This window comes from Klebsiella sp. Sb-30, assembly GCF_057652795.1.
Genome location: NZ_CM172749.1, coordinates 1199297 through 1314639, shown reverse-complemented (window position 1 = coordinate 1314639; position 115343 = coordinate 1199297). Strand labels below are relative to the sequence as shown.

At 52.7% G+C, this 115343-nt stretch carries 105 protein-coding genes, 1 tRNA gene, 3 rRNA genes, 1 other RNA gene, 2 pseudogenes and 1 other annotated feature (2 of these 113 running past the window's edge); of the genes and pseudogenes, 55 read left to right on the top strand and 57 right to left on the bottom strand.

Annotated elements, in window-relative coordinates:
- The 3 genes from AC236I_RS06315 to AC236I_RS06305 all read right to left on the bottom strand — a co-directional run.
- On the bottom strand, positions 1–803 hold the 5' portion of the coding sequence (locus AC236I_RS06315) for a sugar ABC transporter ATP-binding protein (protein WP_044347853.1). 712 nt of this gene lie to the left of the window's left edge; the window shows 803 of its 1515 coding nt (coding positions 1–803); its start codon is at positions 801–803; its stop codon lies beyond the left edge, outside the window.
- A 32-nt stretch (positions 804–835) separates the two neighbouring features.
- Positions 836–1819: a substrate-binding domain-containing protein gene (locus tag AC236I_RS06310; RefSeq protein ID WP_015583700.1), complete on the bottom strand. Its 984-nt coding sequence runs from the start codon at positions 1817–1819 to the stop codon at positions 836–838.
- A 140-nt stretch (positions 1820–1959) separates the two neighbouring features.
- Complete coding sequence (locus AC236I_RS06305) at positions 1960–5244, bottom strand: DUF5107 domain-containing protein (RefSeq protein WP_487608715.1); 3285 nt, start codon at positions 5242–5244, stop codon at positions 1960–1962.
- 115 nt (positions 5245–5359) lie between these two features.
- On the opposite strand from AC236I_RS06305, the gene AC236I_RS06300 reads away from it, so the two are divergent.
- Both AC236I_RS06300 and AC236I_RS06295 read left to right on the top strand, forming a co-directional pair.
- Positions 5360–6553 carry an ROK family transcriptional regulator gene (locus tag AC236I_RS06300; RefSeq protein ID WP_004866415.1) on the top strand — a complete coding sequence of 398 codons (1194 nt, stop codon included), beginning with the start codon at positions 5360–5362 and terminating at the stop codon, positions 6551–6553.
- Positions 6554–6626: 73 nt separating this feature from the next.
- The gene (locus AC236I_RS06295) at positions 6627–7049 is read left to right on the top strand and encodes a DoxX family protein (protein WP_004866416.1); all 423 of its coding nucleotides are present in this window, start codon (positions 6627–6629) and stop codon (positions 7047–7049) included.
- 68 nt (positions 7050–7117) lie between these two features.
- On the opposite strand, the gene glyA is transcribed toward AC236I_RS06295, so the two are convergent.
- The gene (glyA, locus tag AC236I_RS06290; RefSeq protein WP_004866418.1) at positions 7118–8371 is read right to left on the bottom strand and encodes a serine hydroxymethyltransferase; all 1254 of its coding nucleotides are present in this window, start codon (positions 8369–8371) and stop codon (positions 7118–7120) included.
- 323 nt (positions 8372–8694) lie between these two features.
- Here glyA and hmpA point away from each other — a divergent pair, with 323 nt between their 5' ends.
- Positions 8695–9885, top strand: a complete 1191-nt coding sequence (gene hmpA / locus AC236I_RS06285) for an NO-inducible flavohemoprotein (RefSeq protein ID WP_032718065.1) — start codon at positions 8695–8697, stop codon at positions 9883–9885.
- 94 nt (positions 9886–9979) lie between these two features.
- On the opposite strand, the gene glnB is transcribed toward hmpA, so the two are convergent.
- The 5 genes from glnB to purL all read right to left on the bottom strand — a co-directional run bounded on the left by glnB (position 9980) and on the right by purL (position 18613).
- Positions 9980–10318, bottom strand: coding sequence for a nitrogen regulatory protein P-II (gene glnB, locus AC236I_RS06280; protein WP_002914032.1), 339 nt, complete (start codon positions 10316–10318; stop codon positions 9980–9982).
- 213 nt (positions 10319–10531) lie between these two features.
- A complete protein-coding gene (gene glrR / locus AC236I_RS06275) occupies positions 10532–11869 on the bottom strand; it encodes a two-component system response regulator GlrR (RefSeq protein ID WP_004866424.1) in 1338 nt (445 codons plus the stop codon).
- Positions 11856–12560, bottom strand: a complete 705-nt coding sequence (gene qseG, locus AC236I_RS06270) for a two-component system QseEF-associated lipoprotein QseG (protein WP_032718077.1) — start codon at positions 12558–12560, stop codon at positions 11856–11858. The genes glrR and qseG overlap by 14 nt, the downstream gene beginning before the upstream one ends.
- Before the next feature lie 17 nt (positions 12561–12577).
- A complete protein-coding gene (locus AC236I_RS06265; protein WP_487608714.1) occupies positions 12578–14014 on the bottom strand; it encodes a sensor histidine kinase in 1437 nt (478 codons plus the stop codon).
- Positions 14015–14725: 711 nt separating this feature from the next.
- Positions 14726–18613 (bottom strand): phosphoribosylformylglycinamidine synthase, encoded by a 3888-nt coding sequence (purL, locus tag AC236I_RS06260; protein WP_044351457.1) that lies wholly within the window; start codon positions 18611–18613, stop codon positions 14726–14728.
- 256 nt (positions 18614–18869) lie between these two features.
- Between purL and mltF the strand changes: the two genes are divergently transcribed.
- Positions 18870–20402: a membrane-bound lytic murein transglycosylase MltF gene (gene mltF, locus AC236I_RS06255; protein ID WP_032718066.1), complete on the top strand. Its 1533-nt coding sequence runs from the start codon at positions 18870–18872 to the stop codon at positions 20400–20402.
- Here mltF and tadA read toward each other — a convergent pair.
- On the bottom strand, positions 20399–20905 hold the full coding sequence (gene tadA, locus AC236I_RS06250) for a tRNA adenosine(34) deaminase TadA (RefSeq protein ID WP_004866434.1): 507 nt from the start codon (positions 20903–20905) through the stop codon (positions 20399–20401). The genes mltF and tadA overlap by 4 nt on opposite strands.
- Positions 20906–20964: 59 nt before the next feature.
- Entirely contained in the window at positions 20965–21600 is a 636-nt protein-coding gene (gene yfhb, locus AC236I_RS06245; protein WP_015583692.1) for a phosphatidylglycerophosphatase C, read from the bottom strand.
- Positions 21601–21818: 218 nt separating this feature from the next.
- On the opposite strand from yfhb, the gene AC236I_RS06240 reads away from it, so the two are divergent.
- Both AC236I_RS06240 and AC236I_RS06235 read left to right on the top strand, forming a co-directional pair.
- Positions 21819–22667, top strand: coding sequence for a MurR/RpiR family transcriptional regulator (locus tag AC236I_RS06240; protein ID WP_004866439.1), 849 nt, complete (start codon positions 21819–21821; stop codon positions 22665–22667).
- 56 nt (positions 22668–22723) lie between these two features.
- The gene (locus AC236I_RS06235) at positions 22724–22984 is read left to right on the top strand and encodes a YfhL family 4Fe-4S dicluster ferredoxin (RefSeq protein WP_004866440.1); all 261 of its coding nucleotides are present in this window, start codon (positions 22724–22726) and stop codon (positions 22982–22984) included.
- A gap of 18 nt (positions 22985–23002) precedes the next feature.
- Here AC236I_RS06235 and acpS read toward each other — a convergent pair whose 3' ends face one another.
- The 11 genes from acpS to rpoE all read right to left on the bottom strand — a co-directional run bounded on the left by acpS (position 23003) and on the right by rpoE (position 32543).
- Positions 23003–23383 (bottom strand): holo-ACP synthase, encoded by a 381-nt coding sequence (acpS, locus tag AC236I_RS06230; RefSeq protein ID WP_004866442.1) that lies wholly within the window; start codon positions 23381–23383, stop codon positions 23003–23005.
- Complete coding sequence (gene pdxJ / locus AC236I_RS06225) at positions 23383–24114, bottom strand: pyridoxine 5'-phosphate synthase (RefSeq protein WP_004866444.1); 732 nt, start codon at positions 24112–24114, stop codon at positions 23383–23385. The genes acpS and pdxJ overlap by 1 nt, the downstream gene beginning before the upstream one ends.
- Positions 24115–24122: 8 nt before the next feature.
- A complete protein-coding gene (gene recO / locus AC236I_RS06220; protein WP_032686559.1) occupies positions 24123–24866 on the bottom strand; it encodes a DNA repair protein RecO in 744 nt (247 codons plus the stop codon).
- 131 nt (positions 24867–24997) lie between these two features.
- Entirely contained in the window at positions 24998–25903 is a 906-nt protein-coding gene (gene era / locus AC236I_RS06215; RefSeq protein WP_004866448.1) for a GTPase Era, read from the bottom strand.
- Positions 25900–26580 carry a ribonuclease III gene (gene rnc / locus AC236I_RS06210; protein ID WP_004866451.1) on the bottom strand — a complete coding sequence of 227 codons (681 nt, stop codon included), beginning with the start codon at positions 26578–26580 and terminating at the stop codon, positions 25900–25902. Before rnc ends, era begins: the two co-directional genes overlap by 4 nt.
- Before the next feature lie 295 nt (positions 26581–26875).
- Positions 26876–27850 carry a signal peptidase I gene (lepB, locus tag AC236I_RS06205; RefSeq protein WP_004866452.1) on the bottom strand — a complete coding sequence of 325 codons (975 nt, stop codon included), beginning with the start codon at positions 27848–27850 and terminating at the stop codon, positions 26876–26878.
- A 16-nt stretch (positions 27851–27866) separates the two neighbouring features.
- Positions 27867–29666 carry a translation elongation factor 4 gene (gene lepA / locus AC236I_RS06200; RefSeq protein WP_004866454.1) on the bottom strand — a complete coding sequence of 600 codons (1800 nt, stop codon included), beginning with the start codon at positions 29664–29666 and terminating at the stop codon, positions 27867–27869.
- 187 nt (positions 29667–29853) lie between these two features.
- Entirely contained in the window at positions 29854–30333 is a 480-nt protein-coding gene (gene rseC, locus AC236I_RS06195; protein ID WP_004866456.1) for a SoxR-reducing system protein RseC, read from the bottom strand.
- Positions 30330–31286, bottom strand: a complete 957-nt coding sequence (rseB, locus tag AC236I_RS06190; RefSeq protein WP_004866458.1) for a sigma-E factor regulatory protein RseB — start codon at positions 31284–31286, stop codon at positions 30330–30332. The genes rseC and rseB overlap by 4 nt, the downstream gene beginning before the upstream one ends.
- Positions 31286–31936, bottom strand: a complete 651-nt coding sequence (rseA, locus tag AC236I_RS06185) for an anti-sigma-E factor RseA (RefSeq protein ID WP_004866460.1) — start codon at positions 31934–31936, stop codon at positions 31286–31288. Before rseA ends, rseB begins: the two co-directional genes overlap by 1 nt.
- A gap of 31 nt (positions 31937–31967) precedes the next feature.
- Positions 31968–32543, bottom strand: coding sequence for an RNA polymerase sigma factor RpoE (gene rpoE / locus AC236I_RS06180; protein ID WP_004866461.1), 576 nt, complete (start codon positions 32541–32543; stop codon positions 31968–31970).
- 421 nt (positions 32544–32964) lie between these two features.
- Between rpoE and nadB the strand changes: the two genes are divergently transcribed.
- Positions 32965–34584, top strand: coding sequence for an L-aspartate oxidase (gene nadB, locus AC236I_RS06175; protein WP_004866464.1), 1620 nt, complete (start codon positions 32965–32967; stop codon positions 34582–34584).
- Here nadB and trmN read toward each other — a convergent pair.
- Positions 34569–35306: a tRNA(1)(Val) (adenine(37)-N(6))-methyltransferase TrmN gene (trmN, locus tag AC236I_RS06170; RefSeq protein WP_004866466.1), complete on the bottom strand. Its 738-nt coding sequence runs from the start codon at positions 35304–35306 to the stop codon at positions 34569–34571. The genes nadB and trmN overlap by 16 nt on opposite strands.
- A 131-nt stretch (positions 35307–35437) precedes the next feature.
- On the opposite strand from trmN, the gene srmB reads away from it, so the two are divergent.
- Positions 35438–36763: an ATP-dependent RNA helicase SrmB gene (gene srmB, locus AC236I_RS06165; protein ID WP_004866469.1), complete on the top strand. Its 1326-nt coding sequence runs from the start codon at positions 35438–35440 to the stop codon at positions 36761–36763.
- Between the two features lie 47 nt (positions 36764–36810).
- On the opposite strand, the gene grcA is transcribed toward srmB, so the two are convergent.
- Positions 36811–37194, bottom strand: coding sequence for an autonomous glycyl radical cofactor GrcA (grcA, locus tag AC236I_RS06160; protein ID WP_004866471.1), 384 nt, complete (start codon positions 37192–37194; stop codon positions 36811–36813).
- Positions 37195–37511: 317 nt separating this feature from the next.
- Between grcA and ung the strand changes: the two genes are divergently transcribed.
- The gene (ung, locus tag AC236I_RS06155; protein WP_071359718.1) at positions 37512–38201 is read left to right on the top strand and encodes a uracil-DNA glycosylase; all 690 of its coding nucleotides are present in this window, start codon (positions 37512–37514) and stop codon (positions 38199–38201) included.
- Positions 38202–38267: 66 nt separating this feature from the next.
- Here ung and AC236I_RS06150 read toward each other — a convergent pair whose 3' ends face one another.
- The gene (locus AC236I_RS06150) at positions 38268–39338 is read right to left on the bottom strand and encodes a tRNA/rRNA methyltransferase (RefSeq protein ID WP_004866478.1); all 1071 of its coding nucleotides are present in this window, start codon (positions 39336–39338) and stop codon (positions 38268–38270) included.
- A gap of 203 nt (positions 39339–39541) precedes the next feature.
- Between AC236I_RS06150 and trxC the strand changes: the two genes are divergently transcribed.
- The 5 genes from trxC to AC236I_RS06125 all read left to right on the top strand — a co-directional run bounded on the left by trxC (position 39542) and on the right by AC236I_RS06125 (position 45264).
- On the top strand, positions 39542–39967 hold the full coding sequence (gene trxC, locus AC236I_RS06145; protein ID WP_004866483.1) for a thioredoxin TrxC: 426 nt from the start codon (positions 39542–39544) through the stop codon (positions 39965–39967).
- A gap of 70 nt (positions 39968–40037) precedes the next feature.
- Entirely contained in the window at positions 40038–40736 is a 699-nt protein-coding gene (gene tapT / locus AC236I_RS06140) for a tRNA-uridine aminocarboxypropyltransferase (protein WP_004866485.1), read from the top strand.
- A gap of 35 nt (positions 40737–40771) precedes the next feature.
- On the top strand, positions 40772–43429 hold the full coding sequence (locus tag AC236I_RS06135; RefSeq protein ID WP_015583688.1) for a bifunctional acetate--CoA ligase family protein/GNAT family N-acetyltransferase: 2658 nt from the start codon (positions 40772–40774) through the stop codon (positions 43427–43429).
- 114 nt (positions 43430–43543) lie between these two features.
- Complete coding sequence (pssA, locus tag AC236I_RS06130) at positions 43544–44899, top strand: CDP-diacylglycerol--serine O-phosphatidyltransferase (protein ID WP_032718074.1); 1356 nt, start codon at positions 43544–43546, stop codon at positions 44897–44899.
- A gap of 41 nt (positions 44900–44940) precedes the next feature.
- Positions 44941–45264, top strand: coding sequence for a YfiM family lipoprotein (locus AC236I_RS06125; protein WP_004866495.1), 324 nt, complete (start codon positions 44941–44943; stop codon positions 45262–45264).
- Between the two features lie 2 nt (positions 45265–45266).
- On the opposite strand, the gene AC236I_RS06120 is transcribed toward AC236I_RS06125, so the two are convergent.
- From AC236I_RS06120 to rluD, 8 genes are all read right to left on the bottom strand, one after another.
- Complete coding sequence (locus AC236I_RS06120; protein WP_004866498.1) at positions 45267–46565, bottom strand: MFS transporter; 1299 nt, start codon at positions 46563–46565, stop codon at positions 45267–45269.
- A 401-nt stretch (positions 46566–46966) separates the two neighbouring features.
- A 5S ribosomal RNA gene (rrf, locus tag AC236I_RS06115) occupies positions 46967–47082 on the bottom strand.
- A 94-nt stretch (positions 47083–47176) separates the two neighbouring features.
- Positions 47177–50082, bottom strand: a 23S ribosomal RNA gene (locus AC236I_RS06110).
- A 219-nt stretch (positions 50083–50301) separates the two neighbouring features.
- Positions 50302–50377 (bottom strand) — tRNA-Glu (locus AC236I_RS06105).
- An 85-nt stretch (positions 50378–50462) separates the two neighbouring features.
- Positions 50463–52002 (bottom strand): 16S ribosomal RNA (locus tag AC236I_RS06100).
- The 16S, 23S and 5S rRNA genes sit together here with 1 tRNA gene alongside, the layout of an rRNA operon.
- 450 nt (positions 52003–52452) lie before the next feature.
- Positions 52453–55026 (bottom strand): ATP-dependent chaperone ClpB, encoded by a 2574-nt coding sequence (clpB, locus tag AC236I_RS06095; protein ID WP_487608713.1) that lies wholly within the window; start codon positions 55024–55026, stop codon positions 52453–52455.
- A gap of 128 nt (positions 55027–55154) precedes the next feature.
- Positions 55155–55886 carry a purine nucleoside phosphorylase YfiH gene (yfiH, locus tag AC236I_RS06090; protein WP_004866503.1) on the bottom strand — a complete coding sequence of 244 codons (732 nt, stop codon included), beginning with the start codon at positions 55884–55886 and terminating at the stop codon, positions 55155–55157.
- Positions 55883–56863, bottom strand: coding sequence for a 23S rRNA pseudouridine(1911/1915/1917) synthase RluD (rluD, locus tag AC236I_RS06085; protein ID WP_004866507.1), 981 nt, complete (start codon positions 56861–56863; stop codon positions 55883–55885). The genes yfiH and rluD overlap by 4 nt, the downstream gene beginning before the upstream one ends.
- Before the next feature lie 131 nt (positions 56864–56994).
- Between rluD and bamD the strand changes: the two genes are divergently transcribed.
- The 4 genes from bamD to pheA all read left to right on the top strand — a co-directional run bounded on the left by bamD (position 56995) and on the right by pheA (position 59760).
- Positions 56995–57732: an outer membrane protein assembly factor BamD gene (gene bamD, locus AC236I_RS06080; RefSeq protein WP_004866513.1), complete on the top strand. Its 738-nt coding sequence runs from the start codon at positions 56995–56997 to the stop codon at positions 57730–57732.
- Positions 57733–58001: 269 nt separating this feature from the next.
- Positions 58002–58337, top strand: coding sequence for a ribosome-associated translation inhibitor RaiA (gene raiA, locus AC236I_RS06075; RefSeq protein WP_004866516.1), 336 nt, complete (start codon positions 58002–58004; stop codon positions 58335–58337).
- A gap of 106 nt (positions 58338–58443) precedes the next feature.
- Positions 58444–58568: a sequence feature (Phe leader region), on the top strand.
- Positions 58445–58492, top strand: coding sequence for a pheA operon leader peptide PheL (gene pheL / locus AC236I_RS06070; RefSeq protein ID WP_193312497.1), 48 nt, complete (start codon positions 58445–58447; stop codon positions 58490–58492). Its footprint overlaps the feature before it by 48 nt.
- Before the next feature lie 31 nt (positions 58569–58599).
- The gene (gene pheA / locus AC236I_RS06065; protein WP_004866518.1) at positions 58600–59760 is read left to right on the top strand and encodes a bifunctional chorismate mutase/prephenate dehydratase; all 1161 of its coding nucleotides are present in this window, start codon (positions 58600–58602) and stop codon (positions 59758–59760) included.
- Here the strand turns inward: pheA and AC236I_RS06060 are convergent.
- The 3 genes from AC236I_RS06060 to aroF form a co-directional block, all read right to left on the bottom strand.
- Positions 59757–60629: an SMP-30/gluconolactonase/LRE family protein gene (locus AC236I_RS06060; protein WP_004866520.1), complete on the bottom strand. Its 873-nt coding sequence runs from the start codon at positions 60627–60629 to the stop codon at positions 59757–59759. The two genes, pheA and AC236I_RS06060, sit on opposite strands and share 4 nt — an antisense overlap.
- 66 nt (positions 60630–60695) lie before the next feature.
- Positions 60696–61817: a bifunctional chorismate mutase/prephenate dehydrogenase gene (gene tyrA, locus AC236I_RS06055; RefSeq protein ID WP_004866523.1), complete on the bottom strand. Its 1122-nt coding sequence runs from the start codon at positions 61815–61817 to the stop codon at positions 60696–60698.
- A gap of 9 nt (positions 61818–61826) precedes the next feature.
- Entirely contained in the window at positions 61827–62897 is a 1071-nt protein-coding gene (gene aroF / locus AC236I_RS06050) for a 3-deoxy-7-phosphoheptulonate synthase AroF (RefSeq protein ID WP_004866527.1), read from the bottom strand.
- Positions 62898–63244: 347 nt separating this feature from the next.
- Here aroF and yfiR point away from each other — a divergent pair, with 347 nt between their 5' ends.
- From yfiR to AC236I_RS06035, 3 genes are read left to right on the top strand one after another with little or no spacing between them, the layout of a single operon-like run.
- Positions 63245–63754 carry a regulatory sequestration protein YfiR gene (gene yfiR, locus AC236I_RS06045; protein ID WP_032718208.1) on the top strand — a complete coding sequence of 170 codons (510 nt, stop codon included), beginning with the start codon at positions 63245–63247 and terminating at the stop codon, positions 63752–63754.
- On the top strand, positions 63747–64970 hold the full coding sequence (dgcN, locus tag AC236I_RS06040; protein ID WP_015585931.1) for a diguanylate cyclase DgcN/YfiN: 1224 nt from the start codon (positions 63747–63749) through the stop codon (positions 64968–64970). Before yfiR ends, dgcN begins: the two co-directional genes overlap by 8 nt.
- Before the next feature lie 11 nt (positions 64971–64981).
- On the top strand, positions 64982–65464 hold the full coding sequence (locus AC236I_RS06035; protein WP_015585930.1) for an OmpA family protein: 483 nt from the start codon (positions 64982–64984) through the stop codon (positions 65462–65464).
- A gap of 4 nt (positions 65465–65468) precedes the next feature.
- Here AC236I_RS06035 and AC236I_RS06030 read toward each other — a convergent pair whose 3' ends face one another.
- The 7 genes from AC236I_RS06030 to ffh all read right to left on the bottom strand — a co-directional run bounded on the left by AC236I_RS06030 (position 65469) and on the right by ffh (position 71064).
- A complete protein-coding gene (locus AC236I_RS06030; protein ID WP_103073295.1) occupies positions 65469–66833 on the bottom strand; it encodes a PepSY-associated TM helix domain-containing protein in 1365 nt (454 codons plus the stop codon).
- Between the two features lie 53 nt (positions 66834–66886).
- On the bottom strand, positions 66887–67327 hold the full coding sequence (locus AC236I_RS06025; protein WP_004866543.1) for a DUF2946 domain-containing protein: 441 nt from the start codon (positions 67325–67327) through the stop codon (positions 66887–66889).
- A 121-nt stretch (positions 67328–67448) separates the two neighbouring features.
- The gene (gene rplS / locus AC236I_RS06020) at positions 67449–67796 is read right to left on the bottom strand and encodes a 50S ribosomal protein L19 (RefSeq protein WP_002914145.1); all 348 of its coding nucleotides are present in this window, start codon (positions 67794–67796) and stop codon (positions 67449–67451) included.
- A gap of 39 nt (positions 67797–67835) precedes the next feature.
- Positions 67836–68603, bottom strand: a complete 768-nt coding sequence (gene trmD, locus AC236I_RS06015; RefSeq protein WP_126509444.1) for a tRNA (guanosine(37)-N1)-methyltransferase TrmD — start codon at positions 68601–68603, stop codon at positions 67836–67838.
- Positions 68604–68634: 31 nt separating this feature from the next.
- Positions 68635–69183 carry a ribosome maturation factor RimM gene (rimM, locus tag AC236I_RS06010; protein WP_004866548.1) on the bottom strand — a complete coding sequence of 183 codons (549 nt, stop codon included), beginning with the start codon at positions 69181–69183 and terminating at the stop codon, positions 68635–68637.
- Positions 69184–69201: 18 nt separating this feature from the next.
- Entirely contained in the window at positions 69202–69450 is a 249-nt protein-coding gene (gene rpsP, locus AC236I_RS06005) for a 30S ribosomal protein S16 (protein WP_004866550.1), read from the bottom strand.
- Between the two features lie 249 nt (positions 69451–69699).
- Positions 69700–71064 (bottom strand): signal recognition particle protein, encoded by a 1365-nt coding sequence (gene ffh, locus AC236I_RS06000; protein ID WP_004866553.1) that lies wholly within the window; start codon positions 71062–71064, stop codon positions 69700–69702.
- Positions 71065–71230: 166 nt separating this feature from the next.
- On the opposite strand from ffh, the gene AC236I_RS05995 reads away from it, so the two are divergent.
- Both AC236I_RS05995 and AC236I_RS05990 read left to right on the top strand, forming a co-directional pair.
- Entirely contained in the window at positions 71231–72022 is a 792-nt protein-coding gene (locus AC236I_RS05995) for a cytochrome C assembly family protein (protein ID WP_004866556.1), read from the top strand.
- Positions 72023–72140: 118 nt separating this feature from the next.
- Entirely contained in the window at positions 72141–73427 is a 1287-nt protein-coding gene (locus tag AC236I_RS05990; RefSeq protein WP_032718085.1) for an HlyC/CorC family transporter, read from the top strand.
- Positions 73428–73560: 133 nt separating this feature from the next.
- Here AC236I_RS05990 and grpE read toward each other — a convergent pair whose 3' ends face one another.
- A complete protein-coding gene (gene grpE, locus AC236I_RS05985) occupies positions 73561–74151 on the bottom strand; it encodes a nucleotide exchange factor GrpE (protein WP_004866563.1) in 591 nt (196 codons plus the stop codon).
- Between the two features lie 123 nt (positions 74152–74274).
- Here grpE and nadK point away from each other — a divergent pair, with 123 nt between their 5' ends.
- The 3 genes from nadK to bamE all read left to right on the top strand — a co-directional run bounded on the left by nadK (position 74275) and on the right by bamE (position 77390).
- A complete protein-coding gene (gene nadK, locus AC236I_RS05980; protein ID WP_088883728.1) occupies positions 74275–75153 on the top strand; it encodes an NAD(+) kinase in 879 nt (292 codons plus the stop codon).
- Positions 75154–75239: 86 nt separating this feature from the next.
- Entirely contained in the window at positions 75240–76901 is a 1662-nt protein-coding gene (recN, locus tag AC236I_RS05975; RefSeq protein ID WP_044348888.1) for a DNA repair protein RecN, read from the top strand.
- A gap of 147 nt (positions 76902–77048) precedes the next feature.
- Positions 77049–77390: an outer membrane protein assembly factor BamE gene (bamE, locus tag AC236I_RS05970; protein ID WP_004866572.1), complete on the top strand. Its 342-nt coding sequence runs from the start codon at positions 77049–77051 to the stop codon at positions 77388–77390.
- A 68-nt stretch (positions 77391–77458) separates the two neighbouring features.
- Here bamE and AC236I_RS05965 read toward each other — a convergent pair whose 3' ends face one another.
- Both AC236I_RS05965 and AC236I_RS05960 read right to left on the bottom strand, forming a co-directional pair.
- Positions 77459–77749: an RnfH family protein gene (locus AC236I_RS05965; protein ID WP_004866575.1), complete on the bottom strand. Its 291-nt coding sequence runs from the start codon at positions 77747–77749 to the stop codon at positions 77459–77461.
- Positions 77739–78176, bottom strand: a complete 438-nt coding sequence (locus AC236I_RS05960; protein ID WP_004866577.1) for a type II toxin-antitoxin system RatA family toxin — start codon at positions 78174–78176, stop codon at positions 77739–77741. The genes AC236I_RS05965 and AC236I_RS05960 overlap by 11 nt, the downstream gene beginning before the upstream one ends.
- A gap of 152 nt (positions 78177–78328) precedes the next feature.
- Between AC236I_RS05960 and smpB the strand changes: the two genes are divergently transcribed.
- The 6 genes from smpB (at position 78329) to AC236I_RS05930 (ending at position 84379) form a co-directional block, all read left to right on the top strand.
- Positions 78329–78811 carry an SsrA-binding protein SmpB gene (smpB, locus tag AC236I_RS05955; protein ID WP_004866580.1) on the top strand — a complete coding sequence of 161 codons (483 nt, stop codon included), beginning with the start codon at positions 78329–78331 and terminating at the stop codon, positions 78809–78811.
- Positions 78812–78957: 146 nt separating this feature from the next.
- Positions 78958–79322: a transfer-messenger RNA gene (gene ssrA / locus AC236I_RS05950) on the top strand.
- Positions 79323–79526: 204 nt separating this feature from the next.
- Entirely contained in the window at positions 79527–80768 is a 1242-nt protein-coding gene (locus AC236I_RS05945; RefSeq protein WP_334644705.1) for an integrase, read from the top strand.
- A gap of 452 nt (positions 80769–81220) precedes the next feature.
- A complete protein-coding gene (locus tag AC236I_RS05940; protein WP_164096920.1) occupies positions 81221–82183 on the top strand; it encodes a retron St85 family RNA-directed DNA polymerase in 963 nt (320 codons plus the stop codon).
- Positions 82164–83750, top strand: a complete 1587-nt coding sequence (locus tag AC236I_RS05935) for an AAA family ATPase (protein ID WP_334644706.1) — start codon at positions 82164–82166, stop codon at positions 83748–83750. Before AC236I_RS05940 ends, AC236I_RS05935 begins: the two co-directional genes overlap by 20 nt.
- Entirely contained in the window at positions 83747–84379 is a 633-nt protein-coding gene (locus AC236I_RS05930; protein WP_164096922.1) for a retron system putative HNH endonuclease, read from the top strand. Before AC236I_RS05935 ends, AC236I_RS05930 begins: the two co-directional genes overlap by 4 nt.
- 210 nt (positions 84380–84589) lie before the next feature.
- Here AC236I_RS05930 and AC236I_RS05925 read toward each other — a convergent pair whose 3' ends face one another.
- The 3 genes from AC236I_RS05925 to AC236I_RS05915 form a co-directional block, all read right to left on the bottom strand.
- The gene (locus tag AC236I_RS05925; protein ID WP_101427253.1) at positions 84590–85270 is read right to left on the bottom strand and encodes an inovirus Gp2 family protein; all 681 of its coding nucleotides are present in this window, start codon (positions 85268–85270) and stop codon (positions 84590–84592) included.
- A gap of 298 nt (positions 85271–85568) precedes the next feature.
- Positions 85569–87071 carry a YfjI family protein gene (locus tag AC236I_RS05920; protein WP_334644708.1) on the bottom strand — a complete coding sequence of 501 codons (1503 nt, stop codon included), beginning with the start codon at positions 87069–87071 and terminating at the stop codon, positions 85569–85571.
- A gap of 21 nt (positions 87072–87092) precedes the next feature.
- Positions 87093–87314 carry a helix-turn-helix transcriptional regulator gene (locus AC236I_RS05915; RefSeq protein WP_074599543.1) on the bottom strand — a complete coding sequence of 74 codons (222 nt, stop codon included), beginning with the start codon at positions 87312–87314 and terminating at the stop codon, positions 87093–87095.
- 100 nt (positions 87315–87414) lie between these two features.
- Between AC236I_RS05915 and AC236I_RS05910 the strand changes: the two genes are divergently transcribed.
- On the top strand, positions 87415–89166 hold the full coding sequence (locus AC236I_RS05910; RefSeq protein WP_334644710.1) for a hypothetical protein: 1752 nt from the start codon (positions 87415–87417) through the stop codon (positions 89164–89166).
- A gap of 219 nt (positions 89167–89385) precedes the next feature.
- On the opposite strand, the gene AC236I_RS05905 is transcribed toward AC236I_RS05910, so the two are convergent.
- From AC236I_RS05905 to AC236I_RS05895, 3 genes are read right to left on the bottom strand one after another with little or no spacing between them, the layout of a single operon-like run.
- The gene (locus AC236I_RS05905) at positions 89386–91416 is read right to left on the bottom strand and encodes an ATP-binding protein (protein ID WP_242447862.1); all 2031 of its coding nucleotides are present in this window, start codon (positions 91414–91416) and stop codon (positions 89386–89388) included.
- Between the two features lies 1 nt (position 91417).
- The gene (locus AC236I_RS05900) at positions 91418–91885 is read right to left on the bottom strand and encodes a hypothetical protein (RefSeq protein WP_039022060.1); all 468 of its coding nucleotides are present in this window, start codon (positions 91883–91885) and stop codon (positions 91418–91420) included.
- Positions 91886–91896: 11 nt separating this feature from the next.
- Positions 91897–92805: a hypothetical protein gene (locus AC236I_RS05895; RefSeq protein ID WP_101427258.1), complete on the bottom strand. Its 909-nt coding sequence runs from the start codon at positions 92803–92805 to the stop codon at positions 91897–91899.
- A gap of 350 nt (positions 92806–93155) precedes the next feature.
- Here AC236I_RS05895 and AC236I_RS05890 point away from each other — a divergent pair, with 350 nt between their 5' ends.
- The 16 genes and pseudogenes from AC236I_RS05890 to AC236I_RS05815 all read left to right on the top strand — a co-directional run bounded on the left by AC236I_RS05890 (position 93156) and on the right by AC236I_RS05815 (position 104607).
- Positions 93156–94031 carry a GTPase family protein gene (locus tag AC236I_RS05890; protein ID WP_334644474.1) on the top strand — a complete coding sequence of 292 codons (876 nt, stop codon included), beginning with the start codon at positions 93156–93158 and terminating at the stop codon, positions 94029–94031.
- A 199-nt stretch (positions 94032–94230) separates the two neighbouring features.
- A complete protein-coding gene (locus AC236I_RS05885; RefSeq protein WP_101427260.1) occupies positions 94231–94935 on the top strand; it encodes a WYL domain-containing protein in 705 nt (234 codons plus the stop codon).
- Entirely contained in the window at positions 94935–95504 is a 570-nt protein-coding gene (locus AC236I_RS05880; RefSeq protein WP_101427261.1) for a hypothetical protein, read from the top strand. The genes AC236I_RS05885 and AC236I_RS05880 overlap by 1 nt, the downstream gene beginning before the upstream one ends.
- Before the next feature lie 36 nt (positions 95505–95540).
- A complete protein-coding gene (locus tag AC236I_RS05875) occupies positions 95541–95993 on the top strand; it encodes a YfjS/YafY family lipoprotein (RefSeq protein WP_032456931.1) in 453 nt (150 codons plus the stop codon).
- A complete protein-coding gene (locus tag AC236I_RS05870) occupies positions 95990–96439 on the top strand; it encodes an IrmA family protein (protein WP_487608712.1) in 450 nt (149 codons plus the stop codon). The genes AC236I_RS05875 and AC236I_RS05870 overlap by 4 nt, the downstream gene beginning before the upstream one ends.
- Before the next feature lie 71 nt (positions 96440–96510).
- The gene (locus AC236I_RS05865) at positions 96511–96741 is read left to right on the top strand and encodes a DUF905 domain-containing protein (protein ID WP_101427264.1); all 231 of its coding nucleotides are present in this window, start codon (positions 96511–96513) and stop codon (positions 96739–96741) included.
- A 98-nt stretch (positions 96742–96839) separates the two neighbouring features.
- Positions 96840–97661: a DUF932 domain-containing protein gene (locus tag AC236I_RS05860; protein WP_487608711.1), complete on the top strand. Its 822-nt coding sequence runs from the start codon at positions 96840–96842 to the stop codon at positions 97659–97661.
- Between the two features lie 30 nt (positions 97662–97691).
- Complete coding sequence (locus AC236I_RS05855; protein WP_101427266.1) at positions 97692–98135, top strand: antirestriction protein; 444 nt, start codon at positions 97692–97694, stop codon at positions 98133–98135.
- A gap of 12 nt (positions 98136–98147) precedes the next feature.
- Positions 98148–98690, top strand: a complete 543-nt coding sequence (gene radC / locus AC236I_RS05850) for a RadC family protein (RefSeq protein ID WP_101427267.1) — start codon at positions 98148–98150, stop codon at positions 98688–98690.
- On the top strand, positions 98687–98908 hold the full coding sequence (locus tag AC236I_RS05845; RefSeq protein ID WP_181627783.1) for a DUF987 domain-containing protein: 222 nt from the start codon (positions 98687–98689) through the stop codon (positions 98906–98908). The genes radC and AC236I_RS05845 overlap by 4 nt, the downstream gene beginning before the upstream one ends.
- A 25-nt stretch (positions 98909–98933) precedes the next feature.
- Positions 98934–99299, top strand: a complete 366-nt coding sequence (locus tag AC236I_RS05840) for a type IV toxin-antitoxin system YeeU family antitoxin (protein WP_101427268.1) — start codon at positions 98934–98936, stop codon at positions 99297–99299.
- Between the two features lie 38 nt (positions 99300–99337).
- Positions 99338–99667 (top strand): TA system toxin CbtA family protein, encoded by a 330-nt coding sequence (locus AC236I_RS05835; RefSeq protein ID WP_101427269.1) that lies wholly within the window; start codon positions 99338–99340, stop codon positions 99665–99667.
- 380 nt (positions 99668–100047) lie between these two features.
- Positions 100048–100193: pseudogene (locus tag AC236I_RS05830) on the top strand (integrase core domain-containing protein); the annotation flags it as partial.
- A 732-nt stretch (positions 100194–100925) separates the two neighbouring features.
- Positions 100926–102113 (top strand): ROK family transcriptional regulator, encoded by a 1188-nt coding sequence (locus AC236I_RS05825; RefSeq protein ID WP_004866608.1) that lies wholly within the window; start codon positions 100926–100928, stop codon positions 102111–102113.
- 35 nt (positions 102114–102148) lie between these two features.
- Positions 102149–103426: a hypothetical protein gene (locus tag AC236I_RS05820; protein ID WP_015585914.1), complete on the top strand. Its 1278-nt coding sequence runs from the start codon at positions 102149–102151 to the stop codon at positions 103424–103426.
- A 17-nt stretch (positions 103427–103443) separates the two neighbouring features.
- Positions 103444–104607 carry an MFS transporter gene (locus tag AC236I_RS05815; RefSeq protein WP_004866618.1) on the top strand — a complete coding sequence of 388 codons (1164 nt, stop codon included), beginning with the start codon at positions 103444–103446 and terminating at the stop codon, positions 104605–104607.
- Between the two features lie 63 nt (positions 104608–104670).
- On the opposite strand, the pseudogene AC236I_RS05810 reads toward AC236I_RS05815, so the two are convergent.
- Positions 104671–104802, bottom strand: a pseudogene (locus AC236I_RS05810) (SAM-dependent methyltransferase); the annotation flags it as partial.
- 112 nt (positions 104803–104914) lie between these two features.
- Here AC236I_RS05810 and uraH point away from each other — a divergent pair.
- Positions 104915–105316 carry a hydroxyisourate hydrolase gene (uraH, locus tag AC236I_RS05805; protein ID WP_004866621.1) on the top strand — a complete coding sequence of 134 codons (402 nt, stop codon included), beginning with the start codon at positions 104915–104917 and terminating at the stop codon, positions 105314–105316.
- Between the two features lie 419 nt (positions 105317–105735).
- On the opposite strand, the gene AC236I_RS05800 is transcribed toward uraH, so the two are convergent.
- Positions 105736–106089 carry a helix-turn-helix domain-containing protein gene (locus AC236I_RS05800; RefSeq protein WP_004866624.1) on the bottom strand — a complete coding sequence of 118 codons (354 nt, stop codon included), beginning with the start codon at positions 106087–106089 and terminating at the stop codon, positions 105736–105738.
- Positions 106090–106422: 333 nt separating this feature from the next.
- Here AC236I_RS05800 and oqxA point away from each other — a divergent pair, with 333 nt between their 5' ends.
- Positions 106423–107598 (top strand): multidrug efflux RND transporter periplasmic adaptor subunit OqxA, encoded by a 1176-nt coding sequence (gene oqxA, locus AC236I_RS05795; protein ID WP_015585913.1) that lies wholly within the window; start codon positions 106423–106425, stop codon positions 107596–107598.
- A 23-nt stretch (positions 107599–107621) separates the two neighbouring features.
- Positions 107622–110774, top strand: coding sequence for a multidrug efflux RND transporter permease subunit OqxB (gene oqxB, locus AC236I_RS05790; RefSeq protein WP_015585912.1), 3153 nt, complete (start codon positions 107622–107624; stop codon positions 110772–110774).
- A 381-nt stretch (positions 110775–111155) separates the two neighbouring features.
- Here the strand turns inward: oqxB and oqxR are convergent, their stop codons facing one another.
- From oqxR to AC236I_RS05775, 3 genes are all read right to left on the bottom strand, one after another.
- On the bottom strand, positions 111156–111635 hold the full coding sequence (gene oqxR, locus AC236I_RS05785; protein WP_004866631.1) for an efflux pump transcriptional repressor OqxR: 480 nt from the start codon (positions 111633–111635) through the stop codon (positions 111156–111158).
- A gap of 185 nt (positions 111636–111820) precedes the next feature.
- A complete protein-coding gene (locus AC236I_RS05780; protein ID WP_064367829.1) occupies positions 111821–112168 on the bottom strand; it encodes a DUF6404 family protein in 348 nt (115 codons plus the stop codon).
- 130 nt (positions 112169–112298) lie between these two features.
- On the bottom strand, positions 112299–113210 hold the full coding sequence (locus AC236I_RS05775; RefSeq protein ID WP_004866636.1) for a LysR family transcriptional regulator: 912 nt from the start codon (positions 113208–113210) through the stop codon (positions 112299–112301).
- Between the two features lie 112 nt (positions 113211–113322).
- Here AC236I_RS05775 and speB point away from each other — a divergent pair, with 112 nt between their 5' ends.
- The 3 genes in view from speB to AC236I_RS05760 are tightly spaced (at most 12 nt apart) and all read left to right on the top strand, a layout consistent with a single transcriptional unit that may run on beyond the window.
- Positions 113323–114273: an agmatinase gene (speB, locus tag AC236I_RS05770; RefSeq protein WP_004866639.1), complete on the top strand. Its 951-nt coding sequence runs from the start codon at positions 113323–113325 to the stop codon at positions 114271–114273.
- A gap of 12 nt (positions 114274–114285) precedes the next feature.
- Positions 114286–115146, top strand: coding sequence for a sugar phosphate isomerase/epimerase family protein (locus AC236I_RS05765; RefSeq protein ID WP_015585911.1), 861 nt, complete (start codon positions 114286–114288; stop codon positions 115144–115146).
- Positions 115146–115343, top strand: partial view of an isopenicillin N synthase family dioxygenase gene (locus AC236I_RS05760; RefSeq protein WP_015585910.1) — the beginning only. It continues 879 nt past the right edge of the window; the window shows 198 of its 1077 coding nt (coding positions 1–198); it begins with the start codon at positions 115146–115148; its stop codon lies beyond the right edge, outside the window. The genes AC236I_RS05765 and AC236I_RS05760 overlap by 1 nt, the downstream gene beginning before the upstream one ends.

Below are 115343 nucleotides of genomic sequence, written 5' to 3'. Positions count from 1 at the left end.
AGTACCGGGGTTGTCAGGGCGATTTCAGATTTCACCCGCGGTAGATCGATGTGCTCCCTTCCTAACATCAGCGACACGATTTCCTGGGTTGTCGTCCTCTCCAGAGTGACATCACCTGCCACCTGGCCATCGCGCATAATGGTGGCGCAAGAGGCGATACGGCGTATCTCCTCCATTCGATGACTGACATAAATCACGGCAACGCCCAGAGCTGACATTTTCTTTACCGCGTTGATCACCAGTTCGACCTCCGCATTCGCCAGGGAACTGGTCGGCTCATCAAGAATCACCACCTGAGGTTGACCTTTCATCACACGGGCGATTTCTACCAGCTGCTTTTGTGCCGGACTAAGCGTGTCGACCAGCGCATCTGGCGGGACATCAACCCCAAGAGAGGCAAGAGCCTCTGTGGCCTGGCGGGCCATGGCGTTTTTGTCGATCGTGCCATTGCGACGCGGCCACTGACCAAGACAGAGGTTCTCCGCCACCGTTAGCCCCTCGACCAGGCTTAACTCCTGGTATACGGCTCTGACGCCCAGCTCCGCAGCCCGGCGGGTTAGCGTTGCATCGTTCCCTTCAAGACGGGTCCCGGCCAGCCAAACCTCGCCGCTATCGGGACTTTCGCTTCCGGTCAGCATGCGAATTAAGGTGGACTTACCCGCGCCATTTTTCCCCAGTAGTGCCCGAACTTCGCCTTTTGACAGGGTAAAATCAACGTTATCCAGGGCGACGACGCCGGGATAGCGCTTATTTCCCCTCAGGATCTGCGCCACCGGCACCGCCGTTTTTTCTGTTGCCGTCATCGAGTCTTTACCTCAGTTATTCGACAGGGGAATTAAGGCAAGCCATCGACATGCGTAGCCAGCCACTGCTTACCGTCTTCAGATTTGGTATAGGTATCGATAGCAACAGGGATAATTTTATTGGCTGGCGGAGTTTTATTAATCACATTCAGGGTTTGCGCGAAAACGGCGTTACCCATTTTCTTGCCGGAAATATCCACCACCGCTTTTAGTACCTGATAGCTGTTTAACTCCTGGGCTATTTCCGTGGTCATATCGGAGCCAAATACGGCGATTTTCCCGACCTTATTTTGGTTGCGGACCGCTTTTACCGCCCCCAGCGTTGCCCCTCCAGACTCTCCCATAATGGCGTCCAGATCAGGCGAGGAGATAATCAGTTTCTCACCAACTGAAATAGCCTTATCCAGAACGGTTCCCTCCTGATTCGCAACAATCTGCATATCCGGAACTCGCGCCTTCAGCGCGGCTTCAAAACCTTTGCGCCGCTGTACGCATACTTCAAATGCTTCACAGTTGATGACCGCAATTTTCGGTGCGCTAATATTGTTGGCAATAAAATAGTCTGCCGCCGCCTCGCCAAGCTTTTTACCGAACTCAAGTGGGTCGCCAACCAGGTAGGCAGAGACATATTTGTCGACACCTTTCTCATTAATACAGGTGTTGTAGCAAATCACCGGAATACCGGCTTCATTAGCCCGACGCACCGCGCGGCTACTGCCATTTTCTGAAACGGCGGAAAGAATGATGGCATCCACGTTACGCGCGACCAGCGTATCGATAAATGAACTCTCTTTAGAAATATCGCCTTGCGCGTTGGTTTCAATCAGCTGAATTTTCGCATCGGTGCTTTTGGCTGCATCCTGAACCCCTTGCCGTACCCCGGCGTAATAGCCCTGGGTATCAAGGTAGATAGCACCAACGGTGATATCCTTTGTCGCGCTATAGACGGGGAGTGAAATACTCAACGACGTTAACAGTAAACATAAAAAACATGAGACTGCCTTACTTTTAGACATACGTGCCTCCTGTAGGGTCAGGCATTTATTGTTGTTTGGATTCTGCGGCATTCGGGCCTGCCGCAGAACGATTTCACATATTCTAAACATCTCGAGAGGCGCGGCGGGTCAGACCGCTCAAAAATTACAGTAAACGCTCTTTAGTTAATGAGGTGCAGTACAAACGGCAGCGTTTTACGGAATAATGCCGCCTTCGCCCAGGCCGGGTTTAGCGCTTCCAGCGCCGACAGCGCCTGTTCATGCCTCGAACCGCCGCCTAATCCCGCGGTCGCCAGAACTCGCACCAGCAAACACTTCTCCTGATGCTGTTTTTGGATATCGGCATATAGCGCCAGCAGGTCAGGCTGCGACACCGCGAAGAAGTCGGCCTCTATCTGTGCCGTTTCCATATGCTCAGCCCACTGCAACATTTCAGTGAAAAGACGCTCGCTGCTCAGACGATCGCCGAGCATCCGCAAAGCCACGCCTTGCCAGAAGAGATAGTCCACCGGCTGATCGTTGTAGTAGCTATGAATATTGATCGTCCGATCGCCTGACGCCGCCTTGCGGAAACACTCAAGCGCGCGTTCCTCCATGCCCTGCTGCCTGGCGCAAATCCCCAGCCAGAACCAGATATCGTTATCCGTCTGTCCCGGGAGACGCCCTTCGCTGAGGTTTTCCGGATAGCGCAGCGCCGATAGCAGCAGCGTTTCCGCCTGCTGCGGCTGCGGCTGCGGCTGGAGATACGGCCAGGCACGTAATAACTGGTTGATAACAAACTGGCTGGTCACCTTGCCTTCGCCGCCTTCCCAGGGGTGGAATTTACGCGAAGCAAGCACATTTGCCGCCTGCTCAACGTTGCCCGCCAGGTGCCACAGATGGAGCAGCTCCGCCGTTAAATCATCGCGTTTCAAGGCGGTTGCGAGATTGGCCTCCAGGCGGGCAAGGCGTTTTTCCGGCTCAACGGCGGTCAGCTTATCCAGCAGGTCGCGCTCAAAAAGCAGACGCGCATCCTGCGGCTGCCGGGCGCAGGCTTTCTCCAGATACGCTGCCGCCAGGTGGGCATCACTCTGTTTATTCCATGCATGAATCGCCAGCCCTCGCCAGGCATCGGCAAAATCAGGAGCCATTTCAACGCAACGATGCCATAGCTGCGTCGCTTTCTCATAATGACGCCGGCTATAGTGGAAACAGGCGAGCAGATGCTGAGCAAAATAGCACTCGGGTATCTTCTCCAGCGCAGCCACTTCCACCAGCAGATTGGGGAAACGCACGAAGTCAGGAAACGCCTCGCGAGCGCGGTTGATCAGCGCGATACGCTCGTTACCTTCAGCCAGACTGGCCTGTAAATAGAGCGGCAGCGTTTTTTGACAGTTCAGCGCCGTCAGTACGGCTTTCGCCCGCGCCGCCATTCCCCAGCTCAACAACAGCCCGGCCGTCAGCAGTGCGTTAATATCCCGCGACTGGCATACGGCGAACCAGCGCGCCGTATCCGCTTCAGCCTCTGATATTGTTGCGTTGAGCCACCACAGGGTGGGATTCAGCGGATAGTCGCCCAGCAGCTTTTCAATCTGCTGTAAGGCCTGACTGCGACGGCCGGTGAGATGCAGCAACAGGGTTTCCAGCGACAGGACATCCTGGTTGGTGGGACACGCCAGCAGGCTCTGCCGGCAAAATGCCAGCGCATCATCGTAGCGCTCGCTGCGCGTCGCCAGTCGGGCAAGTCCGTAATATCCCCCGGCCTTGCTATTGCCGCTCCACACCGCACGCCAAAAATCCTCCTGCGCATCATGCCACTGCTGTAGACGCTCTCTCGCACTGGCACGAATCAAACTTGCCTGCCCACACTGCGGATTTTTGTTTAACCGATGCGCGCGCGACAATGCCCGGCTCGCATACTCGATGGTTTGCGAGTAATCCGCGCGGTTGTATTCCAGCATCGCCAGCGCCAGATTGCAGCGGTAGTCCTGCGGGTCCAGCTCAATTCCCCGCAGGTAATAATCAAACGGTGAGCGACTGGCGTGGTGATACTGCTCCAGATGCTGGCCGATAAACCACGCCTCATCCACGCTGCTTATGGCTCCGGCGTGTAAGGGCGTAACCGCCACTTCCGGCAGCGGCAACTCCTGCGGCTGATGCTCCTGATAGCGCAAAACGCACCTGCCATGACTGTCCAGCAGCTCCATCGTCAGACGAGATGGGTCAATACCGGCTAACGTTCCCTGAACGGCAGCGCATGGCGTCAGCTCAATCACTTCATCAAGCAGCGGCTGCGGGTTGCCCTCTTCGCGAACCGTAAGCCGGTGGGCGACCAGAGGCGAAATAGCATATACGCCCCATATAATGTTGCCCTCTTCGCGTTGCAGTTTGATCACCGCATCGCGCGAAGCGTTCTGTACCATGCCCAGCGAATGGTAAGGCAGGAAGTATTGTTCAAAGCGCTTTTCTTCAAACGGATCGAGCCAGGTAAAATCCGGTTGGTTATCGGCAAAAATGCCGGTCATTAGCTCGATGTAAGGCCCATTCTCATCCGTCAGATTTTTGTCCCACGCCTGACCAAACTCGCTGTAACCCCAGCTCCACTGTTTTTTCCCTGGCGCAATGTGATGATCCGCGACGTGCAGCAGCCCACCATCTTCATCGTGGCACCAGGCGCCGACGAAATCGTACTCTGACTTTTCCGCCATATAGGAGGTCGGTACCGGGACATTTTTATAGCGCGAGATGTCGACGCCGGCCGAATAGTCCACCTTGTAATAGGTGCCGGTAGCAATCGGAAACGCGGAAACCGCGCGCTTGCCGTGATCAAATACCGCCGTCACATCCGGCGGGAATACGCTTTGATGTCCATCGCCCCCCTTAACCGCAGGGTTCGCCCACCACAAGAAATGGCGCGGGGTGGCGTTACCGTTGTAAACCCGGCTACCAATCTCTAATGCCGCGCGCTGCGGACGCAGAGTAAACCCGGTCATCACCTGCAACCCATGCATCGGCTCCGTCTCGCCAACCCAAACGGTTTTTGAGCCATCGTCATTTTCGCTAATCGTAAAATCAACCGGCATATAGGTGGTGGGACGGTGGTGCTGCGGCCAGTTAAACTCAATTCCTCCGGAAATCCACGGGCCAAGCAGGCCAACCAGCGCGGGCTTGATGACATCATTGTGATAAACGAAATCACGCTGTCTGACCTTATCCCACGCGCGATGCACGCGGCCTCCCAGCTCGGGCAGGATCATAATTTTGATGTAATCATTTTCCAGCCACACCGCCTGCCAGGCCTTTAGCGTTTTTTCCTCACTCAGCGTATCCGTCACACCATAGGGATACACCGCCCCGGAAGACCCCTGATAAACCCGATTTTCCAGGAACATGGGGTGAATATCCTGCGCCCCCGTTTCATAGGTTGGAATATGTACCGTTTCCTGCCAAACATTTACTGAACTCATAATGCCCTCAAAGTTAACAAGACATACTGAAGTGAAATAATGAGAGCAGTTTAATAGACAGAATCAGCGCATTTACGCACAATAATCACGCAATTTAGTTAACAAGGTTTAGTTTATGAAAGCCTGCATTAACAATCAGCAAATCCGCCATTACAACAAGGGTGTGCTGCTGGAGTATCTGTACCGCAAAAAACGAGCCAGTAAATCGTCGCTCGCGCGGCTGGCGCAAATCTCAATTCCCGCGGTCAGCAATATCCTCCAGGAGCTGGAAGAGGAAGGACGCGTGGTCAATGTACAGGATGAGCATCTGGCCCGCGGTCATAGCAGCGGCGCCTGGCTTATTGCGCCCGATGGCGACTGGACCCTGTGTATGAACATCACGCCCACCAGTATCGAATGCCAGCTTGGAAATGCCTGTCTGAGTGCGAAAGGCGACGTCGAATACCACGCCATTGACGCCCCAACGCCTCAGGCACTGCTGGCAGCGATTGAGAAATGCTGGCATCAGTACCGTAAGAACTGGCCCAGGCAGAAAATCAATCTGGCGCTGGCGGTTCATGGGCAGGTTGATGCGGGAACGGGAGTATCACAGACCATGCCGCAGGCTCCCTGGAAGCAACCCGTGGAGATGAAATATCTGCTGGAAGAAAAACTCAATGTCCGCGTAATGGTCGACAACGACTGCGTCATGCTGGCGCTGGCGGAAAAATGGCAAAATGAGGGACAGTATCGCGACTTCTGCGTCATCAACGTCGATTACGGCATTGGTTCGTCATTTGTCATCAACGACCAGGTCTGGCGCGGTAGCCTTTATGGCAGCGGCCAGATTGGACACACCATTATCAATCCTGATGGCGTTGCCTGCGACTGCGGACGCTATGGCTGCCTGGAAACGGTGGCATCACTGAGCGCATTGAAAAAACAGGCGCGGATATGGCTTAAAACACAGCCCGATCTCGCCAATAATCCAGAGGCGCTGACCATCGATGCCCTGATCGAAAAATGGCAGCAGGGTGATTCTCGCCTTCATACATGGGTGGAAGACTCCGCAAATGCCATCGGGCTCAGCCTCTACAACTTTCTTAACATCTTAAATATAAACAATATCTTATTGTACGGCCGCAGCTGCGGATTTGGCGAAGAGTGGTTGAATACCATCATCAGGCAGACAGGCTTTAACCCTTTCGATCATCGTGACGCGCCGCGCACCAGAGCAACGCAAATCGGCTTCGGACAGCTGAGTCGTCAACAGCAACTGCTCGGCATTGGCTATCTGTACGTGGAAGAGCAACTGCAGACATTACGTTGATCGCACAAGGTATGTGGCAGATCACAAAATTGTGTATTACGTTTAAATCACGCACCTTCACAACGGATTGATTATGAACACACTACGCTATTTCGACTTTGGCTCTTCCCGTTCCGTTCTGCTGCTGATCGCCCGTATTGCCGTCGTACTGCTGTTTATTATATTTGGCTATCCCAAACTGATGGGCTTTAGCGGTACGGTACAATATATGGCCTCCTCCGGCGCTCCGCTTCCGACGTTAGCGGCGATTATCGCGATTGTGATGGAGGTGCCGGCGGCAATCCTGATTATCCTGGGTTTCTTCACCCGTCCGCTGGCGGTGATCTTTATTTTTTACACCCTCGGTACCGCCGTCATTGGCCATCATTACTGGGATATGAGCGGTGATGCCGTACTTCCCAATATGATTAACTTCTACAAAAACATCAGTATAGCTGGAGCCTTCCTGCTTCTGGCCATCACTGGCCCGGGCGCTATCTCCCTCGACCGTCGTTAATCTCTGAACGCCGGACGTAAAAAAGGCCGCACTGGCGGCCTTTTTCTTTACGCTTGCGTCGTTAAACGTTACGCATAAACCGGGAAGCGTGCACAGATATCCAGCACTTTACCCTTCACGCGCTCAATGACCGCTTCGTCATTGATGTTGTCCAGCACGTCGCACATCCAGCCGGCCAGCTCTTTCACTTCCGCTTCTTTAAAGCCGCGACGGGTTACCGCCGGAGAACCGATACGGATACCGGAGGTCACAAACGGGCTCTTCGGATCGTTTGGTACGCTGTTTTTATTGACGGTGATGTTAGCACGGCCCAGCGCAGCGTCAGCTTCTTTACCGGTCAGGTTTTTATCGACCAGATCCAGCAGGAACAGGTGGTTTTCAGTACCGCCGGAAACCACTTTGTAGCCGCGATTCAGGAATACTTCAACCATCGCTTTGGCGTTTTTCGCAACCTGCTGCTGATAGACTTTGAACTCTGGCTCCATCGCTTCTTTCAGCGCAACCGCTTTACCCGCGATAACGTGCATCAGCGGGCCGCCCTGTGCGCTAGGGAATACGGCAGAGTTCAGTTTTTTATACAGCTCTTCGCTACCGCCCTTCGCCAGGATCAGGCCGCCGCGCGGACCCGCCAGGGTTTTATGGGTAGTGGTCGTCACAACGTGAGCATGCGGAACCGGGTTCGGGTAAACGCCCGCGGCAATCAGGCCAGCAACGTGGGCCATATCGACGAACAGGTATGCGCCGATGCTGTCAGCGATTTCACGCATTTTTGCCCAGTCAACGATACCGGAGTAAGCAGAGAAACCACCGATGATCATTTTCGGTTTATGTTCCTGAGCCTGCTTCGCCATGTCTGCATAGTCGATTTTACCGGACTCATCGATGCCGTAAGGAATGATGTTGTACAGTTTGCCTGAGAAGTTAACCGGAGAGCCGTGAGTCAGGTGACCGCCTTGCGCCAGGTTCATACCCAGAACGGTATCGCCCGGTTGCAGCAGAGCGGTGTAGACCGCGAAGTTAGCCTGGGAGCCGGAGTGCGGCTGTACGTTAGCGTAATCAGCGCCGAACAGCTCTTTTGCACGGTCAATCGCCAGTTGTTCAACGATATCAACATATTCGCAACCGCCATAGTAGCGCTTGCCCGGATAACCTTCGGCATATTTATTGGTCAGCTGAGAACCCTGTGCCTGCATAACACGCGGACTGGTGTAGTTCTCGGAGGCGATCAGTTCGATGTGCTCTTCCTGACGTACTTTTTCCTGCTCCATAGCCTGCCACAGTTCGGCATCATAATCGGCAATGTTCATTTCACGCTTTAACATCCGCATCTCCTGCTCAGCTAACAATAGATTACAGCTCTAAAAGGGGGGCCTTTTTGGGCGACGGCCCACAGTATAACCGAATCGTTCTGTGATAACAGGTCTTGACAAAGGATTTTACGCAAACGATTGGCTCCCCATTACACAAGGCTTTGAGCAATAACGACTCAACGATTATCAACGGATTTCTTTTCAGGTTTGTGATGCAAATTCTTCATGTTGTTACCGCTACGGGGAAAAGTGTTAAGGAACCATTTACAGTGCAGGGTTATTTTTATAAGATGCATATAAAATACATCATTTAAATAACACCGAAGGAAGCTGCTATGCTCGACGCCCAAACCATCGCAACGGTTAAAGCCACTATTCCCCTGCTCGTCGAAACAGGTCCTAAGCTGACCGCCCATTTTTACGATCGCATGTTTGCCCATAACCCGGAGCTCAAAGAGATCTTCAACATGAGCAACCAGCGTAACGGCGACCAGCGTGAAGCGTTGTTTAATGCCATTGCCGCTTACGCCAGCAATATCGACAACCTGCCTGCCCTACTGCCTGCCGTCGAGAAAATCGCCCAGAAACACACCAGCTTCCAGATCAAACCGGAACAGTACAATATTGTCGGCGGCCATCTGCTGGCGACGCTCGACGAAATGTTCAGCCCGGGCCAGGAAGTGCTTGACGCATGGGGCAAAGCCTACGGCGTGTTGGCCAATGTCTTTATTCATCGTGAATCTGAAATCTACCGGGATAACGCCAGCAAAAACGGGGGTTGGGAAGGCACGCGCGCGTTTCGTATCGTGAAGAAAACCCCGCGTAGCGCCCTGATTACCAGCTTCGATCTCGAGCCGGTAGACGGCCAGCCGGTGGCGGATTATCAGCCGGGCCAGTATCTGGCGATTTGGCTGAAGCCGCAGGAGTTTGAATATCAGGAAATTCGTCAGTATTCGCTGACCCGCAAGCCAGACGGCAAAGGCTACCGAATTGCGGTTAAACGCGAAAACGGCGGTCAGGTATCAAACTGGCTGCATAACGCCTCACAGGAAGGAGATATTGTGCATCTGGCTGCGCCGGCAGGTGACTTCTTCCTCGCCGTTGAGCCGGAAACGCCGGTTACGCTGATTTCCGGCGGCGTCGGACAAACACCGATGCTGGCCATGCTCGACACGCTGGCAAAAACGCAGCATGCGGCCCAGGTGAACTGGTTCCACGCGGCAGAAAATGGCGATGTCCATGCGTTTGCCGACGAGGTGGCAACGCTCGGCGCCAGCCTGCCGAAATTCACCTCCCATATCTGGTATCGCACGCCGACGGAAGCCGACCACCAGGCGGCACGCTTTAACAGCGAAGGTCTGATGATGTTATCGGATCTGGCGGACACGCTGCGTGACCCGCAAATGCAGTTCTATCTGTGCGGCCCGGTGGCCTTTATGCAACATGCAGCGAAACAGCTGGTGGCGCTGGGCGTCAATAACGACAACATTCACTACGAATGTTTTGGCCCGCATAAGGTGCTGTAATGAAATAACCCGGAGGCGGCGGAGATGCCGCCATTCGGGAATATTCCCCGGTCGCGCAAAGCTGACCGGGGAATGCGTCAGAATACGGCCCGGCTTAAATTGCCGCGTCGTCCTCTTCCCCGGTACGAATACGAATCACGCGGGCGACGTCAAAGACGAAGATTTTACCGTCACCGATTTTACCGGTCTGCGCCGTGCGGATAATGGTATCCACGCAGGTATCAACGATATCGTCAGTGACCACAATTTCGATTTTCACTTTCGGCAGAAAATCCACCATGTACTCCGCCCCGCGGTACAGTTCGGTGTGGCCTTTCTGACGGCCAAAGCCCTTCACTTCCGTCACCGTCATCCCGGTGATGCCGACTTCGGCCAGCGCTTCGCGCACGTCATCCAGTTTGAAAGGTTTAATAATCGCATCAATCTTTTTCATGGTTTTCCTGTCTTGGAGCCTATCCCATTAAGGCTATTTTACTTGCCATTTTGAACCTGGGCAGCGCTCAAAATCCTCACGTACTACGTGTACGCTCCGCTTTTTCCGCGCTGTCCGTGTTCAAACTGCCTGCGACAATAACGCCTACTGGGATAGGCTCTTAGTCGCGTAAACGGTTGCTTACCGTATCATAACTTGCGCCATGCTGCGGAGCTACTCTTTAAAGTCGTTGGCGTCGAGCTCGTGGCGCGACAGCAGCTTGTAGAATTCAGTACGGTTGCGCCCCGCCATTCTTGCTGCGTGGGTGACGTTGCCTTTGGTGATTTGCAGCAGCTTGCGCAGATAGTTGAGCTCAAACTGATTGCGCGCTTCGACGAAGGTCGGCAGCGCGGTATTTTCCCCTTCCAGCGCCTGTTCCACCAGCGCATCACCGATCACCGGCGAGGTGGTCAACGCCACACACTGCTCAATCACGTTCACCAGCTGGCGGACATTGCCGGGCCATTTGGCTGCCATCAGCCGTTTCATCGCATCGGTTGAAAACGCCCGTACAAACGGCTTATGCCGATCGGCAGACTGGCGCAGCAGATGGTTTGCCAGCAGCGGGATATCCTCCGCGCGCTCGGCCAGCGGCGGGATCTTCAGGTTGACCACGTTCAGGCGATAATACAGATCTTCACGAAACTCGCCGCGCGCCATTGCCTTCGGCAGATCGCGGTGAGTGGCCGAGATGATACGTACATCGATATCGATGTCGCGGTTGCTACCCAGCGGGCGCACTTTACGCTCCTGCAGTACCCGCAGCAGCTTCACCTGCAGCGCCACCGGCATATCGCCAATCTCATCAAGAAACAGCGTCCCGCCCTCAGCGGCCTGGAACAGCCCTTCCCGGTTGCTCACCGCGCCGGTAAATGCGCCGCGCGCATGGCCAAATAGCTCGGATTCCAGCAGTTGTTCCGGCAGCGCGCCGCAGTTAATGGCGATAAAAGGTTTGGCGTGGCGCGGGCTGGCATTATGAATCGCCTGCGCGACAATCTCTTTCCCGGTCCCGCTCTGACCGTTAATCAGTACGCTAACGTCCGACTGCGCCACCATTCCGGCCTGTTCCAGCAGACGCAGCATCAGCGGACTGCGGGTTACGATAGCCTGACGCCAGCGCTCATCCGTCGCCGGCGCACTGTGTTCCAGCGCATCATCGATGGCTTTATACAGCGCATCTTTGTCCACCGGTTTGGTCAGGAAACCAAACACGCCTTGCTGGGTGGCCGCCACCGCATCGGGAATCGAGCCGTGAGCGGTAAGGATAATCACCGGCATCCCCGGATGAACTTTCTGGATTTCGCTGAACAACTGCAGGCCGTCCATCTCATCCATGCGTAAATCGCTGACCACCAGTTCGACTTTATCGCGCGCCAGAATACGCAGCGCCTCCGCGCCGCTTTCGGCGGTCACGACGCTGTAGCCCTCGCTGGTCAAACGCATTCCCAGCAGTTTTAACAGACCCGGATCGTCATCCACCAGCAGCAAATGCGCAGGTTTACGGATCGTCATGTATGACCTCCGGAACCTTATCGCCGCTATGACTGCCGTCGGAATTAAAATTGCCTCCGGGCTTGCGGCTGGAAAGCTGGCGTTCAATATCGGTGAGATTTTCCAGCTTGCGGGTAGTTAGCTCCAGCTGGCTGCGCAGCTGCTGTTCCTGCAGGCGCAGCGCCTCCAGCTCGCTATCGCTGGATTGCTGTAACTTCGCGTAACGGGCGCGCTCATCCACCAGCTGAAGCTGTCTGTTCTGACCATCACGCCAGAGCTGATACAGCGGACGCACCTGCACGGCAATTTGCGGACTGAAGGTATTCAGGCGGGATACCAGTTCACGGCGTTCATCCGGCGTAATCTTCGCATCCGCCAGTAAAATGCCGCGCTTAAAGGCATCCTGCCAGCTGTCATCATCATGCCGCCTGGCTTCCGCCCGCGCCTGAACCGGCGCCAGACGATCGGCACAATCAATCCCGCGCAGCCAGTACAGCGGGTTTTTATCGCTGGCTTCGCTCTTCAGCGACCAGATATCGGCGCAGTCGACTGAGAGAAAATCCGCAACCTGATGCTGCGGCAGATCGGGTTGTGCTTTGTCATTTGCCGTGTGCGGCGAAAAAGCGGCGGAACACCCCGCCAGCGCCAGGCAAGAAAGGCCGGGCAACAGCCATCCTTTGAAAGCACGAACCACTACGAAAAAGTGGGACATATTCACCCATTGTTGATTCATGTGTTGGTTTTTCCCGGCTCAGCGGCGGGTAGCGTTATGCGAAAACAGATAAGCCCGGGCTCACTCTCTTCCAGGCTCAGCTCACCCTGCATTTGTCGGACGCAGTCCCGGGCAATACTCAGCCCCAGACCGCTGCCTTTTACCGCCCCTTTACGCTGATGGCTTCCCTGATAAAAAGGCTCAAAAATCATATTTTTTTCCACCTGCGGGATCGGTTCGCCGCTGTTTATCACGTCTATACGAACCTGCTCGCCGTGCCGGTAGCTATGAATACGAATGTTACCGGATTCAGCCCCATAGTGCACCGCATTGGAATAGAGATTATCCATCACGCTGATCAATAATGCCGGTTCTGCCAGGCAGGTACGCTCCGCCAGTTGAATCGCGGTATGCATCATTTTTGCGCGTGCGGGCAAACTGTGAGCGGCCACAACGTTATCAACCAGCTCGGCAATATCAACGATTTCACGCGGGACCGGGCCATCGGCCTGTTTACGATTGTAGTCCAGCAGTTGCTCAATCAGTTTTTGCAGATTGCGGCTGCTGTTATCGAGAATTTCGACGATCTCCTGCTGTTCCGTGGTCAACGGCCCGGCCACGCGGTCGGCCAGCAGCTCCGTGCCTTCCCGCATGCTGGCGAGGGGCGTTTTCAGCTCGTGTGAAAGGTGGCGTAAAAACTGATGGCGCTGCGACTCCAGCCAGGCCAGACGTTCGCTCAGCCAGATGATACGCTCGCCGACGGAACGCAGTTCGCGCGGACCGGTAAACAGCGCCGCGTTATCCAGCGATTTCCCCTCTCCCAGGCGGTTAATCATTTTCTCGATCCCTTTTACCGGGCCGATAATCATCCGGGTAAACAGCAGAACCAGCGCCAGGCTCAGCAGAAAAAGAACCAGCGCCTGCCAGCCAAAAAACTGCCCGCGTTCGGCAATCTCCTGCTGAAGCTGTTGTCCGCGCGAGTAAACCACCGTTCGGGTGGCCTGAACCATCTCGCTGTTGGCGGCGGCAAAGGCTTCAAGGCTGGCTCCCGATGGCGCATCCGGACTGCTGTTTTTACACCTGAGCTGCGCCAGGTCGTTCAGCTGCTGGCTCAGCGCCTGCCAGATTTTTTCGTCCGGTAGCACCCCGGCATGAGCGTCAAGCATCTCGCTATAGCGTTTACGCTGATTTTGATAGACCTTCGCCAGCGTCGGATCGTCCAGTACGCAGTACTGCCGGTAGCTACGTTCCATTTCCAGCGACGCGTTCATCATTGCCTCACTGCGCCGGGCATCGACAAGCGTCGTGCGGTTAATATGCGCGGCCTGCGCGCTCAGCGCATTCAGGCTCTGCCACGCCTGCCAGGCCAGAACCAGCAGCGGCAGCAAAATCAACACAAACGAGAGCGTGACCAGCTGACGCAACGAACGGGGGAAAAGAGAGATTCGCTTCAAGGATAGGGTCTCAATCATTTGCTCACTATGATGCTACCTGAATATACCCAATATACTCTATGGATTTTGAGTTACAGGAAGGCGGCAAAGCTGAGAATCCCCGGGAGCTTACTCAAGTAAGTGACCGGGGTGAACAGATGCGGCCAACGCACCTGTAGCACAAAAGACGACGAGTATAACAAAGCCAGGCACAGGCCTGGCTTTGTTATGGAATAAGGCGGTGCCTAACTCGACGTTTCGCCCGATGGTTGATAAAGCAAAGCTGTTATCAGAAGTTGGACGGCAGGCACCTTGTTGTGCGTCATTCGAAGTTTATGTAGCGCGTCCCGAAGGGGCTGACATAAGAAGGTGAATGAGCCACTGCGTATTATTATGCATTAACTATGCCACATAGCAAAACAAATTGTTAACACAATGAAATATAATGAATTTATAACATTTAACCCGCACTTCGGCTGCGGTGACTTTTTAACCAGAGTGTCGCCGTTTAGCAACACATCGTGAGGCGTTTTTACACCTCTATATAAATCAATAAGTTAAATGTCTCTAATTGGCGACACCCCTCACCGGCGTTTGTCGGCAATTCCCGACACCGGCAGGCGACCGCCGTCACAAACGAAAAGCCCCCGCTCAACGTCGGGGGCCTGATACATTACGCTTCAGCCGGGAAGGCTTTGCGAACACGGCGGATCCTGTACAGCTCGCCGGATATTAGCCCAGCTGTTTACGTGCGTTGCGGAAGATGCGCATCCACGGACTATCCTCGCCCCAGTTTTCCGGGTGCCAGGAGTTAGCCACCGTGCGGAATACGCGCTCAGGATGCGGCATCATGATCGTCGCACGACCGCTTTCGCTGGTCACGGCGGTGATCCCGTTCGGTGAGCCGTTCGGGTTAGCCGGATAGCTCTCCGTCACCTTACCGAAGTTATCGACAAAGCGCAGCGCCACCAGACCTTTGCTCTCCAGCTGGGCCAGATGCGCGCTGTCACGCACTTCCACCTGCCCTTCACCGTGAGAAACGGCAATCGGCATCATCGAACCGGCCATGCCCTGCAGCAGCAGAGACGGGCTTTGCGTGACTTCGACCAGGCTGAAGCGCGCTTCAAAACGGTCGGAATAGTTACGCACAAAGCGCGGCCACAGGTCGCTTCCCGGGATCAGCTCACGCAGGTTGGACATCATCTGACAACCGTTACACACGCCCAGCGCCAGGGTCTGCGGACGGTGGAAGAAGGTGGCAAACTCATCGCGCACCCGCTCGTTAAACAGAATGGATTTCGCCCAGCCTTCGCCCGCCCCCAGCACGTCGCCATAGGAGAAGCCGCCGCAGGCAACCAGCGCCTGGAAATCAGCCAGCCCGGTACGGCCCGCCAGCAGGTCGCTCATGTGCACGTCGATCGCATCAAAGCCCGCGCGGTGGAAGGCTGCCGCCATCTCCACGTGGGAGTTAACGCCTTGCTCACGCAGTACCGCTACCTTCGGACGTGCGCCGGTGGCGATGTACGGTGCGGCAATGTCTTCGTTGATATCGAAGGTGAGCTTCACGTTAAGGCCCGGATCGTCCTCGCGACGTTTCGCTTCGTGCTCGCTATCGGCGCACTCCGGGTTGTCGCGCAGGCGCTGCATCTGCCAGGTGGTTTCTGCCCACCAGATACGCAGCGTGGTGCGGCTTTCGCTGAACACCGGATGCCCTTCAGCGGTGATGACAAAGCGGTCACCTTCCGTCGCCTGGCCCAGGTAGTGGACGCAGTCTGCCAGGCCATGAGAAGCCAGCAGCGCTTCAACCGCTTCGCGATCCGCGGCACGGACCTGGATAACCGCCCCCAGCTCTTCGTTAAACAGCGCCGCCAGACGATCGTCACCTAGCGCGGCAATATCTGCCGTCAGGCCGCAGTGGCCGGTAAAGGCCATCTCAGCCAGGGTTACCAGCAGGCCGCCGTCAGAGCGGTCGTGGTAAGCCAGCAGCTTACGATCGGCCACCAGCGCCTGCATCGCATCCCAGAAGCCTTTCAGCTGCGCGACATCGCGTACGTCGGCCGGAACATCGCCCAGCTGACGGTAAACCTGCGCCAGCGCGGTGGCGCCGAGCGCGTTACGGCCTTTGCCTAAATCAATCAGCAGCAGGGCGTTATCTTCCGTGGAGAGCTGCGGCGTCACGGTATGGCGCACATCTTCCACGCGGGCAAAGGCGGAAATCACCAGCGATAGCGGCGAAGTCATCTCGCGCTGCTCGCTGCCTTCCTGCCAGCGGGTTTTCATCGACATCGAATCTTTACCCACCGGAATGGTCAGTCCCAGAGCCGGACACAGCTCTTCGCCAACCGCTTTTACCGCTTCATACAGACCGGCATCTTCACCCGGATGACCCGCTGCGGCCATCCAGTTTGCGGAAAGTTTCACGCGATTTAACGCGCCAATTTGCGTTGCCGCGACGTTGGTCAGCGCCTCACCGACGGCCAGGCGAGCAGAGGCGGCAAAGTCCAGCAGCGCAACCGGCGCACGTTCGCCAATCGCCATCGCTTCGCCGTAGTAGCTATCGAGGCTGGCGGTGGTTACCGCGCAGTTTGCTACCGGAATCTGCCAGGGGCCGACCATCTGATCGCGCGCCACCATCCCGGTTACGGTGCGGTCGCCGATGGTGACAAGGAACGTTTTCTCTGCAACCGCCGGCAGGTGCAGCACGCGATTCACCGCATCGGCGAGAGTGATATCCCGACGATCCAGCGCGTCGCCTTTCACTTTCAGGGTCTGCACATCGCGGGTCATTTTCGGCGTTTTGCCCAGCAGCACATCCAGCGGCAGGTCGATCGGCTGGTCGTTGAAGTGAGCATCGCTCATATTGAGATGCAGTTCTTCGGTGGCTTCACCGATCACCGCATACGGTGCGCGCTCACGGCGGCACAGCTCGTCAAACAGCGGCAGCTGTTCCGGCGCGACCGCCAGCACATAGCGTTCCTGGGATTCGTTACACCAGATTTCCAGCGGGCTCATCCCCGGCTCATCGCTCAGGATATCGCGCAGCTGGAATTTACCGCCGCGACCGCCGTCGCTGACCAGTTCCGGCATGGCATTAGACAAACCGCCCGCGCCGACGTCGTGGATAAACAGAATCGGGTTTGCATCGCCCAGCTGCCAGCAGCGGTCGATCACTTCCTGGCAGCGGCGTTCCATTTCCGGGTTATCGCGCTGCACCGAGGCAAAATCAAGATCCGCGTCGGACTGACCGGATGCCATCGAAGAGGCTGCCCCGCCGCCCAGGCCGATATTCATCGCCGGGCCGCCAAGGACAATCAGTTTCGCCCCAACGGTAATTTCGCCTTTCTGCACGTGCTCGCCGCGAATGTTACCAATACCGCCCGCCAGCATGATCGGTTTGTGGTACCCGCGCAGCTCTTCGCCGTTGTGGCTGGTCACTTTTTCTTCATAGGTACGGAAATAGCCGTTCAACGCCGGGCGACCGAATTCGTTGTTAAACGCGGCGCCGCCCAGCGGGCCGTCGGTCATGATATCCAGCGCGGTCACAATACGATCCGGCTTGCCGAAATCTTCTTCCCACGGCTGTTCAAAGCCGGGAATCCGCAGGTTAGAGACTGAGAAACCGACCAGACCGGCTTTCGGTTTCGCTCCGCGACCGGTTGCCCCTTCATCGCGGATTTCACCGCCGGATCCGGTCGCCGCCCCCGGCCACGGAGAGATGGCCGTCGGGTGGTTGTGCGTTTCCACTTTCATCAGGATATGGGCGTCTTCCTGATGGTAGTCATAGCGGCCTTTTTCGCGATCGGCGAAGAAGCGCCCTACCTGAGAACCTTCCATGACCGCGGCGTTGTCTTTATAGGCGGAGAGAACGTAGTCCGGGGTCTTCTCAAAGGTATTTTTGATCATCTTAAACAGCGACTTCGGCTGCTGTTCGCCGTCGATGACCCAGTCGGCGTTAAAAATCTTGTGGCGGCAGTGCTCGGAGTTCGCCTGGGCAAACATATACAGTTCGATGTCGTTCGGGTTGCGGCCAAGCCTGGTAAACGCATCCTGCAGATAATCGATTTCGTCTTCCGCCAGCGCCAGCCCCAGACGGAGGTTGGCGTCAATCAGCGCCTGACGTCCCTGACCCAACAGATCGACGCTGGTCACCGGCGTCGGTTGATGCTGAGCGAACAGCTTTTCGCCCTCTTCCAGCGCGTCAAAGACGCTTTCCATCATCCGGTCGTGGAGTTCACTCGCGACAGCGGCCCATTGTTCTTCGCTCAGCGCAGTGGCTTCCACATAGTACGCCACGCCGCGTTCAAGACGCACAACCTGCGACAGGCCGCAGTTATGGGCAATATCGGTAGCTTTAGAAGACCAGGGGGAGATGGTGCCAGGGCGGGGGGTGACGAGCAGCAATTTACCGGTTGGGGTATGGCTGTTTAAGTTTGGGCCATACTTGAGCAGTCGTGCCAGCCTCTCACGCTCATCACCGCTTAACGGCGCGTTCAGTTCGGCAAAATGAACATACTCTGCATATATTGTGCTAACCGGCAGGTTGGCCGCCTGGAAACGTGCCAGCAGTTTATTAACACGAAATGCCGACAGTGCAGGTGAACCACGCAAAATTTCCATCATAAGTCTCTCGTCTTCGCAGCTTTCAATATGAGCCAGGGGGGAAACGGGCGCCATTATAGTGAATCCTGAGCCTCGACGAAACCGTTTGCGTGGAAATAAAATCATTCCCCTGGTTTATCAATTAATGTGACCTTCCTCGCGAATAAGTTGCCAACTGACGCATTCTTAAGCAAAATGCCGCTCATTCGAGGACTCTCTTTTAACTTTATCCGCTAATAGCCTGCTGAGGAACACAGAGCTGCAGAAGATTAACTCTCTGAAAAAATTAAAGATTAATTATCTGCTCATCGGCATTGTGACCTTATTGCTGGCGGCCGCCCTGTGGCCGTCGATCCCGTGGTCAGGAAAGCCGGAGAACCGTGTCGCCGGAATTATGGCGCGCGGCGAGCTGCGCATCAGCACCATCAATTCGCCGCTCACCTTCGCGACCATCAATAACAAAACCTACGGACTGGATTACGAGCTGGCGGAACAGTTTGCCGATTACCTCGGCGTCAAGCTGAAAGTGACCGTCCGCCAGAATATCAGTCAGCTGTTTGATGACCTCGATAACGGTAATGCCGATATGTTAGCTGCCGGACTGGTCTACAACTCAGAACGGGTCAAAAACTATCAGGCCGGGCCGGGCTACTATTCGGTGTCGCAACAGCTGGTCTACCGGGTGGGCAACACGCGCCCACGCAGCCTCGCCAACCTCACGGCGGAACAGCTGGTGATTGCCCCGGGCCACGTCGCCATTAACGACCTGCAGACACTAAAAGGAAATAAATACCCGGATCTCGGCTGGCGCGTGGATGAAAAGCGCGGGACGACAGCGCTGATGCAGGCGGTTATCGATGGCGAAGTGGATTACACCATTGCGGATTCGGTGGCCATTAGTCTGTTCCAGCGCGTGCATCCGGAACTGGCGGTCGCTCTGGATATCAGCGATGAACAGCCGGTGACCTGGTTTAGCGCCAGGAGCGAGGACAACTCGCTTTCGGCGGCGATGCTGGATTTCTTCAACAATATGAATGAAGACGGCACCCTGGCGCGGCTGGAAGAAAAATACCTTGGACACGGCAACGATTTCGATTATGTCGACACCCGGACGTTCCTGCGCGCCGTCGATAATATTCTGCCGGACCTACAGCCGATGTTTGAGAAATACGCGCGCCAGATCGACTGGCGCCTGCTGGCGGCCATTTCATGGCAGGAGTCGCACTGGGATCCGCAGGCTACTTCGCCCACCGGGGTGCGCGGCATGATGATGCTGACCCGCAATACCGCGCAGAGCCTGGGATTAACCGATCGTACCGATGCGGAGCAGAGCCTCAGCGGCGGTATGCGCTACTTGCAGGATATGATGAATAAAATCCCGGACTCGGTCCCCAAAGATGAACGAATCTGGTTTGCGCTGGCGGCTTACAATATGGGATACGCCCATATTCTGGACGCTATCTCACTGACCAAAAAACAGAAAGGCAATCCCGACAGCTGGGCGGACGTCAAGCAGCGCCTGCCGCTGCTCAGTCAGAAACCTTATTACAGCCGGCTGAAATATGGCTACGCGCGCGGTCACGAGGCATACGCCTACGTCGAGAACATCCGCAAATACCACATCAGCCTGGTGGGCTACCTGTCGGAGAAAGAGAGAAAGGATGAACAGCGGCTGGCGCTGGCCGGGGACTATCCGGCGGTGATGCCGGATGAACTGGATAAAGAACAGCGGGCGCTCCCCTTTTTCCAGTTTCGCGCGGAATCGTTAGTCGACAACGCCAGGCTGAAGATTCCCGGATTGGGACACTAAGCGTCTTCGACCCGACGCGCCTTTTTTAAGGCTTTTTTCTCTTCCCGCCGCCAGCGGAAAAAGTCGCTGAGCATACCTGAGCACGACTCTGCCAGAATCCCCTCGCTGATCTCCACCCGATGATTCATACCCGGATGGTGCAGAACATCAATTAGCGAGCCGGCCGCGCCGGTTTTTGCATCCCGGGCACCAAATACCAGCCGTGAAATCCGGCTATGCACCATCGCACCCGCGCACATCACACAGGGTTCAAGCGTGACATACAGCGTCGCGTCAATCAGGCGATAGTTTTGCAGGACCAGTCCCCCCTGACGCAGCGCCATAATTTCGGCATGCGCCGTAGGATCGTGACGCCCGATAGGCCGGTTCCACCCTTCGCCGATAACCTGATTGTTGTACACCAGCACGGCGCCGACCGGCACTTCGCCCTCTTCCCAGGCGCGTTTAGCCAGCGTCAGGGCGTGACGCATCCAGTATTCATCGTTCAGTTCATGGTCAGACAAAACGGGCACTCCTGCGGAAAAAGCGGGCCGCATTATACATGGCCGACAGACATTGCACACTATTCTAACTGGTGGAGATCGCCCTGCGGGGTGACCCGCCAGCGGTGCTGGCAAAAATGAAGCAGCGGATTATCCTGTTCGCTATCGCTATAGCCGCTGTACAGCTGCAGCGGCGCACCGATCTTCTGCTCCAGTTGCACCACCTTTTCATGGCCCAGACAGCGTAGCGACAGCCCCCAGCCTCCGCAGCGACGTTCCATCCGACTGGCGATGATGTTCACCCTGGGCAGCCAGGCAGTATCCCCGTAGACCTGTTCCACCAGCGATTGCGGCGATCCGGTAATCAGCCAGACGTCAGCATCGTGCCGGGTCAGGTAGTCCGACAGCCGGGCCTGCACCACCGGAAAAGCCGTCACGCGCTGGCGAAACCAGCGGACAAAGTCGGCCTCAAGCCGCTTTAGCGCGCGCTCACTGCGTCCGAACGTCGATGCCCACAGCAGCAGGCTCATCGGCCAGCGCGCCGCCCGGCCATTTACCGCCAGTCCTGCCAGGATCACCGGCAACAGCGGTACAACCAGCAGCAGGTTCAGGGGCTGGTGACGCAAGACGTACCGTAAGAAGCTGCCGAACATATCCTGTTGATGCAACGTTCCATCGAGATCAAAAAAAACCACTCGCTGCGTGCTGCTCTTCAAACCTGACCTCTTTTTATCGAGTTTTGTCTCTGATACCGCTAGCTTAACAGTCTTGTGCCATAAACAGAGAAAACATCCGCTGACGTTAAGCCTGCGTTGAGGCAGTTCCTCCGCCGTGAATAAATCTCAGCGGTAGAATTTTTAATTCGCCGCAATCCTCTTATAATCGAATACAAAATTCTTTCAGCAGAGGGCGAAAGTTGTCCTGAGGAAAACCGATGAACTGTTTAATCCGCATCCGCCAGCGCTACCCGTCGCTGGCAGCAAGCGATAAGAAGCTGGCAGACTTTATTCTGGCTCAGCCGGACCAGACCCGCCACCTCAGTTCGCAACAGCTGGCAGGTGAGGCAGGCGTCAGCCAGTCCAGCGTCGTGAAATTCGCGCAGAAGATGGGGTTTAAGGGTTTCCCGGCGCTAAAGCTGGCGCTCAGCGAAGCGCTGGCCAGTGCACCCGATCCTCAGTCGGTGCCGGTCCATAACCAGATCCGCGGCGACGATCCGCTGCGTCTGGTCGGCGAGAAACTGATTAAGGATAACGTGGCCGCCATGCACGCCTCGCTGGATGTGAACAGCGAAGAGAAGCTGCTGGAAGCCGTGGCGCTGCTGCGGAATGCGCGCCGGGTGATTATTACCGGTATTGGCGCATCCGGCCTGGTGGCGCGCAATTTTAGCTGGAAGCTAATGAAGATCGGCATTAACGCGGTTTCCGAACAGGATATGCATGCCCTGCTCGCCACCGTACAGGCCATGTCGTCAGACGACCTGCTGTTAGCTATCTCCTACTCTGGCGAACGTCGTGAAATCAATATGGCCGCCGGAGAAGCGCTGCGCGTGGGCTGTCGGATCCTGGCGATCACTGGCTTCACCCCCAACGCCCTGCAACAGCAGGCCACGCAGTGCCTGTATACTATCGCCGAAGAGCAGGCGACCCGCAGCGCGGCGATCTCCTCCACCAGCGCGCAGATGATGCTCACCGATCTGCTGTTTATGGCGCTGGTTCAACAGGATCTTGAACATGCGCCGGACCGTATCCGGCACAGCGAAGCGCTGGTGAAAAAACTGGTGTGAACAGAAAATGGGCGTATAATGCCCGCCCTGTTTGTGTTGTTTCTGAGAATTTCCCGATGGCGCTGTTAATCACCAAAAAATGCATCAACTGCGATATGTGCGAACCGGAATGCCCTAACGAGGCCATTTCGATGGGTGACAGCATTTATGAAATTAACAGCGACCGCTGCACGGAATGCGTGGGCCACTATGAAACGCCCACCTGCCAGAAAGTGTGCCCGATCCCGAATACGATTCTGAAAGACCCGGCACACGTTGAAAATGAAGAGCAGCTGTGGGACAAGTTCGTGCTAATGCATCACGCGGACAAAATCTGATACCGCGGACAGCGGGCGCTAACTCTCCACGATAACCGTTGCACAAGCGTAATGGCGCTCATCGGCCAGCGTCACGTGAATGCTTCTGACGCCCAGACGCTCCGCCAGATTCTTCGCTTCGCCCCACAGCCGTAGCTTAGGCTTGCCCAGTTCGTCGTTGTAAACCTCAAACTGATTAAAAGCCAGACCGTTACGGATACCGGTCCCCAGGGCTTTCGCCGCCGCCTCTTTCACCGCAAAACGCTTTGCCAGAAAACGAACCGGCTGCTGGTGCTGTGCCCATATCGCCCACTCGTTGTCGCTGAGCACGCGCCGGGCGAGACGATCGCCGCTGCGGGCGATCACCGCTTCAATACGGGCAATTTCAACAATATCGGTACCCAGCCCCAGAATAGCCATTACGCGCGAGCTTCCTGCATCAGGCGTTTCATCTCGGCAACCGCTTCTTTCAGGCCGCTCATCACCGCACGACCGATGATCGCATGACCAATGTTCAGCTCATGCATCTCCGGAATACGGGCGATCGCCTGCACGTTATGGTAGGTCAGGCCGTGACCGGCATTAACCTTGAGGCCCAGGCTCGCGGCATAGGCGGCCGCCGTGGCGATACGCTCAAGCTCTGCGGCCTGCCGGGCGTCGGTTTCGGCATCCGCATAGCAACCGGTATGGATTTCGATATACGGCGCGCCGACGTCCGCCGCAGCCTTAATTTGCTCAACATCGGCATCGATGAACAGCGAGACCAGAATACCGGCATCGGCAAGGCGCGTGCAGGCATCGCGCATTTTGTCGCGCTGACCCGCCACATCCAGACCGCCTTCCGTCGTCACTTCCTGACGTTTTTCCGGAACCAGACAGCAGAAGTGCGGTTTGGTCTCACAGGCGATGGTCAGCATCTCTTCGGTGACCGCCATCTCCAGGTTCATTCGGGTATCCAGCGTCTGGCGCAGGATACGCACATCGCGGTCGGTAATGTGACGGCGGTCTTCGCGCAGGTGCACGGTAATCCCGTCGGCGCCAGCCTGCTCGGCGATAAAGGCCGCCTGCACCGGATCCGGATAGGCCGTGCCGCGAGCGTTACGCAGTGTCGCAATATGGTCAATATTGACCCCTAACAGTAATTCAGCCATGACAATCCTCATTGATCGTTATTCGTTTTATCTGCTGCTCGCGCCGCGCGGGCGGGCATAAACTGGCGAAACAGCTCCCGGCTCTTTAGCGGTTTACCGCCAAGATACGGTTTCAGGGCGATACGGGTAAAGCGCTTTGCGGCACGTAGCGCGTCGCTATCCGGGAACTCACGGTTAGCCAGCGCCTTCAAATGGTGCCCGGTAAAGGTGTTGTTATCAATAACCACGCTGGCAATAAAACCTTTTTCTTCACGGTAGCGATAGGTCATGGTGTCATCCACCGCTTCGCCGCTGCCGGCACAGTGGAGAAAGTCAACGCCATAGCCCAGGTGTCCCAGCAGCGCCAGTTCAAAGCGGCGCAACGCCGGCTCTGGTGTACCGCTTGCGCCAGCCAACGCCTGCAGACAGTGCAGATAATCGAAAAAGAGTTCGGAGAAGCGCGTTTCATGTTCGAGCACGCGGGAAAGCAGCTCATTGACATACAGACCGCTGTAAAGCGTGATGCCGCTGAGCGGAAGCGCCAATGAAACGGCTTCGGCGCTGCGAAGCGTTTTCACTTCGCCACGCCCGCCAAAGCGCAGGAGTAAGGGGGTAAAAGGCTGGAGGGCGCCTTTGAGGTTGGAGCGTCTGGAACGTGCGCCTTTTGCTACCAGGCGCACGCGACCCGACTCTTCCGTGAAGACGTCCAGCATCAGGCTGGTTTCGCTCCAGGGACGACTATGCAGAACGAAAGCGCGCTGCCAGCCTTCCATCATACTCGTCGTCTTTCAGGTTGCAGGTGCGTTGGCCGCACCCTTTCAGCCGAATCACTGACTAAAGTAAGCTCCCGGGGACTCACGGTCTTGCCGCCTGCCTGCACCACGAAAGCCATGGTGTATCAAACTCAGAGATCGTCAACGTAGCCGAGGCTGCGCAGCGCGCGCTCGTCGTCGGCCCAGCCGGATTTGACCTTCACCCACAGTTCGAGGTGAACCGGCGCTTCGAACATATCCTGCATGTCTTTACGCGCTTCAATACCGATGGTTTTGATTTTGGCGCCTTTGTTGCCAATGACCATCTTCTTCTGACCTTCACGCTCAACCAGAATCAGGCCGTTAATATCATAACCGCCGCGTTCGTTGGTCTGGAAACGCTCGATCTCAACCGTCACCGAATACGGCAGCTCGGCACCAAGAAAACGCATCAGCTTTTCACGGATGATTTCAGAGGCCATAAAGCGCTGTGAGCGGTCGGTAATATAATCTTCCGGGAAGTGATGAATCGCTTCCGGCAGATGTTTGCGTACGATCCCGGCGATGGTATCGACATTCATCCCTGTTTCCGCAGAAATTGGCACGATATCGAGGAAGTTCATCTGGCTCGCCAGGAACTGCAGGTGCGGCAGCAGATCGGCCTTCTCCTGCACGTTATCTACTTTATTGACCGCCAGAATCACCGGCGCTCTGGCATCACGTAATTTGCCCAGCACCATTTCGTCATCGGCCGTCCAGCGCGTGCCTTCGACAACGAAAATCACCAGTTCAACGTCGCCAATGGAACTGCTCGCCGCTTTGTTCATCAGGCGGTTGATCGCCCGTTTCTCTTCCATATGCAGGCCCGGGGTATCAACATAAATTGCCTGATACGGTCCTTCGGTATGGATGCCGACAATGCGGTGACGGGTGGTCTGCGCTTTACGGGAAGTGATCGAAATCTTCTGCCCAAGCAGTTTGTTCAACAGCGTGGATTTACCCACGTTCGGGCGGCCAACGATGGCGACAAACCCACAATAACTTTTATCGATGCTCATTCCAGCTCCAGCTTTTTCAGCGCCTGTTCGGCGGCAGCCTGCTCCGCCTTGCGACGGCTGGAACCTGTGCCTACCACCGGTTCACTCAGGCCACTGACCTGGCAGTGGATAGTAAATTCCTGATCGTGTGCTTCACCGCGCACCTGCACTACCAGATAGGAAGGCAGCGGCAGGTGGCGACCTTGCAGGTACTCCTGCAAACGGGTCTTTGGATCTTTTTGCTTATCGCCAGGACTGATTTCGTCCAGACGAGTTTGGTACCAGGTGAGAATCAGGCGCTCAACGTTCTGGATATCGCTGTCGAGGAATACCCCGCCAATCAACGCTTCAACGGTATCTGCCAGAATAGACTCGCGACGGAAGCCGCCGCTTTTCAACTCACCCGGGCCAAGGCGCAGACACTCACCCAGTTCAAACTCGCGGGCGATCTCCGCCAGCGTGTTGCCTCGTACCAGCGTTGCGCGCATGCGGCTCATATCGCCTTCGTCCACCCGAGGGAAACGATGATAGAGCGCATTCGCGATCACAAAACTCAAAATTGAGTCACCTAAAAATTCCAGGCGCTCATTGTGTTTGCTGCTGGCACTGCGGTGAGTTAATGCCTGTTGCAACAGCTCCTGATGATGAAAAGTGTAGCCCAGCTTCCGTTGAAGCCGATTAATTACGATGGGGTTCATGCGTTACCAATAAATGAATGCGTCAAAAATGCAGCACACGAAACCGACCTGGGCAGCCCTGTCCCCATTCAGATTGCCTGTGCGCTTGCCTGCCGCCTTTCTGCAACCCAAATTATTCAGAGTAAAATCAACCAACGCGGTTTCGTGTGCAGTGTCACTCTTACGAGAGACAACCAAAACTTCGGGGGGATATTCTATACGCAACGACAAGGGATGTCGTTAGTTTGAATAGATTTAAATATTAAATAATTCACGCTGCCAATATTGCAGCGGCAGCGTGAATAAGGCAGGGAAATTAATGAATGCTACCGATACGCGATAAACGCACGCCGGTCGGCCATTCACCTTCCTGTTTTTCGAAGCTCATCCAGATCGCCGTGGCTTTACCCACCAGATTGGCCTCTGGCACAAAGCCCCAGTAACGGCTATCAGCGCTGTTATCGCGGTTGTCACCCATCATGAAGTAATGGCCCGGCGGCACAATCCAGGTGGCCAACGGCAGGCCGGACTGGCGGTAGTACATTCCAATCTGATCCTGAGCAATCGGCACGGTCAGAATGCGGTGAGTCACCTCACCCAGCGTCTCTTTGCGCTCGGTCAGACGAATACCGTCAGCCTTGCTTTCGCCTTTCGGCAACTGCCAGAAACCGCTGGTCGCTTCCCCACCGTTCTGACGCGAGAACGTCTGGACGAAATCGCTGGGCTCAACGTTGGAGTAAGTCACCGGCAGTGCATTACCACATGCCTGACCGGAGCTGCAGCCCGGCTGGATAGTGACCTGTTTTGCCACCGGATCGTAGGTGATCTTATCGCCCGGTAAGCCAACAGCCCGCTTAATGTAGTCCAGACGCGGATCTTCCGGGTATTTGAACACCACGATATCGCCACGTTTCGGATGACCTGTTTCGATCAGCGTTTTCTGGTAGATCGGATCTTTGATGCCGTAGGCAAACTTCTCGACCAGAATAAAATCGCCGATCAGCAGCGTTGGCATCATCGAACCTGACGGGATTTGAAACGGCTCATAAATAAATGAGCGCACCACCAGGACGATCGCCAGCACCGGAAATACCGAGGCTCCCGTTTCCAGCCAGCCCGGTTTCGGGCCGACTTTCTTCAACGTTTGCTTGTCGAGGCTATCACCGGTCGCTGCCTGAGCAGCGGCCTGACGTTCACGACGTTTTGGTGCAAAGATGAATTTATCCAGGCACCACAAAAGCCCCGTGATCACGGTTGCAATCACCAGGATCAGGGCAAACATGTTCGCCATGCCAACTCCTTAATGGTTATTTTCCGTCTTTACCGACGTGCAGAATGGCGAGGAACGCTTCCTGCGGCAGCTCAACGTTACCCACTTGCTTCATACGTTTCTTACCGTCTTTCTGCTTCTGCAGCAGCTTTTTCTTACGGCTGACGTCGCCGCCGTAGCATTTCGCCAGTACGTTTTTACGCAGCTGTTTGACGGTCGAACGGGCAATAATGTGGTTGCCGATAGCCGCCTGAATCGCGATATCGAACTGCTGGCGTGGGATCAGCTCTTTCATCTTCTCCACCAGCTCACGACCGCGGTACGGCGCGTTATCGTTGTGGGTGATCAGCGCCAGCGCATCAACACGCTCGCCGTTGATCAGCACGTCCACGCGCACCATGTTGGATGCCTGGAAGCGTTTGAAGTTGTAATCCAGCGACGCGTAGCCACGGGAGGTGGACTTCAGACGGTCAAAGAAATCGAGAACCACTTCCGCCATCGGAATTTCATAGGTCAGCGCAACTTGTTTACCGTGATAAACCATGTTGGTCTGCACGCCACGCTTCTCAATACACAGCGTGATGACGTTGCCGAGGAACTCTTGCGGCAGCAGCATATGACATTCCGCGATCGGCTCACGCAGTTCCTGAATGTTATTCAGCGGCGGCAGCTTGGACGGGCTATCGACATAGATGACCTCTTTCGACGTGGTTTCCACTTCGTAGACAACCGTCGGCGCGGTGGTAATCAGATCCAGGTCGTATTCGCGTTCCAGACGCTCCTGGATGATCTCCATGTGCAGCAGGCCGAGGAAGCCACAGCGGAAGCCGAAGCCCAGCGCCGTTGAACTTTCCGGCTCATAGAACAGAGAGGCATCGTTCAGGCTCAGTTTGCCAAGCGCATCACGGAAGGCTTCATAATCATCGGAGCTCACCGGGAACAGACCGGCGTACACCTGTGGTTTCACTTTCTTAAAGCCTGGCAGAGCCTTATCCGCCGGGTTACGTGACGTCGTCAGGGTATCGCCAACCGGCGCGCCGAGGATATCTTTAATGGCACACACCAGCCAGCCTACCTCGCCGCATTTCAGCTCGGTACGGTCAACCTGTTTTGGCGTGAAGATACCCAGGCGATCGGCGTTATAGACCTGACCGGTGCTCATGACTTTGATTTTGTCGCCTTTGCGCATCGTGCCGTTCTTGATACGCACCAGCGACACAACGCCAAGATAGTTATCAAACCAGGAGTCGATGATCAGCGCCTGCAGCGGGGCATCCGCATCGCCTTCCGGCGGTGGGATATCACGCACCAGACGTTCCAGAACATCGGGAACGCCGACGCCGGTTTTCGCCGAGCAGCGCACCGCATCGGCCGCATCGATACCGACGATGTCTTCGATTTCATCGGCTACGCGCTCCGGATCGGCAGCAGGCAGGTCGATTTTGTTGAGAACCGGCACCACTTCCAGATCCATTTCCATGGCGGTATAGCAGTTGGCCAGCGTCTGAGCTTCCACTCCCTGACCCGCATCGACCACCAGCAGCGCACCTTCACATGCGGCGAGCGAACGTGACACCTCATAAGAGAAGTCGACGTGCCCCGGGGTATCGATGAAGTTCAGCTGGTAGGTTTCGCCGTTGGTCGCCTTGTAATCCAGGGTGACGCTTTGCGCCTTAATGGTGATGCCACGCTCACGTTCAAGATCCATGGAGTCCAGTACCTGGGCTTCCATTTCACGATCGGAAAGGCCACCGCAAATCTGGATGATACGGTCAGACAACGTCGATTTACCGTGGTCGATATGAGCGATGATTGAAAAGTTACGTATATTCTTCATATTTTAGAGTTAATTATGCCTTACGCGTATCATGAGGCCGCTGTTCTGTGCCTGACGTTTTTTAATCCGAAAACGCCGCATTCTACACTACATCCGCGAAACCAGGAAATGCTCTTACCAGCAGCATAACCGTAGCAAATGATGTGTTCTGGCGGGGGTAATAAATCAAAAATAAAGGCCAGTGGATTCACTGGCCTGGTTCTGAAGAGGGAGTCTCTACACGCACCAAATCTGGCGGCAGGCCAACGCTAATAATAACGGGCTGCCACGACTGGCGAGCGGCTAATCCGGGCGAAAGCCCGCGCGCCACCAGAAATCCACCGACGCCGCCGAGTAGCGCACCACACAGCGAAGCGAAATCATTTGCAAACAAGACCTGAAAAACAGACGCCATTGCGAACAGCCCAACCAGCGGCGCCATATAGACTAAAACCGCCGAGCCCAGCAGGCTGCTTTCGGCAATCCCCAGCTCGACTTTTTGCCCGGCGGACAGCGGCTGTTCGCTGGGAACGCTGATCGTGTGGCTGGTTTGCGGCCCCAGCTTGTTCAGCACCCGGCTACCGCAGCCGGCGCGAGAGGCGCAGCTGCTGCACGAGGCTTTAACATCACAGTGTACTTGCGCCATTCCATTATGCCAGGAGACGACCGTGGCCCACTCTTTAATCATTGCACAGCCCTGAATTTGATGCTGTCGGAGATGCGTTTAGCCGTCTGCGGCGGCAGCTCGCCAACCACGGTTATCTCGGCGTTATCACGTACCGTCGTGCTCACGGTACGACGCCCGGTACGCAACAGCTGATCGCTGCTGTTTGCCGATGCGCGATTCACGTTAATCGAGAAGCTAAACAGCCCATCAGAGTAAAGGCGGGACTCAACCGGACCATCAAAGGTCGGCAGACGGCGCTGGCTGCTGGAGACTTCGGAAACGCCCTGCGGTAGCCAGGTCGGCGCCCAGTTAAAGTTGGCTTTATCGCCCCCTTCCGGCACCGACAGCTGAGGCGGCAGGCTTGCTTTCGCTAAGGTTTCCATGCTGCTGCTGACCTTGTCGCCAACGTTAAAGGATACGACCCGGAACTGCTCCAGCGTTTCCCCGTCGCGGTCAAGCAAATCGACGCGCATGGGCAGTTTGGTTTCCGCATCCAGCCAGACGATATAGCTATAGCGCGTACCGTCCCGCGCGACGACGCGAATCACTTCGCAAAGCCTGTCGGCAATACGGGTTCGCCCAACGGAGATAAAGTCGTAGTAGGCAGCCAGTCGCTTAAAATCGGTGTAGGCCAGCGAGGGTAACGAATCGACGATATAGTCGCCGTTCAGCGTGAACGGATCGAGCCCCGGCTCAAAATAGCTGATTTCATTGCCGCGCAGTACAACTTCCCGGCGTGGGCCATCGAGTTGTAAAAGCTGGGCAAGAGGTTGATTGTTCAGCCGCGCGTGACGATAACGCAGCGACTCAACGCCCTGTTTGTTGATGCTGACGAAAGACAGCTCATAGTTAAGGGACTGGCTGGCCAGGTTCATTTGCTGCAACAACGCCCCGGACGATGTATCAGCCGAGGCGTTGACAGAGAAGAACAGGCTGCCTGCCATGAGCGACATGGCACACCAAAGTTGCTTCATTACTGCGATTGCGTTCCTAAAGTTTGATAGCCTGGCACCTGAACAGCGGCTTGCTGAGTCTGGGCCTGACCAAACTGAAGCTGTTCTGCGTGCAGGCGACGCTGCAATTCATAGTCCTGCAGCATAGCATTAATACGGCGGCGCTGTTCTTGCACCTGAGCCTGCTGGCCGCTCCCTGCGGAAGCATCAGCCGGAACACCAAGGCTTACCGGGCTGGCTTTACCCATCATCGGCATGGTGTTGAAAACAGGCGCTTCGGGCTGCTGAGCAGATTCGCTATGCCCATTATACTGCTGGACGCCGACGATAACAGCAAGCGAAACGCATGCCGCAACCCCCATCTGAGTCAGAGAACTGGCCCACGGGCGGACTTTCTGCCAGAAAGGCATCTGACGCCACTGATGTGGTGCTGGCTGAGATTCAGGAATAAGCGGCACCGCCTGACGAACGGGCTCGTTCTCAATGGCGGCCATGACGCGGGCTGAGATATCAAAATGGAGCATCTCAGCGGTATCGCCTCGCAGCGAATCGCGGATGAGATGGTAGCTCTCCCAGGTCTTTTGCATTTCAGAAGAACGGCTCAGCTCATTGAGCAGCTCGTTATCCAGCGTTTCACCATCCATTAAGGCCGAAAGTTTTTCTTTCTGCATGCCTGATACCCTTTTCAGTATTCCGCTATCGTCAACGCCTGATAAGCGGTTGAACTTTATTATCAATAGCTTCTCGTGCCCGGAAAATGCGCGAACGTACCGTTCCTACCGGGCAATCCATGATAGCGGCTATCTCTTCATAGCTCAGGCCATCCAGCTCCCGCAACGTAATTGCCATGCGTAAATCTTCCGGGAGTGATTCAATGGTACGAAAAACTATTTGTCTCAGTTCTTCTGACAACATTAAGTTCTCAGGGTTCGAAATTTCTTTCAGCGCCCCACCACTTTCGAAGTTTTCTGCCTCATTGGCGTCAACATCGCTGGACGGTGGGCGGCGTCCCTGAGCTACCAGATAATTCTTCGCCGTATTTACGGCGATGCGATATAACCAGGTATAAAAAGCACTATCCCCCCGGAAGGACTCCAGCGCGCGCCATGCTTTTACGAACGACTCCTGAACAACGTCAGGGATATCGCCCGGTGGCACATAGCGGGAGACCAGGCTCGCGACCTTATGCTGATAGCGCACCACCAGCAAGTTAAACGCTTTCTGATCTCCTTTCTGGACCCGTTCGACGAGGACCTGATCCGTTAACTGCTCGCTCATCCGAGGTAATGTCTCCCCAAACCCAATTCCCATGCGTCTTCAAAGCACTACCCAATCACTGCAATATGAGCAAGCAGACGATTGGAGTGTCTGAAAACAATAAAGTTCCGTTACGCCTTTGATTTTTGTCTGGCAACGGCGGACGATTTGTTATCTCTCATTATATGTCCCGCAACTCAACGCCAGGTAAGATGATGAAGAAAAAGCGTAAGGTCCGCCAGAAGGGTAACGTAACATCGCTTTTATTTCACTATAAAATCTGAAGCTAACGATCTGCTTCGCAAATATTTTCTTTCGTTTACACAGCCCCGCCCCGCCCGCTTATGTTTAGTTTCCACAACGTTCAGTAAAAAAAATGTACGATTCATCACGACCTGGTGCTATTGTGGCAAAAATGTGTTTAGTAAATTAAACAAAGACAATGAATACGACTCCTGACTTCTCCTGTGATGTGCTGATTATCGGCAGCGGCGCTGCCGGTTTATCCCTTGCGCTACGTCTGGCGGAGCACAGCTCCGTCGCCGTACTGAGCAAAGGCCCTGTCAGCGAAGGTTCAACGCTCTACGCGCAAGGCGGCATTGCCGCCGTTTTTGATGAAACCGACAGCGTGGAATCTCACGTTGAAGATACGCTCATCGCCGGAGCCGGCCTGTGCGATCGCCATGCAGTCTCTTTCGTCGCCAGCAACGCCAGGCCTTGCGTGCAATGGCTTATCGACCAGGGCGTGCTGTTTGATACTCAGACCCAGGCCAACGGCGAACAGAGCTATCACCTGACCCGTGAAGGTGGCCATAGCCATCGCCGTATCCTCCACGCTGCCGATGCCACCGGTAAAGCGGTGGAAACGACGCTGGTTGGCAAGGCGCTCGCGCATCCGAATATTCGTATTCTGGAGCGAAGTAACGCCGTCGATTTGATCATTTCCGATAAAATCGGCCTGCCGGGGACACGTCGGGTGGTTGGCGCCTGGATCTGGAACCGGAATAAAGAAAAGGTCGAGACCTGCAGCGCGAAATCCGTGGTGCTGGCCACCGGCGGGGCGGCGAAAGTCTATCAGTACACCACCAACCCGGATGTCTCCTCCGGCGATGGTATTGCTATGGCCTGGCGCGCCGGCTGTCGCGTGGCCAACCTCGAATTCAACCAGTTTCACCCCACCGCGTTGTACCATCCGCAGGCGCGCAATTTCCTGTTAACCGAAGCATTACGCGGCGAAGGCGCATACCTGAAACGTCCGGACGGTACCCGGTTCATGCCCGATTTTGACGAACGCGGCGAGCTGGCGCCACGCGATATCGTCGCCCGCGCGATTGACCATGAGATGAAACGCCTCGGCGTCGATTGTATGTATCTCGACATCAGCCATAAGCCTGAAGCCTTTATTCGTCAGCATTTCCCGATGATCTACGAAAAGCTGCTCGGCCTGGGTATCGATCTGACAAAAGAGCCCGTACCGATTGTCCCCGCCGCCCACTATACCTGCGGCGGCGTGATGGTTGATGACAACGGACGTACCGATGTTGACGGGCTGTATGCGATTGGCGAAGTGAGCTACACCGGACTGCACGGGGCTAACCGCATGGCGTCAAATTCGCTGCTCGAATGCCTGGTTTACGGCTGGTCCGCGGCCGAGGATATTCTCCAGCGCATGCCGCTGGCTCAAGCGGTTAACGCCCTCCCTTCCTGGGATGAAAGTCAGGTTGAGATCCCCGATGAACTGGTGGTGATTCAACATAACTGGCACGAGCTGAGACTGTTGATGTGGGACTACGTGGGGATTGTCCGCACCACCCGTCGGCTGGAGCGTGCGCTACGACGAATCACCATGTTACAGCAGGAACTCGACGAATATTACGCCCGCTTCCGCGTGTCGAATAATTTGCTGGAGTTACGCAATCTGGTGCAGGTGGCCGAACTGATCGTTCGCTGCGCAATGCAACGTAAAGAGAGTCGCGGGCTGCACTATACCCTGGATTACCCGGAACAACTTGCGGATAGCGGCCCGTCAATTCTGTCGCCTCTGGCTCACATAAAGAGGTAAAAGTCCTGGGTCAGGGCAGTAAACCCTTCGGAGTATTGCTGTTCAGGCCCACGGACAATCAGCCGATCGCTGAAACACTCCCCCGCGGTCGGCGAGAAAGCCAGCAGTACGCGGTGCGGCGGGCGCATTTCCGTCTCCGCGACATCGGTGCGCAAACGCAGATGCCAGCCCATGGTTTGGGCGCGTTGAACAAACGCATTGCCAATATCCACCGGTAGCACCACGCAGAAAAAGCCCTCTTCGGTAATCGACTCTGCGGCGCAGGTTAAGAGCGTGACGTGATCGAGCGTCGTCGTATATCGCGCCTGTTCGCGCTGCGATGTTGCACAGGGCACACCTTCGGCAAAAAAAGGCGGGTTGCTGACAATCAGTTCATAGCGTCGGGTTTGCGCGGGCTGCCACTGTTGAATATCCCCCTGATGCACCTGGATACGCGCCCCCCACGGGGAGGTCGCCACGTTTTCGCGCGCCTGCGCCGTCGCCTCTTCATCGAGTTCTACCGCATCCAGCATGACCCGATCGTCGGTTCTCTGAGCCAGCATTAAAGCCAGTAAACCGCTACCGGTCCCGATATCCAGCACGTGTTTTACCTGGGCGATCGGCGCCCACGCGCCTAGCAGAATGCCGTCGGTGCCCACTTTCATCGCACAACGGTCGTGAGCAACAAAGAACTGTTTAAACGTAAAACCATTGCGCGGCAGCGCAAACTTCGACTGAGACATCCTGAATAACCTTGCGAACAAAAACTCCTGAGACTGAAGCTATGCACAATACCGGAGAACAGATAGCCTTACAAACAGATGAACATTACGCCCGTAACGTCTATAATCGTCGGTCCACTCAGAGGTAGATCATGACTGTAACGACTTTTTCCGAACTTGAACTCGACGAAAACCTTCTGGAAGCCCTCCAGGAAAAAGGTTTCACACGCCCGACAGCCATTCAGGCCGCCGCTATTCCGCCTGCGCTTGATGGCCGTGATATTCTCGGTTCAGCCCCGACAGGTACCGGTAAAACAGCGGCGTATCTGCTGCCAGCGTTGCAGCACCTGCTTGATTTCCCGCGTAAGAAGTCGGGGCCACCGCGTATTCTTATCCTGACGCCGACCCGTGAGCTGGCGATGCAGGTTGCCGACCATGCCCGTGAGCTGGCCGCACACACGCACCTGGACATTGCCACCATCACCGGCGGTGTCGCATACATGAACCACGCGGAAGTATTCAGCGAGAACCAGGATATTGTGGTCGCGACCACCGGCCGACTGCTGCAATACATTAAAGAAGAAAACTTCGACTGCCGGGCGGTCGAAACGCTGATCCTCGATGAGGCGGACCGTATGCTGGATATGGGCTTCGCGCAGGATATCGAGCACATTGCCGGTGAAACCCGCTGGCGTAAGCAGACCATGCTGTTTTCCGCGACTCTCGAAGGCGATGCGATTAAAGACTTTGCCGAGCGCCTGCTGGAAGAGCCCGTTGAAGTTTCCGCCAGTCCTTCCACGCGCGAACGTAAGAAAATTCATCAGTGGTACTATCGCGCCGATGACATTAAGCATAAAACCGCGTTACTGGTTAACCTGCTGAAACAGCCGGATGCGACCCGCTCTATCGTCTTTGTGCGTAAGCGCGAGCGCGTTCATGAACTGGCCTCCTGGCTGCGCGAAGCGGGGATCAATACCTGCTGGCTGGAAGGCGAAATGGTGCAGGCCAAGCGTAACGAAGCAATCAAACGTATGACCGACGGTCGTATGAATGTGCTGATTGCCACCGATGTTGCTGCCCGCGGGATAGATATTCCGGACGTTAGCCACGTTTTCAACTTCGACATGCCGCGCACGGCGGATACCTATCTGCATCGAATCGGACGCACCGGCCGCGCGGGGAAAAAAGGCGTCGCCATTTCTCTGGTTGAAGCTCATGACCATCTGCTGTTGGGTAAAATTGGTCGCTATATCGACGAGCCGCTCAAAGCGCGCGTTATTGATGAACTGCGCCCGACGACCCGCGCACCGAGTGAGAAGCTGACCGGTAAGCCGTCCAAAAAGGTACTGGCTAAACGCGCCGAGCAGAAAAAAGAGAAAGATAAAGAGAAACCGCGAGTGAAAAAACGTCACCGCGATGCCAAAAATATTGGCAAGCGCCGTAAACCAAGCGGCAGCGCTGGTGAAAATCAGCAGTAACAAAAAAACGCCGGGATATCCCGGCGTTTTTAGGTTTAAGCGTCGACTTACAGGCTTTCAGTAAAGGTACGAGCGATAACGTCACGCTGCTGTTCTGGTGTCAGGGAGTTAAAACGTACCGCGTAGCCAGAGACACGAATCGTCAGCTGCGGGTATTTTTCCGGATGTTCAACCGCATCCAGCAGCGTTTCACGACGCAGCACGTTAACGTTCAGGTGCTGGCCACCTTCTACACGGACTTCCGGTTTCACATCGAGCGGAATTTCGCGGTATTCGATTTCACCCAGTTTATTAACCGCAACCACGTCATCTTCAGCAAAACCCCCTTTAGCGCACAGGCAGCGGGCTTCGCCTTTTTCGCTGTCCAGCAGCCAGAAAGAGTTCAGCAGGTCGTCGTTTGCAGCTTTAGTAATTTGGATACCAGTAATCATTTGATGCCTCCCTTAGGCAATATTTATTCGTTTTCCTGGCCCGTTCCCGGCCAATTGGTAAAACCATTGTTGTCTGAGTGTATGTATATCAGCCAAACAACCGGCATTCATTGACTTAAATCAACAAAAACCACTCAATAAAAATGGGTATAGGAGGATATTATTGTTTTACATCAAGTTACGCCAGAGCCAATGCAAAATATTTTTGTAAATTTTCAATTTTTTTTTGCATACAAACCGTCAGTCAGACACCGGGGATTTTGTTATGCAGAAAGAAGCAGTTAAGCTATAGCAATGACACTTTGCAGGAGAGCAAGATGACCACCCCGTTGACCTGGCACGACGTGCTGGCGGAAGAGAAGCAGCAGCCCTATTTTGTGAATACCCTCAAAACTGTCGCCGAAGAGCGCCAGTCGGGTATGACGATTTATCCGCCGCAAAAAGATGTCTTCAATGCCTTTCGTTATACCGAACTTGGCGATGTCAAAGTGGTTATTCTTGGGCAAGATCCGTATCACGGGCCCGGACAGGCTCACGGCCTGGCCTTTTCCGTGCTTCCGGGGATTCAGACGCCGCCGTCGCTGCTCAATATGTATAAAGAACTGGAAGGGACGATTCCGGGATTCAGCCGTCCGACGCATGGTTATCTGGAGAGCTGGGCACGACAAGGGGTACTGCTGCTTAATACGGTCCTGACGGTGCGGGCAGGTCAGGCCCATTCGCATGCCAGTCTTGGCTGGGAAACCTTTACCGATAAGGTCATTTCATTGATCAACGAACATCGGCAAGGGGTTGTATTTTTACTGTGGGGCGCCCATGCGCAGAAAAAAGGGGCGATTATCGACAGGCAACGCCATTGCGTGCTGAAAGCGCCGCATCCTTCGCCGCTTTCCGCCCATCGCGGCTTCTTTGGCAGTAATCACTTCGTCCAGACTAACCAGTGGCTGGCCGAGCGCGGCGAGTCTCCCATTGACTGGATGCCGGTATTACCGGCCGGAGATGCCTGACCTCCGCCTTTTGCAGAAACAAAAATGCCAGCGTAACGCTGGCATTTTTTCAACTGAACTCGGCCATCAGACCTTATTCTGACGCCACCACTCGGCCAGCAATACGCCGGTCGCTACGGAAACGTTCAGGCTTTCAACATTGCCGGTACCTTCAATGGCAACGTTAAGATCGGCACTGGAGATCGCCGCATCAGACAGGCCATCGCGCTCCTGGCCTAATGCCAGCACCATTTTCTTCGGCAGCTCAGCCTTATGTAACGGCGTACCGTTATGGCTGGAGGTCGAAACAATAGCGTAGCCCGCTTTGCGGAACTGCTCCAGAGTGTCGATAAAGCTGTCGCCGGTGATCGGTTCGACGTGTTCTGCACCACCTTCTGCGGTACGGATTGCCGCGCCAGATTCCAGCATGCCGGCATCCTGCACCACCACACCCTTGACACCAAAATGCGCACAGCTACGCATGATCGCACCGAGGTTGTGCGGGTTACCGACATCTTCCAGCGCCAGAACGCAATCTTCGGCATCGGCTTTGGCGACCCACTGAGCCACGGAGGTACCGTTACGTTTCTTAATCAGGAAGCAAACGCCGCCGTGATGCTCGGTACCGGACGCTTTTGCCAGTTCAGCTTCATCAACCACGTGATAAGCTTTGCGGTTCGCCGCCATCCAGCGCAGCGCCTCTTTGAAACGCGGGGTAACGCTCTGCACAAACCAGGCGCGAACAATCGCTTCCGGACGGCTCTGGAACAGTGCCTGACAAGCATTCTCACCGTAAACGCGGGTCTCTTCCGCGCGCTGGCGACGTAATACTTCCGGATCGATAAAGCTTTTACCGCTGATCCCGCCGTGATCCGGCTTCACCGCCGCATCATCGTTTGGTGCTCGCGAGACGGTACGCCACGGAGAAGAGCTGTCACGATCGAAATCATCGCGTTTACGATCGTCACGTTTGCGGTCATCGCCGCGGCTGTTACGTTCATCGCGGGCAGGGCGGCTACGGCCGTCAACACGAGATTTTCCTGGGCGTCCTCCCCCTTTCCCGGTACGCGGGTTATGGGTGCGTCTGTCAGAATCATCATCACTGCGGACATACATCACTTTGACCTTGCCGCTTTTATTTTTCAGTTCGTCGCTCATCAATTTTCTCCACCTGCGCTGCGCGAAGCGCGAAGATTACCCGATGTGTCACCGCTGCGCCATGATTTCGTTTAAAAGATAGGGTCTATCGTATTCATCGAACAAAACGCATTGTTGTTTAATCGCTGCTAATCGATAATATGTAACATTAAAGAAACAAATCGGCCACGTGCCACGTTGCAACCCATAACCAGAGGTTAGTTATGAATACCGTTTGTGCCAGTTGTCAGGCTCTGAACCGCATCCCCGACGATCGTAGTGCCGATGGCGCTAAATGCGGACGCTGCGGCCACGATCTTTTTGACGGCGACGTCATCAACGCGACCGGGGCAACGCTGGATAAACTACTGAAGGACGATCTGCCCGTTGTAGTCGATTTCTGGGCGCCATGGTGCGGTCCTTGCCGTAATTTTGCGCCGATCTTTGAAGACGTCGCGGAAGAACGCAGCGGCCAGATGCGCTTCGTAAAAGTGAACACCGAAGCTGAACGCGAGCTGAGCGCGCGTTTCCGCATCCGCAGTATTCCGACCATTATGATCTTTAAAAAGGGCGAAGTCATCGACATGCTTAACGGCGCGGTACCAAAAGCGCCGTTCGACAGCTGGCTTAATGAAGCCAACGCGCAGTAAACCTACCGGGGCACAGCTTGTGCCCCTTTTTCACCTCTGCGACAATGTCGTTTTTTCTTAGCGACACTTTATGATTGATAACGCCGTCCTTCGCCTTCGCGCCGAACGTCTCGCTCGCGCGACCCGGCCTTTTCTCGCGCGCGGTAACCGGGTCCATCGCTGCCAACGCTGTCTGTTACCGCTGAAGCAGTGCCTGTGCGCAACCCTGGCGCCAACAACGGCCGCCAGTCGTTTCTGCCTGGTGATGTTCGATACCGAGCCGATGAAGCCAAGCAATACCGGGCGTCTTATTGCCGACATTCTGCCGGATACGGAAGCCTTTCAATGGTCACGAACCGAGCCGCCGCAGGCGTTACTCGATCTGGTCGCCAACCCGGATTACCAGCCAATGGTGGTCTTCCCGGCCTCTTACGCCGGGGCGGAACGCCAGGTGCTGAGCGCCCCGCCGGCGGGGAAACCGCCGCTGTTTATCATGCTTGACGGAACCTGGACGGAAGCGCGCAAAATGTTTCGTAAAAGCCCGTATCTTGACGCGCTGCCGGTCATCTCTGTCGATCTGTCACGTATTTCGGCCTATCACCTGAGAGAAGCGCATGCCGAGGGGCAGTATTGCACCGCGGAAGTGGCCATTGCGCTGCTGGATCTTGCCGACGATCGGAAAGCCGCCCGCGCACTTGGCGATCATTTTAGTCTGTTCCGTACCCGCTATCTGGCGGGAAAAACGCAGCATAAGGGCAGCATCACAGCACAAATGGCAGAAAGCGTTTAAAATCATTCGGTCACTGGGGATCAAAGGAGACCGGTATGAGCCAACGAGGCCTGGAAGCACTGCTGCGGCCGAAGTCGATCGCCGTTATTGGCGCATCAATGAAACCACAGCGCGCCGGTTATCTGATGATGCGTAACCTGCTGGCCGGGGGATTCAACGGCCCGGTCCTGCCCGTCACCCCGGCCTGGAAGGCCGTTCTGGGCGTACTGGCCTGGCCAACCATCGACAGCCTGCCATTCACCCCGGACCTGGCCGTGCTTTGTACCAACGCCCGGCGAAACCCCGAGCTGCTGGACGCGCTGGGGCAAAAGGGGTGCAAGACCTGCATTATTCTCTCCTCTCCGCCGGAACAATATCCCGTGCTGCTCGAATGCGCCGCACGCTATCAAATGCGTCTGCTTGGCCCCAACAGTCTGGGCCTGCTTGCGCCCTGGCAGGGGCTGAATGCCAGCTTTTCGCCGGTACCGATTCATCGCGGCAAGCTGGCGTTTATCTCCCAGTCCGCAGCGGTTTCCAATACCATTCTTGACTGGGCGCAGCAGCGCGAAATGGGCTTCTCTTACTTTATTGCGCTTGGGGATAGCCTGGATATTGATGTCGACGACCTCCTCGACTTCCTTGCCCGCGACAGTAAAACCAGCGCCATTCTGCTCTACCTTGAACACCTGAGTGACGCCCGACGCTTCGTGTCCGCGGCGCGCAGTGCATCGCGTAATAAACCGATCCTGGTGATCAAAAGCGGCCGCAGTCCAGCCGCGCAAAAGCTGCTCCACGTCAATTCGGGTATGGATCCGGCCTGGGACGCCGCGATTCAGCGAGCGGGCTTACTGCGCGTGCAGGATACTCATGAGCTCTTCTCGGCGGTTGAAACCCTCAGCCATATGCGCCCGCTGCGCGGTGAGAAACTGATGATCATCAGCAACGGTGCCGCTCCTGCGGCGCTGGCGCTGGATGAACTGTGGCTACGAAACGGCAAGCTTGCTACTCTCGGCGAAGAGACCTGTGAAAAACTACGCCAGGCGCTGCCGGGCGGTATCGGCATCGCTAACCCGCTGGATCTCCGTGACGATGCCAGCAGCGAACACTATCTCAAGGCGCTGAACGTTCTGCTGGATAGCCAGGATTACGACGCCCTGTTGGTGATTCATTCCCCCAGCGCCGCCGCCCCGGGAACCGAAAGCGCCCTCGCCCTGATCGACGCGCTGAAACAACATCCGCGCGGTAAATATGTCACGGTACTAACGAACTGGTGTGGTGAATACTCTTCTCAGGAAGCCCGCCGCCTGTTCAGCGATGCTGGCTTGCCAACCTACCGCACGCCGGAAGGAACCATTACCGCTTTTATGCATATGGTGGAGTACCGACGTAACCAAAAACAGCTCCGGGAGACGCCGGTTCTGTCGGATACGGTGACCGCCAATAGCGCAGAAGCCCATATGTTGTTGCAGCAAGCGATTCGCGAAGGCGCCCGTTCGTTAGACACCCATGAAGTGAGCCCGGTATTGCACGCTTACGGGATCCACACCTTACCGACATGGATTGCCGCCGACAGCGCCGAAGCGGTGCACATCGCCGAACAAATTGGCTACCCGGTGGCGCTGAAACTGCGCTCGCCGGATATTCCGCACAAATCGGAAGTTCAGGGCGTGATGCTCTATTTGCGTACCGCCACGGAAGTGCAGCAGGCGGCGGATGCTATTTTCGACCGCGTGAAAATGGCCTGGCCCCAGGCACGTATTCACGGTCTGCTGGTACAAAGTATGGCCAACCGCGCCGGCGCGCAGGAGCTGCGGGTCGTCGTTGAGCACGATCCGGTGTTCGGCCCGCTGATTATGCTGGGCGAAGGTGGCGTCGAATGGCGTGCGGAAGATCAGGCCGCCGTCGCCCTCCCGCCGTTAAATATGAATCTGGCCCGATACCTGGTGATCCAGGCGATCAAAAGTAAGAAGATCCGTGGCCGCAGCGCGCTGCGCCCGCTGGATGTGTCTGGCCTGAGCCAACTTCTGGTCCAGGTATCGAATCTCATCGTCGATTGTCCGGAGATCCAGCGGCTGGATATTCACCCGCTGCTCGCTTCGGGTAACGAGTTCACCGCGCTTGACGTCACGCTGGCCCTTGCGCCGTTTAGCGGCGACAGCGAAAGCCGGCTGGCCATCCGCCCTTATCCGCAGCAGCAGGAAGAGTGGGTGGTGATGAAAAATGGCGAGCGCTGTCTGTTTCGCCCGATCCTGCCGGAAGATGAGCCGCTGCTTCTGGCCTTTATCGGTCAGGTAACGAAAGAAGATCTGTACTATCGTTATTTCAGCGAAATCAATGAATTTACTCACGATGACTTAGCCAATATGACGCAGATCGACTACGATCGAGAAATGGCGTTTGTTGCCGTACGCACCAGCGCCGAAGGCAATGAGATCCTTGGCGTAACGCGAGCCATCTCCGATCCTGATAACATTGATGCGGAATTTGCCGTACTGGTTCGTTCCGATCTGAAGGGGTTAGGTTTAGGCCGGCGGCTGCTGGAAAAGCTGATTGCCTACACCCAAAGCCACGGTCTGCAGCGGCTAAATGGCATCACCATGCCCAATAACAGAGGCATGATCGGCCTTGCCAGGAAGCTGGGGTTCGCGGTTGATATTCAGCTGGAGGACGGGATTGTGAGTTTGTCCCTGCAACTGGCACCACAACAATCATAAACTGGCGACCGCAATTGTTGACCACATTCGCGAACAGTAATGTTATTATTGCCCGCTTACGTCGTCTGCATGGTACAGAAGACCCTTCAATAAACAGAGAAGAAACGCACTGTGATGTTGTCAAAATTTAAGCGTAATAAACATCAACAACACCTTGCCCAACTCCCTAAGCTTTCTCAGTCAGTTGATGATATCGAGTTCTTTTACGCTCCTGCGGATTTTCGGCAAGCGTTACTGGCAAAGATAGCCCACGCCACCCAGCGTATTTGTATTGTTGCGCTCTATCTGGAGCAGGATGATGGCGGCAAAGGAATTCTGCAGGCACTTTACGATGCCAAGCGTCAGCGTCCGGAGCTAGATGTTCGCGTTCTGGTTGACTGGCATCGCGCCCAACGTGGACGTATTGGCGCAGCGGCAGCGAACACGAATGCCGACTGGTACTGTCGCATGGCGCAGGAAAACCCCGGCGTCGATGTCCCGGTTTATGGCGTGCCGGTCAATACCCGGGAAGCCCTCGGCGTGCTGCACTTCAAAGGTTTTATTATCGATGATTGCGTCCTGTACAGCGGGGCAAGCCTGAACGATGTCTATCTGCATCAGCATGATAAGTATCGTTACGACCGCTATCAGTGTATTCGCAATGGCAAAATGGCCGATGTGATGTTCGATTGGGTCGAACACAATCTGGTTGAAGGCCGCGGCGTAAACCGTCTCGACAGCGCCGATCGCCCGAAAAGCCCGGAAATCAAAAACGATATCCGCCAGTACCGCCAGGAACTGCGTGACAGCGGCTATCATTTCTCTGGCAATGCGGATGACGATCGGCTGTCGGTCACGCCGCTGGTCGGCCTGGGCAAATCGAGCCTGCTGAATAAAACCATCTTCCACCTGATGCCCTGCGCTGAGCGTAAGCTGACGATTTGTACGCCCTATTTCAACCTTCCGGCTCTTCTGGTGCGTAACATCATTCAGCTACTGCGTAGCGGGAAGCAGGTAGAGATTATCGTTGGCGATAAAACAGCGAATGACTTCTATATTCCTGAAGATCAGCCGTTTAAGATTATCGGCGCACTCCCCTATCTGTATGAAATCAACCTCCGCCGCTTCCTCAGCCGACTGCAGTATTATGTTAATACTGACCAGTTGATTGTTCGTCTGTGGAAAGATGACGACAACAGCTATCACCTTAAGGGAATGTGGGTTGATGATGAGTGGATGCTGCTCACCGGTAATAACCTCAATCCGCGCGCCTGGCGCCTGGATCTGGAAAATGCGATTCTGATTCACGATCCGCAGCATCAGCTCGGCGCGATGCGTGAAAAAGAGCTGCATCTGATTCGTCAGCACACGACGGTCGTTAAACACTATCGCGATCTGCAAAGCATTGCGGATTACCCGGTCAAGGTACGCAAACTGATTCGCCGCCTGAGGCGCATCCGTATCGACCGCTTGATCAGCCGTATTCTCTGAATATCTGCCCCGTATCGCCGGGGCTTTTTTCTGGAATGTGTATGCGCACTTTTATCATTATGACCCCGTTGCTGCTCACCGGCTGTAGCCATATGGCACATGATTCATGGAGCGGTCAGGATAAGGCCCAGCATTTTCTGGCCTCGGCAATGCTCTCGGCGGCCGGTAACGAATATGCCCAGCATCAGGGCTACAGTCGCGATCGAAGCGCGGCCATTGGCCTGATGTTTTCCGTCAGTCTGGGGGCTTCGAAAGAACTCTGGGACAGCCGTCCGGCAGGAAGCGGCTGGAGCTGGAAGGATTTCGCGTGGGATGTGGCCGGCGCCACGACGGGTTATGCCGTGTGGCAGCTGGCGCACCAGTAGACCTAAAGTCGTAATCCCTTGCCCTTACGATGCAGCATCAGAGAGACCAGAAACGCAATCGCGCTCATCACGGTAACGTACCAGTAAAAGACATGCTCAACGCCGACCGATTTTAGCGACAGGGCGACATATTCAGCCGAGCCGCCAAACAGAGCATTTGCCACCGCATACGACAGGCCAACGCCCAGGGCGCGTACCTGAGCCGGGAACATCTCCGCCTTCAGAATACCGCTGATCGAGGTATAGAAACTCACGATCATCAACGCGCAGATAACCAATCCAAATGCGGCGTAGGGTGAGGTTACGCCCTGCAGCGCACTCAGGATCGGCACGGTAAAGAGCGTCGCTAATGAGCCAAAACAGAGCATTGATGTCCGGCGACCTATTTTGTCCGATAGCGCGCCAAATAACGGTTGGGCCAGCATATAGACAAACAGTGCCGCGGTCATAATCACACTGGCTGTACCGGCGCTCATGCCCGCCGTATTGACCAGGTATTTCTGCATATAGGTCGTGAAGGTATAAAAGCTTAACGACCCGGCGGCGGTGAAACCCAGGACCATCAGAAATGCTTTCCGATTGCGCCATAACCCCTTGAACGAGCCGGCCTCTTTTAATGCCCGCGTCTCCTGCTTAGATGTTTCATCCAGCTGGCGACGTAGCCACAGGGCCACTACAGCAAGTACCGCCCCAAGCGCAAACGGTATCCGCCATCCCCAGGCGTGCAGCTGCTCATCGCTAAGAATTTGCTGTAGGGCCACCACCACAAGCACCGCCAGAAGCTGACCACCGATGAGCGTCACGTACTGGAATGATGCGTAGAAGCCTTTCTTGCCTTCTACGGCAACCTCACTCATATAGGTTGCACTGGTACCGTACTCCCCCCCGACGGATATCCCCTGAAACAGGCGCGCCAGAAGTAATAATGCTGGTGCCCATGTGCCAATCGTTGCATAGCCGGGCAGACAGGCAATCACCAGCGAGCCCATGCACATCATGCATACGGAAATGAGCATAGAGGCTTTACGTCCGCGGCGATCGGCAATACGACCAAACAGCCAGCCGCCAATCGGGCGCATCAGGAACCCGGCGGCAAAAACCCCGGCAGTTTGTAGTAACTGAGTGGTGGTGTTTCCGGAAGGGAAAAAGATATGTGCAAAATAGAGAGAGCAGAATGAATAGACATAAAAATCAAACCATTCAACCAGATTCCCCGAAGATGCGCCTACAATCGCCCATATGCGGCGGCGGGTATCGCTTTGCTCCAGCGTTCCCCGTTCATTAATACTGCTTTCTGCCATTGTCATCCTGCTCCAGCAAAGACTGCAATCTGTCTTATCGGGCGTGCCACGTCACTGAGACAAATCAATTAGTAAACCAAATGTTATATAATTGTTATTTATTTATATGTGATTAAACTCACATTTTTTTTCGTCGCGTGGTTTTCGGGATTAACGCTAAAGCCTGAACGGGGATAAAGTGAAATATGGTGATGAGGGGGCTACGGCAGGCTTTTATGTTGTCTGAACAAACAGATAGATTGCTGCTTAGCAGTCCGAACGCTTTGTATCGGGACAAAAACGCAAAAAGCCCGTCCGTGAGGACGGGCTTCTGACTGATTTGATGCCTGGCCGTTTATGGCAAACAGCAGACAAACAAAAAAACCCCATGCTTTCGCATGAGGTTTCTTCGCGTGTTTGATGCCTGGCAGTTCCCTACTCTCACATGGGGAGACCCCACACTACCATCGGCGCTACGGCGTTTCACTTCTGAGTTCGGCATGGGGTCAGGTGGGACCACCGCGCTATCGCCGCCAGGCAAATTCTGTTTTCACCCCGCATTCCTGCGCGATGATTTAATCTGTAATCAAGCTGAACATTTCGTCTCTTCGCCAAAACAGCTTCGGCGTTGTAAGGTTAAGCCTCACGGTTCATTAGTATCGGTTAGCTCAACGTATCGCTACGCTTACACACCCGACCTATCAACGTCGTCGTCTTCAACGTTCCTTCAGGACTCTCAAGGAGTCAGGGAGAACTCATCTCGGGGCAAGTTTCGTGCTTAGATGCTTTCAGCACTTATCTTTTCCGCATTTAGCTACCGGGCAATGCCATTGGCATGACAACCCGAACACCAGTGATGCGTCCACTCCGGTCCTCTCGTACTAGGAGCAGCCCCCCTCAATTCTCCAGCGCCCACGGCAGATAGGGACCGAACTGTCTCACGACGTTCTAAACCCAGCTCGCGTACCACTTTAAATGGCGAACAGCCATACCCTTGGGACCTACTTCAGCCCCAGGATGTGATGAGCCGACATCGAGGTGCCAAACACCGCCGTCGATATGAACTCTTGGGCGGTATCAGCCTGTTATCCCCGGAGTACCTTTTATCCGTTGAGCGATGGCCCTTCCATTCAGAACCACCGGATCACTATGACCTGCTTTCGCACCTGCTCGCGCCGTCACGCTCGCAGTCAAGCTAGCTTATGCCATTGCACTAACCTCCTGATGTCCGACCAGGATTAGCTAACCTTCGTGCTCCTCCGTTACTCTTTGGGAGGAGACCGCCCCAGTCAAACTACCCACCAGACACTGTCCGCAACCCCGATTAGGGGTCTACGTTAGAACATCAAACATTAAAGGGTGGTATTTCAAGGTTGGCTCCACGCAGACTGGCGTCCACGCTTCAAAGCCTCCCACCTATCCTACACATCAAGGCTCAATGTTCAGTGTCAAGCTATAGTAAAGGTTCACGGGGTCTTTCCGTCTTGCCGCGGGTACACTGCATCTTCACAGCGAGTTCAATTTCACTGAGTCTCGGGTGGAGACAGCCTGGCCATCATTACGCCATTCGTGCAGGTCGGAACTTACCCGACAAGGAATTTCGCTACCTTAGGACCGTTATAGTTACGGCCGCCGTTTACCGGGGCTTCGATCAAGAGCTTCTCCTTACGGATAACCCCATCAATTAACCTTCCGGCACCGGGCAGGCGTCACACCGTATACGTCCACTTTCGTGTTTGCACAGTGCTGTGTTTTTAATAAACAGTTGCAGCCAGCTGGTATCTTCGACTGATTTCAGCTCCACGAGCAAGTCGCTTCACCTACCATCAGCGTGCCTTCTCCCGAAGTTACGGCACCATTTTGCCTAGTTCCTTCACCCGAGTTCTCTCAAGCGCCTTGGTATTCTCTACCTGACCACCTGTGTCGGTTTGGGGTACGATTCGTTGTTACCTGATGCTTAGAGGCTTTTCCTGGAAGCAGGGCATTTGTTACTTCAGCACCGTAGTGCCTCGTCATCACACCTCAGCGTTAAAAGAAGTCCGGATTTACCTAAACTTCCCGCCTACATGCTTAAACCGGGACAACCGTCGCCCGGCTAACATAGCCTTCTCCGTCCCCCCTTCGCAGTAACACCGAGTACAGGAATATTAACCTGTTTCCCATCGACTACGCCTTTCGGCCTCGCCTTAGGGGTCGACTCACCCTGCCCCGATTAACGTTGGACAGGAACCCTTGGTCTTCCGGCGAGCGGGCTTTTCACCCGCTTTATCGTTACTTATGTCAGCATTCGCACTTCTGATACCTCCAGCAACCCTCACAGGCCACCTTCAACGGCTTACAGAACGCTCCCCTACCCAACAACACATAGTGTCGCTGCCGCAGCTTCGGTGCATGGTTTAGCCCCGTTACATCTTCCGCGCAGGCCGACTCGACCAGTGAGCTATTACGCTTTCTTTAAATGATGGCTGCTTCTAAGCCAACATCCTGGCTGTCTGTGCCTTCCCACATCGTTTCCCACTTAACCATGACTTTGGGACCTTAGCTGGCGGTCTGGGTTGTTTCCCTCTTCACGACGGACGTTAGCACCCGCCGTGTGTCTCCCGTGATAACATTCTTCGGTATTCGTAGTTTGCATCGGGTTGGTAAGTCGGGATGACCCCCTAGCCGAAACAGTGCTCTACCCCCGAAGATGAGTTCACGAGGCGCTACCTAAATAGCTTTCGGGGAGAACCAGCTATCTCCCGGTTTGATTGGCCTTTCACCCCCAGCCACAAGTCATCCGCTAATTTTTCAACATTAGTCGGTTCGGTCCTCCAGTTAGTGTTACCCAACCTTCAACCTGCCCATGGCTAGATCACCGGGTTTCGGGTCTATACCCTGCAACTTAACGCCCAGTTAAGACTCGGTTTCCCTGCGGCTCCCCTATACGGTTAACCTTGCTACAGAATATAAGTCGCTGACCCATTATACAAAAGGTACGCAGTCACCTAACAAGTAGGCTCCCACTGCTTGTACGTACACGGTTTCAGGTTCTTTTTCACTCCCCTCGCCGGGGTTCTTTTCGCCTTTCCCTCACGGTACTGGTTCACTATCGGTCAGTCAGGAGTATTTAGCCTTGGAGGATGGTCCCCCCATATTCAGACAGGATACCACGTGTCCCGCCCTACTCTTCGAGTTCACAGCGTGTGCATTTTAGTGTACGGGGCTATCACCCTGTACCGCCGGACTTTCCAGACCGTTCCACTAACACACGCGCTGATTCAGACTCTGGGCTGCTCCCCGTTCGCTCGCCGCTACTGGGGGAATCTCGGTTGATTTCTTTTCCTCGGGGTACTTAGATGTTTCAGTTCCCCCGGTTCGCTTCGTTAAGCTATGTATTCACTTAACGATAGTGCAACGAATTGCACTGGGTTTCCCCATTCGGAAATCGCCGGTTATAACGGTTCATATCACCTTACCGACGCTTATCGCAGATTAGCACGTCCTTCATCGCCTCTGACTGCCAGGGCATCCACCGTGTACGCTTAGTCGCTTAACCTCACAACCCGAAACTGTTTCGTAAAACAGTCCGCGTTGCGAAAATTTGAGAGACTCGAACACACCGCTTTTTCCTTTCTTATTACGGAGAAAGGAAACAGTGTGTCGTTTCAATTTTCAGCTTGATCCAGATTTTTAAAGAGCAAATATCTCAAACGTGATTCCTGAGAATCAGTTTTGAGATATAGAGGTCGGTGACTTTCACTCACGAACCAGCAAGTGGCGTCCCCTAGGGGATTCGAACCCCTGTTACCGCCGTGAAAGGGCGGTGTCCTGGGCCTCTAGACGAAGGGGACACTGAAGTCTCAATCGCAAGACGCCTTGCTATTTACTTTTCATCAGACAATCTGTGTGAGCACTACAAAGGCAGGTTCTTTCAGGTAAGGAGGTGATCCAACCGCAGGTTCCCCTACGGTTACCTTGTTACGACTTCACCCCAGTCATGAATCACAAAGTGGTAAGCGCCCTCCCGAAGGTTAAGCTACCTACTTCTTTTGCAACCCACTCCCATGGTGTGACGGGCGGTGTGTACAAGGCCCGGGAACGTATTCACCGTAGCATTCTGATCTACGATTACTAGCGATTCCGACTTCATGGAGTCGAGTTGCAGACTCCAATCCGGACTACGACATACTTTATGAGGTCCGCTTGCTCTCGCGAGGTCGCTTCTCTTTGTATATGCCATTGTAGCACGTGTGTAGCCCTACTCGTAAGGGCCATGATGACTTGACGTCATCCCCACCTTCCTCCAGTTTATCACTGGCAGTCTCCTTTGAGTTCCCGACCGAATCGCTGGCAACAAAGGATAAGGGTTGCGCTCGTTGCGGGACTTAACCCAACATTTCACAACACGAGCTGACGACAGCCATGCAGCACCTGTCTCAGAGTTCCCGAAGGCACCAAAGCATCTCTGCTAAGTTCTCTGGATGTCAAGAGTAGGTAAGGTTCTTCGCGTTGCATCGAATTAAACCACATGCTCCACCGCTTGTGCGGGCCCCCGTCAATTCATTTGAGTTTTAACCTTGCGGCCGTACTCCCCAGGCGGTCGACTTAACGCGTTAGCTCCGGAAGCCACTCCTCAAGGGAACAACCTCCAAGTCGACATCGTTTACAGCGTGGACTACCAGGGTATCTAATCCTGTTTGCTCCCCACGCTTTCGCACCTGAGCGTCAGTCTTTGTCCAGGGGGCCGCCTTCGCCACCGGTATTCCTCCAGATCTCTACGCATTTCACCGCTACACCTGGAATTCTACCCCCCTCTACAAGACTCAAGCCTGCCAGTTTCAAATGCAGTTCCCAGGTTGAGCCCGGGGATTTCACATCTGACTTAACAGACCGCCTGCGTGCGCTTTACGCCCAGTAATTCCGATTAACGCTTGCACCCTCCGTATTACCGCGGCTGCTGGCACGGAGTTAGCCGGTGCTTCTTCTGCGAGTAACGTCAATCGCTAAGGTTATTAACCTTAACGCCTTCCTCCTCGCTGAAAGTACTTTACAACCCGAAGGCCTTCTTCATACACGCGGCATGGCTGCATCAGGCTTGCGCCCATTGTGCAATATTCCCCACTGCTGCCTCCCGTAGGAGTCTGGACCGTGTCTCAGTTCCAGTGTGGCTGGTCATCCTCTCAGACCAGCTAGGGATCGTCGCCTAGGTGAGCCATTACCCCACCTACTAGCTAATCCCATCTGGGCACATCTGATGGCATGAGGCCCGAAGGTCCCCCACTTTGGTCTTGCGACGTTATGCGGTATTAGCTACCGTTTCCAGTAGTTATCCCCCTCCATCAGGCAGTTTCCCAGACATTACTCACCCGTCCGCCGCTCGTCACCCGAGAGCAAGCTCTCTGTGCTACCGCTCGACTTGCATGTGTTAGGCCTGCCGCCAGCGTTCAATCTGAGCCATGATCAAACTCTTCAATTTAAGTTTGATGCTCGTGAATTAAACTTCGTAATGAATTACGTGTTCACTCAGAGACTTGGTATTCATTTTTCGTCCGAGGACGTTAAGAATCCATGTCACTTTGAGTGCCCACACAGATTGTCTGATAAATTGTTAAAGAGCAGTGCGACGGCGCTGAGCGCTCTGTCGCGAGGTCCCGTATATTACGTTTTCCTCATTCAGAGTCAAGCATTTATTTTTGCTTTTCTCTGTCGGTGTTCATCGCTGAACCCCGCTAACCCGGCGGCCTGTAAGCCGTTGTTCCGTGTCAGTGGAGGCGCATTATAGGGGGTAATTCTGATGTGGCAAGTCTAAATTCAAATAAATGTTCCGTTCGCTCACTTATTAAACAATACCGCATCCGGACTTTAATTCTTGCCTGGTTTTTAAACAAAAACGAGCCCCGAGGGCCCGTTTTTGTCGTTTTGTGATTTACTGCACTGCCACTATATGGTCATCTTTCACCACCAGCTGAACTTCTTTACCGGGGATCAGCTCGCCGGAAAGAATTTGCTGTGCCAGCGGGTTTTCGATCTGCTGCTGGATAGCGCGTTTTAACGGACGAGCGCCATACACCGGATCATAACCATTCGCACTCAGCAATTTCAGCGCCTCATCGGACATGTGAACTTCGTAGCCACGTTCTTCCAGACGTTTGTACAGACGCTGCAGCTGAATCTGAGCGATAGAAGCAATGTGTTTTTCACCAAGCGGGTGGAAGACCACGACTTCATCGATACGGTTGATAAATTCCGGGCGGAAGTTTTGACTGACCACACCCAGAATCAGATCTTTCATATGACTGTAATCCAGCTCGCCGAAACGCTCCTGAATCAGATCTGAACCAAGGTTAGAGGTCATAATCACAACCGTATTACGGAAATCGACCGTTCTCCCCTGCCCATCGGTCAGACGACCGTCATCCAGCACCTGCAACAGGATGTTAAACACATCCGGATGAGCCTTTTCTACTTCATCCAGCAGGATGACAGAATAAGGACGACGACGTACCGCTTCCGTCAGGTACCCGCCCTCTTCATAACCGACATATCCCGGAGGCGCACCGACCAGACGCGATACGGAGTGTTTCTCCATAAACTCAGACATATCGATACGCACCATGGCATCATCGCTATCAAACATAAAGTTCGCCAGCGTTTTGCACAGCTCCGTTTTACCGACACCGGTTGGTCCAAGGAACAGGAACGACCCGATTGGACGGTTAGGATCGGACAGCCCGGCCCGGCTACGACGGATCGCATTGGATACGGCTTCAACCGCTTCGTTCTGACCAATCACCCGGCTATGCAGTTCCTGCTCCATACGCAGCAGTTTTTCACGCTCGCCTTCCATCATTCGCGCGACCGGAATACCGGTCCAGCGCGCCAGCACTTCCGCAATTTCCGCATCCGTCACTTTATTACGCAACAGACGCATCGTTTTACCTTCAGACTGCGTAGCCGCTGCCAGCTGTTTTTCCAGCTCCGGGATTTTGCCGTACTGTAGCTCGGACATCCGCGCGAGATCGCCGACGCGACGCGCCTGCTCAATCGCAATTTTAGCCTGCTCCAGTTCGGCTTTAATTGTCTGCGTACCGGAAAGAGAGGCTTTCTCCGCCTTCCACTCTTCTTCTAATACGGAATACTGACGTTCTTTATCTGCCAGCTCTTCATTCAACATATCCAGACGTTTCAGACTGGCCTCATCGGCTTCTTTCTTCAGCGCCTGCTGTTCCAGCTTGAGCTGAATAATACGTCTGTCGAGTCGGTCGAGCTCCTCCGGCTTCGAGTCAATCTGCATACGAATGCTGGATGCCGCTTCATCGATCAGGTCAATAGCTTTATCCGGCAGCTGCCGGTCAGCAATATAACGATGCGACAAGGTTGCCGCTGCGACGATCGCCGGGTCAGTGATCTGTACATGGTGGTGCAGCTCATAACGCTCTTTCAGACCACGCAGGATCGCGATGGTATCTTCAACGCTTGGCTCAGCCACAAACACTTTCTGGAAACGACGCTCCAGCGCAGCATCTTTTTCAATATACTGACGATACTCATCGAGCGTCGTTGCGCCGACGCAGTGCAACTCTCCGCGCGCCAAAGCAGGTTTGAGCATATTACCGGCATCCATCGCGCCGTCCGCTTTCCCCGCCCCGACCATGGTGTGCAGCTCGTCAATAAACAGAATGACGTTGCCTTCCTGTTTCGCCAGATCGTTCAGCACCCCTTTCAGGCGCTCTTCGAACTCGCCGCGATATTTCGCCCCGGCCACCAGCGCCCCCATATCCAGCGCCAGTACCCGGCGACCTTTCAGCCCTTCCGGTACTTCACCGTTGACGATACGCTGTGCCAGTCCTTCAACAATGGCGGTTTTACCGACGCCAGGCTCACCAATCAGCACCGGGTTATTTTTAGTCCGCCGCTGCAGAACCTGGATCGTACGACGAATCTCTTCGTCACGACCAATGACCGGATCCAGTTTGCCTTGTTCTGCCCGTTCGGTCAGATCGACCGTAAATTTCTTCAATGCCTGACGTTGGTCTTCGGTACCCTGATCGTTCACGCTTTCACCTCCGCGCATTTGTTCAATCGCCTGAGTCACGTTGGCGGTTGTTGCTCCGGCGGATTTTAAAAGGTCGGTCAGCGTACCGCGTGATTCAAGCGCCGCCAGAACGAAGAGTTCCGACGAAATAAAATTGTCCTTCCTCTTTTGCGCCAGCTTGTCGCAAAGGTTCAGAATACGCACCAAATCCTGGGACGGCTGTACGTCACCACCGGTGCCTTCCACCTGTGGTAAACGGCTCAGCGCCTGAGTAATACTGGTGCTTAACTCTCCGGCGTTAATGCCCGCAGAAGTTAATAAAGGACGTACCGATCCCCCTTCCTGATTCAGCAAGGCGCTCATTAAATGAAGAGGTTCGATGAATTGGTTGTCGTGCCCGAGTGCAAGCGACTGGGCATCGGCAAGAGCAAGCTGGAATTTATTGGTAAGACGATCCAGACGCATAACTCCTCCCATAACAGGTCAAATTTGCTACTGGAGATTAAATGAGGTCATCCCTCAATTATTCAAGGTTAAAGACCTGAACTATGCGAAAAATAAGTTTGCCTTCTGGACCGTCTTGATTCGCCAGGTTATCTCAACCAGATAAAACTCGCCATACGACCCGTCATCTTATCGCGACGATAAGAGAAAAAATCATCCTTTTCGCTTAGCGTACAGCGATCGCCACCGAAGATCTGCGTCACGCCGACATTGGCTAAGCGCTGACGAGCCAGCCGATAGATATCAGCAAAATATTTTTCGCCGACGGGGCGGAAAGCGTCTTCCGCTTTCCCGTCCTTGATTATAAACGCATCCCGCACTTCCGGACCGACTTCAAAAGCCTCGGGACCGATCGCCGGGCCAAGCCAGGCCAGAATGTTTTCCGGCTTATCGGCGAAACATGCGACCGTAGCTTCCAGCACACCGTCGCATAATCCGCGCCAGCCGGCATGAGCGGCGGCAACTTCCGTCCCTGCGCGATTACAAAAAAGAACCGGCAGGCAGTCCGCCGTCATCACCGCACACACCGTGCCCGGTGTATTGCAGTATGACGCATCCGCCCGTTTTGACTCATATGGCCCGCCGTCCAGTGTGAGCACCGCGGTACCATGAACCTGCTCCAGCCAGACCGGAAAGGACGGTAGCCCGCCTGCGGCAAACATCCGCCGACGGTTTTCTTCCACGTGCTGCAGATTGTCTCCGCAATGGGCGCCCAGATTGAGCGAATCGTACGGAGGCAGACTGACGCCGCCAATACGCGTGGAGCTACAGGCCGCCACGCCTTCCGGCACAGGCCATTGCGGTACAATCAGTTTAGTCATAGCCAGTCAATATCGTCCTTGTGATCTTCATAATCTGCACGCATTGCCTCAATCAGCTCAACCATATCCTGAGGAATCGGCGCATGCCATTCCATCTCAATGCCGCTGATCGGGTGGTACAGACGTAACATCGTCGCGTGCAGTGCCTGACGATCAAACTTGCGCAGAGCGGTGATAAACGCTTCCGATGCACCTTTCGGCGGACGCGGACGGCCGCCGTAGACCTGATCGCCCACCAGCGGATGGGTGATGTGAGCCATATGCACACGAATCTGGTGAGTACGGCCGGTTTCCAGACGCAGACGCAGACGCGTGTGAATACGGAAGTGCTCCATAATACGGTAATGCGTTACCGCCGGTTTCCCCATCGGGTGCACCGCCATATGCGTACGTTTCGTCGGGTGACGGCTGATAGGTTCTTCTACCGTCCCGCCCGATGTCATGTGACCAATTGCCACCGCTTCATACTCACGGGTGATTTCACGCAGCTGCAGCGACTCCACCAGACGCGTTTGCGCCGGGATGGTTTTCGCTACGACCATCAGACCGGTCGTATCTTTATCCAGACGGTGAACAATACCCGCGCGCGGTACGTCGGCAATCGGCGGATAATAGTGCAGCAGCGCATTCAGCACAGTACCGTCGGGATTGCCCGCGCCCGGGTGAACAACCAGATCGCGCGGTTTATTGATCACGAGGATGTCATCATCTTCGTAGACGATATTGAGCGGAATATCCTGCGGCTCGAAGCGCACGTCTTCTTCGATTTCAACATCGATGGAGACGCTCTCTCCCCCTAAAACTTTTTCTTTCGGCTTGTCGCTGACAGCGCCGTTTACCAGCACTCGCTGGTCGAGGATCCATTCTTTTATGCGCGAACGCGAATAATCCGGGAACATTTCGGCCAAAGCCTGATCTAAGCGTTGACCGAGTTGATTTTCGGACACCGTTGCGGTGAGTTGTACTCGTTGTGCCATATACAGCTTCTTCGTTTAACGTTGGGTTTTACGGCTTTGCCGTTTAATATAGTGTGCTATTGTAGCTGGTCTTAATCGGGAGCAGGAACAGAGATTCTCCCGCATAAACATTTTGAGGAAGTCAAAACGTCATGACGCGCATGAAATACCTGGTGGCAGCGGCCACACTGAGCCTGGCTTTGGTGGGTTGCTCCGGCTCAAAGGAAGAGGTGCCTGATAATCCGCCGAATGAAATCTACGCGACCGCCCAGCAAAAGCTGCAGGACGGTAACTGGAAACAGGCAATAACGCAACTGGAAGCGTTGGATAACCGCTACCCGTTCGGTCCTTATTCCCAACAGGTACAGCTGGACCTGATTTATGCGTATTACAAAAATGCCGATCTGCCGCTGGCTCAGGCAGCCATCGACCGCTTTGTTCGTCTGAACCCTACGCATCCTAACATTGATTACGTCATTTATATGCGTGGTCTGACAAATATGGCGTTGGATGACAGTGCGCTGCAAGGATTCTTCGGGGTCGATCGCTCCGACCGCGACCCACAGCACGCTCGCGATGCCTTCAACGACTTCTCCAAACTGGTACGCGGCTACCCGAACAGCCAGTATGCGACCGACGCCTACAAACGTATGGTGTTCCTGAAGGATCGCCTGGCGAAGTACGAACTGTCAGTGGTTGATTACTACACCGACCGCGGCGCATGGGTTGCCGTCGTGAACCGTGTCGATGGTATGCTGCGCAGCTACCCGGATACCCAGGCGACTCGCGATGCGCTACCGAAAATGGAAAACGCCTACCGCCAGATGCAAATGAACGCTCAGGCAGACAAGGTGGCGAAAATTATCGCCGCTAACGGTAAAAACACCTGATCGTTTTCAGATAAGCAAAACGGCAGCCATGAGCTGCCGTTTTTTATTGCTCAGGCGCCAGAGCTGAAGCGTTTTAGCGCCGAGTCATCCTATCAAATATGACTCCCTTTCCCCTTTCCGACAAGAAAAATCTCACCTGTTCCTGCCCTGCCTCACAAAATGAATTCGTTGACAAAAAGTGACATTAAAATGTGATGCAGATCACACATCTTGACATTGGGAGAGGTATGCTGGGTTCACCAAGACGGGAAAGACAAGAGGTAAAATTTATGACAATGAACATTACCAGTAAACAAATGGAAATTACTCCGGCAATTCGCCAGCATGTCGCAGACCGTCTCGCCAAATTGGATAAATGGCAAACCCACTTAATCAACCCGCACATCATTCTCTCTAAGGAGCCGCAGGGTTTTGTCGCTGATGCAACCATTAATACGCCAAACGGGCATCTGGTCGCCAGCGGAAGAAGCGAAGATATGTACGTCGCAATCAACGAATTGATCAACAAGCTGGAACGGCAGCTGAATAAAGTGCAACACAAAGGGGAAGCCCGCCGCGCCGCAACATCGGTGAAAGAGGCAGGCTTTGTGGAAGAAGAAGAGTAATCCTTAACTTAATATTGTGTAACGCCACGCGCCTTCGGGCGCGTTTTTTATTGACAGGATGAAAACAGTACGGGTACTGTAATCTCAACTGAGCCAAGGAATTCATCGTGAAACGACTAGCGTTCTTCTTCGCATTCTTTTTTACCTTCCCCTGAACGGGAGGCGATTCGTCGTGTGATAAAGAATGCGAAGACGAACAACAAGGCCTCCCAAACGGGAGGCCTTTTTTATTGATAAATCAATAACAAGAAAGGCAACACATATGACCGAGGAAAACCCGTTACTGGCTCTGCGCGATAAGATCAGCGCACTGGATGAAAAACTGCTCGCGCTGCTGGCAGAACGCCGCGGACTGGCTGTAGAGGTCGGTAAAGCGAAGCTGGCATCACACCGTCCGGTTCGTGATATCGACCGCGAGCGCGATCTGCTGGAGCGTCTGATAACGCTGGGGAAAAGCCACCATCTGGATGCCCACTACATCACCCGCCTGTTTCAGCTGATTATCGAGGATTCCGTTCTCACCCAGCAAACCCTGCTGCAGCAGCATCTGAATAAAATCAATCCGCATTCAGCGCGCGTGGCTTTCCTGGGACCAAAAGGGTCATATTCACATCTGGCCGCCCGCCAGTACGCGGCGCGCCATTTCGAACAGTTCATCGAGAGCGGCTGCGCAAAATTTGCCGATATCTTTAACCAGGTGGAAACCGGCCAGGCCGACTACGCGGTCGTTCCTATCGAAAATACCAGCTCCGGTGGCATCAATGATGTCTACGATCTGCTGCAGCATACCAGCCTGTCGATCGTCGGTGAGCTCACGATCCCAATCGATCACTGCGTTCTGGTCTCGGCGTCAACCGATCCGCAGCACATTCAGACCGTATATAGCCACCCGCAGCCGTTCCAGCAGTGCAGCCAGTATCTGAGCCGTTATCCGCACTGGAAAATTGAATACACGGAAAGCACCTCTGCAGCGATGGAAAAAGTGGCTCAGGCAAACTCACCGGGCGTCGCCGCGCTGGGTAGCGAAGCCGGTGGCGCGCTGTACGGCCTGCAGGTTCTTGAACATTGCCAGGCCAATCAGACACAAAACATCACCCGTTTCCTGGTGCTGGCACGTAAAGCGGTGAATGTTTCCGAACAGGTACCGGCAAAAACCACGCTGCTCATGGCAACCGGACAACAGGCCGGTGCGCTGGTTGAAGCGCTGCTGGTGTTGCGCAATCACAACCTGATCATGACCAAGCTGGAATCTCGTCCGATTCACGGCAACCCGTGGGAAGAGATGTTTTATCTGGATATCCAGGCCAACCTGGAATCAATGCCTATGCGTAAGGCACTAAAAGAGCTGGCCGAGATTACCCGTTCCATGAAAGTTCTGGGTTGCTACCCAGGCGAAAACGTCGTGCCGGTCGATCCTATCTAACGCTCTGTAAATACGGGTTTCTTCATCCCTGCCACCGTCACCGGCAGGGTGAAGATAGCGCCGGAAAGCGGATATTGCTGGACTTCGTCGGCAGACATATTTTCGCGCGTGGTCGTGATGTATAACGTGCGCATATCCGCTCCGCCAAAACAGACCATTGTCGGGCAGCGCACCGGTAATCGATGCTCTTCCAGCTGTTCACCGGTCGGTGAAAAACGGGCAACACGCCAGCCATCAAACATTGCGCTCCAGTAGCAACCCTCTTCATCCACGGCCGCCCCGTCTGGAATCCCCTCTCCAGGCTGAAAACGCCGAAAGACTTCGCGTTTACCGGGCTCGCCCTGTTCATCCAGCGGAGTGCGGTAGATAACCGCGTTTGGCGTATCCGAGGTGTACATCCAACGCTTGTCTGCGCTAAAGGCCAGACCGTTGGCGCCATGGATATCGCACTGAATCACCCGCGGAGTGAGATCGTGGTTGATGCGCATCAGCAGCGCGCCGTTATAATCTCCTGGCCCCCAGAATGTACCGGCATAAAAACGCCCGTCGCGATCGGTGCCGCCATCGTTAAAGCGTGCCAGCTGCGGGTTGCTCGGATTATCACAAATTTTGCGTCGCAACAGACCATGGGCATCGGTAAGCCAGATAGCGCTGCGTAGCGCCACAATAAAGCCCCCTTTCTCGCGCAGGGCAAAGCAGCCCACTTCTTCGGGAAACTGCAGAACCTGATGTTCGCCGCTGCGGATGTCGTAACGGTGAATTTCGCACTCCAGAATATCGGCCCAGTAGAGCGCCTGCTCGGCGTCACTCCAGGTCGGACATTCCGGCAGATGTCCTGCGTAATCAAACAGCGGTTGTGGTTCAGCCATCGTTTTCATCCCTATAAAAAAAGCCAGCGGGTTTCCCCTCTGGCTTTGATTATATACGGTTTTCCGTTACTGCCGGTTATCATTCGCCTGACGCAGCAGCGTCCGACTTTCGCTCTGGAAGCGCTGGGCATAATCGCCAAACCAGTGCTCCACTTTGCGGAAGCTGTCGATAAACGCCTGTTTATCCCCCTGCTCCAGCAGGCCAATCGCTTCACCAAAACGCTGGTAGTAGCGTTTAATCAGCGCCAGATTGTTTTCCGATGACATAATAATATCCGCATACAGCTGCGGATCCTGCGCAAACAGGCGGCCAACCATCGCCAGCTCAAGGCGGTAGATCGGGGATGACAACGCCAGCAGCTGTTCGAGGCGAACGTTTTCTTCCGCCAGATGCAGGCCATAGGCAAAGGTCGCAAAGTGACGTAGCGCCTGAATAAAAGCCATATTCTGATCGTGTTCAACGGCGCTGATACGGTGCAGGCGGGCGCCCCAGACCTGAATTTGCTCAAGGAACCACTGATATGCCTCCGGCTGACGACCATCGCAGTAAACCACCACCTGCTTCGCCAGGCTGCCGCTGTCCGGCCCGAACATCGGGTGCAGACCCAGTACCGGACCACGGTGCGCGGCCAGCATCGCCTGCAAAGGTTCCGCTTTCACCGACGCCAGGTCGACCAGGATACAGTCCGCCGGTAACGGCGGCAGCTGACCAATTGTATCGACCGTCGCATGGATAGGCACGCTAACGATGACCATTCCGGCATCAGCAACAATGTCCGCTGCCCGCGCCCAGTCGTCTTTCTCCAGGATACGTACCTGGTAGCCTGAAAGCGTCAGCATTTTCTCAAACAGACGCCCCATCTGCCCACCGCCGCCGACAATCACCACCGGGCGCAGATTCGGACACAGCGTTTTGAAGCCTTTATCATTCTCGCTGGAATATGACTCGCGCATGACGCGACGCAGCACGTCCTCGATAAGATCGGGCGGAACGCCCAGCGCCGACGCCTCTTCCCGTCGGGAAGCCAGCATCGCCGCTTCCCGTTCCGGGACGTAAATCGGCAGCCCATACTGGCTTTTGACCTCTCCGACTTCGGCAACCAGCTCCAGGCGGCGCGCCAGTAGCCCCAGCAGCGCCTTATCGACTTCATCAATTTGATCGCGTAACGCGGTCAGTTCAGCAACCATACTATCCTCTTACCCCAGACGAGCCGCCAGATGACCGCGCAGATCCTGATCCAGTTCGCGCAGCAGGGCATCAGTCGTTTCCCAGCTGATGCAGGCATCGGTGACGGACACGCCGTATTTCATATCACAACGCGGCTGTTCAGAAGACTGATTACCTTCGTGGATATTACTTTCGATCATCAGGCCAATGATGGAACGATTACCATCTTTAATCTGTGCGACGACGGATTCCGCAACCGCAGGCTGGCGGCGGTAGTCTTTATTAGAATTCCCATGGCTGCAATCTACCATCAGTGACGGTTTCAGTCCCGCCTGAGCCATCTCTTTTTCACACTTCTCGACATCTTCCGGGCCGTAGTTAGGGGCTTTACCGCCGCGCAGAATAACGTGGCCGTTCGGATTGCCCTGGGTTTGCAGCAGACAAACCTGGCCGGCCTGGTTAATCCCGACGAAACGGTGCGGCATCGCCGCGGCGCGCATCGCGTTAATTGCCGTCGACAGGCTACCGTCGGTACCGTTTTTAAAGCCAACCGGCATTGACAGACCTGACGCCATTTCACGGTGAGTCTGGGATTCGGTCGTGCGTGCGCCGATAGCAGACCAGCTAAACAGATCGCCGAGGTACTGCGGGCTGTTTGGATCCAGCGCTTCCGTTGCCAGCGGTAACCCCATGTTAACCAGCTCTACCAGCAAGCGACGCGCAATCTTCAGACCGCCTTCAACATCAAACGAGCCATCCATATGCGGATCGTTAATCAACCCTTTCCAGCCCACGGTAGTACGAGGCTTTTCAAAATAGACGCGCATGACCAGGTAGAGGCTATCGCTGACCTCTTCGGCAAGTGCTTTAAAACGATGAGCGTATTCAATTGCCGCCTCTGGATCGTGGATCGAGCAAGGTCCACACACCACCAGCAGACGCGGATCGCGGCCGGCAATAATGTCAGATATGGTCTGACGGGACTGCGCGATTTGCGCTTCTTGTTCGAGGCTCAGCGGGAATTCAGCTTTCAGCTGATCCGGCGTGATCAGAACCTGTTCGTCGGTAATATGTACGTTATTCAGCGCGTCTTTTTGCATGATTGCGATCCTGTGTAGCTCGTTTGCGATAGTTGGTTCCTCGGTGAGGAGTGACGTAACGATACCACACAAAGTAAAGATTTCAATCCATAATCCGTAAATTTTACTTTACACCAGCAAATTAAATGGCCCTTTATTTCGCCATAAGTGTAAACTTATTGGTACAACACCATATTTACCCCTGCTGACGCTCACCTTTCCCCCACCTTCGTTTACGAATAATCCTGGTCAGAATTATCTCAAAGCAAAGTGGGCGGTTAATGACGCTCCCCACCAACAATGGTATCCTGCGCCCGGGCATCAGCGATCTGCAATTCATGCACCCGACGAACCTGACGGATCCGTTAATGAAAGAGTTCTACCGTCTTTTTTTTATTTTTTTGTTATTTATCGTGGGCTACCCCGCTTTTGCCGCTGACGCACCTAAAAATGTTCGGGCTATTGTTTCGGGTATTGTCACCTATACCCGCTGGCCAGCGTTATCTGGCCCACCGAGGCTGTGTATTTTTTCTACCTCGCGTTATACCTACAGCCTGGCTCAGGAACATCCTGAGGCTTTACCGTACAAACCGGTCATTGTGCGTAATACAGAAGAAGCGTTGAATACGGTTTGTGATGGATTTTATTTTGGCAGCGAGTCGCCCTCTCAACAGGCGAAGCTCACGGCAGAATATCCATCACGCCCCTTATTACTCATTGCGGAACAAAATAGCGAGTGTGCAATCGGCAGTGCTTTTTGCCTGATCATAAATGACAAAAGGGTCAGATTCTCCGTGAATCTGGATGTCCTGACACACAGCGGTGTGCGGGTTAATCCAGACGTACTGATGCTTGCCCGGAATAACGCACATGAATAAGGATTTCTCTCAGGCTCCGCGCCCCACCTTTAAACGCGCACTACGCCGCATCAGCGTAATAAGCGTAGTGATCTCTATGACCCTGGTCTGGCTATTGCTGAGTACCGCGTCAGTCTTTACCTTGAAACAGTATGCGCAGAAGAATCTGGCGCTGACGGCCGCCACGATGAGCCGTAGTCTTGAAGCCGCGCTGGTTTTCGATGACAGCGCTGCGGCAGAAGAGACGCTGGCGACGCTCGGCAGACAGGGGCAGTTTTCCGAAGCGCTGGTGCTGGATAACCAGCAAAATCACTTCGCCGTCTGGCGTAATACGGACCTGGTTCGGCAGGAGAAATTCAGCGGCCTCATCAGCAAATGGTTGTTTCCTGAACCCACAACCCAGCCAATCTTGCATCTGGGGAAGGTCGTCGGCGAACTTCGGCTGACGGCGCTGGACAGCCTGATAAGCCACTTCCTCGGCATATCTATTATTGTTTTGACCGGCAGTATTCTGCTGGCCTCATTTATCGCCTTATTGCTGACGCATTCTCTGCACCACGGTATCGTCACCGCCTTACAAAGCATTACCGAGGTGGTACATGACATCCGGGAAAACCGCCACTTCTCCCGTAGGGTCCCTGAAGAGCGTATCGAGGAGTTCCATCTGTTCGCCCAGGACTTTAATAGCCTGTTGGGTGAAATGGAGGACTGGCAGCAGCAGCTGCAGGCTAAAAATGCCCAGCTGTTACGCACCTCGTTACATGATCCCCTCACCGGACTGGCCAATCGCGCTGCGTTTCGCAACGTTATCAGTACATTAATGAAAGATGAGGCTGCCCGACGCAGTTCGGCATTGCTCTTTCTTGATGGCGATAATTTTAAGCTGATTAATGATAACTGGGGTCATGCGACGGGAGACAAGGTCCTCATCGAAGTCGCCAGCCGGCTGATGAATTTTGTCAGCAAGCGCCATCAGGCCTGGCGTTTAGGCGGTGACGAATTCGCGATCTTGTTGCGTGACGTACACTCAGAGGCGGAAGTCAAGACGCTCTGCACATCGTTATCCAGCCAGTTTCTTGAACCGTTTAATCTGCATAACGGCCATACTGCGACCCTGTCGCTCAGCATTGGCTATGCGCTGGCCTGGGAACATGCGTCAGCGGAGAACCTGCAGGAGTTCGCCGATCAACATATGTATCGGATGAAACACCGGCGTATTCCTCAAGTACAAAAATAAAAGGAACAACCATGCTCAGGAAATATTTTGCTCCCGCACTGATGGCCGCAGTTTTACTCACCGGCTGTCAGGCCCCGCAAGGGAAATTCTCTCAGGAACAGGTTGCTGCCATGAAGTCCTACGGCTTTACAGAAAGTGATGGCGACTGGTCGCTGGGTTTGTCCGACAGCATCCTGTTTGATAAAAATGACTACCATCTGCGCAGCGATAGCCAGGCGCAAATCCAGAAAATGGCCTCTCGTCTGGCTTCTACCGGGATTACGCACGCCCGGTTAGACGGACACACCGATAACTACGGTGAAGACGGCTATAACGAAATGCTGTCGCTTAAACGCGCCAACATCGTCGCGGATGACTGGGCGAAGGGGGCCAATATCCCGCGTAGCAATTTAACGACCCGCGGGTTAGGGAAAAAATATCCTATCGCCAGCAACGATACGGCGAAAGGGCGTGCTGAAAACCGTCGCGTTACGGTGGTCATCAGCACGCCGTAGGCACTTAGTCGACCGACTTCGCGAGCATGACGGCCGTTGCCGCCCGCCAGCGCAGATAGTCAATCACCAGTCCTGCCGCGAGGCTGGCGCCCATTAACGGTAACGCCAGCCCCAGCATCACTGCCATCGCCAGCGTGAGCGCGCGGGCGGGCCATCCCAGGTTGAACCACGCCTGAATCAGGGTATTCGCCGGGTTAAACGCCGCATGAGCCGGCCGCCGGATCCACCACAGGCGATACCCCACCACAATCATCACGCACAGCGCGATCCCAAACGCGATCAGCAGCAGTTGATTGGCAAGACCAAACAGAATCCCCATATGGAAATCCACGCCCCAGCGGGTGAGCTTCGCCATTAACGGGAAATCGACAAAGCGGGTGCGATCGACAACCTGCATGTTCTCCCCATCAATCGCCACAGCATCCACCTGCGTGGGCCAGCTTCGGTCAATTTCATTGACCGTCCACGCCCGCCCCGCCGCCGCCGGAGGGCGGATTTCCAGCTTGCTGGCAGCGAGACCCGCCGCACGCGCGATCGTCAGCACCCGATCAAACTGCTCGCCTTTCGCCGCCGGCGCCGCATCTGCCCGATGCCCCATATGGTGTTCGGCATGCGGATCATGCGGCATCGGCATGGCACTATGCAGCTGCGTATTCACCTGCGGGGTCAGCCAGCCGAATGCCGCGCGCATTTTATCCACATTGCCGCCGGCCCACTGCGACCAGGTCAGCCCGGTGGCGGAGAAAAGCAGCATACCTGCCAGTAGCCCCCAGCCCAGAGAAACATGCAGACGACGGCTATTCTGCATACGATTATTTATCCGCCTGCGGGGACGAGTCATCGCCCAGAGGACAATGCCACCGAGAGCCGCAACCCACATCCATGATGCAGCCAGCTCGCTATAAAGCCGGCCGCTATCCCCGAGCAGCAATGATTTATGGGCGTAATCGATCCACTGGCGCAGCGGTAAAATTCCGCTGGTACCATAGACCGTCATATCGCCCTTCACTTTCAGCGTTACCGGGTCGATAAAGATCGCCCGGGACTCAGACTCTCCCAACTGCGGATCGGCAAACATCACCCGCGTGGTCTCCCCGGCCTTAATCGCCGGGCGCAACGCCTGTAAACGAAGATTCCCCTGAGTCGTCTCTTCCGCGACTGCCAGCTGGGCGCTAAGCGGCTGACGATCGCCGCTCAACGAGCCACGAAGGGCATCCTGATAGAGCCAGTTCTCCAGCTGTGGAGTGGCCACGTACAGCGTCCCGGTAAGGGCCGCCACGAAGATAAACGGCCCGATAAACAGACCAATATAGAAATGGAGGCGTCGCAGCAGGTTCAGCCATGCCGCGCGCGAGGTGCAGGTAGTCATACTTTTCCTTTCTGAAAGCAAAAAGAGAACGTGGCGCTGTGCGCCTTGTTATTTTAGAAAGCAGAAAAAGCAGACCGATGCGGCGGCGCGCGGGTTTCGGGGTACAGCCAGGGGAAGAAATGCCGGCGCTTCAGCACCAGACAGGGGAAAAGCACGCGCACGCGGCGCAGGATAACGGAGATAAGCAGCGCCAGCGCAAACAGCAGCCCCGGAACGTGAGCCAGCAGCACGCAGTAGCCACAGGCCTCCGCATGGTCGAGCGGCATCGTGTGCGTCGACTGGGGCGCAGGAGAATCCACCGGGTGGGACATCATCTGCTCATGCGGCATATCCGCCATCATCATGGCATGATGCATGCCGGGCATAGCGCTCATCGGATCTTTTTGCAATGAGACCGAGATCAGCGGCGCAATCACAATCAGCAGGATCGAAAACAGCGCCAGCCATGCGGCCCGCCGTATAAACGCTGAGTGTAGAGAAAGTTTGCTGACCACCGCCCCTCCGAAATGAGAGCGATATTGTAAATGATTTACATCAGAATGGTTAAATTGAAGATAAAAAAAGGGCCGGCCCAACGGGCCAGCCCTTTTCATCAGGATGTCGCGAAAGCGAATCTTAGTTAAGACGCTCTTTGATACGAGCAGACTTACCGGTACGCTCACGCAGGTAGTACAGTTTAGCTTTACGTACAGCACCACGACGTTTAACAGCAATGCTGTCAACTACCGGAGAGTGAGTCTGGAAGACACGCTCAACGCCTTCGCCGTTGGAAATTTTACGAACAGTGAATGCAGAGTGCAGACCGCGGTTACGAATAGCGATAACCACGCCCTCGAATGCCTGCAGACGTTTTTTGGAACCTTCAACAACCCATACTTTCACTTCCACGGTATCACCCGGACGGAAGGAAGGTACGTCCTGCTTCATCTGTTCTTGTTCAAGTTGCTTAATAATGTTGCTCATAATTTAATCTCTTATCCTGGGTAAACTGATATTGGGGGCTTACGCCATCCCATCATGTTTATGCTGCTGTTTTGCGTGTTCAGTTTTGAACTCCGCCAGCAACTTTGCTTGCTCTTCAGTCAGAGCCAGGTTTTCCAAAAGTTCAGGTCTTCTAAGCCAGGTACGGCCCAGCGACTGTTTCAAACGCCAGCGACGAATCTCAGCATGGTTTCCCGACAGCAAAACTGGCGGTACTTCCATCTCTTCTAACACTTCAGGACGGGTATAGTGTGGGCAGTCCAGCAATCCATCGGCAAAGGAATCTTCCGTTGCCGATGCCTCATGACCCAGAACCCCCGGAATAAACCGGGAAACGGAGTCAATCAGCGTCATGGCTGGTAACTCACCACCGCTGAGGACGTAATCACCGATTGACCATTCTTCGTCAATTTCGGTCTGGATTACGCGCTCATCTATGCCTTCATAGCGACCGCACACCAGAATCAGTTTCTGATTCGTTGCCAGTTCGCTGACGCCCGCTTGATCAAGCTTGCGTCCCTGAGGTGACAGATAAATCACCTTTGCGCCTTCACCTGCCGCGGCTTTTGCTGCGTGAATGGCGTCCCGTAAGGGTTGCACCATCATTAGCATCCCCGGTCCGCCGCCGTAAGGACGATCGTCCACGGTACGGTGCCGGTCATGAGCAAAGTCACGAGGACTCCAGCTCTGGATGCTCAGCAGGCCATTTTTTACTGCCCGGCCAGTTACCCCGTAATCGGTAATTGCGCGGAACATTTCAGGAAACAGGCTAATTATGCCAATCCACATAGCGCCGTCTTTTACCGTTTATCCGGAGAATTTAAAAACCAGGATCCCAGTCTACTTCGATTGTGCGAGTAGCGAGATCGACTTTCTTGATAACCTGCCCATCGAGGAACGGAACCAGCCGCTCCTTGATACCAAATGCATCTTTCAGGTTTGCCTTAATGACGAGAACGTCATTTGACCCGGTTTCCATCATGTCGATGACTTTACCAAGGCCATAGCCTTCTGTGGTTACTACCTGGCAGCCCATCAGGTCTTTCCAGTAATAGTCACCCTCTTCGAGCTTCGGCAGCTGCGAGGAATCCACGACAATTTCGCAATTAGTCAGCAGATTCGCAGCATCACGATCGTCAATGCCTTTCAGCTTAATAACGATGTCCTGATTATGGTGGCGCCAGCTTTCCAGCTCAACGACCTGCCACTGACCCGCCTTCTGGATTAACCAGGGCTGATAGTCAAAAATGCTTTCGGCGTCTTCGGTGGAGGAAAACACTCTGAGCCAACCACGGATACCGTAGGAAGAACCCATCTTGCCCAATACGATCGGATCAACAGGTGCTTGTGCGGTGTGTTGCTTGCTCATCATGACCACCGTGACAGATTAAGCTGCTTTGTTTGCTGCTTTGATCAGCGCTGCAACGCGATCGGAAACGGTAGCGCCCTGGCCAACCCAGTGAGCGATACGATCCAGATCCAGACGCGTTTCTTCTTCGTTCGCAGAAGCGATCGGGTTGAAGAAACCAACGCGCTCAATGAAGCGACCGTTGCGTGCATTACGGCTGTCGGTGACAACAACCTGGTAGAACGGACGCTTTTTAGCGCCGTGACGAGCTAAACGAATAGTTACCATAACATCCTCTTGTGTGAATAGAACACCCGGGCCCCATCGAGGAACGGAGCCCGGGTGTCATATTAAAAGCCCGAAAATTTTACTCATTTTTGGGGAAATTGCAATCAACAGTTGATAAGTCTGCTATAAAAGGCCGTCGGCGGTGCGGTCAGTTCGGTGCCGACGTGCGCGCAGCCACCGGAGCGTACACGTAGTACGTGAGGATGGCGAGCACACCCCGGTGCCGAAATGGCAAACAAGCCAGGCCGATTAGCGACCTGGGAATCCTGGCGGCATCATCCCTTTCATCCCACGCATCATCTTCATCATGCCGCCTTTCGACTTCATCTTCTTCATCATGCGCTGCATATCATCAAACTGTTTGAGCAGACGGTTCACATCCTGCACCTGCATCCCGCAGCCGGCGGCGATACGGCGCTTACGTGAACCTTTAATGATTTCCGGCTTAGCACGCTCTTTCAGCGTCATCGAGTTGATGATCGCTTCCATCCGCACCAGCACTTTGTCATCCATCTGGGATTTCACGTTGTCCGGGATCTGCCCCATGCCGGGCAGTTTGCCCATCAGGCTGGCCATGCCGCCCATGTTTTTCATCTGACGCAGCTGCTCAAGGAAATCGGTCAGATCGAAACCATCGCCTTTCTTCAGCTTGGAGGCCAGCTTCTCGGCCTGCGCGCGGTCAACCTTGCTCTCGATATCTTCGATCAGCGACAGCACGTCGCCCATGCCGAGAATACGGGAAGCAATACGATCCGGGTGGAATGGCTCCAGCGCTTCGGTCTTTTCACCGACGCCAAGGAACTTAATCGGTTTACCGGTGATGTGGCGAATCGACAGCGCGGCACCGCCGCGGGCGTCGCCATCGACTTTGGTCAGCACCACGCCGGTCAGCGGCAGCGCTTCGTTAAAGGCTTTGGCGGTATTCGCGGCATCCTGACCGGTCATCGCATCAACGACGAACAGCGTTTCTACCGGGTTAAGAGAAGCGTGGACCTGTTTGATTTCGTCCATCATCGCTTCATCAACGTGCAGACGACCGGCGGTATCCACCAGCAGCACGTCGTAGAACTTCAGCTTCGCTTCTTTCAGCGCGGCGTTAACGATATCGATCGGCTTCTGGCCCACATCGGACGGGAAGAAATCAACGTTAACCTGCTCAGCCAACGTTTCCAGCTGTTTAATCGCCGCCGGGCGATAAACGTCCGCGGAGACCACCAGCACTTTCTTCTTGTGCTTCTCACGCAGGAATTTACCCAGCTTCGCGACGCTGGTGGTTTTACCCGCACCCTGCAGACCCGCCATCAGCACGACGGCCGGCGGCTGAGCGGCTAAATCCAGCGCCTGGTTCTCTTCGCCCATCGCCGCAACCAGCTCGTTACGTACGATTTTGACAAACTCCTGACCCGGGGTCAGGCTTTTGTTTACTTCATGACCCACCGCGCTCTCTTTGACGCGGCTGATGAAGTCACGAACGACAGGCAGCGCGACGTCCGCCTCCAGCAGCGCCATGCGGACTTCACGCAGGGTATCTTTAATATTGTCTTCGGTAAGGCGTCCGCGGCCGCTAATGTTGCGCAGCGAACGCGACAAACGATCGGTTAAATTATCAAACATTGTCTCTCGCCTGAGGTGGAAACTGTCGGTCGCAGCAGCGACACGAAAACACGGATTTGGCGCAGTATAACACGACATGAAGCGCGATGTGATGCAACGGTTGGAGCAGACGTCGCGTGACGCTATACTGCTTCTCTTTCTTATTTAGTCAACAGTCGACACCCATATGCCTGTTTTTGCTCTGCTCGCGCTTGTCGCCTACTCCATCAGCCTTGCGCTGATCATCCCCGGCCTGTTGCAAAAAAACAGCAGCTGGCGGCGGATGGCGATTCTTTCCGCAACTATTGCGTTGATTTGTCATGCTTTTGCGCTGGAGTCACGTATTTTCCCCGGCGGCGAGAGCGGACAGAATCTCAGTTTATTAAACGTCGGTTCGCTGGTCAGTCTGATGATCTGTACGGTGATGACTATCGTCGCGTCGCGTAACCGCGGCTGGCTGCTGCTGCCTATCGTCTACGCATTTGCGTTGATTAACCTGGCTTTCGCCACTTTCGTGCCGAACGAATACATCACCCATCTGGAAACCACGCCGGGAATGCTGGTGCACATCGGCCTGTCGCTCTTCTCTTATGCGACGCTGATTATTGCCGCGCTGTATGCGCTCCAGCTGGCATGGATCGATTATCAGTTGAAGAACAAAAAGCTGGCCTTCAGCCATGAAATGCCGCCGCTGATGAGTATCGAGCGTAAAATGTTTCATATTACGCAGGTCGGCGTGGTCCTGCTGACGCTGACGTTGTGCACCGGTCTGTTTTATATGCATAACCTGTTTAGCACGGAAAATATCGATAAAGCCGTGCTGTCGATCGTCGCGTGGTTCGTCTATATCGTTCTGTTGTGGGGCCACTATCATGAAGGATGGCGCGGTCGTCGGGTCGTCTGGTTTAACGTCACCGGCGCAGGCCTGCTGACGCTGGCTTACTTTGGCAGCCGCGTGCTTCAACAGTTTATTAGTTAACCCCGAACACCCGCCTGTCCCGGCAGGTGTCATCATTGCAGAAAGCCTGAAGACTGGCGCGCTCAGCGCCAGCAGGCTCATAAAATAGCCTACCGGGCCAGGCGTTAAGGAGTCCCCCCTGGAACACATATCTACCACCACGCTGATCGTGACGCTGATTATCATGGTGATTATCTCCGCCTATTTCTCCGGTTCTGAAACCGGGATGATGACCCTGAACCGCTATCGACTGCGGCATATGGCGAAACAAGGCAACCGCCAGGCAAAGCGCGTAGAAAAGCTGCTGCGCAAACCCGACCGTTTAATCAGCCTGGTGCTGATCGGCAATAACCTCGTCAACATCCTCGCCTCCGCGCTGGGGACGATTGTCGGTATGCGTCTGTATGGCGATGCCGGGGTGGCCATTGCCACCGGCGTACTGACCTTCGTGGTCCTGGTTTTTGCCGAGGTCCTGCCTAAAACCATCGCGGCGCTGTATCCGGAAAAGGTCGCCTACCCGAGCAGCTTCTTACTGGCGCCGCTGCAGGTGCTGATGATGCCGCTGGTCTGGCTGCTGAACACCATCACCCGCCTCCTGATGCGCATGATGGGCATCAAAACCGATATTATCGTCAGCGGCGCGCTGAGCAAAGATGAGCTGCGCACCATCGTGAACGAGTCGCGGACCCAAATCTCCCGCCGTAACCAGGACATGCTGCTGTCGGTGTTGGATCTCGAAAAGGTCAGCGTCAATGACATCATGGTCCCGCGCAATGAAATTATCGGTATTGATATTAACGACGACTGGAAATCAATCGTTCGCCAGCTGACCCACTCTCCTCACGGACGCATCGTGCTGTATCGCGGCTCGCTGGACGACGCCATCAGCATGCTGCGCGTACGTGAAGCCTATCGCCTGATGACCGAGAAAAAAGAGTTCACCAAAGAGGTGATGCTGCGCGCCGCCGATGAAATTTACTTCGTGCCGGAAGGAACGCCGCTCAGCACGCAGCTGGTGAAGTTCCAGCGCAATAAGAAGAAAGTAGGCCTGGTAGTCGATGAGTACGGTGACATCCAGGGGCTGGTGACGGTAGAAGATATTCTCGAAGAGATTGTCGGTGACTTCACTACCTCAATGTCGCCGACGCTGGCTGAAGAAGTCACGCCGTTAACCGACGGAACCGTCATCATTGATGGCAGCGCCAACGTGCGTGAAATCAATAAAGCGTTTAACTGGCATCTGCCGGAAGATGAGGCCCGAACGGTTAACGGGATTATTCTGGAGGCGCTGGAAGAGATCCCGGTTCCCGGCACGCGCGTGCGCATCGAGCAATATGATATCGATATTCTCGACGTCCAGGACAATATGATTAAGCAGGTGAAGGTCAAGCCGGTGAAGCCCCTTCGCGAGAGCGCCGCCGAGTAATCGACAGGCCTGACGCAGAGACGGTGGACCCTGGGTTCGCCGTTTTTTTTGCCCGCTGCTTTCCGGGCAACAAAACCGCAACGCGATAAAAACAATAAAAAACGGCCGCCCTTGGGCGGCCGTTGGAGGCGAATTATTTCGCTTTCGCTACGGTTACCATCGCTGCGCGAATGGTACGACCGTTCAGGGTATAGCCCTTTTGCATCACGCCCAGCACGTTGCCAGCCGCCACATCGTCAGACTCAACCATGGCGATGGCCTGGTGCACGTTAGGATCCAGCGGCACGTTGGTATCGGCAATCACTTCCACACCGAATTTTCGTACGACATCCAGCATCGACTTCAGCGTCAGCTCAATACCTTCAACCATGGAAGCCATGTCCGGATTGGCTTTATCGGCCACTTCCAGCGCGCGGTCCAGGCTGTCGATAACCGGCAGCAGTTCGTTAACGAACTTCTCCAGAGCAAATTTGTGCGCTTTTTCCACGTCCAGCTCGGTACGACGACGCAGGTTTTCCATTTCCGCTTTTATGCGCAGGACACCATCGCGTTCACGAGTCTGAGCTTCAGCCAGCTGCGCTTCCAGATTCGCAATTTTTTCATCGCGCGGATCCACCTGCTCAGCAGAAACTTCAGGCTCAACCGCCTCAACGTTCTCGTGCTGTTCCGTGATAATTTCTTCCGGGGCTTGCCCGTCAGGCGTTTTCTGTTCTTTACTACTCATGAATTTCTCCGCGTTTTTTTCGCATTCATCTCGCTAACTTCGCTTATTATGGGGATCCGTTTCCGGGTTTCAAGGGAAGCTGTCAGATTGTCATCATTCATTTAACGCAAGGACATCCAGAACATGAAGAACCATTTCAAGTGTATAGGCATTGTGGGACACCCTCGTCACCCAACCGCGCTGACCACACATGAAATGCTCTGGCGCTGGCTCTCCGGCAAAGGCTACGAGGTTCTGGTCGAACAACAGATTGCCCATGAGCTCCAGCTTAGCAACGTCCAAACGGGCACGCTGGCGGAAATTGGTCAGCAGGCGGATCTGGCGGTAGTGGTGGGCGGCGACGGCAATATGCTCGGCGCAGCGCGAACGCTGGCACGTTACGATATCAACGTCATCGGCATTAACCGCGGCAACCTCGGTTTTCTGACCGATCTCGACCCGGATAACGCTCTGCAGCAGCTCGCCGACGTCCTGGAAGGCCACTACATTTCGGAAAAACGTTTTTTGCTGGAAGCCCAGGTCTGCCAGCAAGATTGCCAGAAGCGCATCAGCACAGCGATTAATGAAGTGGTCCTGCACCCGGGCAAAGTCGCGCATATGATTGAGTTCGAAGTGTATATCGATGAGGTGTTTGCCTTCTCCCAACGTTCAGACGGCCTGATTATCTCCACGCCGACGGGCTCCACCGCCTATTCATTATCCGCCGGAGGCCCCATCCTGACACCCTCCCTGGATGCCATTACCCTGGTCCCTATGTTCCCGCATACCCTCTCGGCGCGTCCGCTGGTGATTAACGGCGACAGCACCATTCGCCTGCGTTTTTCCCAGCGCTGCAGCGATCTGGAGATCAGCTGCGACAGCCAGATAGCGCTGCCGATTCAGGATGGCGAAGATGTCCTTATCCACCGCTGCGATTATCATCTGAATCTCATTCATCCAAAAGATTACAGCTATTTCAATACATTGAGCACTAAACTCGGCTGGTCGAAAAAATTGTTCTGATTTTAGCAGCCGCCTCTTTACTGGATAAAAAACCAGTCTATACTGTACGAAAACACAGTAATGGTTTTTCATACAGGAAGGCAGCTATGCTGGCGCAACTCACCATCAGTAACTTTGCTATCGTTCGTGAACTGGAAATCGATTTTCACAGCGGAATGACCGCGATCACCGGGGAAACCGGTGCAGGGAAATCTATTGCCATTGATGCGCTGGGGCTGTGCCTCGGCGGAAGAGCCGAAGCAGACATGGTGCGAAGAGGCGCCAGCCGCGCAGACCTGTGCGCCCGCTTCGCCTTAAAAGATACTCCGGCGGCGCAGCGCTGGCTGGAAGAGAACCAGCTGGAAAGCGGACGTGAGTGTTTACTTCGCCGCGTCATCAGCACCGACGGTCGTTCGCGCGGCTTCATTAACGGTACCGCCGTTCCCCTCTCCCAGCTTCGCGAGCTTGGTCAGCTGCTTATTCAGATCCACGGCCAGCACGCGCACCAGCTATTAACGAAGCCAGAACACCAAAAAACGCTGCTCGATGGTTATACCGGTGAGTATGCGCTTACTCAGCGTATGGCTGAACACTACCGCCAGTGGCATCAAAGCTGCCGCGAGCTGGCCCAGCATCAGCAGCAGAGCCAGGAACGCGCAGCCCGCGCCGACCTGCTGCAATATCAGCTGAAAGAGTTGAATGAGTTCAATCCGCAGCCGGGTGAGTTCGAACAAATCGATGAAGAGTACAAACGTCTGGCCAACAGCGGCCAGCTGCTGACCACCTGTCAGCACGCGCTGACGGTGCTCGCAGATGGCGAAGAAGCCAACCTGCAGAGCCAGCTCTACACTGCCAGGCAGCTGGTGACCGAGCTCGTCGGTATGGACAGCAAGCTCTCGGGCGTGCTGGATATGCTTGAAGAGGCGGCTATTCAGCTCAGCGAAGCCAGCGACGAACTGCGTCACTATAACGACCGTCTGGATCTCGACCCGAATCGTCTGTTCGAGCTCGAGCAACGCATCTCTCGCCAGATAGCCCTGGCGCGTAAGCATCAGATCACCCCGGAAGAGCTCCCCGCATTTTATCAGGGTCTGCTGGAAGAGCAGCGGCTGCTGGACGACAGCGCGGGCTCGCTGGAATCACTTAGCCAGACCGTGATAGAACACCATCAGCTGGCGCTAGAGACTGCTCAGCAGCTGCACGCTCTGCGTCAAACCAGTGCGCAAGAGCTGGCGCAGTTAATCACGGAGAGTATGCGCTCACTTTCCATGCCTCACGGGGTGTTTGCCATCGAGGTTGCCTTTGATGAGCGTCATCTCACCGCCGAAGGGGCCGACCGTATCGAGTTTCGCGTCACCACCAACCCGGGACAGCCGCTTCAGCCCATTGCTAAAGTCGCTTCCGGTGGCGAACTGTCGCGTATTGCGTTGGCCATTCAGGTCATTACCGCGCGGAAGATGGAAACGCCGGCCCTGATTTTCGATGAGGTAGATGTCGGTATCAGCGGCCCGACGGCGGCAGTCGTCGGCAAACTGCTGCGTCAGCTGGGCGAATCGACCCAGGTCATGTGCGTCACTCACCTGCCGCAGGTTGCCGGCTGTGGCCATCATCATTTCTTCGTCTGCAAAGAGACCGACGGCGAGATGACGGAAACCCATATGCACCCGCTCGACAAACGGGCGCGACTGCAGGAACTGGCCCGTCTGCTGGGCGGTAGCGAAGTCACTCGTAATACGCTGGCAAACGCGAAAGAGTTGCTCGCGGCGTAAACTTTTTGATTTTCGCAGAGTCATAGTGAACAGCAAATTGCCGCAAGACCTGCAGTCGAAGGTTTCCAACTGGGCAAAGGTCTATTATTATCGGCATATTACAGATGAGCCACGTACTGCTCGGGCCCGAAAAGGAATAAAATCACTATGCGCTGTAAAACGCTGACTGCTGCCGCAGCGGTTCTTCTCATGTTGACCGCAGGCTGTTCCACTCTGGAACGAGTGGTTTACCGTCCTGATATCAACCAGGGTAACTATCTGGCACCCAACGATGTAGCAAAAATTCGTGTCGGCATGACGCAACAGCAGGTTGCTTATGCGCTGGGTACCCCAATGATGTCGGATCCGTTTGGTACCAACACCTGGTTCTATGTTTTCCGTCAGCAGCCTGGGCATGAAAAAATCACCCAGCAGACGCTAACGCTGACCTTCAACAGCAGCGGCGTGTTAACCAACATTGATAACAAACCGGCTCTGACCAACGAGTAATGCAGTAAACACCTTGCTGCAAAAAGACAAAAAGCGCTCACTGAGCGCTTTTTTTATCCCTTTCGCCGCTATTTCCCGGCGTTTTTCTCCGCGCGCTGACGACGCAGCTCTTTCGGATCGGCAATCAGCGGGCGGTAGATTTCCACCCGATCGCCATCATGCACCACATCATTCAGCTTAACCGGGCGACTGTAGATTCCGACCTTGTTCTTCGCCAGATCGATATCGCCGCGCAGCGCCAGCAGGCCGCTGGCAATAATCGCCTGTTCAACCGTTGCGCCCTCTTCAAGCTTTACGCTTTGCAGGTACTGCTTCTCCGGCAAGGCATAGGCAACTTCCACCACGATGTTAGCCGACACGATAGACCTCTTTGGCCCTGGCCGTGAAAGCCTGGACCATATTTAATGCCAGCTCTTTGAAGATGCGACCAAACGCCATCTCAATCAGCATATTGGTGAATTCAAAATCGAGATGAAACTCAATTTTGCAGGCATCCGAGCTCAGCGGGATAAACTTCCAGCCGCCAATCAGCTTTTTAAACGGGCCATCGACCAGGCTCATTAAAATGCTCTGGTTACTGGTAAGGGTATTACGCGTCGTAAAGGTCTTACTGATGCCTGCTTTGGACACATCAACCGCCGCCATCATCTGCGTCGGCCCAGACTCCAGCACACGGCTCCCGGTGCAGCCAGGCAAAAAATCAGGATAGGACTTCACGTCATTTACGAGTTGATACATCTGTTCCACACTGAAGGGCACCAGCGCAGTACGGCTAATCTGAGGCATAGCAAGTTCCACATTTATACACATCGCAAATAATATCATTTATCTGCCGCTAAAAAAAACGCTGTGCCGCAACTCGTGCTAAGATAGCGCATTACACCTCGCAGGATGGATTGAGGTACTGTGTTCCCGTTTAGCAATGACTTCAGGACATTATGACCAAGAAAAAAGCCCACAAACCTGGATCAGCCACCATTGCGCTGAATAAACGCGCCCGCCATGAATACTTTATCGAAGATGAATACGAGGCTGGTCTTGCCCTGCAAGGGTGGGAAGTCAAATCTCTGCGCGCCGGCAAAGCCAACATCAGCGACAGCTATGTCATCCTGAAAGATGGCGAAGCCTATCTCTTTGGTGCCAACTTTACGCCGATGGCCGTGGCATCGACCCACTACGTCTGCGACCCGACGCGTACCCGTAAGCTGCTGCTTAATCAGCGCGAGCTGGATGCCCTGTACGGCCGAATCAACCGTGAAGGCTACACTGTCGTAGCCCTGTCGCTGTACTGGAAGAACGCCTGGTGCAAAGTGAAAATCGGCGTCGCCAAAGGTAAGAAGCAGCACGATAAGCGTACCGATCTCAAAGATCGCGAGTGGGCGCTGGATAAAGCCCGTATTATGAAACACGCCGGTCGCTAATCCCCTCTTTTTAAGGGCCGGCTCAGCTGGCCCTTATGCGCTATATCGTTGTTGATGCTGCTTTTTCACCCACCCAGCCCCCATAATCGTGCGAACGAGTGCTGGTAACTCCATTCACAAATCTGTTATACTCGCCTTAACACATTGGGGCTGATTCTGGATTCGACGGGATTCGCGAAACCCAAGGTGCATGCCGAGGGGCGGTTGGCCTCGTAAAAAGCCGCAAAAAAATAGTCGCAAACGACGAAAACTACGCTTTAGCAGCTTAATAACCTGCTAAGAGCCCTCTCTCCCTAGCTTCCGCTCTTAAGACGGGGAATAAAGAGAGGTCAAACCCAAAAGAGATCGCGTGGAAGCCCTGCCTGGGGTTGAAGCGTTAAAACTAATCAGGCTAGTTTGTCAGTGGCGTGTCCGTCCGCAGCTGGCCAGCGAATGTAAAGACTGGACTAAGCATGTAGTGCCGAGGATGTAGGAATTTCGGACGCGGGTTCAACTCCCGCCAGCTCCACCAAAATTCTCCATCGGTGATTACCAGAGTCATCCGATGAAGTCCTAAGAGCCCGCACGGCACAAGCCCTGCGGGCTTTTTTGTGCCTTCAATTTGTCCCGCGAAGTCCGAAGAGAACTAATTAAATCCGAACCTTTTAGGCCCATTGATAGGCCCAACGAAAAGCTCTATTGTTTTCGTTGGGCCTAAACGCATGGAGACTCCCCCATGGCAAGAAAAACCAAGCCGTTAACCGATACGGAAATCAAAGCCGCCAAACCTAAAGCTACCGATTACCAGCTGTATGATGGTGACGGGCTTACTCTATTAATCAAGTCCAGTGGTAGTAAGCTCTGGCAGTTCCGTTACTATCGGCCTCTGACCAAGCAGCGAACCAAACAGAGCTTCGGTGCATACCCTGCCATATCCCTTTCTGATGCGCGTAAACTCAGAGCTGAATCTCGAGTTTTGTTGGCGAAAGACATTGATCCTCAGGAACATCAGAAAGAACAGGTAAGAAATTCTCAAGAGGCTAAAACCAACACTTTCTTGCTAGTTGCCCAGCGTTGGTGGAATGTGAAGAAAGCCAGCGTAACAGAAGGCTATGCCGACGATATCTGGCGCTCACTTGAGAGAGATATTTTTCCAGCAATCGGTGATATCAGTGTCACTGAGATTAAGGCCCATACTCTGGTTAAAGCAGTGCAGCCGGTCCAGGCCAGAGGTGCATTAGAGACAGTCCGACGCCTTTGTCAGCGTATTAACGAAGTCATGATTTATGCGCAGAACACAGGCCTGATTGATGCAGTTCCCAGTGTAAATATCGGAAAAGCGTTCGAGAAACCGCAAAAGAAAAACATGCCGAGTATCCGTCCGGATCAGCTTCCACAGTTAATGCAAACAATGCGTACAGCAAGTATCAGTGTGTCAACGCGGTGCTTGTTCATGTGGCAGCTTCTCACCATTACCCGCCCTGCCGAAGCTGCTGAGGCTCGATGGGATGAGATCGATTTCAATGCTAGCGAATGGAAAATTCCTGCAGCTCGAATGAAGATGAACCGGGACCATACGGTTCCACTATCCAATGAGGCTCTCTCTATTCTGGAAATGATGAAGTCACTCAGTGGTGGCCGTGAATTTATCTTTCCCAGTCGCATCAAACCAACCCAGCCAATGAACAGCCAAACAGTTAATGCCGCACTGAAGCGTGCTGGCTTAGGAGGCGTACTCGTTTCACACGGCTTACGTTCTATCGCCAGTACAGCACTCAATGAGAAAGGATTTCCGCCTGATGTCATTGAAGCAGCACTGGCTCATGTGGACAAAAATGAGGTACGTCGCGCTTACAACCGCAGCGATTACCTTGAGCAACGTCGTCCGATGATGCAGTGGTGGGCTGATTTTGTAAGCAAGGCCGACAGCGGATGTATTGTTGAAGCCGAAAAAAAGGAGTTCAAACTTGTGGGTTAAGGTTCCAGCAGGACTAGTTTCATTGGTTTTTTCCGGGTTAAAGCGCAATGACTCAACCCTGCTCTGCAGGTTTCGTAGATAAATTACAATCGAATTTGCCAATGTGGTTCGTGTTAGAAGCGGATGTTACAAGCAGCATAAGTAACAAATGATGATACGAAGGGCTAGGGCCTCATTCCTGCTACAAATTGGGGCGTTGATGTGAAGTAACCAATACAGTAAACTTGGGATGTCCTTTAGCGTTCAGACGATTGCGTCTAGTCGGGTGATTAGCCAGACTCTAACTTATTGTTAAGTTTCGTGGTTGCGGTAGTTGTTCTCCGCAGCCGCTTGTAAACTTCGCGGCTGCGGAGAACAACTACCGCATCCTTAAGTAAAGGGCAGTGGCAAACTGGATATCCAGTTTGCCACATTTTTTTCTGCATGTGTCTATGATTATTCAAGGACTTAGGATGCGCCTCAACCTTTATGCGAAACTGACCGAAATACAATCCCGTAATCGCAGACAAATTGATAGCTTCCTCTTTAACGCGCCTAACCGATATAAAGTGTACAGTATCCCCAAGCGTAATGGTGGGGAGAGAATCATCGCGCATCCATCAAGTGAGCTGAAGTCTTTTCAACATAGTCTGATTGATATTTTGGAATCCAATTTCTTAATCCATAAGAGCGCCGTAGCCTATAAAAAAGGTTGGGGAATTAAACATAATGCAGCCTTGCATTCTAATAATCCATATATCCTCAAATTAGATTTTACAGATTTCTTCAACAGTATCACACCAGATCTGCTCTTAATGGCATGTGCATGGAATGGGTACACTTTATCTATTGCCGAGGAAAGAGTCCTAACAAAAAGTTTATTTTGGAATAAAGCTAAAAGCCAGTCAGGTAGGCTTTCTTTAAGTGTTGGAGCTCCTAGTTCGCCACTAATTTCTAATATCGTAATGTATCTCTTTGACGAAACATTCAGCAGCCTTTGTGAGCAACGCGAGATTATTTATTCTCGTTATGCAGATGATCTTACATTTTCCACTCAACATAAAAACATTTTGTTTAGTTTACCTGATGAAGTAAGAACTTTTCTCAATAAGAACTATCACAATAGAATAACATTAAATGAACGTAAGACAGTATTTACTTCTCGAGCCCATAATCGCCATATAACAGGAATTACACTGACCACTAAAGGCACACTATCAGTAGGGCGAGAGCGTAAGAGATTTATTTCCTCTCTAATTCATAAATATAAATTAGGCTTACTCGAACCCGAGATGACCTATTATCTTCAAGGCTTGTTATCATTTGCCATTTACATTGAACCTGAGTTCAGAACCCGAATGTCCAAGAAATACTCTCAAGAAATCATCTTAGAAATAATTAAACTGAGGAAGGAAGATGGAACCTATAAAAAATAAAAAATTTATCAAACTCATATCTAACTCTCAGAAGGGAGATATCAATGCGTCCTACGAATTATATTCCAACTATAATAGCGGAAAGTTTTTGGAAAAGAATAGTAATAAGGCAAATGAATATCTTGATTTGGCATTAAAGCAGTTTCGACAGCAACACATTGAATTATCTCACTTATCCATTCTTAATTTTAGAATTGTAGATCGCCTTAGCTTAAACCTCACCAGCAATAAAATCCAAGTATTAGTTGGTAATAACGGCGCAGGTAAAACTACTGTGTTGGATGCTATCTCTCAAAGCCTTAGTTGGCTTATACAACGGATAGTACACAAAGGTGGGAAAGGTAAGGATATTGATAAGTCTGATATAACCCTTGAGAACAATGATGGTTATAGCTCAATTATTACTGAAATTAAGCTGAGAAAAAATTACAGTTCAAAACTCGAATTGTGCGAAGTTGAGGATGGAAGTGTTGTAAATAAAAAAAGTTATTACAATGATTTTACTAAATTAGGTAATTTATACAAACTAGCTTGTGAGAAAGATGAGCAATTCGAACTACCAATCTTAGCTTACTATGGTGTAACACGTGCGACTGATATACATTCAAAAGATGTGGCGGAATTTGATGAAACATCTTCTATAGAGATTCCTAATCGTTTCGATGGTTATACTAATGCTCTTGCAGGTAAAGCTGATTTTAAAGGATTCTTCCGCTGGTATAAACGTCTCGATGATTTAGTTAAGCACGAAGATAAAAACATTACTCATGCTCATCTTTCAATGCTTGACTCTCTTGAAAAACTAGCAGAATCGGATGAAGATCCTCGAGATTTATTGAATGATTTAATTACCAAGGCTCGTCAAGGAGGGAAAGAAAGTAGCAGTGCAAAAAGGACACAACAAATAATAAATGATGCAGTGACAATTTTCATGGGTGATTTCAGAAACTTAAGAATCGAGCTAAAACCAACATTACATATTTCAGTTGAAAAAAATGATATAAAAATCAATGTGCTTCAACTATCTCAGGGTGAAAAATCTTTACTCGCATTGGTTCTTGACATCTGTAGAAGAATGATAATACTTAACCCTTTATCAGAAAACCCTTTACTTTCTTCCGGGATCATTTTGATTGATGAAATAGATCTACACCTTCATCCGGAATGGCAAAGAAGTATATTGCGTAAGTTAAGCAATGTTTTCCCAAACTGTCAATTTATTGTATCAACACACTCACCTCAAATTATTAGTGAGGTTACATACGATAAAATATTCATACTCGGCAGAGATGACAATAATAAATTCAACTGTTCATCACCTAAGCAGTCCTATGGTCTGACATCAAACCAAGTTCTCAATGAAATAATGAAAACTGGGATTACTGATTTAGATCGCTCTCCAGAAGTGCAGGAAAGAATTGATAAAATATTTTTGCTAATAGCTAATGGAAAATTTGAAGAAGCGAAATCAAATATTTCTGAAATGGAAATAGAGCTCAATGGAGAGATCCCTGAATTTATTGGTGCTAAACTCGATATAGAAATTCAGGGGTGGGATGAAGAATGAGAGGTATAAATAAAGGAAATGAGCCTCGTTCACTTACCATGTATCGTGCAGCAGGTGGAGTATACGACGGGCATGATTTTACCCCGGTAAAGCATGCGATAAAATTATCCCTTTTGAAGGAGCAGGGGCATCTTTGCGCTTACTGCATGAGTCGAATTGCAATAGATAATATGAAAGTTGAACATTGGGCATGCCAATCCGACAACCCAGCACTTCAGCTTGACTATTCAAATTTGCTAGGTTGTTGCAAGGGAGATGAAGGGGAGAAAGGGGTTAATCAGACCTGCGATAGCCGTAAAGGGAATAGCCCCCTGAAATTTAACCCTAGTTGCCCACAGGATAGAATTAGCACAATAATACAGTACGGTGGGCAAGGAAAAATATATTCAACTGATGCAGTTTTTTCGGTACAACTAAATACAGTACTCAACCTTAACAAGGCCCGGCATGTAGGCAATAGATTGCAAGTTATAAAGTGGTTACGTTCAAAACTTTCATGCAAATCAGGAAGGCGTCGTACTAAGGCTGAAATTAGACGATTATTAGATGAATATATGATTGTTAATGCTCAAGGGCACTTGAGAGCTTATTGTGGTCTTGTTGAAAATTATCTTTCACATAGGCTATGAATGAATTAAGAAAATAATAGATATACATAATAATGATGTGCCTCCGATGTACTAATTGCTAAACGTCTATAGGTTCCACATCAATGGTGTATAAGGTATCCGTGCGGCTGATTAGGGGAAGTTTTGTGCCACATCTGCCTCATGTCGGACATGTACTAAAGTGCAGATATAGTAAGGAGCTTTAAGCTCCTTACTTTTTTTATAAAATAGTTAAACTATATGCTGGCTTGTACCGAAGTTTCGATTACCATCATGGAAATCTTTACTATACTCTTTTGCCAAGTATGCCAATCGTAGCAGAAAGTTATGATAATCAGGACGTAATGCCAAGGCATCAGATCGGGAAAACCAAGCGCTATGGTTCTTCGGAAAGTGCGGGAGATAAGTATAGTCAAAATAATCAAGCCCAATCGCACTACACCAGGCTTTCTGTATCCGGGTTCCCATATTATCTGCACCACTCTTAGTATAATCCCCCAGATAGCCGTAGATATCTCTGTCGAACAGCAAAACAAGATGGTAGTGGTGATGTTCACTGGTATCACGTTCTCTGGCCCAGACATAAGCAAATCGTGCAGGCTCACCAGCCCTACCTGAGCGTTTGTGTTCTGCTCTCAACTGGCTTTTCAGGGAATCTAAGGCACGGGTGATAGCTTTCTCGTCATCTTTCTGAAAGCACAGTGGCAAATCAGGTTCACCGGGAGCATGAGACTGAGCAAATCTCAGGACAACAAACAAAGCGAATATACGATTATACTTTTCCAAGAAATCATATACCACTGCAAGTGAGCGACGAAGTATATAATTCTCAATTCGGGATCTATATTTCTTTTCGGCTATATGTACCAAAGACTCAAATTCTTTTTCGGTTAATTCATAAGATGATTTCATAATATCTATTCAGTGTGTAATGGGTAGCAGCTAGCCACCCAGATTATTGTGGGGAAGACCGTTAGTTATGTAACGGGTGTCTTTGTCGCAGTAAGGATGCTTAATTTACATTGACATAACACATTGTTTTAAATGCCATATGCATTGAGGTTATATGTTTTTTATTAAACCAGCGTATATTACATATACCGGCTAACTCGCAGGCACATTGAGGCTCATCTGTTCAGGATTAAGTCACGACCAGCCTAGGGTGACATTAAAATAACATCATGACTTTTAACGACAAAATACTCTGAAGTTATTCAGGCTCAGGTAACTTACTCAGTACAACGCTTCCCCACAATTCTGTGGGAAGATTAAGTCGGATACACAGTTGTTGCGGACTCGTCTTTGAGCCAATGAATCTGACATAATTAGTGTTGTCCTTTTTAAGCAACTGTACCTTTCCTTGTGAGCTGAGCACCTCAAGCGCAGATTCTAGCCGTTCTGAATCTCTGACAGGCCCATTGATACGAATTTCACGACGAACAAAAGTGAAAGACTCGTTTTTAATAAGCTGTTTTTCCATAAAACGCTCTATTTTTTCAGCATCCGTTGGCGTTCTGAATTGGTCCACCTTGGCAATGAAATGATCAAGATACCAGTTTGCTATATGTATCGCCGAGAGCAGCGTATCCCTCGTAATGATGGCTGAGTTTGGTGTGATGAACATCTGCAGTACAGCTGCAGTTCGTGTTACCTGTTCCATAAATCTTGCAGCGGCATCATTGTAGATTTCGAGGATATTGCCTGGCTCCATCAGCTTTTTTATAGTGCTATCACATTTATCCCATTCCAGCTGAGCATCCGGGGTAAATGTAATACATAGGCGTTGTTCTTTTTTTTCCCGACGACTGATACCTGCCAGTAAATGCTCGGTGACTATCGCTTCAAAATCATCCAGTACAGAGCTGTGGGGGTCCGGATATCTACTGATATCACAGGGATATGGATTAAGATCCAAATCCATCATCTGGCAACGTGGCAAAAATCCCGACAGTCGGGCAGTTTTCCCCTGACGCATCATAAAATTTCCGAATAATTGGGGCTGAATCATACCCAGGATACCCAGTCGGGCATCCTCGATGGCATAACACTTACTGGATGCTCTGATAGCTGCAATTCTATCTCCGCTCCAGAGGGAATTAATCCACGGTGTTTGGCGATACAAATTACTCTCGAATTGCCCCCCTGCTTCATCAGAAGCAATCACGAGGTTCGGGTACTCGAGGCCAAGTTCTTTCCTCAGTGCTTCACTTGTTGTATCACTGATTGTAAAACGCTTTCTTATGGGTTTTTCCGGTTCACGGCCAGTACATGCATTTAAGATTTCCAAGGTCTCAAGCCGTAAAGGGTTCTCAGGAGAGAGATCACAAACTTGCCTGTACCTTTTCTCAGCATTTTTATGTTCAATTTTCCAGCTGGTAATATCCTTTTTGTACTGTATCAGCAGTAGTCGATATTCTTCCCCCATCCTTGTCTCCAGGCGAGTAACTGCCCGCATTAGTAATCTAAATACTGTTGATTTCCCTTTTCCCGAACCTGCGAGAACCAAGATAAAGAGTGATATTGGATGCCCTGGCCTGCCCTCAGGTTTGACATCAAACCTGTCCTGACAAGCTAAGGCCATGACCCCTAATGCTGTCGATAAAATCATCTCAACAGCTGCCCCTGTTCTCATCTGAATCCACTTTATGAGGGTCTGTAAGAAAACAGGAAACTTCGTGAAATCTAATTTCAATTCTATAATTTCATTTTTCATAACACTTTCCTTATCAAAAAATCAAACGGAACGAGAGGTAATCCACGCTTCTACGGCCGTTGACGGCCAGCCCACGGATGCAGCTCCAAGCCTGACAGGTCTGGGGAATTCAGCATCGTAATATCGGGATTTGGGATTCAGCTTTTCGTAAATACTCGAGCGAGATATCCCGAGTATCATCGTCAGTTCAGGCATGCGCAGGATGCGCAGTGGCTGATTTTTTAGTTCACATATCGTTGACATTTTCAGTTCTCCTGTAGGATGTCTTTGGCTGAGTTAGAACATTGCCATGACATTTGGGATACTGTCCGCGTAGAAATATGGAAACCAAAGAGGGAGCGCTATGAAGCATGTATTTGCGAATCTGATGTATGACGCCTGTCAGGTTTTTGGGATATTCAGGGAAGGAGGTAAAGGGCGGGACATCCGTGCACGCGGAAGCTATTGGCTGCATCAGGAGTTTTTTAATCAACGTTACAACGAGATAGCAGAAGCAATTGATAAAGAACGGGTTTTCAGTGAGGAGAAACGACGCGGTTTCTTCTATAAATACGAAATGTTTTATAACCAGCTTATGTCATGCCCGGTGTTCAGTTCTCTGAACAAGGAACAGGTTTCTGAACGGTATCTCCAGTTTGCCCTGCATTCATTCGTGGCTCTGGATATGTATAAAACATTCAGGCCTGATAATAAGCACGGATTTTACTACCATCTACACCATTTTTTATTGAGTGAACATTGCTCGATTCCGGGGAACAACGAGAGAGATATTTTTTCTGGGGTTAGAGACTACTTGCGAGACCGTATTGATGAAATTGAAATTACTAACAAAAGAACGCTCCAACCAATTCGCGAACGTATAAGAGGCATCAAGGATAGTAGCAATCAAAAAAAATCATGGATGCTTTTCGAAATCGATGAGTGCATTGGTTATTTTAAGAAAAATTTAAAAAGTGCTGATTTTGATAAGATCAAAGCCAAATTAAACAATTTTAAAGCAGCGTACATATCACTTACTATTATGTTGGCATTTGAACGAAAAACTGGTCTGGTCAAAAACATTTCTCGTTCTTACCGATATCTCCAACTGGATGAGGGGCAAACTGACAACTATTATATAGCATTATGCAACTATATCTATGAATCGGAGAATTTCGATGAAATGCTGCTTGGTACTTTGATTGATGAATTTCAAAAAAAAACCATAGCGCCTTTCTCTGTAACTATTGGGAAAGAAGCCTGGCAGGATGTTCACGTGATATGGGATATTGTCTTTAACTCTCATGGTGGTGAGATCTTTACGGAGTTAGATTTAGTTGAACTGATGAAAAACCTTAAGCACACTCCGGATGCGGAGGTACTTAAACCATATTTTATTTTTTCTAAAATTCTTTATAACATTTGCATTGATGATTTACAGGAAGCAGAGATTCTGTTGGATGAGATTTCATCACATAAGTTACCTTTTGGTTATCTCCCTGCCGCTTGCAGCATGTTAAAATTGGCACTTAAAATAAAATCAAAAGGGAAAAATATAAAAAATGGAGAACTAACTGCAGATATAAATATAATGTTATCTTGCCAAAGTGTTTTTACCGACGGGGTTATGAGGCATACCAAGTCGGAGCGTCCGAAGTTTTTACTAACGGAATATGAAAATAACTTACAAATCATGCATGTCATAAAACAATATAACGACCTGGTACGCAGGATAAGTGTTTATAACGAATTAGATTTTTATGCCGTACACCCCCAATCTTTATCTGGAGTTCTCGATGATATTGAACATGCATTAGGGAAGATAATTAAACGGATAAGTATCATTAAAGAGAATGTATGCAGTGAGAAACTAGCAGAGATATTCATCAACGAAAAAATACTGACAACTCGTGAACTCAACAAAACTCTTATAAGCTACCTACCAGAGTTTACACTTTATAACTTCATACTCAATATTGATTACATCATACCGTACCTAAAAATTCCCGGAGAGATGTTGGTTAATATTTCTAGCCTCAGGGCACTTGCAGAAGGTAGTAGGCATAACAGAAAAATAATCGCGGATGCTATCTTAATTGCAATAAAATTAAGTTAAAAACAAATTTTTAGATCAAGGATACAGGTTAAAAGGATTCTATATTATCATCCAGATGGCAACAAAAAGTTCTTACCCCCCCCTGCTACAACTGCTACATGTAGCAGTTGTAGCAGGGGGGGGTTATTTTATGGATTATCATCAATTAATCACGACTCGAAAGCTGGCAGAGTCAAGATAACCATTCAGAGTAAACGAGTGTAAGTTCTTACCATACACTCAGCTATCTAATTTCCTTAGTAATTTCCCATCATTTTTATCAAATGATACTATTCTATAGTCATGATCTCTTAACGCTTCAACAAGAACATTTTCCTCTTCAGAAGTTGCAAAGATTATTTGTCCACCGTTTGAAGCTGACTTAGCTGCATCTCTAAGCAACTCAGCGAAACTAACCTTGTTCGCCTCTTGCTGCCGAGGTTCATCGAAGACAACTACCCCAGGATGGTTTGTTGAATACTCTTTACCGACAGAAAACAAGCTAATCAAATATCCCCAAATAATACGAATACCATCACTTGCAGAAGTATCAAACCCAATATCATAACCCTCCCTCGTTGGCAGATAAGTTTCTTCAGAAATGTTAATTAAGTCCGCATCAAAACTAGAAAAATTATACTTCTTAAGCCTACTGACCAAACCAACTCTCAACGATTGCAGTTTATCTTGATCTTTAATGGAAAGAGCACTTTGAGGTAACGCCTTTCTTTTCGCAAGGAGCTTAATATAATTTGAATGAATTGCATTTAATTCAAGTTTAATTTCAGCCAAAGAAACATACGCATCATCTATACTTTCAATTGAATTTTCTAGGTTTATTTTTTTGCGTAACATTTCTTCCTGTAAGGCTACAGATGAATTATCTCTTTTTCTCAACCTATCGATATCAACTTTTAAAGAAGCGATACGCTCCTCAATTTTTCTCTGCTCCGAAATTTTATATTGATACTGTTTTTCACAATCATGCAAAACAAACTCAAAGGCTTTAATCTGATCTTTGATAAAACTTAAACTACTCTCATAGGTCATTAGATTTTCTTGTGATGAAAGATCTAATAAATTATCACTATATGTCGCCCCGCATGTTGGGCACTCATTACTATTCAAATGCGTATTTTCAAATACAGAAGAAGCTGCGATTTTCTTCAGATCTTCATATTTCCTTTTATCATCCAAAAGATTATTCAGCCTGTCTTTTGTAGATGATATTTGATGTGTTATATAACTTTTATGATCGCTAACCTTTTGCAAAGATAACTCTTGGGAGTTAATCTCATCTAATTTAGAGCTAATGACTCTAACTAACTCTATCTGTACTTTTTCGTTATCTTGAGGATTTATAGTTTCATTATTAAAATCTTTCAACTGAGACTCTAAATTCTTGCGATAGTCAATTGCAGAAATGATAGACTCTTGCTCTTTTAATACTAAATCAATTTTGTATGTATCAAATTTCACTTCAGGTTGTTCAGGGATGCCTGAGACAATACCTGAGATTTTTGCTGCTACAATTTCTGCATTATGCCTGATTAATTTCCATTTAAACGAAATATTATCGATTTCATTTTTAATCGCACTTCTCTCTAAGAGATTATCATTAACATCTAAGGAAAGTAAAAACTCCAACACCCTTTTTTTACATTCTTTTATACCAAATTGCGAAGGTATTGTAGCAAGTATTGAAGACCATCCTTTTTTTTGCTCAACAAACCATCCAGGGAAAAGTACCGATGGGTATAATGGAGTATCTTTACCATTATGGTTTGGTACTTGAGGAATGCTCCAATCAAGGAATTTAGATAACCAAAAATAAAACCCTAACTCCCTTTTAGTATCTCCTTCAAGATGTAAAAAATATGTTCCATTATTGCTCTCACCTTCGACATCAAACTCTTTTATGACAATAATATTATCACTTTCAAAACCTGCTATATTTCTTTTCAACGTTGCAAATTTGTTCCATTTGTTTTTAATAGTCAGCTCAACAAATGATTTAATTACTTTAACTTCTTTACCTTCTTTATTCGTCAGCGCTCTAGTCAAAGATGGAGGAAATGGTATTTTTGTCCCCCCTAAACCTAATGCCTTTTCCATTCCAAGAGCATATGCGATAGCATTCATACAGGTTGACTTACCATGCGAGTTCTCAACGCGCAAAAGAAAAAGTCCGTTTGAGAATGGAATGTGAACTCCATATGGCCCATCAATTGTATTAACAGTTATTTTAAGTGATATTAACTCAAAAGACATATCATCCTACCTGAAATAGTTTTGTAATATTAGCTTCAGTCAGGCCTTTTTTATTTTTTAATAGGATACCTGACTCCTTTTTAAATACATTCATAGAGAGCAACTCTAATGATGATTGATTTCCTTTATCAGTAAGACTATATTTACCATTTTCATGGGTGATAAATTTCTCAGCCAGTAAAAGTTCAATAGCCCTATCAAGGGTTGGATCCATCCTTACTTCTGGCTTTACACCATCTTTATTTATAGTCCAAAACCCAAAATCGTTAGAATTTTTTTCTGACTTTAACAACCAGTTAATTACATGAATTTTTTTTAATGAGCATGTACTAGTTCTGGAAGCAACAAGCGTGAAAGAAATTATAATCAAACTAGCACGCCACATCGGCCTCATTTCACATGGAAGATGCTCTGGCCTTCTCGTGAAAGTGAAAGGACGTCCGATGATGTCTTCTACTTTAATATTCATTTTTCACCATTTCAAAAATCCAAAGGACATCTAATTAACCAGTCAGAAATAACACCCCAGTTAATCTTTTCTAAATCTGACCCTTTAAAAGTAGGTATTTCTTTTTCAATATCACTCTTTAATGCTTCCATTTGTTTTAGCATTTTCTCCCCTGGTTGTGTACCTGAAGAGCTCAACATAGAGAGTCCGACTAAATTCGTTTCTCTTTGTTGTATACATTTATAAACAACTTGATAAATATCAACCCAGTTCTGCTTTAATTCATCCAAAAGGTTTTGATAATCAAGATATTTTTGTATTAAAAAATGCCGATAACTTTCTTGTGCCGATTCTGAGGGGTCAATTTTAGGAAGTTTTAAATTTAATTTATCAAGAAAATCAACATTTTCATTTATAAATGAAACTGCATTCTCAACTGTTGAATTATCTAGTTCCAAATTTAGCTGGAAATTTGTTCTACGAAGCAATGCTCTTTCTGTAATATAATCGCTATCTGTCTTAACTAATATTTGAAAATCATTAGAAACATAGGGCAAACCAAGAGCACGTACCCGTAAAGATTTCTGAGTACAGTATTGTGTTAATTTCGATGATTTACTATATGGTGTTGCTAAGATCCACCGACTAATTTTTGTATCGCCAAAGAGCAGTTCGAGATCTTCTCTATATTTTGTTGTAAACTTTAAAATATCTGTATTTATTTTACGACGTTGAGATTTTACTAATTTTTCGACATCACTTGATTGTTCCGGTAAGTAACATTGAAACACATGCCCCGACAGGGTGTAACATTCAATACCGAAATCACCATTTTGCGAATCGGGCATGTCACAGAAATTTGCCGGTTTATAATGCAAACGGACAATACTCTTAAAATATTGCTCCCATGCTTTTGGGTCGCTGTTAGGGTCAGTAAACATTCCTAGTCCATAGAAAATATTTTCTTTGAGTATAACCTCTTGTTCAATATGGAGTAAACCCAACAGGTCAACTTTTCGCCATTAAAAGTTACACATCCCTTCAAGCAAAAATACTGTACACTTAAACAGTACTCTTGGCTAGTTTTTTTATCACTTTTTTAATAACCATCTCAACGCATGCATTTTCTAACCTATACACTCTTATGGATTTGAATGCATCCAAATCCCAAAAGTGCAATGTCAAACAATTAGAGAGCAATCCAAATAATTTCACATAGATATTATCTCCGTGAATCCCCCGCATTTTTACCTGATCGCGGGGCTTGTTATTTTCACGCTGAGATCTCCGTATGCAAAAATATAACGGCCTTCAGGCCCTTGAGAAGCCTCTGGCTTCACTGCCACACCAGATTCGAAACCTCATCCTTGAACGTCTGCGTAGCATTACGCAGTACGAACCTGTGATAGGTATTATGGGCAAAACAGGGGCTGGTAAGTCGTCACTCTGTAATGCTCTCTTTCAGGGAGAGGTAACACCTGTCAGTAATGTTGACTCTTGCACCCGTGATGTTCTGCGCTTTCGGCTCCGCAATGGCGATCACAGCCTGATGATTATTGATTTGCCGGGGGTGGGTGAAAGCGATCAAAGAGATAAAGAATACGCCGCACTCTATCGTCACATCCTTCCCGAAGTGGATTTGGTACTCTGGGTTATCAAAGCCGATGATCGCGCTCTGTCGGTGGATGAACACTTCTATCGCAAGGTGATGATGGCGTATCAGCGCCGGGTGCTGTTTGTTGTAAATCAGGCTGACAAGGCCGAGCCCTGCCATCAGTGGAGTGTTGCCGATAACCTACCTTCCCCGGCTCAGATATCGACAATTAAGGCGAAGCAAAATGCCGTACAAAAGCAGTTCCTGTCGCATCATCCGGTTTGCGTGGTGTCAGCCCGAACCGGGTGGGGTATGGAATCCCTGGTAGATACCATGATGAGTAGCCTGCCTGACCGGGCCACCAGCCCATTGACGACACAACTGCATGGCAGGCTCTGCACAGAACCAGTAAAAAAACAGGCCCGCGAGCGCTTTAGTCATGCAGTAGATGAAATGATTGGCACTGTGGAGTCTTCATCTTTTTTGCCAGCACCGGTAAGGGCGGTGATTCGGACCGTCCGGGAAGCCGTGGTGTCAGTTGCCCGTGCTGTCTGGGACTGGATTTTCTTCTGACAACAACTTATGACGGACACTTCCTGTCCTTCAGTAGCTCAATTAATGAGCTGCTAATCCATCAGTCAGGCACAACGGCGCATCACGCCTGAAATCCACGCTTTGAAAAAATACGCCTTCCCCTGTCCATACCCTGTCCGACCCCTTCGTTACACTAATCACTTAATTTTCAGCCTGTTAACGGGATGGAGAAAATCTAATGTCCCAGACTGAGCGTCGCCATGAACGGCTGGCGGTTCGGCTGTCTCTCATTATCAGTCGCCTTGTTGCTGGTGAAACACTGGATATGGCTCTTCTTGCCACAGAATTTGGCGTGTCAGTCCGCACCCTTCGCCGGGATTTTCGTGAGCGACTGATGTACCTGGACCTGGAATATCGCGATGGCACCTGTCGTCTGCTCTCAGGTAGCCATCAACGCGAACTGGCTGTACTGACTTTTGCTCGTCAGTCAGGTGTGGTGGCGTTGTTTCCTGACATGGATAGCCACATGATCAGCTCACTGCTGAGTGGACCTGGTGAGTCTCCGTGCCTCATATGGGCAGAATCGGAGTCATTGTCGCCGCCCAGGCCAGGCATATTTACACGCCTTGTCAGGGCTATATCAGAGCATCGTCGCGTGACGCTGCTGGCTGAAGGTTGTCGTTGCTCAGGGCTTGCACCCTACCGCCTCGTACTCTGTGGCGGGCATTGGTATCTGACTGGAGAGCATCATCATCGCGTGGCAGTGTTTCCGCTGAACGATATCCATGCGGTTACCTTGCACCCGAAACTGTTCGTGCCTGACCTTCAGATTCGCAACGTTCTCGCCGAACCAGAGTTCCTCAGAGCTCTTCCCCATTTTCACGTTTTTCACTCACTGCTCGCCAGAACCGGCGACGGTCTTTTACCTCATAAGGAATCATGATGAAGAAATTACTGACCACAACTGCGCTGGCCGTCAGTCTCTGCGCTAGCGCTGTCTTTCCGGCGTCTGCCGAAACTGTCGTGGGTACCGTCAAATTCTGGCAGTACATGCAGGCGGATGGCTGGAAATCGGCCGATGGCATGGATAACGACACGCTAAACAATACGCTCTATCAGGCCAGTGTGATTGGCAATTATCCCTGGACCAGGCAATTCCTGCTGCGTCAGCGTGGTGGTGGTGCTTATTTTCTCGCCGATAAAAAAACGCATACCGTGCGCAAGCTGAATCTGAAACCTGCCAGCGGTTATTACTCCGACTTGACATCGGTCTATCAGGGGGAAGACCAGGGGAAAGGGTGTTACTTCACTATCATCGACACCCAGTATCAGTTGGAGCTAGTTAATGAACCTCACAGCAAGCAGGTGCTTGCTGCATTTCCGGAAAACTGTGTCAACAAACAGCAGCAGGCTGCCCTGGCGGCGAAGCGTTCTGCCTCAGAGCAGAAATTGCAGCAGTGGGTAGCCCAACAGAGTCTGGCTGAGTTGTGCCGACGAACTGGCAACTGCTGAAGCAACGGAACGGACGAATAATAAGGAATCTGCACCATGAAGAAATTGTATCCACCTGTGCTTGCCGTTCTGACAGTTATCGGTGCAATGAGTGCCTCTGGCTGCGACAGCAAGGAAGATGCTGGCGTGAAAGCGATAGCCCGGTTTAAGGACCTGACTCCACCACCATTCAGCAAGGTTGTCTCGCATAAATCCGATATTGCCCAGGAATGGGTAAAAAAGGATGCCTTCGGTACACCGCAATATACGGTGATGAAAACCCGCCAGTCACCGGAAGGCTGTGAGTCAGGCAATTATTACTACATTGCTGATATGCAGCAGAAAACGGTGCAGCCACTGATGGCAGCCCTGTGCCTTGCGGACAATATCACTCTGAGCTTCAGAATTGAAACCGACAGCTATACGGGTGAAAAATCGGTGGTGTATTCGCACGATGGCAAGGAAATGGGAAAACTCTATCTGCCGGAGAATCAGGAGAAAAATCCATGAAGAAGCTGAAAGGCGTTATCTCAGTTTTCGCTCTGAGCCTTTGTCTGCTGTCACCGGCTCAGGCCGAAGAACAGCGTTACATCAGTATCCGCAACACAGACATGGTCTGGGTGCCAGGCAATGTCTGCGTCTGGCAGTTTCGCCTGGACAACGGCGGAAGTGGTGAAGGATTCGGGTCTTTGACACTTTCCCTGCGTCTGAAAGATAAAGGGGGGAACACGCTGGCCATGGGGAAAATGGCGGTGGCTGCATTTGGCGACAGCGATGCCACTCGCTCTCAGGAAGCCTCGCTGGAGAACGAATGCGTGGAAAACGTCAGCTCCGTCGAAATCATGAAGGCAACGGAAGAGCGTAATGGTTACCAGATTGACCTGCCACTGTCTGTTTTCGACCCGCAGTATTACCAACCGCTGCAGGTCACGGTTGTCGGAGGTAAGGCGTCTTAGCCAATTCTTTACCCATTTGATTCAGCCCCTGTCGCTTATGCCACAGGGGCTTTTTGTTTTAAGGAGCCTGTATGCCTGAACTCACTGAATTGCCTGATGGGCCGTTTACACGCCAGCAGGCAGAGGCGGTTGCGTCTCAATATTCCAACGTTGCGATAGAGGATGACCAGGGGTCGCATTTCCGTATGGTTATCCGTCATGGGCATTGCATGGTCTGGCGGACCTGGAACTTTGAGCCGGATGCCGGTTACTGGCTGAACCGGTATATCAATCGTTATGGCATCCGCAAATTCCCTGCATAACCACCACCAGCACATCACCGATATAAACAAAGTCAGGCCACACCTCCCTCGGGAAGTGTGGCCTTTTGTATTTTTACCCACTGCATAAGGAGTTACCCATGCGATTAGCCAGCCGCTTTGGCCGTATAAACCAGATACGCCGTGACCGGCCTCTGACCCACGAAGAGCTGATGAGCCATGTCCCCAGCGTGTTCGGGAGTGACAAGCATGAGTCTCGTTCAGACCGTTACACCTACATCCCTACCATTACCATTTTCGAAAGCCTGCAGCGTGAAGGTTTTGAGCCGTTCTTTGCCTGCCAGACAAAGGTTCGCGACCAGAGCAAGCGGGAGCACACTAAACACATGCTTCGCCTGCGTCGTGCCGGTCAACTGACCGGACATCAGGTGCCGGAAATCATTCTGCTTAACAGCCATGACGGCTCATCAAGCTACCAGATGCTGCCGGGACTGTTTCGTGGCGTCTGTACTAATGGTCTGGTCTGCGGTCAGTCATTCGGCGAAGTGCGGGTACCACATAAAGGGAATGTCGTTGAGAAGGTGATTGAAGGGGCTTACGAAGTGCTCGGTGTGTTTGACAGGGTGGAGGAGAAGCGCGATGCAATGCAGTTACTGGCACTGCCAGAACCAGCCCGTAACGCCCTGGCGAATGCTGCGCTGAAGTATCGCTTTGGTGAAGACCACCAGCCGGTCACGGTATCGCAGTTGCTGACTCCGCGTCGTCGGGAGGACTACAGCGATGACCTGTGGACCGTTTACCAGCGCGTGCAGGAGAACCTGATGAAAGGTGGTCTGTCAGGGCGAACCGCTCAGGGGAAAAGCAGCCGCACCCGTGCCATTACCGGTATTGATGGTGACGTGAAGCTCAATCGCGCCCTGTGGGTTATGGCAGAAAATATGCTCGAATTTTTCGGGCGTTAAACAACCGTTCCGGCATAAGGAGATAGTTTAATGAATACACAAAATCATCAGTTTGCAGAGCATACCGCAATTACTGCCTCAGTGGTCCCGGACGAGTTACGCATCGGCTTCTGGCCGCAGCACTTTGGCTCCATCCCACAATGGATAACCCTTGAACCTCGCATTTTCGCCTGGATGGACCGGCTGTGTGTCGATTATCACGGCGGTATCTGGCGCTTTTCGACGCTCAGTAATGGAGGTGCTTTTATGGCTCCAGAGTCAGAGAGCGATGAGAAGTGGGCATTGTTCAACAGCATGAACGGCAATGGCGCAGAGCTTACCAGTGAAGCTGCAGGGATGGTCGCCTGTCTGATGGCTTACAACCACCATGCCTGTCGCAGCGAGTGTGACGCGATGACTGAGCACTATTATCGCTTACGCGACTACGCGCTAAACCATCCGGAATGCAGCGCCATTATGCATCTAATCGACTGAGGAATACCTGACATGAATACCGCATTATCCCCGGTGTCAACGCAGCCTGAACCCTTTCCACTGGCGATTATGGCCCCGCATGGTTATTTGCTCCCTGCGACCTCCGGATTAACCCCCTATGCCCAACGCACCATTCGCCGCGCTATCAATCTACTGGATAAATATCTGCGTCAGTCCGGCATATCCTTTACCTCAAGTACGGCAGCCCGTGACTGGCTTCGGTTACAGCTGGCAGGACAAGAACGGGAAGTGTTTATGGTGCTCTATCTCGATAACCAGCACTGTTTATTGGAGAGCGAAACGCTGTTTGCTGGTTCGATTAACCATGTCCAGGTCCATCCCCGTGAGGTAGTGAAGTCAGCGCTTCGCTTCAATGCTGCAGCTGTCGTACTGGCGCATAACCATCCATCCGGTGACCCGGAGCCCAGCCAATGCGACCGCAACATTACGGGCAGGCTTAAAGAAGCGCTGGCACTGGTTGATGTGAACACGCTCGATCATCTGGTCATCGGTTCAGAGGGCATTGTGTCGTTCGCAGAGCGAGGCTGGATATGAAAATCATCAGCAAACGCCAGGCAATGACCCTGTACCGGCAACATCCTGGCTCCCGACTGTTTCGCTTCAGTACGGGCAAATATAAATGGTCAGGTAGTATCTGCCATTATGCTGGCCGGGAAATTCAGGACATACGTGGCGTTCTGGCCGTGTTTGCTGAACGTCGTCAGGACCGCAATGGTCCCTATGTGATTCTTCGTAGCGTCACTCTCAATTAATCCTTCCCTTTTATCAGGAACAATAATGAACAATCACTCCGAATCCGGTACTAAGCCGGAGAGTCCCGCCTGCCAGCTGTGGGGACTAAAACGTGCTATTACCCCCTGTTTTGGGGCTCGTCTGGTACAGGAAGGCAATCGGGTGCATTTTCTCGCTGACCGCGCCGGGTTTAACGGTGCTTTCAGTGACAACGATGCATTGCGCCTCGACCAGGCCTTTCCGTTGATGCTCAAACAACTGGAGTTGATGCTGATTAGCAGCGAGCTCAATCCCCGCTATCAGCACTGCGTCACGCTTTACCACAACGGACTCACCTGCGAAGCCGACACACTCGGCTCCTGTGGCTATGTCTACATTGCTATCTATTCTGAGCAGACTGAGCCGCAGTAACCCCCTGCTTATTCCCTTAACATCACAGAGTAAACATCATGCAAACCATATCATCACACCCGACGCGGGCGAGTCAGCCCTGCCTGTCACCCGTTGAAATCTGGCAGTTGCTGCTAACTCATCTGTTATCGCAGCACTATGGCCTGACGCTGAATGACACACCATTCAGCAATGACTCCACCATCCAGGAACATATTGATGCTGGAATATCGCTCAGTGATGCAGTGAACTTTCTGGTAGAAAAATACGGGCTTGTCCGTATCGATCGGAAAGGATTTTCGTGGCAAGAACAAACCCCGTATATTTCCGTAGTGGATATTCTGCGAGCAAGGAGCTCTACCGGCTTGCTAAAAAATAATGTGAAATAAACGCTTAAATACAGAGCTGACTGAAGGAAAGCAAAATGCTAATCTCACAGACGAAGAGACTCCCGCTGTAACCTCCCCTCCCCGGAAAAAAACCTGACTTTTTCTTTTAGGACCAACAATGGGACCAAAATGAAAATTGAACTGAAGGTTATCAGGTATTAAACAACAAGTTACACAACCAATTCAGACTCCGCCAGCACCAAAATTCTCCATCGGTGATTACCAGAGTCATCCGATGAAGTCCTAAGAGCCCGCACGGCGCAAGCCCTGCGGGCTTTTTTGTGCCTTGAATTTGTCCCGCGAAGTCCGAAGAGAACTCATTAAATCCGAACCTTTTAGGCACCTCATAAAGCTTTCTTGTTTTTGAGGTATGAACCGCCACAGACAACGAACTGGTCGAGCCATTTAATGGTAGCCTTCGCGATGAATGCCTGAATGTGCACTGGTTCCTGTCCCCGAAGATGCTCAAGAGAGGATCGACTGCTGGCGACATGAATATAACCAACAACGCCCCTGTTCATCATAAAATAACCAGACACCAGAGGAATTTATCCGGAGTCTGCAAAAAGATCCGGATCTCTGATGTAGCACTGAACTGATTTTGGGCCAGGGTCATAAAGCGGATGATAACATTTTGCTTTGTCTTGGTTCAGTTTACAGGGATGAAACGGCATTTGATGAAGCTTCGCGTTCCATACCGGGGCGCAAAAACGCTCAGCGGTATCTGGACCCTGACGCGGGAATACATCAATGCATCGGCCAAATACTAGAGCGGTTTCAGGCTGAAAACCTGGCCATGACGTGGAGCCGCAGAGTCATTACTTCTCTGCACGGGGATGCTAAATGGTCTAAAAGAAGCCTGACTATGCGAAAACTGGATGCGTTACCCATGCAAATTAATGAAATAACTGGCTGATAAACCTCATTTCATTAAGTGAGCTTTCATCATTTTCGGCTTTAGCAGCCATGACGGTTCACAGGATAATTTCAGAAACCGTGCGCAGATATTCCGCTACTCTTACCATAGGTAATTGATTAAAAAAAGTTCGTTCGGTGACTTACCTCGCGACTCTCATATCAGCCCGACAATCGCCTCCTCCTCATTATGTGATCTCTTTCATAAAATATACAAAGCAAACTATATGATCAAAAATAACGCTTTATAAGCCGCTTAAAAAAGATGTAATGTGTTTTTAACGAGATAAATAAGCATTTTTTCGATTAATTAGTTTAGTTTACAAACTAAAGGAATGGCACTTTGAAGCTGAATGTTCCCAACACCTTAAGGCAGATGAATGCCTCCGTAGTCCTCAACGTCATCCGTGAGAACTCCCCCCTTTCTCGCGCCCAGATAGCCAAGGTTACTGGCATCACTAAAGCAACGATTTCTGAAATCGTGAGCGATCTGCTGGAAGAGAAAATTATCTATGAGAGCGGCGTCAGCGAAGACGCCGGCCTGGGGCGCAAAGGTATTCTGGTTAACTTTGATCCCAACCATGGGCTCGGTATCGGCATTGATTTAGGTGGAACTAAAATCACCTTCTCACTCTTTAATCTCAATGCGGAGCTGCTGGCGCAGCATCAGGAGTCGACCTATGACGTCACAACCCGTCGGGAATTTCTCGATCTGTTCAGCGCCAGTATTGAATCATTTATTGAACAGAATCATATACCTCGTGACAAGCTGAAAGTGATCGGCATCGCCACACCGGGCATCGTTGATTATCGCAGCGGAACGGTTCTGGAAGGTTCCCCTAACCTGCCTGAGTGGGACAACATTCCGCTTGCCGATGAATTAAACGCGCGCCTGAATATCAGAGTGGTGCTGGAAAACGATATTCGCGCAGCGCTGATCGGCGAAATGTGGAAAGGAAAATGTCGCCACGTTCATAGCGCCGCGCTTATTGGTATTGGCACCGGGCTGGGATCGGCGCTGCTGATGGATGGAAAAATTATCCGGGGCATCAATAATGCTGCCGGTGAAATTGGCTATATGCTCTTCGAACGCAACCATCTGACTCAGAACTGGAAAAATAAGGGCTGCTTCGAAAACTACTGCTCCGGCTCCGGACTCAAAGAGAGAATGTCCGCGCTAAGCGGCCAAAGCATGAACGCCCATGAAATACTTATCGCCGCCGCCCAGGGTGAAACACTACCCGCTATGTTGCTGGAGGAGATGGCGGACTACTTAACCATCGGCATTCTCAACATGGTGACAATAGCCAACCTTGAGAAAGTCATTCTTACGGGTGGCGTCTCGCAATCCGCTGAACTCTTCATGCCAAGAGTACAGGCCAATCTCGACAGGCATCTGTTTGCCAATACCCGTGTATCCGTCGAACTTTCTGAATTAAAAGAAAAAGCACCGCTATACGGAATGGCTATGCTGGCGCTCCATGCGGTCTACCCATCGATTCAATTTATGCCGGACACACAGCTTATCTAAATACCACCAGCAGCCAGAACAATGAGGAGCCGCAAATGGCCGGGATCCATCTACACCCACACGATATTCTTGATGAAGGCGTCGACTCAATACTTGAACGTATTACTAAAATGAACGGCGTCGATCGCCTCTTTGTTGAGGTCAACACGATTTTTGAACGCAACCCTTACCCCACGGGCCGCCTGCCGCACAATCCGAAACATGAATTTGTGCAAGGCACCGCCACGCTGCATGTCAAACTCGATTTGCCCCCACAGCGGCTGAATCAGCGCGTTGATCCCACTATTGTTGCGGGGTCCGATCCTCTGCGGGATCTGAAGCAGGCAACCGATAGCGGTCCTTATAAAGTGATCCCCTGGGTTAATATTCTCAACGGCGATTTTGCCGGACAGATCGAAAACAATCAGGTGATCGATTTTCGCGGCACCCCGGTTGAACACTGGCTATGTCCTAATGGCCCGGACGTTATTGAACTCTGGATAGCGACTTTCAGCGCTATCAAGGCACAGTATGGTTATTCGACTTTCCTGATTGACCGCATCCGCTATCCCGACTGGGCGGGTAAGAGCGTCAGCCCCAGAGGATTATTCACCTGTTTCTGTCCGCACTGTCAGAGCGAAATGACCCGGACAGGCATCAATGTCGAGGCGGTACGCCAACGTCTGGAAACCCTGGCGGCTCACATGCGCTCCGGCGAATACGAGGCGACGGTCGATGCCTTATTAAATGACGAGCTCCTGCAGCGCTGGATGGCGTTTCGCCAGCATAGCGTCTCTCGCTTTGTACAGAACCTGCTGGCCGGAATCAGCGACAGGGAAGCCGGGGAAAGCGAACTTTGGCTCGATCTCTGGCCACCAGCCTATTCCTGGATCTTAGGTCAGGACTATCAGTCACTGACTCGTTCCTCTAAGGTCCTGAAACACTTCCCCTACCATAAGCTCGGCGGCGGCGCGGACGTTCAGGGACTCATTGAATATTTCGCCAACGATGACGCCCAGCGTGAAAGCGCCTTTCGCGCCTTTATGCGCCTGTTCAACCTGCCCTACGACATCACATATCAACAGTTCAAAGCAGAAGGTTTCCCGATTGAATTTGTAAAACAGCAAAACAATCTGGTGCGTGAAAAATCGCAGCCGGGCACCTTCATTTACAGCGGAATTCAGATGTGGAACCTGCCTCCGGCAGCGCTCCTGGAAGCGATTAATGCAGCAGAACAGAGCGACTGCGACGATCTGCTCTATTACTGCTACGGCTGGGCGGAGCAGTCGCTTTTCGACGCCGCAGGCAACCATTACCAAAAGCCCATTTGCTAATACAGGGGAAATTCACAATGGCTAACCAACAAAAATGGAAAGTATTTTTCCTGCTGTTCGTCACCATGTTCCTTCTTGGCGGCATACAGAACACCAAAGGTCTGATACTTGAGCAGGTCCAGCACGATATCAATCTCAACATGGGTCAGATAGGCACACTGATCATGTTCTTCCAGATAGGCTTTCTGGTCGCCAGTCTGCTCACCGGCTACTTTACCGATAAAAAAGGGCTGAAGATCATGATGCTGATTGGCTCGCTGATGATGGCCGTTGGTCTGGTCGGCACCAGCCTGGCATTCAGCGTGCTGCTGTTTTTCGGCTTCTATTTGATTGTCGGCCTGGGCATCGGCTCGATGCTGGTCTCCATCATTACCGTTATCCCGACCTTCTACAAAGAAAAAGCCGGCATGATGTTCAACGTTTCCAACGCCATGTTCGGCGTGGGGATGATCGCCACTCCGCTGATTTTACAGCAGCTTTTCTCTCATCATGTCTCATGGCGCCTGTTCTATGTCGGGATTGCCATTATTGTTGCGATTATCATTCTGGTCCTCAGCAGCCTGAAGCTGGAAAAAGCGCAGGGGATGGACATGCAGCTCTCTGATTTTGTCCATATCCTTGGCCAGAGACGCCTGATGCTGGTGATTGGCTTTATCCTGTTCTACGTCGCCGCCGAAGCCGCTTTCCTGAACTTTTTCCCGATATTCTACAGCTCGCTGGATATTGCTGGCGCGTCTGCGGAAGACAAGATGGTGACGGCCGCCTATGTCATATCCAGTTTTGCCATGCTATTCACCGTCGGCCGCTTTATCGGCGGGTTTATCAACCTGAAGCTGGGCGACCGCAAAACCTTAATCCTGTTTTCTCTGTTCTCGCTGATTGCCATTATTGCCAGCCGCTACTTTGCCAGCCAATTTGTCTACCTGTTTATGGTGTTTGGTTTCGCTATGTCGGTGCTGTTCCCTACGGCCTCCGCCGTGGCGACGAAGCTCACCGATAAAAGCGGCTCGACCATGGGATTGATTTACGTCGCCTCAGGAATGGGGGGAGCCTTTGCTGGCTGGCTGATAGGCCAGGTATCCCAGATGTATGGCGTCTCGCTGGGCTTCAACTTGATTATCGCTTTTGTGGCGATCTTCTTTGTGCTGACTTTGTTTGTTAAAGAGAACCCGCAAAACTAAGCGAGCTCCTCCGGCATAGCCTTCTGCTATGCCGGGTATTTGACACAACGGCTGAATCTGAGCCCCCCAGCCAAAATACTCTCGCGTATAGGTGGTATAGTTTTTTGCCGCAATCGTCAGCTCCGTCCGCACCTCTGACGCAAATTCATCGTCCGGGTTTTCCTCTAACCAGCGGCGCATGGTGAGCCATTTAGCCACCTATCCTTGCTGATATTACCTGCTAATTAATAACAAAAAGTTTAATTTTATTTCCCGCCACGCTGACTATAGTTGAGACAAATTCACTTGCTAATTAAGGTCACCGAACGTGAAGTCACTTATCGCATCCATTATTTCATTGCTGAGTTTCAGCGCGCTTGCCGCACCAGAAGGGACATTAAGCGTACATATTCTCAACCAGCAGACAGGGCTGCCTTCTCAGGGGGTACAGGTTGAACTCGATAAGCAGCAAGGCAGTAGTTGGCAGCATATCGCTAGCGGTAAAACGGACGCTGATGGCCGTATCAAGACACTCTATCCGCGGGCAGATAATATGGAGCCGGGAATCTATAAAGTGACATTTAAAACGGGAGAGTATTTTAAAATTAATAATATGAGCACCTTCTTCCCCGTCATTCCAGTTATTTTTAATGTAACGAAACAGAACCAAAAGCTGCATATCCCGCTGTTGTTAAGCCAGTATGGCTACTCCACCTATCGCGGCAGCTAATTGTATTGGGTCACGTTAGAATTGCCGTGTTGAAACAGAAGATAGCGGGAGTGTGTGTATAGCGTCGTGAATTTCTGGGCTCACCTGCCTTGTGCGACGCTGCCAGCATTAACATCACCCTGAATAAAACCAGCTAAAATGATCACTCACTCTTGAGGAATGAGAGCAAACGATGAAAACAACCAAACCCCGACTGAATACGCCGATCGATAATCTGGCCTCCTGATTGGCGAGAATAGCCTGCTGACGCGTACAGCACGTGAGGGGCTGGTTCTTACACTCACGGCCATGAGCGTCTAAAAGTCCGGGTCAGCATAAAAAGCGCGTCTCCGGCAACCAGACAGCCGCCGGCAGAGAAAAAGAAGCGCACACTCGCCTGCCGTTAAGCCGGCACTTCCTGATGAAATCCCGCCCCACTATCAGCCTGGACGCTGGCACGATGGAGCCATTCCCATGCTGCGGCGCCAGACCCCCGGCGCCTGGCCATACTGGCGCTTGAAGCTGCGATTGAAGGATTGCTGGGAGTCAAAACCCAACGCGATGGCCACGTTGAGGATCGGTTCGTCGCTGCGGGTTAAGCGCTCAAGCGATTTTTGCAGCTTCCGGGCGCGGATGTATTCGCCAATGGGATGACCGGTATGCTCTTTGAATATCCGCTGAAGATGCCATTTTGAATAGCCTGCCCGCCTGGAGACCGTGTCGATATCGAGGCGGCTTTCAAGGTTATTATCAATCCAGTCAAGTAAATCATGTATAAAAGCGCCAGTGTTCATGTCGGGTTCCCCTGGGCTGTTAATAAAAGTATCTTTATCTAATACATTTAAAAGTGACCTGCTTTTGCATAAATTGCAAGTTTTATTGTTACATTAAAACCCCTGCCTGAAATGAGTCTTTTCCGCTCAACGGAAACAGCACATAAAGTGCAACAATTATTCTTGCACTTAGTTAAGCGCCTTCCTACAATCGCCGCGATAGTGTATTCGCAACTGTTACAGTTTTGTGGCGATGAACGACACAAATGGCCTTAAGCCAGACCGGACATAGGAAGTCGCGCAGCGCCCTTCGCTGCGTCTTGTCCGGCGGCAACAATTACCGGAATAAAAATAATGAGCCTGCAAAAAACCTGGGTTAACTTTTATCTGCGCGGACTGGGGAGCGCGGTCATCGCCATGCTGCTTGCCAGCTGCGATAACAGCGCGGCGCAAAACGCCGCCCCGCAAGCCCCTGCCGTCAGCGCCGCTGACGTGGTGGTGAAATCCATTAGCCAGTGGGACAGCTTTAACGGTCGAATTGAAGCGGTAGAAAGCGTTCAGCTCCGTCCACGCGTCTCCGGCTACATTGAAAAAGTGAACTACACCGACGGCCAGGAAGTGAAAAAGGGCGAGGTGCTATTCACTATTGATGACAGAACCTATCGCGCCGCCCTCGAGCAGGCGCAGGCAACGCTGGCACGAGCCAAAACACAGGCCAGCCTGGCGCGCAGCGAGGCCAGTCGTACCGACAAATTAATCCACACCAACGTGGTATCCCGCGAAGAGTGGGAGCAGCGTCGTTCGGCCGCAACCCAGGCGCAAGCCGACATCCAGGCCGCGCAGGCAGCCGTTGATGCCGCTCAGCTTAACCTTGACTTCACCAAAGTGACCGCCCCTATCGATGGCCGCGCCAGCCGCGCGCTGATCACCAGCGGTAATCTCGTGACCGCAGGTGACAGCGCCAGCGTGCTGACAACGGTGGTCTCGCAGAAGACGGTCTACGTCTATTTTGATGTCGACGAATCGACCTACCTTCACTATCAAAACCTCGCCCGTAGCGGCCAGGGGGCGGCCAGCAATCATCTTGCGCTGCCGGTTGAAATTGGTCTTGTCGGTGAGGACGGCTACCCCCATCAGGGGAAAGTGGATTTCCTTGATAATCAGCTAACGCCGAGCACCGGTACTATCCGAATGCGCGCGCTGCTGGATAACACCCAGCGTCAGTTCATACCGGGCCTGTTTGCCCGCGTGCGCCTGCCGGGCAGCGCCGAATTCCAGGCCACGCTGATCGACGACAAAGCGGTCCTGACCGATCAGGATCGGAAATACGTCTATATCGTTGATAAAGATGGTAAAGCGCAGCGCCGTGATATCAAGCCAGGTCGCCTGGCCGCCGGTTTACGCATCGTCCAGCAGGGGCTGAATCCTGGCGATAAAGTCATCGTCGAGGGTTTACAAAAAGTGTTTATGCCCGGGATGCCGGTTAACGCGAAAACCGTGGCGATGACCACCCGCACTGCCCTCAACTGATCCCTTACCAGAGAATCCGACGCATGGACTTTTCCCGCTTTTTTATCGACAGGCCAATTTTCGCCGCGGTGCTGTCGATTTTGATTTTTATTACCGGGCTCATCGCCATCCCGCTGCTGCCGGTCAGCGAATACCCTGACGTCGTACCACCGAGTGTGCAGGTACGCGCGGAGTATCCGGGCGCCAACCCGAAAGTGATCGCCGAGACCGTGGCGACGCCGCTGGAAGAAGCGATCAACGGCGTCGAAAACATGATGTACATGAAGTCCGTCGCCGGCTCCGACGGCGTACTGGTTACCACCGTCACCTTCCGTCCTGGCACTGACCCCGATCAGGCGCAGGTTCAGGTACAAAACCGGGTATCACAGGCCGAAGCGCGTCTGCCGGAAGATGTACGCCGTCTGGGGATCACCACCCAGAAACAGTCGCCGACGCTCACCCTGGTGGTGCATCTGTTTTCGCCCAACGGAAAATACGATTCGCTGTATATGCGTAACTACGCCACCTTAAAAGTGAAGGACGAACTGGCGCGCCTGCCCGGCGTCGGCCAAATCCAGATTTTCGGTGCCGGCGAATACGCCATGCGAATCTGGCTGGATCCGAATAAGGTGGCCGCACGTGGGTTGACCGCCTCCGATGTGGTGACGGCGATGCAGGAGCAAAACGTGCAGGTGTCCGCCGGGCAGCTTGGCGCCGAGCCACTGCCGAAAGAGAGCGACTTCCTGATCTCGATTAACGCCCAGGGGCGTCTGCACACGGAAGAAGAGTTCGGCAATATCATTCTCAAAACGGCCCAGGATGGTTCGCTGGTACGTCTGCGCGACGTTGCACGCATCGAAATGGGGTCGGGCAGCTACGCGCTACGTTCCCAGCTTAACAATAAAGATGCGGTCGGGATCGGCATCTTCCAGTCGCCGGGAGCCAACGCCATTGATTTGTCGAATGCGGTACGCGCCAAAATGGACGAACTGTCCACGCGTTTCCCGGAAGACATGAAGTGGGCCGCCCCTTACGACCCCACCGTTTTTGTGCGCGACTCTATTCGCGCGGTGGTGCAAACCCTGCTCGAAGCGGTAGTGCTGGTGGTACTGGTGGTGATCCTGTTCCTGCAAACCTGGCGCGCATCGATTATTCCATTGATTGCCGTACCGGTCTCGGTAGTGGGGACGTTCGGTATTCTCTATCTGCTTGGCTTCTCGCTTAACACCCTGAGCCTGTTCGGTCTGGTTCTCGCCATTGGGATCGTGGTGGACGACGCGATTGTGGTGGTGGAAAACGTCGAGCGCAATATCGAGGAGGGGCTCGCCCCTCTGCAGGCGGCGCACCAGGCGATGCGTGAAGTTTCCGGGCCGATTATCGCCATCGCCCTGGTGCTGTGCGCGGTGTTCGTACCGATGGCCTTCCTCTCCGGCGTAACCGGGCAGTTCTATAAACAGTTTGCGGTGACGATCGCGATTTCGACGGTGATCTCGGCCATCAACTCGCTGACCCTCTCCCCGGCGCTGGCGGCCCTGCTGCTGAAGCCGCACGGCGCGCCAAGAGATCTCCCGACCCGGCTTATCGATCGCCTGTTCGGCTGGCTGTTCCGCCCGTTTAACCGCTTTTTCCATCGCAGCTCGCACGGTTACCAGGGGCTGGTTGGCAAAACGCTCGGACGACGTGGCGCCGTGTTTATTGTTTACCTGCTGCTGCTCGGCGCCGCCGGGGTGATGTTTAAAGCCGTGCCGGGCGGGTTTATTCCCACCCAGGACAAGCTCTACCTGATTGGCGGCGTGAAAATGCCGGAAGGTTCTTCGCTGGCCCGCACCGACGCGGTCATCCGTAAAATGAGCGAAATCGGGATGAACACTGAAGGCGTGGATTATGCGGTGGCGTTTCCAGGACTTAACGCGCTGCAATTCACCAATACGCCGAACACCGGTACGGTATTTTTTGGCCTGAAGCCGTTCGATCAGCGTAAACATTCTGCGGCGGAAATTAACGCCGAGATCAATGCCAAAATCGCGCAAATCCAGGAAGGCTTTGGCTTCTCAATCCTGCCGCCGCCGATTCTCGGCCTCGGCCAGGGGTCCGGTTACTCGCTGTATATTCAGGATCGAGGGGGCTTAGGCTACGGTGCGCTACAAACGGCGGTGAATACCCTGTCCGGGGCAATCATGCAAACGCCGGGAATGCACTTCCCTATTTCAACCTACCAGGCAAACGTACCGCAGCTGGATGTGCAGGTCGATCGCGACAAGGCGAAAGCGCAGGGGGTATCGCTGACCGATCTGTTCGGTACGCTGCAAACCTACCTGGGATCATCTTATGTGAACGACTTTAACCAGTTCGGCCGAACCTGGCGCGTCATGGCGCAGGCCGACGGGCCGTTCCGCGACAGCGTGGAGGATATTGCCAATCTGCGCACCCGGAATAACCAGGGTGAAATGGTGCCGATCGGCAGTATGGTCAATATCAGCACGACCTACGGGCCGGATCCGGTGATCCGCTACAACGGCTATCCGGCGGCGGATCTGATCGGCGACGCCGATCCTCGGGTACTCTCTTCCGCTCAGGCGATGACCAAACTGGCCGCGATGTCCGGCCAGCTGCTGCCGAATGGTATGAACATCGAATGGACGGATCTGAGCTTCCAGCAGGCCACCCAGGGCAACACGGCGCTGATTGTCTTCCCGGTGGCGGTACTTCTGGCGTTCCTGGTGCTGGCGGCGCTGTATGAAAGCTGGACGCTGCCGCTGGCGGTGATCCTCATTGTTCCGATGACTCTGCTCTCCGCCCTGTTCGGCGTCTGGCTCACCGGCGGCGATAATAACGTCTTCGTGCAGGTTGGACTGGTGGTGTTGATGGGGCTGGCTTGTAAAAACGCCATCCTGATCGTTGAGTTTGCTCGCGAGCTGGAAATTCAGGGAAAAGGGATCATGGAAGCCGCGCTGGAAGCCTGCCGCCTGCGTCTGCGTCCAATCGTGATGACCTCCATCGCCTTTATTGCCGGAACAATTCCGCTGATCCTCGGCCACGGAGCGGGCGCAGAAGTGCGCGGCGTCACCGGGATTACGGTGTTCTCCGGGATGCTCGGCGTGACGCTGTTTGGTCTGTTCCTGACGCCGGTGTTCTACGTCACGCTGCGTAAGCTGGTCACACGCGGTAAACCGGCGCTGGAAGCGCAGCCTGAATAGGTCACAACAAAAAAACCGCCTTCTGGATGAAGGCGGAGACGGGTGACAAACCTGTTTTGAACACTGCGCGCGCGTTTTGCCGGGTGGCGGCTGACGCCTGACCCGGCCTACGAAACCCGTAATATCAGACGATGAGATAATCTCTGTTGGCCAACAAAACCCGCACTAGCAAACGATGAGACAATCTCTGCTGGTCAACAAAACCCGTAATATCAGACGATGAGATAATCTCTGCTGGCCAACAAAACCCGCACTATCAAACGATGAGATAATCTCTGTAGGCCCGCGCAAGCGAAGCGCCGCCGGGCAATGTAGGAAGCTCGTTTATTATCAAAAACCTATGCCTTCTGAGTGAAGGCATTTTTTGTGCTGACGGCAGGATTAATGCGTTTTTTTATACAGGCTATCCAGTTCTGGCAGCAGCTCGCAGCCGCTGGTATCGCCTTTTTTGACCTTTTCCAGCGCGCTTGCCACGGTATGGCGAGCTAACACATCCAGCGAAGCCTGCTCTGCTTCGTCGGCGATAGACTTGAAGTACCAGCAGGCGTTGGCGCTGACCACGCAGCGGGCCGGCACATCGGGCCGCGACGCCCACAGCTTTTTATCTTCAATCACCGACACGTAGATATCGCGCAGGGTGATGCTCTCCGCCGGGCGACCAAGGTGGATGGAACCGTTGCGTCCCAGCGTGGAGACAATAATACCGTCACGGGTGAGCGGCACCATTAATTTGCGGATAAAGCTCGGGTTGGCTTCCAGGCCGTAGGCCAGAATCGCACTCGTCGAACGTTGACCCAACTGCTCCGCCATCGCTACGCTGAGAACCATCTGCAAAGCTGTCGGGAAGCGATAATCTAACATTTTATCTTCCTGGGTTGCGGTGAATCTTGTTCTTTTTGGCACCGCAGAGGTGAATAAGCAATGAGCAACAATATAACAAATACGGTCATTTTTTTGAAGCAATCTGCGCGCGACCCGTTGCGTAAAAGACACTTTCCGCACCACACACATCGCCATCCAGGGTATTTAACCGCCCACGTTTATCGCTAAAGACGATCCCAGTCCGGCAGCTTGTTGGCACGCTTACGCCAGGCATGAAATAGTGCCATCAAAAAGCCGAATAAGCCTCCGGCGGTCACGCTGGCAAACAGCGCGTCAAGGGCGCTATAGCCTTCACTTTGCCAGGTGCTAAACCACATAAAAACGCCCCATAAACAGCCAAACCAGGCGGCGAAGAACAGCATATTGCGCCAGAACGGGGCAAACGGCGGCGGCGGCATTTTACCGCCGAGTTTCCAGAAAAGACGCAGCAGCGGAGGCGCATAGTTGCTCCGCCACATCTTTTTCTCTTCCATCAGCGCAATCGCTTTTTTCTTCTTCTCTTCAAATGCCATCGTTCAGCTCCTTCCTCTGGAGATAAATAATGCCTGTTAAGGGTGTTCAATATTCAGCCACAGGCCCGAAAAAACAGCAATACTCAACATTTGCCTTGTTGCGCTCCGGAGGGCCAGACTGTCACCGCCCTCAATAATTCCACTTCGGCCTGGCCACCGTATTCTTCTTCAGTAAATTGCGGAACTCTTTCAGATAGGGCTCGTTGCTGCGCCCGCGTTTGCAGATCGCCGAAAACGGCGACTGGAAGCCAAATTCGTTAGGCAGCAGCACCCGCAGCCGGTTCTCCTTGATCCACGGCCAGGCATAATGCTCAGGGAGATAGCCGATATATTTTCCTGAAAGAATCAGCAGCAGCTGCGCATCGACGGTTTCCACGGTGGCGCTGCCTTTACTGAAACCGCGCCGCCGCAGGTCGCTGGTATTCCAGTAGCTACGGGTCACCAGCGGACACTGGCTGATGTGGTCTTTATCGAGCTGGCGGCTGAAAAACATCGGATGAAGATCGCTGCAGTAGAGCCAGTGCTGCTCGCGATAGAGCGGCTCGCTGATAATGTTATGCACCTGGGAGTTGTAGCTGCCGATCGCCAGATCGATATGGTTGTTCAGCACGCCGTTCAGCTGCTCCGCCGGGGTGCGGATAATCAGCTTGATATGCACATGGGGAAACTTATCGCTGAAGCTACGCAGCACCACCGGCAGCGACAGCGCGGTTTCAGTTTCAATCGAGTCCAGCGTTGAAATACAAATCGTGCCGCTGTGCTCGCCTTTTAGCAGCGCCGACTGGCGCTCCAGCTCGTTCAGCTCGCTCAGCACCCGAATCGCCTGCTGTAAAAACTGCTGCCCTTTCTCGGTCAAGGCGAAGCCTCCGCGCCCGCGCTGGCACAGGCTGAACCCCAGCTGCCCTTCCAGCTGAGACATCGCGTTGCTGATCGCCGACACGGAAATCCCCAGCTCCTGCTGGGCTCTGCTATAGCTTTCCAGGCGCGCCACCGCCTCAAAAACCTGCAGCTGCCGAATGTTGAGACTGCCGTCGTTGAGCATACTTAGTTCACCAATAAATGAACTAAGTATTTACGGCAGACGATGTAAAGTCCAGCCCATCTTTCGCACTATCTCCCTGTCGAGTATTTGTGTGTCAGATTCAGGAGCTGAAATGGATAACGTCTTTCATCAACCGCAGGGTGGCAACGAGATGCCACGTTTTGGCGGCCGCGCAACGATGATGCGCCTGCCGTTTATTGAAGATTTACAGGGACTTGATGCGGCATTCGTCGGCATCCCGTTAGACATCGGTACCTCTCAGCGATCCGGCACCCGCTACGGGCCGCGCTATATCCGCACCGAATCGGTGATGATTCGCCCCTATAACATGGCAACCGGCGCGGCGCCTTTCGAATCGCTGTCGGTGGCCGACATTGGCGACGTACCGATAAATACCTACAGCCTGCTCAAATCGGTGCAGATCATCGAGGATTACTACACCGGTTTAAATAGTTTCCCGCTGATCCCGCTGACCCTTGGCGGTGACCACACCATCACCCTGCCAATCCTGCGCGCCCTGACTAAAAAACATGGCCCGGTTGGCCTGATTCATGTCGATGCGCATACCGATACCAACGATGAAATGTTTGGGGAAAAAATCGCCCACGGCACCACCTTCCGCCGCGCCGTTGAAGAGGGGCTGCTGGACCTCAAACGGGTGGTGCAGATTGGTCAGCGTGCCCAGGGTTACGCCGCCGGCGACTTCCAGTGGGGCGTCGACCAGGGCTTTCGCCTGGTACAGGCGGAGCAGTGCTGGCACAAATCCCTCGCCCCGCTGATGGCCGAAGTCCGCCAGCAGATGGGCGACGGTCCGGTCTATCTCAGTTTCGATATCGACAGTCTCGATCCCATCTGGGCGCCCGGTACCGGCACGCCGGAAGTCGGCGGCCTGACATCGATTCAGGCGCTGGAAATCGTTCGCGGCTGCCGCGGCCTGAACCTGATTGGCGGCGATCTGGTCGAGGTCTCTCCGCCCTACGACGTGAGTGGCAACACCTCCCAGCTGGCGGCAAACCTGCTGTACGAAATGCTCTGCGTCCTGCCCGGCGTGAAATACCCATAGAGGATTCGGCTCATGCAACTCACGGTTTTTCGTACGCTTTGGGGGGTCACCACCCCGTGGCAGCAAACGGTCAGCGAGCTGAAAAGCGTCGGCTGCGGCGGCATCGAAGCACGCGTACCGCTGATCCCGGAAGAGCAGCAGACGCTGGCCCGACGCCTGCAGGAATCGGCGCTGGAATATATCGCTATCGTATTCAGCGGCGGCGGCGTGATCCCCGCTCAGGCCGACACGCCCCGGCAGCATCTTGAACGCCTGAAAGGTCGTTTTGATGATGCCAAAGCGCTGAACCCTCGCTTCGTTAATCTGCTGGCCGGCAACGACCGCTGGCCGCTGGCGCAGCAGGTGGATTTTCTTGGCCAGGCCCACGAGCTGGCGGCGGCGTATGAGCTGACCTGCAGCTTTGAAACCCATCGCGCCACCTCGCTGTATAGCCCGTGGCTGACTCTCGAGATTATCCAGCAGCTGCCTGAGCTGCGGTTTACCGCCGATATCAGCCACTGGATTGTGGTGAGTGAACGTCTGCTGGATGACCCCTGCGATGATTTCAGCGCGTTTATCGACCGCGTGCACCACATTCAGGCCCGCGCTGGTTATGACCAGGGGCCGCAGGTGCCCCATCCGGCCGCGCCGGAATATCGGGCCGCGCTGCAGTTTCAACAGCGCTTCTGGCAGCAAATCTGGCACTCGCAGCGCCGGCGTGGGTATCAGCACACCACGCTGACACCCGAGTTTGGCCCCGACGGCTATCTGCATCACCTGCCGTTCACCAACGTCCCGGTGGCCGACCTGTGGTCGCTGAATGCGTGGATGGCGAAACATCAACAGCAGCATTTCGCCGAGTTTTTATCGCTAACCGAAAAGGATCTGTCGTAATGAGCGTCGCAAAAAGTTCTTTCACTGAGTTACCGACCATCGATATCAGCGATCTGGCCAGCGACAGTCTGGCAAAGCGCCAGGCCGTCGCCGACACCATCGGCAAAGCGGCGCGGGAGGTCGGTTTTTTCTATATCACCGGCCACGGCATTGCCCCTGAACTGATCGCCGGCATCCGCGCAGCGGCAAAAGCGCTC

Coding starts and splice junctions, on each gene's coding strand:
- grpE (WP_004866563.1), bottom strand. CDS start 74,151: ATGAGTAGTAAAGAACAGAAAACGCCTGACGGGCAAGCCCCGGAAGAA.
- AC236I_RS06150 (WP_004866478.1), bottom strand. CDS start 39,338: ATGAGCGACGAACTGAAAAATAAAAGCGGCAAGGTCAAAGTGATGTAT.
- AC236I_RS06235 (WP_004866440.1), top strand. CDS start 22,724: ATGGCGCTGTTAATCACCAAAAAATGCATCAACTGCGATATGTGCGAA.
- tapT (WP_004866485.1), top strand. CDS start 40,038: ATGATTGATAACGCCGTCCTTCGCCTTCGCGCCGAACGTCTCGCTCGC.
- aroF (WP_004866527.1), bottom strand. CDS start 62,897: ATGCAAAAAGACGCGCTGAATAACGTACATATTACCGACGAACAGGTT.
- nadB (WP_004866464.1), top strand. CDS start 32,965: ATGAATACGACTCCTGACTTCTCCTGTGATGTGCTGATTATCGGCAGC.
- srmB (WP_004866469.1), top strand. CDS start 35,438: ATGACTGTAACGACTTTTTCCGAACTTGAACTCGACGAAAACCTTCTG.
- AC236I_RS05945 (WP_334644705.1), top strand. CDS start 79,527: ATGGCAAGAAAAACCAAGCCGTTAACCGATACGGAAATCAAAGCCGCC.
- rimM (WP_004866548.1), bottom strand. CDS start 69,183: ATGAGCAAGCAACACACCGCACAAGCACCTGTTGATCCGATCGTATTG.
- radC (WP_101427267.1), top strand. CDS start 98,148: ATGAATACCGCATTATCCCCGGTGTCAACGCAGCCTGAACCCTTTCCA.
- trmN (WP_004866466.1), bottom strand. CDS start 35,306: ATGTCTCAGTCGAAGTTTGCGCTGCCGCGCAATGGTTTTACGTTTAAA.
- AC236I_RS06120 (WP_004866498.1), bottom strand. CDS start 46,565: ATGGCAGAAAGCAGTATTAATGAACGGGGAACGCTGGAGCAAAGCGAT.
- AC236I_RS06310 (WP_015583700.1), bottom strand. CDS start 1,819: ATGTCTAAAAGTAAGGCAGTCTCATGTTTTTTATGTTTACTGTTAACG.
- grcA (WP_004866471.1), bottom strand. CDS start 37,194: ATGATTACTGGTATCCAAATTACTAAAGCTGCAAACGACGACCTGCTG.
- trmD (WP_126509444.1), bottom strand. CDS start 68,603: ATGTGGATTGGCATAATTAGCCTGTTTCCTGAAATGTTCCGCGCAATT.
- ffh (WP_004866553.1), bottom strand. CDS start 71,064: ATGTTTGATAATTTAACCGATCGTTTGTCGCGTTCGCTGCGCAACATT.
- AC236I_RS05865 (WP_101427264.1), top strand. CDS start 96,511: ATGCCTGAACTCACTGAATTGCCTGATGGGCCGTTTACACGCCAGCAG.
- AC236I_RS06305 (WP_487608715.1), bottom strand. CDS start 5,244: ATGAGTTCAGTAAATGTTTGGCAGGAAACGGTACATATTCCAACCTAT.
- era (WP_004866448.1), bottom strand. CDS start 25,903: ATGAGCATCGATAAAAGTTATTGTGGGTTTGTCGCCATCGTTGGCCGC.
- AC236I_RS05840 (WP_101427268.1), top strand. CDS start 98,934: ATGAACAATCACTCCGAATCCGGTACTAAGCCGGAGAGTCCCGCCTGC.
- smpB (WP_004866580.1), top strand. CDS start 78,329: ATGACCAAGAAAAAAGCCCACAAACCTGGATCAGCCACCATTGCGCTG.
- AC236I_RS05835 (WP_101427269.1), top strand. CDS start 99,338: ATGCAAACCATATCATCACACCCGACGCGGGCGAGTCAGCCCTGCCTG.
- AC236I_RS05815 (WP_004866618.1), top strand. CDS start 103,444: ATGGCTAACCAACAAAAATGGAAAGTATTTTTCCTGCTGTTCGTCACC.
- yfiR (WP_032718208.1), top strand. CDS start 63,245: ATGAAAGAGTTCTACCGTCTTTTTTTTATTTTTTTGTTATTTATCGTG.
- rnc (WP_004866451.1), bottom strand. CDS start 26,580: ATGAACCCCATCGTAATTAATCGGCTTCAACGGAAGCTGGGCTACACT.
- AC236I_RS05855 (WP_101427266.1), top strand. CDS start 97,692: ATGAATACACAAAATCATCAGTTTGCAGAGCATACCGCAATTACTGCC.
- AC236I_RS05935 (WP_334644706.1), top strand. CDS start 82,164: ATGGAACCTATAAAAAATAAAAAATTTATCAAACTCATATCTAACTCT.
- AC236I_RS05910 (WP_334644710.1), top strand. CDS start 87,415: ATGAAGCATGTATTTGCGAATCTGATGTATGACGCCTGTCAGGTTTTT.
- recO (WP_032686559.1), bottom strand. CDS start 24,866: ATGGAAGGCTGGCAGCGCGCTTTCGTTCTGCATAGTCGTCCCTGGAGC.
- oqxR (WP_004866631.1), bottom strand. CDS start 111,635: ATGTTAGATTATCGCTTCCCGACAGCTTTGCAGATGGTTCTCAGCGTA.
- hmpA (WP_032718065.1), top strand. CDS start 8,695: ATGCTCGACGCCCAAACCATCGCAACGGTTAAAGCCACTATTCCCCTG.
- AC236I_RS05800 (WP_004866624.1), bottom strand. CDS start 106,089: ATGAACACTGGCGCTTTTATACATGATTTACTTGACTGGATTGATAAT.
- AC236I_RS05845 (WP_181627783.1), top strand. CDS start 98,687: ATGAAAATCATCAGCAAACGCCAGGCAATGACCCTGTACCGGCAACAT.
- rplS (WP_002914145.1), bottom strand. CDS start 67,796: ATGAGCAACATTATTAAGCAACTTGAACAAGAACAGATGAAGCAGGAC.
- rseB (WP_004866458.1), bottom strand. CDS start 31,286: ATGAAGCAACTTTGGTGTGCCATGTCGCTCATGGCAGGCAGCCTGTTC.
- AC236I_RS05885 (WP_101427260.1), top strand. CDS start 94,231: ATGTCCCAGACTGAGCGTCGCCATGAACGGCTGGCGGTTCGGCTGTCT.
- AC236I_RS06125 (WP_004866495.1), top strand. CDS start 44,941: ATGCGCACTTTTATCATTATGACCCCGTTGCTGCTCACCGGCTGTAGC.
- qseG (WP_032718077.1), bottom strand. CDS start 12,560: ATGTCCCACTTTTTCGTAGTGGTTCGTGCTTTCAAAGGATGGCTGTTG.
- trxC (WP_004866483.1), top strand. CDS start 39,542: ATGAATACCGTTTGTGCCAGTTGTCAGGCTCTGAACCGCATCCCCGAC.
- AC236I_RS05765 (WP_015585911.1), top strand. CDS start 114,286: ATGCAACTCACGGTTTTTCGTACGCTTTGGGGGGTCACCACCCCGTGG.
- AC236I_RS05890 (WP_334644474.1), top strand. CDS start 93,156: ATGCAAAAATATAACGGCCTTCAGGCCCTTGAGAAGCCTCTGGCTTCA.
- AC236I_RS05820 (WP_015585914.1), top strand. CDS start 102,149: ATGGCCGGGATCCATCTACACCCACACGATATTCTTGATGAAGGCGTC.
- rseA (WP_004866460.1), bottom strand. CDS start 31,936: ATGCAGAAAGAAAAACTTTCGGCCTTAATGGATGGTGAAACGCTGGAT.
- AC236I_RS05880 (WP_101427261.1), top strand. CDS start 94,935: ATGAAGAAATTACTGACCACAACTGCGCTGGCCGTCAGTCTCTGCGCT.
- AC236I_RS05895 (WP_101427258.1), bottom strand. CDS start 92,805: ATGTTTACTGACCCTAACAGCGACCCAAAAGCATGGGAGCAATATTTT.
- AC236I_RS05940 (WP_164096920.1), top strand. CDS start 81,221: ATGCGCCTCAACCTTTATGCGAAACTGACCGAAATACAATCCCGTAAT.
- glyA (WP_004866418.1), bottom strand. CDS start 8,371: ATGTTAAAGCGTGAAATGAACATTGCCGATTATGATGCCGAACTGTGG.
- nadK (WP_088883728.1), top strand. CDS start 74,275: ATGAAGAACCATTTCAAGTGTATAGGCATTGTGGGACACCCTCGTCAC.
- yfiH (WP_004866503.1), bottom strand. CDS start 55,886: ATGACTAAACTGATTGTACCGCAATGGCCTGTGCCGGAAGGCGTGGCG.
- AC236I_RS05905 (WP_242447862.1), bottom strand. CDS start 91,416: ATGTCTTTTGAGTTAATATCACTTAAAATAACTGTTAATACAATTGAT.
- purL (WP_044351457.1), bottom strand. CDS start 18,613: ATGATGGAAATTTTGCGTGGTTCACCTGCACTGTCGGCATTTCGTGTT.
- speB (WP_004866639.1), top strand. CDS start 113,323: ATGGATAACGTCTTTCATCAACCGCAGGGTGGCAACGAGATGCCACGT.
- AC236I_RS05930 (WP_164096922.1), top strand. CDS start 83,747: ATGAGAGGTATAAATAAAGGAAATGAGCCTCGTTCACTTACCATGTAT.
- AC236I_RS06295 (WP_004866416.1), top strand. CDS start 6,627: ATGAACACACTACGCTATTTCGACTTTGGCTCTTCCCGTTCCGTTCTG.
- tyrA (WP_004866523.1), bottom strand. CDS start 61,817: ATGGTTGCTGAACTGACCGCGTTACGCGATCAAATTGATGAAGTCGAT.
- rluD (WP_004866507.1), bottom strand. CDS start 56,863: ATGGCACAACGAGTACAACTCACCGCAACGGTGTCCGAAAATCAACTC.
- AC236I_RS06135 (WP_015583688.1), top strand. CDS start 40,772: ATGAGCCAACGAGGCCTGGAAGCACTGCTGCGGCCGAAGTCGATCGCC.
- AC236I_RS06300 (WP_004866415.1), top strand. CDS start 5,360: ATGAAAGCCTGCATTAACAATCAGCAAATCCGCCATTACAACAAGGGT.
- oqxB (WP_015585912.1), top strand. CDS start 107,622: ATGGACTTTTCCCGCTTTTTTATCGACAGGCCAATTTTCGCCGCGGTG.
- bamE (WP_004866572.1), top strand. CDS start 77,049: ATGCGCTGTAAAACGCTGACTGCTGCCGCAGCGGTTCTTCTCATGTTG.
- lepB (WP_004866452.1), bottom strand. CDS start 27,850: ATGGCGAACATGTTTGCCCTGATCCTGGTGATTGCAACCGTGATCACG.
- AC236I_RS05870 (WP_487608712.1), top strand. CDS start 95,990: ATGAAGAAGCTGAAAGGCGTTATCTCAGTTTTCGCTCTGAGCCTTTGT.
- dgcN (WP_015585931.1), top strand. CDS start 63,747: ATGAATAAGGATTTCTCTCAGGCTCCGCGCCCCACCTTTAAACGCGCA.
- AC236I_RS05900 (WP_039022060.1), bottom strand. CDS start 91,885: ATGAATATTAAAGTAGAAGACATCATCGGACGTCCTTTCACTTTCACG.
- AC236I_RS06030 (WP_103073295.1), bottom strand. CDS start 66,833: ATGACTACCTGCACCTCGCGCGCGGCATGGCTGAACCTGCTGCGACGC.
- pssA (WP_032718074.1), top strand. CDS start 43,544: ATGTTGTCAAAATTTAAGCGTAATAAACATCAACAACACCTTGCCCAA.
- AC236I_RS06035 (WP_015585930.1), top strand. CDS start 64,982: ATGCTCAGGAAATATTTTGCTCCCGCACTGATGGCCGCAGTTTTACTC.
- rseC (WP_004866456.1), bottom strand. CDS start 30,333: ATGATTAAAGAGTGGGCCACGGTCGTCTCCTGGCATAATGGAATGGCG.
- AC236I_RS06240 (WP_004866439.1), top strand. CDS start 21,819: ATGAACTGTTTAATCCGCATCCGCCAGCGCTACCCGTCGCTGGCAGCA.
- rpsP (WP_004866550.1), bottom strand. CDS start 69,450: ATGGTAACTATTCGTTTAGCTCGTCACGGCGCTAAAAAGCGTCCGTTC.
- AC236I_RS05920 (WP_334644708.1), bottom strand. CDS start 87,071: ATGAAAAATGAAATTATAGAATTGAAATTAGATTTCACGAAGTTTCCT.
- recN (WP_044348888.1), top strand. CDS start 75,240: ATGCTGGCGCAACTCACCATCAGTAACTTTGCTATCGTTCGTGAACTG.
- pdxJ (WP_004866444.1), bottom strand. CDS start 24,114: ATGGCTGAATTACTGTTAGGGGTCAATATTGACCATATTGCGACACTG.
- acpS (WP_004866442.1), bottom strand. CDS start 23,383: ATGGCTATTCTGGGGCTGGGTACCGATATTGTTGAAATTGCCCGTATT.
- AC236I_RS05780 (WP_064367829.1), bottom strand. CDS start 112,168: ATGGCATTTGAAGAGAAGAAGAAAAAAGCGATTGCGCTGATGGAAGAG.
- rpoE (WP_004866461.1), bottom strand. CDS start 32,543: ATGAGCGAGCAGTTAACGGATCAGGTCCTCGTCGAACGGGTCCAGAAA.
- lepA (WP_004866454.1), bottom strand. CDS start 29,666: ATGAAGAATATACGTAACTTTTCAATCATCGCTCATATCGACCACGGT.
- ung (WP_071359718.1), top strand. CDS start 37,512: ATGACCACCCCGTTGACCTGGCACGACGTGCTGGCGGAAGAGAAGCAG.
- oqxA (WP_015585913.1), top strand. CDS start 106,423: ATGAGCCTGCAAAAAACCTGGGTTAACTTTTATCTGCGCGGACTGGGG.
- raiA (WP_004866516.1), top strand. CDS start 58,002: ATGACAATGAACATTACCAGTAAACAAATGGAAATTACTCCGGCAATT.
- AC236I_RS05960 (WP_004866577.1), bottom strand. CDS start 78,176: ATGCCTCAGATTAGCCGTACTGCGCTGGTGCCCTTCAGTGTGGAACAG.
- AC236I_RS05775 (WP_004866636.1), bottom strand. CDS start 113,210: ATGCTCAACGACGGCAGTCTCAACATTCGGCAGCTGCAGGTTTTTGAG.
- AC236I_RS05915 (WP_074599543.1), bottom strand. CDS start 87,314: ATGTCAACGATATGTGAACTAAAAAATCAGCCACTGCGCATCCTGCGC.
- AC236I_RS06060 (WP_004866520.1), bottom strand. CDS start 60,629: ATGGCTGAACCACAACCGCTGTTTGATTACGCAGGACATCTGCCGGAA.
- clpB (WP_487608713.1), bottom strand. CDS start 55,026: ATGCGTCTGGATCGTCTTACCAATAAATTCCAGCTTGCTCTTGCCGAT.
- bamD (WP_004866513.1), top strand. CDS start 56,995: ATGACGCGCATGAAATACCTGGTGGCAGCGGCCACACTGAGCCTGGCT.
- pheA (WP_004866518.1), top strand. CDS start 58,600: ATGACCGAGGAAAACCCGTTACTGGCTCTGCGCGATAAGATCAGCGCA.
- glnB (WP_002914032.1), bottom strand. CDS start 10,318: ATGAAAAAGATTGATGCGATTATTAAACCTTTCAAACTGGATGACGTG.
- AC236I_RS05925 (WP_101427253.1), bottom strand. CDS start 85,270: ATGAAATCATCTTATGAATTAACCGAAAAAGAATTTGAGTCTTTGGTA.
- glrR (WP_004866424.1), bottom strand. CDS start 11,869: ATGACGATCCGTAAACCTGCGCATTTGCTGCTGGTGGATGACGATCCG.
- AC236I_RS05860 (WP_487608711.1), top strand. CDS start 96,840: ATGCGATTAGCCAGCCGCTTTGGCCGTATAAACCAGATACGCCGTGAC.
- AC236I_RS05875 (WP_032456931.1), top strand. CDS start 95,541: ATGAAGAAATTGTATCCACCTGTGCTTGCCGTTCTGACAGTTATCGGT.
- AC236I_RS05995 (WP_004866556.1), top strand. CDS start 71,231: ATGCCTGTTTTTGCTCTGCTCGCGCTTGTCGCCTACTCCATCAGCCTT.